This is a genomic window from Duganella sp. Leaf126, assembly GCF_001423125.1.
Taxonomy (GTDB): Bacteria; Pseudomonadota; Gammaproteobacteria; order Burkholderiales; family Burkholderiaceae_D; genus Rugamonas.
Genome location: NZ_LMNW01000031.1, coordinates 345779 through 459129 on the forward strand (window position 1 = coordinate 345779; position 113351 = coordinate 459129).

The following is a 113351-nucleotide window of genomic DNA, read 5'->3' on the forward strand; positions in this document are numbered from 1 at the left end:
GGCCGAACGTGACGGCCAGCCGCTGCTGCTGATCCTGGCGCAGGACCTGGTGGAGTCGTCGCTGGCGCGCTTCCAGCTCACCGGCACGACGATCGCCACCGCGCCCGGCGCGGCGCTGGAAAACATCAGCTTCCGCCACCCGCTGCACGGCGCCGACCCGTTCTACAACCGCCTCTCGCCCGTGTACCTGGCCGACTACGTCACCACCGACAGCGGCACCGGCGTGGTGCACTCGGCGCCAGCCTACGGCCTCGACGACTTCATCTCGTGCCGCAACCATGGCCTGAAGGACGAGCAGATCCTGACCCCGGTGATGGGCGACGGCAAATTCGCCTCGACGCTGCCGCTGTTCGGCGGCCTGACCATCTGGGAAGCCTCCAAGCCGATCTGCGACGCCCTGCGCGAGGCCGGCGCCCTGTTCGAGCTGAAGATGTTCGCCCACAGCTATATGCACTGCTGGCGCCACAAGACGCCGATCATCTACCGCGCCACCTCGCAGTGGTTTGCCGGCATGGACCTCACGCCCGCCGACGGCGGCGCCACGCTGCGCGAAACCGCGCTGGCCGGCATCGAGCAGACCGAGTTCTTCCCCGACTGGGGCAAAGCGCGCCTGCACGGCATGATCGCCAACCGTCCCGACTGGACCCTGTCGCGCCAGCGCCAGTGGGGCGTGCCGATGGCCTTCGTCGTGCACAAGGAAACCGGCGCACTGCACCCGCGCACGCCGGAACTGCTCGAGCAGGTGGCACAGCGCATCGAGCAGGGCGGCATCGACGCCTGGCTGGCGCTCGACCTGCAAGAGCTGATCGGCGACGAGGCGGCCAGCTACGAAAAGAACAAGGACACGCTGGACGTGTGGTTCGACTCGGGCGTGACCCACCAGACCGTGCTGCGCGGCTCGCACAAGGAGCAGCTGGCTTTCCCGGCCGACCTGTACCTGGAAGGCTCGGACCAGCACCGCGGCTGGTTCCACTCGTCGCTGCTGACCGCCTCGATGTTGGACGGCAAACCACCGTACAAGGCGCTGCTGACCCACGGCTTCACGGTCGATGGCGAAGGCAAGAAGATGTCCAAGTCGCTCGGCAACACGCTGGCGCCGCAGAAGATCTCCGACACGCTGGGCGCCGACATCCTGCGCCTGTGGATCGCCTCCACCGACTACACGGGCGAGCTGTCGATCTCGGACGAGATCCTCAAGCGCGTGACCGAGGCATACCGCCGCATCCGCAACACGCTGCGCTTCCTGCTGGCCAATACGTCCGACTTCGACCAGGCGCAGCACGCCGTGCCGCTCGAGCAGATGCTCGAAATCGACCGCTACGCGATCGCCAACATGGCCGCGCTGCAGGAAGACATCGCCCAGCACTACAGCCGCTACGAATTCCAGCCCGTCTACGCCAAGCTGCAGAACTACTGCTCGGAAGACCTGGGCGGCTTCTACCTCGACATCCTCAAGGACCGCCTGTACACGTCGGCTGTCGATTCGCCGGCGCGCCGCTCGGCGCAGACCGCGCTGTGGCACATCACGCAAAGCCTGCTGCGCGTGATGGCGCCGGCCCTGTCGTTCACGGCCGAAGAGGCGTGGGCCATCTTCGCCGGCGCAGAAGCGTACGCCACCAGCGACGAGACCATCTTCACGCAGACCTGGTGGCAGCTGCCGCAGCAGGCCGACGCCGGCGCGCTGCTGGCCAAGTACTCGGCCCTGCGCGCCGTGCGCACCGACGTCACCAAGCAGCTCGAAGACTTGCGCACGTCGGGCGCGATCGGCTCGTCGCTGCAGGCCGAGCTGGCGATCAAGGCCTCGGGCGACAAGTACAAGCTGCTGGCCAGCCTCGACGACGACCTCAAGTTCGTGTTCATCACCTCGGCCGCGCAGGTGACCGAAGTGTCGACCGAAACGGAAGAAGCAGTGGCGGTGGCTGCCTCGACGGCCGAGAAGTGCGAGCGCTGCTGGCACTACCGCGCCGACGTCGGCGCCCACGCCGACCACCCGACCCTGTGCGGGCGCTGCTACAGCAACCTGTTTGGTGCGGGCGAGCAGCGCAAGTTCGCGTAAACTGTGCGCGGCGGCGCACCTCGTCGCGCACGCTGCGCCGCCAACACGTCCTCACTACCGTGTGATCCGTCATTGCTGCCACGGCAGCAATGACGGCCAGTCATATCAACGCACTATCCGATCTTTCTATGGCCACCAAAAAAATCTTTCCGACCAAGTCTTCGGCCAGCCTGACGCCGTGGCTGGGCATCGCCTTCATCATCATCCTGATCGACCAGCTGACCAAGATCACGATCACCCGCACCTTCGCGCTCGGCGAAGAAAAGGTGATCACGCCGTTCTTCAACCTGGTGCTGGCGTATAACAAGGGCGCCGCCTTCAGCTTCCTGCACGACGCCGGCGGCTGGCAGCGCCACCTGTTTACGGCGATCGGCATCGGTGCGGCCCTGTTCATCATCTACCTGCTGAAAAAGCACAGCGGCCAGCGCATGTTCTCGTGGGCGCTGACGCTGGTGCTTGGCGGCGCCATCGGCAACGTCATCGACCGCGTGCTGTACGGCCACGTGGTGGACTTCCTCGATTTCCACTGGGACGGCATCGGCCACTTCGCGGCCTTCAACATCGCCGATGCGGCGATCTGCATCGGCGCCGCGCTGTTCATCATCGATGAGCTGCGCCGGGTGAACAAATAAGGCGGAGGCCATCATGGAATTGAGCGGCAAGAAAATCGTGCTGGGCCTGTCGGGCGGCGTGGCGTGCTACAAGGCGGCGGACCTGTGCCGCGCGCTGACCAAAGCCGGCGCCTCGGTGCAGGTGGTGATGACCGACGCTGCCGAGCATTTCATCACGGCCGTCACCATGCAGGCGCTGTCGGGCAACAAGGTGTATTCGAGCCAGTGGGACCCGCGCGTGGACAACAACATGGCCCACATCGACGTCACGCGCCACGCGGACGCGATCATGATCGCACCCTGCTCGGCCGACTTCATGGCCAAGCTGGTCCACGGCGTGTGCGACGACCTGCTCTCGACCATGTGCCTGGCGCGGCCGCGCCATGTGCCGCTGCTGGTGGCGCCGGCGATGAACGTGGAAATGTGGCAGAACCCCGCCACCGGCCGCAATGCGCGCCAGCTCGAAGAAGACGGCATCGTCATCTTCGGCCCCGCGGCCGGCGACCAGGCCTGCGGCGAAACCGGCATGGGCCGCATGCTGGAACCGGCGCAGCTGCTCGAAGAGCTGATCGCCTCGTTCCAGCCCAAGGTACTGGCCGGCAAGCGCATCCTGATCACGGCCGGCCCCACCTTCGAGGCCATCGATCCGGTGCGCGGCATCACCAATCTGTCGTCGGGCAAGATGGGCTACGCGGTGGCGCGCGCGGCGCGCGAAGCAGGCGCCGAGGTGGTGCTGGTGTCCGGTCCCACCGCCCTGCCGGCGCCGTTCGGCGTGCAGCGCATCAATGTGCAGAGCGCGCTGCAGATGCACGACGCGGTGCTGGCCAATGTCGACCACCAGCACATCTTCATCGCGGTGGCGGCAGTGGCCGACTGGCGCATCGCTAACGCCAGCGAGCAGAAACTGAAAAAAAATCCCGACGGCTCGGTGCCCGACCTGAAGTTCGAGCAGAACCCGGACATCCTGGCCACGGTGGCGGCGCGCACCTCGCTGGCCGGTCATCCGTACTGCGTGGGCTTTGCCGCCGAGTCCGAAAACCTGGTGCAGTTCGGCGCCGACAAGCGCGTGAAAAAAGGCATTCCTCTGCTGGTCGGCAATATCGGCCACCATACCTTCGGCCAGGACGACAACACCATCATCCTGTTCGACGAAAACGGCCACACCATCCTGCCGCGCGCCGACAAGCTCACGCTGGCGCGCCAGCTGATTTCCGAAATCTCCAAACGTATTACGCAGCACTCGCTGTTTGCCAAATCACCATGAATACTATCGACGTCAAAATCCTCGACCCGCGCATGAAGGACCAGTTGCCAGCCTACGCCACGCCCGGTTCCGCCGGCCTCGACCTGCGCGCCTGCATCGATGCGCCGCTCGTCATCGAAGCCGGCCAGACCGTGCTGATCCCGACCGGTCTGGCAATCCACGTGGCCAATCCCGGCTACGCAGCGATGATTCTGCCGCGCAGCGGCATGGGACACAAGAACGGCATCGTGCTCGGGAATCTGGTAGGCTTGATCGACTCCGACTACCAGGGCCAGCTGATGGTCTCGACCTGGAATCGCGGTAACAGCGCCTTCACCCTGAACCCGATGGAGCGGCTGGCGCAGCTGATCGTCGTGCCGGTGCTGCAGGTGGGCTTCAACGTGGTGGAAGAATTCGACAGCAGCGAACGTGGCGCCGGAGGCTTCGGCAGCACGGGCGTACAATAAGAGGGAGACCCAGGATGGTTCGGCAGCACGTTTCGAGAACATGCGCTTCAAGGTCCGTGGCGGCATTGGTGATGGTGGCGGCCAGCGTGCTCAGCGGCTGCACCACCTACACCGTGCGCCCGGCCGACACTGCCTCGGAACCGGTCGTGGCCCGCACCGTCAACCAGGACCAGAACGTGGTCACCGCCAAGATGGCCACTGCGCGCGAAGAGCTGGGGCAGATGGTCGCGCTGCAAGACCGCCTGTACCGGATCGCCGCGCCGCTGCTGATCAATAACGCCGACCTGTGCCGGTCACAGGCGCGCAACCTGCTCGGCTTCACCGCCAAGAACCGTTACTCGTACTCGGGCGAATACGTCGATGCCGCTACCGCCGTGCTCAACTACGGCGACCGCCTCGAAGTGGCCAGCGTGCTGGCCGGCAGCGGCGCCGCCAAGGCGGGCCTGAAACAGGGTGACATCCTGCTGGAAGCGGGCGGCAAGCCGCTGCCCACCGGGCCCAACGCCGAAACCCAGGCTGCCGCCATCCTCGGGCCGCTGGCGTCCAACAGCAAGACGCTGAACCTGATGGTCGAGCGCAAGAACACCAATGTGCCGCTCAAGCTGCCCGTCACCCGCGCCTGCGCCTTTAAAATCGACATCGGCAATGCCGACACCATCAACGCCTACTCCGACGGTCAGCGCGTGCTGATCACGCGCGGCATGGTCAACTTCGCCCAGACCGACGAGGCGATCGCCTACGTGCTGGCCAAGGACATGGCGCACAACATCCTCGGCCACGCCGCCATCACGCGCTCGGCCTACACGGTGGGCGGCATCATCGACAACCTGGTGGCGATCCGGCCCGACACGTCGCTGCTGATCGGCAGCGCCGGCGTCAAACCGATGCCGCAGGAACTCGACGGCGCTGCCGACCGCCTGTCGCTGTACATGGTGGCGCGCGCCGGCTACAGCACGGCCGGCGCGCGCGCCTTCTGGCAGCGCCTGGCCACCCAGTATCCGGCCACGGTACTGAACGGGTATACGGCCAACCACCCTGGCGTCAGTTACCGCCTATCCGTGATCGACAAGACCGTGGCCGACATCCGCAGCAAGCAGTCGTCCAACAAACCGCTGATCCCCTAGGAGCCGCTGATGAACAAGTGCGCGTTTGCAGTCATGGCGGGCCTGCTGGCGGCGACGGCAGCGGCCGTAACGGGCACGGCCCACGCCGCGCAATGGGCCAAGGTGGGCGGCGCCTCGGCCGGCGCCGGCAACGTGTATTACATCGACCGCGCCAGCGTCATCAAGAAGGACAAGACGCGCAAGGTGTGGTCGCTGCACTCGTTCGCCAGCGCGCAGAATTCGCCGGAAGGCAAACCGTATCGCTCGGTGAAGGCGCTGCACCTGTACTCGTGCGAGGACCGCACCACGATTTTGCTGTCCCAGGTGTTTTACCCGGAGCCGATGGGTAAGGGCGAGGCGCTGGAAACCTACAAGTACGAGAAATTCACAGCCGAAGATATCGTGCCGGACAGTCCCTACGATAACGCCTTGGCCGTCGTCTGCAAACCATAGAGCGCCTGAACATCCTCCATCGCTGCGTTGCAGCGCCTGGCGCTGGAAGCTTTTCAAGCGCTCTAAGTGCTGGTATCAGCTGACATTCGGGAAATCCGGGAACACGCTCGACATCACCCAGGTCAGCACGCCGCACAGCAGCACCACGGCGGCCAGCACCAGCAGCAGGCGGCCGAACTTCGGTCCGTCGTCTTCGCCGCTATCATCTTCGTCATCGTTCGGTTCGGTCATGGCGTGCCTGCCTTCGGGGGACAGGCATAGTATAGTCGAACCATGGACAGCATCGATCTCGAAGTACTCAAAACCAGCGCGGCATGGATCGCCTGCGGGCGCAGCTGCGAACTCGTCACCGTCATCAAGACCTGGGGCAGCAGCCCGCGTCCGATCGGCGCCACCCTGGCCATCTGCGAGGACGGCACCGTGATCGGCTCGGTGTCGGGCGGCTGCATCGAGGACGACCTGATTGCGCGCGTGCGCGATCACGGCATCCTGCGCACGGCGCCGGAAATCGTCAGCTACGGCATCACCGCCGACGAGGCGCACCGCTTCGGCCTGCCGTGCGGCGGCACCATCGAACTGGCGATCGAGCCACTGGGGTCGCACAGCCGCATCGCCGAACTGCTCGAACGGCTCGACCGCCACGAGCTGGTGCAGCGCCGGCTCGACCTGCGTACCGGTGCGGTGGACCTGTCGGTGGCGCCGCCTGGCGCGCAGATGCAGGTCGGTGAGCACGCCATGGTCACGCTGCACGGTCCGCGCTGGCGCCTGCTGATCATCGGCGCCGGCCAGCTGTCGCGCTTCCTGGCGCAGATCGCCACCGCCATGGACTACCGCGTGACCGTGTGCGATCCGCGCGAGGAATACCGCGCCGGCTGGCACGTGGACGGTGTGCAGCTGGTGCACGACATGCCCGATGACACCGTCACCGCGATGCGGCTCGACCATCGCAGCGCCGTGGTCGCCCTGACCCACGACCCCAAGCTCGACGACCTGGCGCTGATGGAAGCGCTCAAGTCCGATGCATTTTATGTCGGCGCCATCGGCTCGCGCGTCAACAACCGCAAGCGCCGCGAGCGGCTGCTGCAGTTCGACCTGACGCCGGCCCAGCTGGCGCGCCTGCACGGTCCGATCGGCCTGTACATCGGCAGCAAGACGCCCTCGGAGATCGCCATCTCGATCCTGGCCGAACTGACGGCCACCAAGAATGGCGTGCCGACTGCCATGCTGGTGCCGCACGCGGCGACCCCCACCGCGCCGGGCACGGACGTGTGCGTCGTGGAGACCGGCGCCGTTTGACTGCACCACGCACGATCGAAGCAAGAACCGGCTGGTATTCGCCTGCGCACTGCGGGACAATGGCGGCATGAGCACAGCCAACCTCCTCCGCCTGATCTTCCTCGCCGCCATCTGGGGCGGCTCCTTCCTCTTCATGCGCATCGCCGCGCCCGTGCTGGGAGCGCCGGTGTTGATCGAGTACCGCGTGCTGTGCGCCGCCCTGTTCCTGGCGGTGATGGCGCTGGTGCTGAACAAGCCGCTGGCGCTGCGTCAGCACTGGCGCCACTACCTGATCCTGGGCCTGGTCAATTCCGCCCTGCCCTTCCTGCTGTTCGCTTTTGCCGCGCGCACGCTGTCGGTGTCGATGATGGCCGTGCTCAACGCCAGCACGCCGCTGTGGGGCACGCTGATCGCAGCCGTCTGGTCGCGCCAGCCGGTCACGCCCAAGGTGGCCATCGGCCTGCTGCTGGGCGCCTGCGGCGTGGCGCTGCTGGTCGGTTTCGACCACGTGGCCTCGCAGCCCGGCGCCGGCATCGCGATTGCGGCCGTGCTGTGCGCCTCGTTCATGTACGGCGTGGCCAGCAACTACACGCGCAACGCGGCCGGCGCGAAAGGCGTGGAACCGTTCGCCAATGCCCATGGTTCGATGTGGGCCTCGGCGCTGCTGGTGCTGCCCGTGGTGCCGTTTTTCCCGGCGCCGGCTGCGCCCACCGTCGGCGTGCTGGGCGCGGTGCTGGCGCTGGGCGTGTTGTGCAGCGGCGTGGCCTACCTGATCTATTTCCGCCTGATCCAGGACGTCGGTCCCGCGTCGGCGCTGACGGTGACCTTTCTCAGTCCCCTGTTCGGCATCCTGTGGGGTGTGCTGTTCCAGGGCGAATCGGTGCACTGGTACACGCTGGCCGGCGCCGCCATCGTGGTCGCGGGCACGATCATGGTGACCGGCTTCCGGCCGAACTTCCGCGCGCTGCGCAAGGCCGGCGCCTGATGGCTGCCGCTAGTACGTTCGACTTGGCGTTCGAGCTGGCGCCCGGCTATCGCCTGCAGGACGTGCTGGCCTTCCACCGCCGCGACACGCAGGCGCTGGCCGAACAGGTCGATGAACACATGGGTCAACCGCGGCTGCGCAAGGGCGTGGTGCTCGGTGGCGTGCCGGTGCTGCTGGAAATACTGTTCGAGCTGGCTGTCGAGGACCGGCGCGATGATGGCGAGACAGCTGTCTGGGGCGTGCCTAGGACAGCTGCCGGGCGCGCGCTGTGCACCGTGCACGCGGACGGCAAGCTGTCCGGCAGCGCGCGCAGCCGGCTGCAGGCGCAGGCCTATGACGCCGTGCGCAACATCCTCGGCCTGCGCCTTGACCCGGCGCCGTTTTGCGCGCTGGCCGCCGACGACCCGCTGCTGGGTCCCCTGGTGCGCGCCCAGCCGGGCCTGCTGATCGTGCAGTCGGCCACCGTGTTCGAAGCGCTGACCTGGGCCGTCATCGGCCAGCAGATCAACCTGTCGTTTGCGATCGCCTTGCGCCGCACGCTGATTGCACTGGCCGGCCGCCGCCACAGCAGCGGCCTGTGGTGCTACCCGGGCCCGGCCGACGTGGCTGCAGTCGACTGCGCGCAGCTGCAGGCCAACAAGTTTTCACGTGCAAAGGCGGACACGCTGCTGCGGCTGGCGCAGCTGGTCGACAGCGGCGCGCTCGACCTGCAGGTGTCGCCGACCAACAGCATCGCGCAAATCTCGGCGGCGCTGCTGGCGGTCAAGGGCATCGGCCCGTGGACCGTCAACTATGCGCTGCTGCGCGGCTACGGGTACGCCGACTGCTCGCTGCACGGCGACGTCGCCATCCGCGCTGCATTGCAGGCCTTGTTGCAGGAAGATGTGAAGCCGGACTTGGCGCGCACGGAACAGCTGCTGGCGCGCTATGCCCCGCACCGGACCATGGCGGCGGCGCACCTCTGGGCCAGTCTCGCGCACCTGAAAGAGCCTTGATCGCGGCGTTGCAGCGGCACCGTACAGCGTGCCGGGCGACTGTCACGGTCGCTGCACCGGAAGGCTATACCAGCTTCTCTCGTCGCTCTAGCCGGCGATAATGTCGCGGCCATGAAAAAACCGCTGACTTCTTGCGAAATCAGCGGTTTTAGAATTTGGTTGCGGGGACAGGATTTGAACCTGTGACCTTCGGGTTATGAGCCCGACGAGCTGCCAGACTGCTCCACCCCGCGTCTGTATGGACGTATTATAGGGCAGTTCAAAGAATTAGGCAATATCAATCCCGAAATCATGGCCGATAGGCCGACTAAATCCGCTGGCAGGCTGCCAGCAGTGACGCCGACGCTGCCCAATCGGTGTAAAGTAGGCAAATGAGCAAACCTTTCCGACCAGGCCGTTATTCCCTATGAAATATTGTTCCGAATGCGCCGCGCCCGTTACGTTGACGGTGCCGGAGGGCGACAACCGTCCCCGCCATGTGTGCACCAACTGCGGCACCATCCACTACCTGAATCCGAAAATGGTGCTGGGGTCGATCCCGGTCTGGGAGCGCGATGGCGAACTGAAGGTGTTGCTGTGCAAGCGCGCGATCGAGCCGCGCCTCGGTTACTGGACGCTGCCGGCCGGCTTCATGGAAAATGGCGAAACCACGGCCGAAGCGGCCATCCGCGAAACCGAGGAGGAAGCGGGTGCCCACATCGCACTGGGCAAGCTGTTTTCCATGCTCAACGTGGTGCGCGTGCAGCAAGTCCATATGTTCTACCTGGCCACCCTGCTCGACCTCGACTTTGCGCCCGGTATCGAGAGCCTGGACGTGCAGTTATTCAGCGAAGCGGAGATACCGTGGGACGACCTGGCCTTCCCGACCATCCGCGCCACGCTCGAGCTGTTCTTTGCCGACCGCGCGCGCATGCGTGACGCAGGCGCCGACTACGGCTTCCACGCACACGATATCCACCGGGCCATGCGTTCGGACGATGCCTCGTGATTCCCTGGCTCGAAGCCGATACGCCGTTTCCCGATGTGTCGACCGCGCTCACGCGCGAGGCGCCGGGACTCTTGGCGGCAGGCGCCGACCTGTCGCCGCAGCGGCTGCTGACGGCCTACCGGCACGGCATCTTTCCATGGTTTTCCGAGGGCCAGCCGATCCTGTGGTGGAGCACCGACCCGCGCATGGTGCTGATGACGGCGCAGTTCCGCATCAGCGACAGCCTGCGCAAGACACTGCGCAAGGTGGAGCGCGACCGTACCAGCGGGGACGGCGGGCGCTGGCAGGTGCGTTTCGACAGCGCGTTCGAGGACGTGATGCGCGCCTGCGCCGCACCGCGCCGCGACGGCCCCGGCACCTGGATCTCGGAAGACATCATTGCCGGCTACACCGGACTGCACCGCCTCGGTTACGCCCACTCGGCCGAAGTATGGCTTGATGGCGCACTGGTGGGCGGTGCCTACGGCGTCTCGATCGGCCGCATGTTTTATGGCGAATCGATGTTTGCACGGGTCACCGATGGTTCCAAGATCGCCCTCGCCTACCTGGTGAGCTTCCTGCTGCACCACGGTGTCCAGATGATTGATTGCCAACAAGAAACGGGGCACTTGGCGTCGCTGGGCGCTGCGCCCATCCCGCGCACGCAGTTTTTAGCGCATCTGCGCAACAGTATTGAATTTCCACAAATCACTGAATGGGAACCGATTGCTCCGTTCGCGCAGGGCGGTTAAGCTGGGGGCAAAAACCTGCGACACGGTTGCTCGATTGCGGCTATTATTAGTCAAAAGAACAATCTCCCGGTGCTCTTGGCACCGGGCACCGAACTAGGACCGGCATGACGCACCTGAACGAACTGCCTTTTGCGACACTGCAGTTTTATACCACCGCGCCCTATCCCTGCTCGTACCTCGACGGGCGGCAGGCGCGCTCGCAGGTGGCCACGCCGTCGCACCTGATCAACGCCGACGTGTACTCGGAGCTGGTCAAGAACGGTTTCCGGCGCAGCGGCATTTTTACTTACCGTCCGTATTGCGACGGTTGCCAGGCCTGCATCCCGGTGCGGGTGGTGGTCGATGACTTCCGGCCAGGCCGCGGCCAGCGCCGCGCCTGGGCCCGCCATGGCGACCTGATCCCCGGTGTGGCGACGCTGTCGTTCTCGGACGAGCATTACGACCTGTACCTGCGCTACCAGAGCAAGCGTCACGCCGGCGGCGGCATGGACCAGGACAGCCGCGACCAGTACGCCCAGTTCCTGCTGCAAAGCCGGGTCAACACGCGGCTGGTCGAGTTCCGCGAGCCGGGCGGCACGCTGCGCATGGTCAGCATCATCGACGTGCTGTCAGACGGGCTGTCGTCGGTGTACACGTTTTTCGATCCCGACGTGGACGGCGCCTCGTACGGCACCTTCAACATTCTGTGGCAGATCTCGCAGGCGCGCGAACTGAAGCTGCCGTACGTGTACCTCGGCTACTGGATCGCGGAAAGCCAGAAAATGTCGTACAAAACCAATTTCAAACCGCTGGAAGCGCGCATCAAAGGCGTATGGAGTGTCCTGGGCGACTGATAAAATACGGGCGAACAATCTCCAGAGCGCCCTCATGTCCCAACACTTCCTGTATTCCCTGGCCCGTCCGCTGCTGTTCTCGATGGACGCCGAGCAAGCCCACCACACCACCCTGCCCGCCCTCAAGCGCGCCGCCGCGCTCGGTCTGACCAGGCTGGTCCGGCAGCCGCTAGCCGATCCGCGCACCGTGATGGGCATCACGTTCAAGAACCCGGTGGGCCTGGCGGCCGGCCTCGACAAGGACGGCGCCTACATCGACGCGCTGGCCGATCTCGGCTTCGGTTCGATCGAGGTCGGCACCGTCACCCCGCGCGCCCAGGCCGGTAACCCGAAGCCGCGCATGTTCCGCCTGCCCGAAGCGCACGGCATCATCAACCGCATGGGCTTCAACAACGGCGGCGTCGACGCTTTTGTCGCCAATGTGCAGTCGTCGCGCTTCTACCAGGACAAGGCCGGCGTGCTGGGCCTGAACATCGGCAAGAATGCCGACACGCCGATCGAACGGGCCACCGACGACTACCTGCACTGCCTGCAAAAAGTCTACCCGTATGCCAGCTATGTCACCGTCAACATTTCGTCGCCGAACACCAAGAACCTGCGCCAGCTGCAGGGCGGCTCCGAGCTCGACGGCCTGCTCGGCGCCCTCAAGGATGCCCAGCTGCGCCTGGCCGACCAGCATAAACGCTATGTCCCGCTGGCCCTGAAAATCGCGCCGGACATGGACGGCGACCAGGTCAAGAACATTGCCGATGCGCTGATCCGCCACCGGATCGACGGCGTGATCGCCACCAATACCACGCTCAGCCGCGACGCGGTGACCGGCATGCGCCACGGCGCCGAAGCGGGCGGCCTGTCGGGCGCGCCCGTGTTCGCGCTGTCGAACACGGTGATCAGGCTGCTCAAGGCCGAACTCGGCGATGCGCTGCCGATCATCGGCGTGGGCGGCATCATGCGCGGCGCCGATGCCAAGGTAAAAATGGACTGCGGCGCGCAACTGGTGCAGCTGTACAGCGGCCTGATCTACGCCGGCCCGGCCCTGGTGCGCGACTGCGCCGACGCCGTGCGCGGCCACTAAAGGAAACGACCATGGATTACACCACCCTCGGCACGAGCGGCCTGAAGGTCTCGAAGATCTGCCTCGGCACCATGACCTTCGGCGAGCAGAACACGGAAGCAGACGCCCACAGCCAGCTCGATTACGCGCTCGAGCGCGGCATCAACTTCATCGACACCGCCGAGATGTACCCGGTGATGCCGCGCGCCGAAACCCAGGGCGCCACCGAGCGCTACATCGGCAGCTGGCTCAGGAAAAGCGGCAAGCGTGACCGGATCGTGCTGGCCACCAAGGCGGCCGGTCCCAATCCGAACATGACCTGGGTACGTGGCGGCAAGCAGAACCTCGATGCCGCCAACCTGCGCGCGGCCGTGGACGCCAGCTTGCAGCGGCTGCAGACCGACCATATCGATCTCTACCAGTTGCACTGGCCGAGCCGTAACACGCCGATCTTCGGCAGTACCGTCTTCAATCCCGACAACGAGCGCACGTGCGTGGCGATCGACCACACGCTGACCGCACTGGACGAGCTGATCAAGGAAGGCAAGATCGGTGCGATCGGCGTCTCGAACGAATCGTGCTGGGGCGTGAGCGAATTCATCAAGCAGGCCGAACTGAAAGGCTTGCCGCGCATCGCCAGCATCCAGAACCTGTACAACCTGACCGCGCGCCATTACGAAACCAGCCTGCTCGACGAGACCTGCTTCCGTGAAAACGTCGGCCTGCTGGCCTACAGTCCGCTCGCGTTCGGCCAGCTGACCGCCAAGTACCTCGACGATCCCAAGGCGCACGGCCGCCTGACCCTGTTCCCGCCCGGCTGGAGTCCGCGCTACCTGCGCCCGTCCGTGCTGGCAGCGGTGGCGCAGTACGCGCAACTGGCACGCGACAACGGCATGACGCCGGCGCAGCTGGCACTGGCCTGGTGCTATTCGCGCTGGTTCGTGGCCTCGACCATCATCGGCGCCACCACCCTGGCGCAGCTGCAGGACAATATCGATGCCTATGCAGTAAAGCTGTCGCCGGAAGTGATCGACCAGGTCAACGCGATACACGCGCGCATCACCAATCCCGGCCAGTGAGCTGGCAAGACATTGACAACCAAAGCACCCAGTACCGCCATCTCCAGCTCCGTCATTCCCGCGCAGGCGGGAATCCAATTTTGTTGAACAGCGCTGACTCAAGCATTAGCTGCTGGCAAGCCTGCGAACTGGATTCCCGCCTTCGCGGGAATGACGGGTTGAAGATTCCCACCGGCCGTTGGGGCTGTCGGTAGGGGACCGGGACAGCCTGAAATATACTGCTACTCGCCACCACCGCTCAGCGCCGCCTCGATACCGGCGCGCGTTAAGTCCGGCGCGAACTGCAGGATGAAATCGTAGGCATACGCGCGCAGGTAAGCGCCCTTGCGCACCGCCAGCCGGGTCGTGTTCGAGGCGAACAGGTGCGATGCCTCCACCGCGCGCATGCCCTTGTCGCGGCCGTGGTCGAATGCCATCGACGCCACCAGCCCCACGCCCAGTCCGAGCGACACGTATTGCTTGATCACGTCCGAATCCATTGCCGTGAGCACGATGTCCGGCTTCACACCGGCCTTGTTGAATGCCGCGTCGATGTGGCTGCGGCCGGTAAAGCCGACATCGTAGGTAATCAGCGGGAATTCGGCCAGGTCTTCGAGCCGGATCGGGCTGCGCGCCAGCAGCGGATGACCGTCGGGCACGACGATGATGTGGCTCCAGCGGTAGCACGGGAACGACACCAGGTCGGGAAAAGCCGACAGGCCCTCGGTGGCGATGCCGATGTCGGTCTTGCCCGACAAGACCCATTCAGCGATGTGCTCGGGTGCGCTTTGCTGCAGGGCGATGCGCACGTCCGGATAGGCGGCGCGAAAGCCCTGCACGACCTTCGGCAGCGCATAGCGGGCCTGGGTGTGGGTGGCCGCCACGCTCAGCGTGCCGCTCTGCTGGCCCGTGTATTCGAGGCTGGCCTGCTGCAGGTTCTCGGCCTCGATCAGCAGGCGGTCGATGATCTTGAGGATGCCCTTGCCCGGCTCGGTCAAACCGGTCAGGCGCTTGCCGTTGCGTTCGAAAATCACTACACCCAGCTCGTCTTCGAGTTCGCGGATCTGGCGGCTCACGCCCGGTTGCGACGTGAATAGCGCGTTGGCCACCTCGGTCAGATTGTAGCCGCGCCGGGCCGCCTCGCGGATCGAACGCAATTGCTGGAAGTTCATACCGACGCTCCCGCGCGCGCGCCGTCATCGACAAACACGTGCAGCCGCTTGGGCCGCACCACCAGCGTCTCGCCCTCCTGCAGCTGCAACTGGGCGAAGCGCTCATTGGAGATTACCGCCTCGATCAGCTCGGACGTGTCGCCGCGCTCCAGGTCGAGCTGGGCCAGCGGGCCGATCGCGTGGGCGCGGCGCAGCCTGACCACGATGCCTTGCGCGCCCGGCGTGTAGCGGTCGATCTCGAGGTCGTGCGGGCGCACATAGGCCGTGCCCTTGCCATCGCCCGATGCCTGGCCCGACACGTGGCCCGGCACCTGGAAGCTGGCGTCGCCGCTGGCCAGCACACCGTCCTGCACGCGGCCATGGAACATGTTGACGTTGCCAAGGAAGCCGTACACGAACGGCGAGGCCGGGTGGTTGTACACCTGGTCCGGCGCGCCGATCTGCTCGACGTTACCCTTATTCATCAGCACCACCTGGTCGGCCACTTCGAGCGCCTCTTCCTGGTCGTGGGTGACGAAAATGCTGGTCACGTGCAGGTCGTCGTGCAGGCGGCGCAGCCAGCGGCGCAGCTCCTTGCGCACCTTGGCATCGAGCGCGCCGAACGGCTCGTCGAGCAGCAGCACGCGCGGTTCCACCGCCAGGGCACGCGCCAGCGCGATGCGCTGGCGCTGGCCGCCCGACAGTTGCGGCGGATAGCGGTCGGCCAGCCAGTCGAGCTGGACCAGTTCCAGCAGGTCCTTGACCTTGCGCCGGATCTGGTCTTCCGACGGCCGCTCGGCGCGCGGTTTCACACGCAGGCCGAACGCGACGTTTTCGAACACGGTCATGTGCTTGAACAATGCATAGTGCTGGAACACGAAACCGACCTGGCGCTCGCGCACGTGGCGGTGCGAGGCGTCGTGATTGTCGAGCAGCACCTGGCCCGCATCGGGATGTTCGAGGCCGGCGATGATGCGCAACAGGGTGGTCTTGCCGCAGCCGGACGGCCCCAGCAGCGCGGTCAGCTCGCCCTGCGGGAAGTCGAGCGAGACGTCGTTGAGGGCGACGAAATCGCCGAAGCGCTTGTGGATGTTTTTCACTTCGATCGTCATCTTACTGCTCCTTGATACGGGCATCTTCGGCGCGCGTTTCGTTCAGGCGCCAGGAGATAAAGGATTTCAGGGCCAGCGTCACCAGCGCCAGCAGGGCCAGCAGCGACGCCACGGCAAACGCTGCGGCAAAGTTGTATTCGTTGTAGAGAATTTCCACCTGCAGCGGCATGGTATTGGTCTCGCCGCGGATGTGGCCGGACACCACCGACACCGCGCCGAACTCGCCCATGGCGCGGGCGTTACACAGGATCACGCCATACAGCAGGCCCCACTTGATGTTGGGCAACGTCACGCGGCGGAAGGTGTTCCAGCCCGAGGCGCCCAGCACGATGGCGGCCTCCTCTTCCTCGCTGCCCTGGGCCTGCATCAGCGGGATCAGCTCGCGCGCGACAAACGGGAAGGTGACGAAAATCGTCGCCAGCACGATGCCCGGCACCGCGAACAGGATCTTGATGTCGTGCTGGTACAGCCAGTCGCCGAACCAGCCCTGGGCGCCGAACAGCAGCACGTAGATCAGGCCCGAAATCACGGGCGAGACCGAGAACGGCAGATCGATCAGCGTCAGCAGGAAACTCTTGCCGCGGAACTCGAACTTGGCGATGCACCACGAGGCAGCGATCCCGAATACCAGGTTCAGCGGCACGGCAATCGCTGCCGTGAGCAGGGTCAGCTTGATGGCCGAGATCGCATCTTCCTCGACGATGGCCGCCACGTACGCCTCCCACCCCTTGCGCAACGCTTCGGCAAACACGGCCACCAGCGGCACGAACAGGAACACGGTCAGGAACAGCAGCGCGATGGCGATCAGCAGATTGCGCACCCAGCGCGGCTCGAGGATCTGCGGCGCCGACGGCAACTCGCCGCGACGGCTACCCGAATGGTTGCTCATGGTTTCCCCGACTTTCCGCGCGCCCAGGCTTGCAACAGGTTGATGGTCAGCAGCATCAGGAACGACACCACCAGCATCACCACGGCAATCGCGGTGGCGCCGGCGTAGTCGTACTGCTCCAGCTTGGTGATGATGAACAGCGGCGTGATCTCGGACACCATCGGCATGTTGCCGGCGATGAAAATCACGGAACCGAACTCGCCGGTGGCGCGGGCGAACGCCAGTGCAAAGCCGGTCATCAGCGACGGCATAATGGTCGGGAACACCACGCGGGTAAAGGTCTGGAGGGCATTGGCGCCGAGGCTGGCGGCAGCTTCTTCCAGTTCGCGCTCGGCGTCTTCGAGCACCGGCTGCACGGTCCGCACCACGAACGGCAGTCCGATGAAGGTCAGCGCCACCACCACGCCGAGCGGCGTGAACGCCACCTTGATGCCGAGCACGCCCTCGATGAACCGGCCGAACCACCCGTTGGCCGAGTACAGCGCGGTCAGCGTGATGCCGGCCACCGCCGTGGGCAGCGCGAACGGCAGGTCCACCAGCGCATCGACGATGCGCTTGCCGGGAAATTCGTAGCGCACCAGCACCCAGGCCACGACGCCGCCGAAGATGACGTTGATGAACGCGCCGATCAGCGAGGCGCCGAACGTCAGCCGGTACGACGCCATCACGCGCTCGGACGTCACGGCCGCGATAAAGCCGTCCCAGGTCATGGTGAAGGTTTTAAGGAAGATCGCCGACAGCGGGATCAGGACGATCAGCGCCAGGTAAAAGATGGTGAAGCCGAGCGACAGCCGGAAGCCGGGCATGACGCGGAAAGGCGCGCCGCGCGCGGCATGCGGTGCCGTGGCGGGCGCTGTAAGGACTGCTGACATTGACGCTCCCTTATTACAAAAACTTCTATAAGGGCTGCATAATCGCACTTGGGCTTCATTCTACAAACGAAGCATTTTTTATTTAGTTAGATCGATCGGCTATATCGACCTGGGCTATCCCTGGAACAGCTTGTAGGCGACCGTGACCAGTACCAGCGCGAGCAAGCCGCGCAGCAGCTTTTCCGGCACTGCGCGCGCCACGTAGGCGCCGAGCGTAATCCCCGGCAGCGAGCCGATCAGGAGCGCCAGCAACAGCATCCAGTCGATCGACCCCAGCCACCAGTGGCCGGCCGCGGCAATCGCGGTCAGCGGCACCGCATAGGCGATGTCGGTGCCGGCCACTTCGGCGGGCGTCAGGCGCGGATACAGCAGCACCAGCACGGTCGCGCCGATGGCGCCGGCGCCGATCGACGAGATGGTGACCAGCGCGCCGAGCATGGCGCCGGCGACGATGGTGGCGGCGGACAGCGCGCGGCCCTGCAACTGGCGCCCGGGACGGGCCATGATCCAGGCCAGCATGCGGCGCTTGCACAGCAGCGCCACCACGGTGAGCAGCACCGAGCTGCCGATCATGTAGCGGATCAGCTGGCCGATGTCGTGGTTCAGGGTGCCGAAATGCTTGAGCGAAAAGCTGGCCAGCAGCGCGGCCGGCAAGGCCCCCAGGCACAGGCGCCGCACGATCTCCCAGTGCACGGTGCCGCGCAGGCGATGGGTCAGTGTGCCGACGCCCTTGGTGATCGAGGCGAAGGCGAGATCGGTGCCGACGGCCACCGTGGGCGAGACGCCGAACAGCAAGGTCAACAGCGGCGTCATCAGGGAGCCGCCACCGACACCGGTCATACCGACCAGCAAGCCGACCGCGAAACCCGATACAACGAAAGATACATCCATGCAAAAATCCCCAAAGTAGGTCGCAGCGTACCGACTTCGGGGAACTTCTCAAACAACAGCATCGTTATTTACTTATGCGAACTCTGCCATAGTTGTTCAGTTTTGCTCAGTTTTGCTCCATTGCTTACTTGTTCGGCTGCGGTGTCACGCGCAGGTAGGGACGCGCAGCCGTAAAGCCTTTCGGGTACTTTTGCTGGAGCACTTCCGGGTCTTGCACGGTCAGCGGGATGATGACGTCGTCGCCGTCTTTCCAGTTGCCGGGCGTGGCCACCGTGTAGCCGTCGGTCAGTTGCAGCGCGTCGATCACGCGCAGCACTTCGTCGAAGTTGCGGCCGGTGCTCATCGGATAGGTCAAGGACAGGCGCACCTTCTTGGCCGGGTCGATCACGAACAGCGTGCGCACGGTGGCGGTGGTCGAGGCGTTCGGGTGGATCATGTCGTACAGCGACGAGACCGATTTGTCTTCGTCGGCGATGATCGGGAAGCCGACCACGGTGTCCTGGGTCTGCTCGATGTCGCTGATCCAGGCCGCGTGTTTTTCGGCCGGATCGACCGACAGCGCGATGGCCTTGACGTTGCGCTTGTCAAATTCCGGTTTCAGCTTGGCGGTCAGGCCCAGCTCGGTCGTGCAGACCGGCGTGAAGTCGGCCGGGTGGGAAAACAGCACCACCCAGGAGTCGCCCGCCCAGTCGTAAAACTTGAGTTTGCCTATCGAAGAGTCTTGCTCGAAATCGGGGGCGGTATCGCCCAGTCGTAAAGTCATCATGGTCTCCTGTAGGAGGACCCGATCGGTGGATCATTGGGTCCGGGATTGGGTATTGTGCGCTCGTTCTGCTAAAAAATACAAGATTTCCAGGCCGGCAGGCCAGCCGCCGAGACCGGATTCGGCATTGATGTGACCAAGCGCACCGCCGTCGATGAACTGGCTGTGCCAGCGCTGCGCCCAGGCCGCGGCGCGCGGCGCCGCCATCCACGGGTCGTTGGTGCTGCCCACCATCACCGACGGACACGCGAGCGCCTGCTGCGGCAACTGGTCGGCCACGCCGAATTTTTCCGGATCGGCCGGCGCCACCAGCAGCACGGCCGCCACATCGGACGGGTCGCGCGCGATGCTGTGCACGGTCGCCAGGCAGCCGAAGCTGTGGGCCACGATTAGCAGCGGCCGGCCATCCCTGCCCTGCTGGCCCTGCTGGCGCACCTGGCTTACCCGCGCCGACCAGCGCGCCAGATCAGGCGTCTCCCAGTCATCCTGCTCGACGCGCTCGAAGGCCGGGAACAGGCGCTGCCACCGGCTTTGCCAGTGATCCGGTCCGCTGTTATGCAGGCCGGGAGCGATCAGCACGCGGAACTCGGCAAGCGCATCAGTCATGGTTATTTCGGTTGATAGATCTGGTCGAACAAGCCGCCGTCGGCAAAGTGTACCTTCTGCGCGCGCGCCCAGTCGCCCGCCACGTCGGCGATGGTAAACAGTTTCACGGCCGGAAACTGACTGGCATATTTCTTCGCTTCCTTTTCCACGGCCGGGCGATAGTAATTCTTGGCGATCAGTTCCTGCGCCGCATCGGTGTACAGGAAGTTCAGGTACGCCTCGGCCACCTTGCGGGTGCCGCGCTTGTCCACGACCTTGTCGACCACGGCCACCGGCGGCTCGGCCAGGATGGAGACCGACGGCGCCACGATGTCGAACTTGCTCGGTCCCAGTTCCTTGATCGCCAGCAGCGCCTCGTTTTCCCAGGCGATCAGCACGTCACCCATGCCGCGTTCGACAAAGGTGGTGGTGGCGCCGCGGGCACCGGAATCGAGCACCGGCACGTTCTTGTAGAGCTTGCTCAAGAATTCCTTGGCCGAGGCCGGCGTGCCGCCCGGCTGGCGCAGCGCATAGCCATAGGCCGCCAGGTGGTTCCAGCGGGCGCCACCCGAGGTTTTCGGATTCGGGGTGATGACGGCCACGCCCGGCTTGACCAGGTCGTTCCAGTCCTTGATGCCCTTGGGATTGCCCTTGCGGACCAGAAACACGATGGTGGACGTGTACGGCGTGCTGTTATGCGGCAGCTTTTTCTGCCAGTCCGCCGCCAGCAGCTTCTTGTCGGCGATGGCGTCGATGTCGTAAGCCAGCGCCAGCGACACCACGTCCGCTTCCAGGCCGTCGATTACTGCGCGCGCCTGCTTGCCCGAGCCGCCGTGCGACTGCCTGATCTTGACGTTGTCGCCGGTCTTGGCTTTCCAGTCCTTGGCAAAGGCGGCGTTGACGTCGGCGTACAGTTCGCGCGTGGGATCGTACGAGACATTGAGCAACGAGATATCTGCAGCGAACGCCGGCGCGGCGGTGAGCGCGGTCGCGGCGGCAGTGGCCGCCAGCAAGGCGGCAGCAATCATTTTTTTGGACAGCATCGTGATCCCCTGAGTGTGAAGCCCCCAGCGTAGCGCCGTCTTTTATAAATGAGAACTAAGCTTTTTTCAGTTCAATATACCCGAATCTTATATAGATCAATAGAACCGGTTGAACAGCACCACGCCCCAGGTGGCGGCCGCCAGCAGGCAGGCGAGCAGCACGGCAGCGCTGCCGAAGTCCTTGGCATTTTTCGACAACGGGTGGCGCTCGAGCGAAATGCGGTCCACCACTGCCTCGATCGCCGAGTTGATCAGCTCGACGATCAGGATCAGCACCATCACGGCGATCAGCACCAGCTTTTCGAAGGCCGAGATGCGCAACGCCAGCGCAATGGCCGTGGCGACGATAAACAGCACGAGTTCCTGGCGAAACGCGTGTTCGTGACGCCATGCCGACTTGAGGCCGTCCAGCGAGTAGAAAAATGCCGAAAAAATCCGCTTCAGGCCGCTCTTGCTCTTGAATTCGCTCACTGGTTGCATGGAATGGACAATCTAAAAAGATAAGATTATGCATCAAGTACCACGTGTTTTCACATTATGGTATAAAGTAATGATCATTTACTGCACCGCACCAACCGCATGATGAAAGCAGAGACAGCTACCGAACAAAAGACCACGATCCAGGTCATCGATCGCATGATGGCCTTGCTCGACGCGCTCGCGCGTTATCCGGACCCGGTCAGCCTCAAGGAATTATCGAAGGTGTCGGGTTTGCATCCGTCCACCGCCCACCGCATCCTCAACGACATGGTGGTCACGCGCTTTGTCGACCGTATCGAGCCGGGCACCTACCGGCTCGGCATGCGCTTGCTGGAACTGGGCAACGTGGTCAAAAGCCGGCTGTCGGTGCGCGAAGCTGCGCTGGACTTTATGCGCACGCTGCACAAGAAGACCCAGCAGACCATCAACCTGTCGGTGCGCCAGGGCGACGAAATCGTGTATATCGACCGCGCGTTCTCGGAGCGTTCCGGCATGCAGGTGGTGCGGGCGATCGGCGGGCGCGGACCGCTGCACCTGACTTCCACCGGCAAGCTGTTTTTATCGGTCGATGAGCCGAAGGCGATCCGCGCCTATGCCACGCGCACCGGGTTGGCCGGTCACAACAAGAATTCGATCACGGATCTGTCCAAGCTCGAACGCGAGCTGAGCCTGGTGAAGTCGCGCGGTTATGCCCGCGATAACGAGGAACTGGAACTGGGGGTGCGCTGCATGGCGGCCGGCATCCGCGACGACAGCGGCAAGCTGATTGCCGGGCTGTCGATCTCGGCGCCGGCCGACCGCTTGCAGGAAGAGTGGCTCGAAGACCTGGTCGTGACCGCCAACCAGATTTCCGCCACCCTCGGTTACATGCCGGTGGAGTAAGCCGGGGCGCTGCCGCTGCCGATGTTCAGTGCGGCAGGCTTCAGCGCCTCGATCCATTTGCGGATACGGCCGGCATCGGCCACGCGCGACTGCGTGCCCTTGGAATCGAGGAACACCATGATCACCGAGCGGCCTTCGATCACGGCCTGCATCAGCAGGCAACGCCCGGCTTCATTGATGAAGCCAGTTTTCTGCAGGCCGATCGACCAGTCGGGGCTGGCCACCAGGCGGTTGGTGGTGCCGAACTGCATGGGACGGCCATTCGCTTCGACGATGGCGTTGACGTCGGTGGAGAACTGGCGCAGCATCGGTTGCTGGTAGGCGGCCATCGCCAGCTTGGCCAGGTCGCGCGCGCTGGCCACATTCATTTTCGACAGGCCGCTGGAATCGACGTAATGGGTATCGGTCATGCCCAGTTCGCGCGCTTTCGCATTCATCGCCTCGACAAACGCAGGCTTGCCACCCGGGTAGTTGCGACCGAGCGCAGACGCCGCGCGGTTTTCCGAACTCATCAACGCGATATGCAGCATGTTGGCGCGCGTCAGCTGGGCGCCCACGCGCAGACGCGAGCTGCTGAACTTGGCGCGATCGACATCGTCGTCGGTCACCGTCAGCATTTCATCCATGTCCTGGTTGGCTTCCACCACCACCAGGCCGGTCATCATCTTGGTGATCGAGGCGATCGGCAAGGCGATGTTGGAATTCTTTTCGAACAGCACCTCCGAATTGTCCTGGTCCAGCACCAGCGCCACATTCGATTTCAAGTCGAGCGGGTCGCGCGTGGCGGACAGGCCGGCCAGGTCGCCCATGGTGGCAAATGCCGGCGCCGCAGTCACCATGCGCTGATAGCTGACCTTGTGACGGCCGTTGACGCGGCTGATGCGCTTGACCACCCGTCCCTCGACCCTGGGGCTCGCCAGGCGCACGGTATGGCGGGCCTTGGCCTTCTTGACCTGGGCTTTCTTGGGGGCTGCCGTTTCCGCGTGGGCCAGGCTGGCCGTGGTCAGGCCGGCGGCGGCGAACATCAGCGAAATCACGGCACTGAGCGCTAATTTAACCATGTAGTTCCCCAAGAAAATTCACAAATTGATCGTTGCAGTGTAGCAAAATGCTGCGCCAGCGCAAGCAAAATTGTCCGCAGCCCGCCGATTGGTTGCGGATCCGCCATATGCGAAGCACAACACAACCACCCCGGCAGCTCAGGACATAAATTTAACAAATTCATCGAGCGCCATGCGTTCGGTCACCAGACTGTTCTCGACCTTGCTCATGTCGGCATAGCCGAGCGCCATGCCGCACACCACGATCTCATTGTCGGGCAGCGCCAGATGGGCTTCGATCACCCGATGATACTGGGTAAACGCCGCTTGTGGACAAGTATCGAGACCCCGTCCGCGCGCAGCAACCATGATGTTCTGAAGGAACATCCCGCAGTCGAGCCACGACCCCTGCCCCATCACCCGGTCGACGGTGACGATCAACCCCACCGGGGCGCCGAAGAAATCGTAGTTCTTGCCATGCTGGGCAGCCATGCCGGCCTTGTTGTCGCGGGTCAGACCCAGCAAGGCATACAGGTCCCAGCCCACCTTGCGCCGCCGTTCGATGAACGGCGAGATCCACTCGGTCGGGTAGTACGCGTATTCCTCGGTATGCAGGCGCGCCTGCTCGGGGTCGTTGTGCAGGGCCAGGATGGCGTCCGACAGGGCCCGCTTTGCCGCCCCTTGCAGCACGTAGACTTTCCACGGCTGGGTGTTGGTGCCCGACGGCGCCCTGCCCGCCACTGTCAGAATCTCGGCGATGTCGGCGTGGGCGACCGGCTGCGGCAGATAGGCGCGGATCGAGCGGCGCGAGGTGATCGCCGCATCGACTGCCTGTTGTTCGGGAGACGTCATGGAATTCCTCATTTTTGACAAAAAGAGACGGGATGGACGAGAAGCGCGGCGCTGGCGGCGAGGTACAGGTCTCGTTACTATCAGTTTAATAGAAAGCGCCGGATGCCGAACAGGTGCTCGCCGAGTCTAGCACGGCCCAGGCGACCTCATGGGAGAACGCTGCCGGACCCCAGCAATGGTGCGGTTCCGCGTGGATATTTACTTGCAAGGACGTCAGCCACCGGCAGTCATTCCCCTTACCTAAAAATAACAGTTATGCCTTGATGCAACGCACAAGAAAGCGCTTGACTTAATTTTTGAAGACCGTAAAATCGGCCTTGTTGCGTTGCACAATTTGTGATTCGGTCTGAAACGTGGATGACTGTATTCTGGTTTGATCTGGTCGTTTCGTACCGACAGTAAAAGCACTAAGAAACCTCATTCAAAGCCCTATTTCTGGAGAGTTAAATGTTTTCGATCCCTGAGCAATTTTCCAATGCGACCAAAGCCAACTTCGAAGCCCAGTTCGCCATCTTCTCGGCACTGAGCAACAAGGCCTTCGAAGGCGTCGAAAAACTCGTCGACCTGAACCTGACGGCCGCCAAGGCAACGCTGGAAGAATCGTCCAACACCGCCAAGCAACTGCTGTCGGCCAAGGACCCACAGGAATTCTTTGCGCTGGCGTCCGCTCAAGCCCAGCCAACCGCTGAAAAAACCCTGGCCTACGGCCGCCACCTGGCCACCATCGCCTCGAGCACCGGCGCCGAATTCAGCAAGGCCGCCGAAACCCAGATCGCCGAAACCAACCGCAAGGTGATTTCGCTGGTGGAAGAAGTGAGCAAGAATGCCCCGGCCGGCAGCGAAAACGCCATCGCCCTGTTCAAATCGGCCCTCGGCAACGCCAACGCCGGCTACGAACAACTGACCCGCACCGCCAAGCAGGCAGCCGAGTCGATGGAAAGCAATGTGAACCAGGCTGTCAGCCAGTTCACCGCTGCCGCCGCCAAAGCCGCCCCAGCGCGCGCCTGATCAAGCAGCAACCTCCTGGCCGTCCGCCGCGACGACCTTGCAAGCCTCGGATTCCGAGGCTTTTTTTTCGCTCGCTTATTCGCCGAGGTAGGCGGCCTGGACGCGGGGGTCGTCGAGCATGGCGCTGGCCTGGCCGGTCATGGTGATGCTGCCCGAATCCATGACATAGCCGCGGTGGGCCGCTTGCAGCGCCAGCTTGGCGTTTTGTTCGACCAGCAGCACGGTGATGCCCTGGGCCGAGACGTTGCGAATCACTTCGAAAATCTTGTCCACCATGATCGGCGACAGCCCCATCGACGGCTCGTCGAGCAGCAGCAGCTTGGGGTGCGACATCAGGGCGCGCGCCATGGCCAGCATTTGCTGCTCGCCGCCCGACAGCGTACCGGCCAGCTGCTGCGCCCGTTCTTTCAGACGTGGAAACACGTCGAACCACCTGGCGATATCGCGCGCGATGCCCGCCTTGTCGTTGCGGGTAAAGGCGCCCATCATCAGGTTTTCGTGGATGGTCATGCGGGTAAAAACGCCGCGCCCTTCCGGCACCATGGCCAGCTTCTTTTCCACCAGGTGGAAGGACTTGGTGCCCTTCATCGATACCCCCTGGTAGGTGATCGTGCCCTCCACCTTGCAGTCTGGCAGGGTGCCAGTGATCGCTTTCAGGGTAGTGGTCTTGCCGGCGCCGTTGGCGCCGATCAGCGCCACCAGCTCGCCCTGGTTTACTTCGAGATCGATGCCCTTGACCGCCTTGATGCCGCCGTAGGCAACCTTGAGCCCGGTGATGTTTAAGACGTTGGTGCTCATGAATGCGATCCTCCGAGGTAGGCGTCGATCACCGCCTGGTTGCTCTGTATTTCAGCGGGTAAGCCTTCAGCGATCGGTTTGCCGTATTCCAGCACCATCAGGCGGTCGCACAGCGCCATCATCATCTTGACGTCGTGCTCGATCAGCAGCACGGTCTTGCCCTGCTGCTTGATCTTGACCAGCAGGTCGCGCAGCGCCAGCTTTTCGGTCGCGTTCATGCCGGCCGCCGGTTCGTCCAGCGCCAGCAGCTGCGGGTCGGTGGCCAGCGCGCGGGCGATTTCCAGGCGGCGCTGGTCGCCGTACGACAGGAACTTCGAGGTGCGGTTGGCAAACTTGCCGATGCCGACGAAATCGAGCAGCTCCTGGGCGCGGGCGCGGATCGCCGCTTCCTCCTCGCGCGCCGCCTTGTGGCGGAAGATGGCGCCGAACACGCCCTGCTTCGAGCGCACATGGCGCCCCACCATCACGTTTTCCAGCGCCGTCATCTCGCCGAACAGGCGGATGTTCTGGAACGTGCGGGCAATGCCGGCCTTGGCTACCTCGTGCGGCGCGGACGGCGAATACGGCTGGCCGGCCAGCTCGAAGGTGCCCGTGTCCGGCTGGTACAAACCGGTAATGACATTGAAAAAGGTGGTCTTGCCGGCGCCGTTGGGGCCGATCAGGCCGTAGATCTGGCCTTGCCGGATCGTGATGCCGACATCGGTCAGCGCCTGCAGGCCGCCGAAGCGCTTGTTGACGCCGGCGATGTTCAGAATGATTGCTTGCTCAGTCATCGTTGCTATCCTTACACCGCGACCGTGTCGGACGATGCGTCTTTGGTATCCGAATCATGGTCGGGACGGTCTTCATGCTTGGGCGACGGCCACAGGCCAGCCGGGCGGTACAACATCATCAGCACCAGCGCCAGGCCGTACAGCAGCTGGCGCAGCACTTCCGCCTCGATCACCACGTGACCGAACAGTTTTTGCTGCAGCGGCTCCACCACGTGGCGCAGCACCTCCGGCAGCGACGCCAGCAGCGCACCGCCGAGTATCACGCCCGGGATGTGGCCGATGCCGCCCAGCACCACCATCGCCAGCACGGCGATCGATTCGGTCAGCGAGAACGATTCGGGCGAGACGAAGCCCTGGAACGCCGCAAACATGGCGCCGGCCACGCCGCCGAACGACGCGCCCATCGAAAACGCCAGCAGCTTGACGTTGCGGGTGTTGATGCCCATCGCCTTGGCGGCGATCTCGTCCTCGCGGATCGCCACCCAGGCGCGGCCCAGGCGCGAATGCTGGAGGCGCGCCGTGACGAACACGATGATCACGCACAGCAGCAGGAACAGGTAGTAATAGGCATTCACCGACGGCATGGCGAAGCCGCCCAGCATGACGGTGGCGCGCGAGCCCGCTTCGCCGGCCAGGTTGACGCCGAACACGCGGATCGGGTCGATCATGTTGATGCCCTGCGGACCGTTGGTGAAATTGATCGGCTCGTTCAAATTCATCATGAAGATGCGGATGATCTCGCCAAAGCCCAGCGTCACGATGGCCAGGTAATCGCCGCGCAGTTTCAAGGTCGGCGCACCGAGCAGCGCACCGAACAGGCCGGCCAGGACGGCAGCAACCGGCACGATGGCCCAGACCGACAGGTGGATGCCGTTCTGCTGGATCTCCGGCCCCAGCACGGCGATCAGCGTCTGCGCCAGCGCCGGGTACTGGTCGATCATCGATTCGAGCAGGGTGGCGAATTGCGGCGAAGCCAGCAGCCCGGTCACGTAGGCGCCCACCGCAAAGAACGCGATGTAGCCGAGGTCGAGCAGACCGGCAAAGCCGACCACGATGTTCAGACCGAGGGCCAGCATGATGTACAGCAGCGCCACATCGATGATGCGTACCCAGGAATTACCGAACTGGGCGGCAAAGAACGGGAAGATCAGCAAGCCGATCAGCAGCACGGCCAGCGTGGCCCAGGCTTTTTTCGGTTCGCGCTTCGTGTCTACACTCATGAATGCCATGCTCGTTCCTCCTTACGCGCGGTCGGCCACGCGCTCGCCCATGATGCCGGACGGGCGAACGGTGAGCACCAGGATCAGCACCACGAAGGCAAAGATGTCCTGGTAGTGACTGCCGAGGAAGCCCCCGGTCAGGTCGCCGATATAGCCGGCGCCCAGGCTTTCCACCAGCCCCAGCACGATGCCGCCGATCATGGCGCCGTAGATGTTGCCGATCCCGCCCAGGACGGCCGCGCAGAACGCTTTCAGGCCGGGCAAAAAGCCCATGGCAAACTGGATCGACGCATAGTTGGCGCCCCACATCACGCCGGCCACGCCGGCCAGCGCGGCGCCGAGCGCGAAGGTCAGCACGATCACCTTGTTGGAATCGACGCCCATCAGGCCGGCCACGCGCGGGTTTTCAGCAGTGGCGCGCATGGCGCGGCCCATCTTGGTTTTTTCCACCAGCAGCACCAGGCCGACCATCGACACGGCAGCGAGCACCAGCAGCAAAATCTGGGTTTGCGAGATCAGCGCGCCGCCGATCATCACCGGTTCCGGCGAGAGCAGCTGCGGGAACGGCAGCGGGTTGCGGGTCCAGATCATCATGGCAATGGTCTGCAGCAGGATCGACACGCCGATGGCGGTGATCAGCGGCGCCAGGCGCGGCGCGTTGCGCAGCCGTCGGTATGCGACCCGCTCGATCACCACGTTGACGATCATGCAGACCGGAATCGCGCCACCGATGGCGATCGCCAGCTTGATGTAGCCGGGCAGCTCGGGCGCGTACTGGTTGAGCAGGTTGAGGATGGTCAGGCCGGTCATGGCGCCGATCATCAGCACGTCGCCGTGGGCGAAGTTGATCAGGTTGAGGACGCCGTACACCATGGTGTATCCGAGCGCGACCAGTGCGTACATGCTGCCGAGCACCAGCCCGTTGATGATTTGTTGGATAAGGGTATCCATTGAGAACCTTTACTATGTTGTGCCTGCACCACGTAACAAAAACGGCACCCGGGAAACAAGTCCCGCAGTGCCGTCGTTGGCTACGCATTCATTATGCAAGTTCCGTACCACCAGCAGCAATGGAGACGAAACGACAAGCTTTTAAGAGCGAGGCAATGATAGCGAGATTCTGGAAAAACGAACAGCGGAATAAAGCATGCGTGACTGAATTTTATTCCGCTAGTGTTCTAGCCTGACTAGGCCATGCCCTCGATTGGTGCAGCCTTCTGCCCGTCCAGCCCCTTGGGCAGCGGGAAGGTGACCGACTCTTCCACGCCATCGAGCGGGCGCACGCTGCGCACGCCGCATTCCTTCAAGCGCGAAATCACGGCCTGCACCAGCACCTCGGGCGCCGACGCGCCGGCCGTCACGCCCACGCGCAGCTTGCCGTCGAGCCAGGCCGGGTCGATTTGCGAGGCGTTGTCGACCATGTAGGCCGGCGTGCCCATCTTTTCCGCCACTTCGCGCAGGCGGTTCGAGTTCGAGCTGTTGGGGCTGCCGACTACGATCACCAGTTCCACCTGCGGCGCCATGAACTTGACGGCCTCCTGGCGGTTGGTGGTGGCGTAGCAGATGTCGCCCTTCTTCGGCTCGATAATCGCCGGGAACTTGCGCTTGAGCGCAGCGATGATTTCGATGGTGTCGTCCACCGACAGCGTGGTCTGCGACACGTAGGCCAGCTGGTCGGGCTTGGCCACCACCAGGTGCTCGACATCGTCCACGGTTTCGACCAGGTACATGCCCTGGTCGGTCTGGCCCATGGTGCCCTCCACTTCCGGGTGGCCCTGGTGACCGATCATGATGATCTCGCAGCCCTGCTTGCGCATCTTGGCCACTTCCACGTGGACCTTGGTCACCAGCGGGCAGGTGGCGTCGAAAATCGACAGGCCGCGCGACTCGGCTTCGGCCCGCACCGCGCGCGATACGCCGTGCGCGGAAAACACCAGCGTATTGCCGGCCGGGACATCGTCGAGGTCCTCGATGAAGATCGCGCCCTTGGCGCGCAGGTCGGCCACCACGTAGGCATTGTGGACGATTTCGTGGCGCACGTAGATCGGCGCGCCGAACTGGTTCAGGGCGCGCTCGACGATTTCGATGGCGCGGTCGACGCCGGCGCAAAAGCCGCGCGGCTGGGCCAGCAGGAGTTCTTTATCGCTCATGGTTCAGTCCTCAAAGTTCTTCACAACACCGAAATCAGGTTCACTTCGAATTTCAAGGGCTGGCCGGCCAGCGGATGGTTGAAATCGAACAAGCAGGTTTCGTCGCCGAGCTCGCGCAGGATGCCGGCAAAGCGGCCGCCGCCGGGCGCGGCGAAATCGACCAGGTCGCCTATCTTGTAGTCGGCGTCGGGCGCCGAGTTGGCGTCGAGCGTGGCGCGCGACACCTCGCGCAGCAGTTCCGGGTTGCGCGGCCCGAAGCCGACGCCCGGTTCGAGCTCGAAGGTCTTGTGCGTGCCTTCGGGCATGCCGATCAGCAGCTCTTCCAGCACGGGCGCCAGTTGTCCCTGGCCCAGCATCAGGGTGGCTGGCGTGCCGCCAAAGGTGGTGACGATATCGTTGCCATCCACCGAGGCCAGGCGGTAGTGCAGGGTGAGATAGGCCGACGGGGTGACCACAGGTTGCGCATTAGACATGACGTGACTTCGGTAGGCTGACAAAGGCTGTATTGTAAGCCACCTGGCGCCGGCTTGCCGCTTTCGGCCGGTCCCCGGGGCAGCGGGTCATGCTACACTGAGCATGGGAGATGGCATTCCTCCTGCAACTATCCCAACCGCCGCTCCGGCTGATGATGCCTGCTGATTCCTGGACAGGAAGATGCAGGCGCGCGGCCGTCCCATCTGTCTGTCCGGTAAAGCGAGATCGAGGACATGATGGATTACTTCAAAAACACTTTCTTCACTCCAGCGCTCAAATGGGTCGCCCTGTCGTGTCTTATCGGCGTCCTGGCCGGTAGCGCCTCGGCCGCCTTCCTGTGCGCACTCGACGCCGTCACGCAGTGGCGCGGCCAATACCGCTGGCTGATCTGGCTGCTGCCGGCAGCAGGCATGTTGGTGGCCTGGCTGTACCGCCGCTACGGTGCCGGCAGCGACGCCGGCATCAACCTGCTGCTGAAGGAGACCCGGGTGCCGCAACAGACCGTGCCGCTGCGGCTGGCGCCGCTGGTGCTGTTCGGCACCCTGACCTCGCACCTGTTCGGCGCCTCGGTCGGGCGCGAAGGCACGGCCGTGCAGATGGGCGCAGCGCTGTCCGACCAGTTGAGCAAACTGTTGCGGGTGAACCACCACACCCGCACCGTGATCGTCATTGCCGGCATGGCGGCCGGTTTTGCCTCGCTGTTCGGCACACCGGTGGCCGGCGCTGTCTGGGCCATCGAGGTGGTGGCGCTCTCGGGCATGGCGGCCGGCGCCCTGCTGCCCTGCCTGCTCTCGGCCGTGATCGCCAACGTGGTCGCGCTCATGCTCGGCGCGCACCACGTCCATTATGCGGCCGGCGCCATGCCCGCGCTGGGCTGGATGCCGCTGCTGCTGGTGGCCGCGTCCGGCGTGGTGTTCGGCCTGGTGGCGCGCGGCTTTTGCGGCGCCATCCACGGGCTGGCGGCGCTGTTCCGGCGCCATGTCGCCAATAGCCTGCTGCGCCCGCTGATCGGCGGGGCGGCGATCGTGATGTTTGCCATGACCGTAACCAATGCCGACCGCTACCTGGGCCTGGGCCTGCCGGTGCTGCAGGCGGCGTTCTCGGGCCAGGTTCTGCCCCAGGATTTTCTGGCCAAGCTGGGCTTGACCGCCTGGTCGATCGCCAGCGGTTTCAAGGGCGGTGAAGTGACGCCGCTGTTTTACGTCGGCGCCACATTAGGCCACGTGCTGGCGCCGCTGCTGCACCTGCCGCCGCCGTTCCTGGCTGCAGTGGGCCTGGCCGCCGTCTTTGCCGGCGCGGCGAACACGCCGCTGGCCTCCACCGTCATCGCCATCGAACTGTTCGGCATCGACATCGGCGTGTATGCAGCGCTGGGCTGCGCGGCCAGCTACCTGGTGTCTGGCCGGCACGGCATCTATGCGGCGCAGCGCCTGCTGTATCCGAAGCTGAAGGTCTAAGCACCGCACGCTTGATATGCGCCGGCATTCTGCCGCGCACGCTCCGCATAATGGCCAGACCACACCCGCGGAGCCCTCCCATGACCATCAACGATTGGCCGAAACACCAGCGTCCGCGTGAACGCCTGATCCGCGATGGCGCCGGTGCGCTGTCCGATGCCGAACTGCTGGCGATCTTCCTGCGCGTGGGCGTGCGCGGCGCCGACGCCGTCCAGCTCGGCCAGCATGCGATGCACCACTTCGGCTCGCTGCAGCGCCTGTTCGGCGCCACCCTGCCCGAATTTTCCGCCATCAACGGCCTGGGGCCGGCCAAGTTCGCCCAGCTGCAGGCGGTGATGGAACTGGCGCGGCGCGCCATGCTCGAGGAAGTGCGCAGCGCCACCACGCTGGCCTCGCCGCAGGCCGTCAAGCAATACCTGCGCCTGCTGCTCAACGGCCGCAGTTTCGAATCGTTTTATGTCGTGTTTCTGGACGTCAAAAATCGCGTGCTCGATGTCAAGGAACTGTTCCGGGGCACGCTGACCCACGCCAGCGTCTATCCGCGCGAGGTGGTCAAGGAGGCGCTGGCGCGCAATGCGGCCAGCGTGATGCTGGCCCATAACCATCCGTCCGGTACGCCGCACCCGAGCGAGGCCGATGTGCGGCTGACCAGGTCGCTGACACAGGCGCTGGCGCTGGTCGATATCCGCGTGCTCGACCATTTTGTGGTGGCCGGACAGCATGTCCATTCGTTCGCCGAGCATGGCCAATTATAGGTTTACCCCTGCTGGCTCAAGGGCTTAGCCCCAATTGTTAAATTTTATGAGAAATCCATGACACCATTGTTTTTCACAAGTCATTGAATATCCTAAGTTTTTTGGATATACTCTTGTTTTTCCAATTGTGGAATGTCTTTTAAGGAGTGCGTTATGGCACGTGTTTGCCAAGTTACTGGGAAGAAGCCGATGGTCGGCAACAATGTTTCCCACGCAAACAACAAAACCAAGCGTCGTTTCCTGCCTAACCTGCAGAACCGTCGTATTTTTGTTGAATCTGAAAACCGCTGGGTCTCCCTGCGTCTGTCCAACGCTGGCCTGCGCGTCATCGACAAGGTAGGCATCGATGCCGTCCTGTCCGACATGCGCGCCCGTGGCGAAAAAGTCTAATTAGGGAGCTACCATGGCAAAAACTGGCCGCGACAAAATCAAGCTGGAATCGACCGCAGGTACTGGTCACTTCTACACCACCACCAAAAACAAGCGCACCATGCCTGCAAAAATGGAGATCATCAAGTTCGATCCTAAAGCACGCAAGCACGTCGCTTACAAAGAAACCAAGATCAAGTAATCAGCGATCGCGGTGTTCCGAAAAACCACCTGCGGGTGGTTTTTTTTCGCCGGTACCGTGGGTCGGGGCGAAAAAAAACCCCGCTGTGCGCGGGGTTCGGTACGACGGGGATGCTTACGCGTAGCTGCGCAGGCGCAGCGAAAACTCTTGCAGCGACTTGATGCCCGACGCTTCGGCGCGGTTGCACCAGTCCTGCAGCTTGTGCAGCAGCTGCTCGCGCGTAAAGTGCGAACGCTCCCAGATCACGCCCAGTTCCACGCGCATCGTGTGCATGGTTTCCAGCGCCTTGCTGTGCTGGAACAGCTCGACCAGTTGCTCCTGCTGTGGCGCAGCCAGCTTGCCCGGTTCGCGCTGCAGCAGCTTGCGCGACGATTTCAGGAAGCGCGATTCGAGCTGGGCCTTCTGCTTCAGGTGCTCGCGCTCTTCCTTCCACGCCGACTTGACCGACTTCGCATACTTGGCCATCACGTCGTAGCGGTTGGCGATGACCGACGCCAGCGTGTCGAAGTCCGCTTCGATTTTGCCCTTGGCGAACTTCGGCGCCGGCGCGCGGCGCTTGACCTTGGCCAGGCCCAGCATTTCCAACGCCCGGATATAACCCCAGCCGATGTCGAACTCGTACCACTTGGACGACAGCTTGGCCGAAGTGGCAAACGTGTGGTGGTTGTTGTGCAGCTCTTCGCCGCCGATCAGGATGCCGAACGGGATGATGTTGGTGGCGGCGTCGCTGCAGTCGTAGTTGCGGTAGCCCCAGTAGTGGCCGATGCCGTTGATGATGCCGGCGGCAGTGACCGGAATCCACAGCATCTGCACGGCCCACACGCTGATGCCGATCACGCCGAACAGCGCGAAGTTAATGAACAGCAGCGCCACCACGCCGGCAGCGGAATGACGCGTATACAGATTGCGCTCGATCCAGTCGTCGGGCGTGCCGTGGCCATATTTTTCCATGGTTTCCAGGTTTTTCGATTCAGCGCGGTACAGCTCGGCGCCTTCCCAGAAAACCTTCTTGATGCCGCGGGTTACCGGGCTGTGCGGGTCTTCCTCGGTATCGCACTTGGCGTGGTGCTTGCGGTGGATCGACGCCCACTCCTTGGTCACCTGGCCGGTGGTCAGCCACAGCCAGAAGCGGAAGAAGTGGCTGGGAATCGCATGCAGCTCGAGCGCGCGGTGCGCCTGGTGGCGGTGCAGGTAAATCGTCACGCTGGCGATGGTGATGTGGGTCACGATCAGCGTGTAAAAAAACACTTCCCAGGCACTCAGGCGGGTCACACCATTGGCCAGAAAATCCAGTACAGCATGTAAACTCAAGCTCATTCTCCAAAAGAGGCCTGCCAGGCCACGGGGCGAAACCGCCAACATTGCCCTTTACATCAGGCGCGAAAAATCGATCTGTCTAACGGACAGCACGATATTGTACGATGATTTGGGGGCAAATTGCCGTTGCCGGCCGGCGATTGCCGCCCAAGTTTTCAGCACGCTGGTGCCGAAACCACGACTAGGCCTGGGTCTCGTGCTCGGGCGGCACGCCGGGGATGCGCATTTCACGGGCCGGGAACGGCACCAGCACATGGTTTTCCTTGAGCGCACGCCAGATCGCCCGGTTCACGTCCGAGGTCACGCCGCCCCGGCCTTTCTCCGGATCGTTGATCCAGAAGCTCAGCTGCAGGTCCAGGCCGTCGGCGCCGAACGCCACCAGCGTGGCCGACGGTCCCTTGTCCTGCAGCACGCGCGGCACCGTGCGCGCGGCATCCTCGAGCAGCTTGAGCACCATGTCGACGTCGGTTTCGTAGGCCACCGACACCTTGGTTGAAATATTGACCATGCTGTTGGACAGCGACGAATTCTGCACCGCGCCCGACACCAGCATTTCGTTGGGCACGATCGACTCCATGCCGTCGAGGCCTTGCAGCACCGTGTAGCGGGTATTGATCTGCGTGACGCGGCCGCTGTACTTGTCCACCGTGATCATGTCGCCGATGGTCAGGCTGCGGTCGAGCAAGATCACGAAGCCCGACACGTAGTTGCTGGCGATTTTCTGCAAGCCCAGCCCCAGGCCCACGCCGAGCGCGCCGCCGAACACCGACAGCACGGTCAGGTCGATGCCGACCAGCGACAGGCTCAGCAGCACCGCCACCAGGATCAGCAGCGCACGCGCCGTGCGCGACACCACCACCCGCAGGTTGGTGTGCATGCCCTGCATTTTCATCAGCCATTCTTCAAGCGCGGTGCCGGCCCACAGCGCCAGCATCAGCATTACCACCACCGAGATGGCAGCCTGCAAAATGTCGGCCACCGACACCTTGTATTTACCGAGCGGCAGCACGGTGTGATCGAGGAAGTAGAACACCTCGTCCCACAAGCCGGTGATGTAGAGCACGTAGGTAACCCACACCAGCAGCTGGAACACTTTTTCGAACGAGATCATGCCGGGGCTGATCTCGCGGCGGCGCGCGAATACCCGACGCAACAGGTAGAACGTAAACCGGATCGCCGCCAGCGCGCCGAAGATCGGCATTGCCACGTTGATCAGGGCAGTGTGCGGCATGTACTGGCGCAGCACCAGCCGCGACAGCCACAGCAGGCACATGATGGCGAGCGGTCCCATCACGCGACCGAAACTCTCGACACCGAAACGGGCGACGTTGCCTTGCGTCTCGCGGCGCCCGTAGCGGTTGCGCACCAGCCTGGCCAGGGTCCAGCCCAGCACGACGCAGGCCACGATGGCGCCCAGCTGCCACACCAGCAAGATGTTCTTGAAGTCGCCGGTAATATCGTCGATCAGTTTGAGCAGCGGCTGTTGTGAGGTCATCGTCGGGTCTGTGGTTTGGCGGGATAGTGCCGGACAGGGCTGCGCCCTGCCCGGACGTGGTGTTTACGCGTCGGCCGGCGCGGCGTCGTCCTGTACCGGCGCCGCCTTCTTGGCCATCGGCTTGCGCTCGAACACGGCAGCAAAGAAGCCATCGGTCTGGTGCTTGTGCGGCAGCAGCTTGAGGAATTCGCCGGTGTCGAGGTCGATCTTCTGCTCGGCCAATACCTTGTTCATCGGCACCAGTTCGAAGTCCGGGTGGCTGGCCAGGAACTGCCGGGCGATCACGTCGTTTTCATCGTCGAGGAAGCTGCAGGTGGCGTACACCAGGCGGCCGCCGCCCTTGAGCAGGCGGGCGGCGCCGTCCAGGATGGCGGCCTGCTTGGTCTGCAGTTCGGCGATGGCGCCTTCCTGCTGGCGCCACTTGACGTCGGGATTGCGGCGCAGGGTACCGAGCCCCGAGCATGGCGCATCGACCAGTACGCGGTCGATCTTGCCGGCCAGGCGCTTGATCTTGGCGTCGCGCTCGTGCGCGATCAGGACCGGGTGGACATTGGACAGGCCGCTGCGCGCCAGGCGTGGCTTGAGCTTGGACAGGCGCTTCTCCGACACGTCGAACGCGTACAGGCGGCCAGTGTTGCGCATGGTGGCGCCCAGCGCCAGCGTCTTGCCGCCGGCGCCGGCGCAAAAGTCCACCACCATTTCGCCGCGGCGGGCGCCGACGATGGCCGACAGGATCTGGCTGCCCTCGTCCTGCACCTCGATGTGGCCATCCTTGAACAGCGGCAGGTTCTGCAGCTGCGGCTTTTGCAGCACGCGCAGGCCCAGCGGCGCAAATGGCGTCGGCGTGGCGCGGATCGGCGCTTCGGCCAGTGCCGCGATCACGTCGTCGCGGTTGGCCTTGATGGCGTTGACGCGCAGGTCCAGCGGCGCCGGCTGGTTCATGCCGTCGGCCAGCAGCAGGGTTTCTTCTTCCCCCAGCTGCGCGACCAGCTTGTCGAACAGCCACTTGGGCATGTTCGAACGGCTCGACTTGTGCATCACCTTGCGGTCGATCTGCAGGATGCGCGCGACCCACTGCACTTCGTCCTCGGTCAGGCCGCCGAGCGACTCGAGCCCGACCGCGTCGGCCATGCCCAGCAGCGTCAGGCGGCGCATGGTGGCGCCGCCGCCCGCTTCGGAAAAGTCGGTATAGAACGATTTGTTGCGCAGCACGTTATACACGCACTCGGCGATGGCGCCGCGCTCGCGGCCGCCCAGGCGCGGGTGGTCCTTGAAGTAACGCGACAGCGTGGTGTCGGCAGGCGCGGCAAAACGCAAAATCTCGCGCAACACTTCTTCGGCGTTGGCGAGTATCGCTGGAGGCAATCTCATGAAAATCCTTGGTTAATGATTCAGCGGTCTACGAGGCTTCGAGGACCGGGTTATGTTCTTGCATCATCGTCAGCCTGCCATCGAGCACCGCGCGCACCGCCTGCGGGTAGAGCCGGTGTTCCTGCACCAGCACCCGCGCCGACAGCGTCTCGGGCGTATCGCCCGGCAGCACCGGCACGCGCGCCTGCGCCACGGCCGGGCCATGGTCGAGTTCAGCAGTGACGAAGTGCACGGTTGCGCCATGTTCGGTCACGCCGGCCGCCAGCGCCTGCGCATGGGTGTGCAGGCCGGGGAACAGCGGCAGCAGCGACGGGTGGATGTTGAGCATGCGCCCCGCATAATGGTCGACGAAGCCCGGCGTCAGGATGCGCATGAAGCCGGCCAGGACCACCAGGTCGGGCGCGAAGCCGTCCACCACGGTTTGCAGCGCCGCGTCGAACGCTTCGCGGCTGGCGTAATCCTTGTTCGAGACCACGGCCGTCGCAATGCCGTGCGCTGCGGCAAATGCCAGCCCGCCGGCATCGGCACGGTTGCTGATCACGGCGGCAATCCGGGCCGGCCAACGCTCGGCCTGCGCCGCGCGCACGATCGCTTCCATGTTGCTTCCGCGACCTGAAATAAGGATGACGATGTTTTTCATAGGCCGACATTGTACCTTGTCCACACGGACCGGACCAGAAAATGCCGCCGCCGGAGGCGCTGATGTTGCAGCGCAGCATGCACCTGCCCGCCTGCTGCGAGGCGGGCCGCTGGCTTACTCGAACGAGTAAAACACGCGGAACGGCACCTCCCGCTCGGCCCAGTAATCGGCCGCGTCGCGGAACACATCGAGCAGGGTTTCCCGTGCTTCCTTGTCAAATTTTTGGGCGTTCGGCAATTGCTCCAGCACCACCAGAAAACCTTCCTGGTGACCGGCGCCGGCCATGGTGGCGGTCAGCGTCTCGCGCAGTGCGTCGAAATTCTTGCCTACCCCCTTAGGGAACCTGAACGATTCGGCAATCAGGCCCAGCACCTGCTGCTTGGTGGCCCCGGCAAGCGGGTGCGCGTACAGGAAGTGGTGGCCGAGACGCGCGGCCTCGTCCTGCAATTCCGTGACGCGGAAGGCGCGGATCGACTGCACGAGGTTGGCCGGCACGCTTGCCAGCAAGCTCTCGTTTCCCTCGATTTGACCAGGTATGTACGGTGTGTCCACTTTGCTGTCGGAAGTGCCTAACTTGTGAATTAATGAATAAATAATTTGAGCACCTGTCCACTTGACACGGCCGGCGGGTCGGTGCCGACCGTGGTCGATTCAATATGTATTTGAATCCCATACGCTCATTAGGGTAACGTGTTGTTCCTTCCAGATCAACACGAAGTTGATTCATGGTGCATTATTTGTTAAAACTGGAACCGCCAGCGCGCATTTCAGGCCGAATTGGGCACAGTGGCCGGCGCACCGGATCATGGCCCGCTGTTACAATTTGTTGCCACAGATACCAGCAAGCCACTGGTCCGCGCCGGGTAACGGGTCTACCATACAGGCATGCGTCCTGGAATTCCCGACACGCAACACCGACAGTCCACACTAAGAGGTATCAAGATGAGCCTGCACACCAAACTGATCGCGGCAGCCCTGTGCGCCAGCGCCCTGCCGTTTGCCCAGGTGGCCAACGCTGCCGATTTCGAAGATTACGGCCGCGTGGTGAACGTGACCCCGCAGGTCGAGCAGATCAACCGTCCGCGCCAGGAATGCCGTACCGAATATGTGCAGGTCCAGCAGCCGCCACCACAGCGCAATGTCGGCGGCGCCATCATCGGCGGCCTGCTCGGCGGCCTGGCCGGTAACCAGGTCGGTGGCGGCAGCGGCCGCTCGGTGGCCACCGCTGCGGGCGCCATCGCCGGCGCCGTGATCGGCGACCGCACCGAGAACGCCAACGTGCCCAACAGCGGCGGCTACCAGGAGCAGCAGGTCAAGCAGTGCCGCACCGTCGACCACTGGGAATCGCGCACCTCGGGCTACCAGGTGACGTACGAATACCGTGGCCGCAACTACACGGACGTGATGTCCTACGACCCGGGCGAGCGCCTGCGCCTGCGCGTGGCGATCGAACCGATGCAGCGCTGATGGTGTCGATGCAGCGGACGATACCGCCCGTCTGTTGAGCAAAGCCGGCCCGCGTGGCCGGCTTTGCCGTTTTTGGCTTGCCGCACCCGGCGCCCAGGCCGGATAATGGCGGCTTACTTTCGCCGCGCCCCATTGTCCTTGTCATGTTAATCAAACGTAAATCCATCGAAAAAGAAGAATCGTCGCGCCCGGCGCGCAAGCCCAAGTTTGCGCCCGTGACGCTGTCCGAGCAGGACGGCGTGCGTTACCTGCATTTCGGTACCGAGTGGGTGCAAGGCGCGATGCGTATCCGCAAGCCCAACTGGCCGGAACTCGAATACGCCCAGCAGATGATGGCAGCCATGCTGTGGCTGGAACAGCCGCGCCACATCGTCCAGCTGGGCCTGGGCACGGCTGCGCTGACCAAGTGCAGCTATACCACCTTCCCCGACGCTACCGTTACGGCAGTGGAGCTCAATCCGTCGGTGATCGCCATCTGTGCATCGATGTTCAAGCTGCCGCCGAACGACGACCGCCTGCGCGTGCTGGAGCTGGACGCGCTCGAGTTCGTCACCGATGACGCCAATGCCGATACCATCGACGTCCTGCAAGTGGACCTGTACGACGCCACCGCGCGCGGCCCGGTGCTCGACAGCGCCGAGTTCTACCAGGCGTGTAACCGCTGCCTGCGCGACGATGGCATCATGACGGTCAACCTGTTCGGCGACCACCCGAGCTATGCGCGCAACATCAAGGCCATCAAGTTCGCGTTCGCGCAGGTGATCTGCCTGCCGGAAGTCCACGACGGCAACGTGGTGGCGATCGCCTTCAAGCGCGCCCGCGCCCTCGACCCCGAGGCGCTGGCCGCGCTGGCCGCGCGCGCCGCGCAGATCCAGGCCGCAACCAAGCTGCCGGCCAAGTCGTGGGTCAAGGGCATCGCGGCCAGCCTGGCAAAGTAAGGGAATGACGAAGCAATGACGTAAAGGGACCTCGAAAAACCGTAGCGAGCGGCCTGATATCGTCTTGAGTAGCGCAAGCGTACGGAGGTACGCTGAGCAACGGAGAGGCGATAGCGGGTCGCGCAGTAGGTTTTACGAGGTTCCCTTAACTGCAGCAGCGGCGCCGGAACGGTCCGGCGCCGAGACGTGGGAGCCCAGCATGTCCGCACCGCTCGACCTGCAAGACATCTATCACTGGCTGGTGGCCGACGGCATGGTGCGCAAGAGCGAGGTCAACACGCTTTATGCGCACAGCCAGGCCATCATGAAGAACAGCCCGATGCATCCGCTGTGCGCGGTGGCGCATGGCAAGCTGCTGTCGGCGCTGCCGCCGCACAAGCTGCTCACGCTCGACGCGCTGTGCGAGTGGATGGCGCGGCGTCACCAGCTGCCCTTCATCCGCATTGATCCGCTCAAGATCGATTTCACCAGGGTGGCCGACGTCATGTCCGCCAGCTACGCGGCGCGCTTCCACATCCTGCCGGTGGAACTGACGCCGGACACGCTGGTGGTGGCCACCGCCGACCCCAACGCCACCGAGTGGGAAGCGGAAATCGCCCGGCTGTCGCGGCGCGCCGTGCGCCGCGTGATCGCCAACCCGCTCGACATCGCCCAGTACACGACGCAGTTCTTCAGCCTGGCCAAGTCGATCAAGAAGGCCAACAAGAGCAACAGCAACGAGCTGGCGCTGCGCAACAACTTCGAGCAGCTGGTGGAGCTGGGCAAGGCCAGCAAGCAGGTCGATGCCAACGACCAGCACGTGATCAACATCGTCGACTGGCTGTGGCAATACGCGTTCGAACAGCGCGCGTCCGACATCCACCTCGAACCGAAGCGCGACCTGGCCTCGATCCGCTTCCGCATCGACGGCGTGCTGCACCAGGTGTACCAGGTGCCGGCAGTGGTGATGATCGCCATGACCGCGCGCATCAAGCTGCTCGGACGCATGGACGTGATCGAAAAGCGCCGGCCGCAGGACGGCCGCATCAAGACCCGCACCGCCGGCGGCCAGGAAGTGGAGCTGCGCCTGTCCACGCTGCCCACGGCCTTCGGCGAAAAACTGGTGATGCGCATCTTCGATCCCGACGTGGTGGTCAAGACCCTGCCCGAACTGGGCTTCCCGGACGACGACGCCGCACGCTGGGACGCCCTCACCCGGCGTCCGCACGGCATCATCCTGGTGACCGGCCCCACCGGTTCGGGCAAGACCACCACCCTGTACACCACGCTCAAGGCGCTGGCCACGTCGGAGGTCAACGTGTGCACGGTGGAAGACCCGATCGAGATGGTGGAGCCGGCCTTCAACCAGATGCAGGTGCACCCGGCCATCGACCTGACCTTTGCCGACGGCGTGCGCGCGCTGATGCGGCAGGACCCGGACATCATCATGGTCGGCGAGATCCGCGACCTGGCCACGGCCGAAATGGCGATCCAGGCCGCGCTGACCGGCCACCTGGTGCTGTCCACGCTGCACACCAACGATGCGCCGTCGGCCGTGATGCGCTTACTGGAACTGGGCGTGCCCTACTACCTGCTGGAGGCGACGCTGATCGGCATCATGGCGCAGCGCCTGGTGCGCACGCTGTGCGAGCACTGCAAGGCGCCCGACGGCGAACTGGCCGACGACCTGTGGCACAGCCTGGGCGGCGCCTGGCAGCTGCCCAAGCCGGCCGCCATCTACCGCGCGGTCGGCTGCGCCGAGTGCCGCCAGACCGGCTACCGCGGCCGCACCGGCCTGTACGAGCTGCTGACCGTGACCGGCCCGTTCGGCGAACAGATCCGCGCAACCACCGACCTCCACGCGCTGCGCCGCCAGGCCATCGCCGACGGCATGAAGCCGCTGCGCATCGCCGGCGCGCTGAAGATCGCCGAAGGGGCGACCACGGCCGACGAAGTGTTGAAGGCGACAGCGGCGCTGACCGCGCGTTAGGCAGCAAAAAAAACCCTTGGCACCTGCGGGGCAGGCTGTATATAATACGGCCTCTTTCGGGGGTCGTTAGCTCAGCTGGTAGAGCAGCGGACTTTTAATCCGTTGGTCGCAGGTTCGAATCCCGCACGGCCTACCACCGAATTTTGGCAGCATCAGATCAAGGTTACCCGCATTGCGCGCGTAGCCTTTTTTTGTCTCCGCACGCAAGTGCACACCGCCCGATGCCGATCACCCTCACCCACCTGTTCTGCAAGCCCGCGCGCGGCCAGCCGGTCGTGGCGCAGGACAGCATGACGCTGACCGCCGGCATGGGCATCGGCGGCGACATCCACGCCCACCAACTCAGTCCGCGCCAGGTGCTGGTCACGCTGGCGTCGCAGCTGGACGCCCTGCAGCTGGCGCCGGGCGCGCTGTCCGAAAACCTGGTGCTCGACGGTGCGGCGCCCGAGGACTTTCGCCCCGGCAGCGCCATCGTCAGCGGCGACGTCGAAATCCGTCTGACGATGTACTGCGAGCCGTGCCAGCGCATCGCGCCGCTGGTGGGCCGGCCCGCGGCCGTGATCGGACGGCGCGGCATCCTCGGCGTGGTGGTGCGCGGCGGCACGCTGCGCACGGGCGATGCGGCTGCGCTGATCGCCAACCGCTACGCGCCGCTGCCGGAATCGGTACAGCAAAAATTCTGCGACTTTGTCGCCGCCATTCCGGCCGGGCGCGTGGTGCGCTACCGCGATGTGACGCTGGCCATCGGCGTCGATGACAGCTTCGTGCGCGCCCTGCCCGGCTACATCCGGCGCAACCTCGCGCGCGGTCTGCCATTGCACCGCATCGTCAACGGCCGCGGACAATTGCTGGCGGCGCTGCCGCAGCAGGCCGCGCTGCTGGCCGCCGAAGGTGTGCCGTCGCCAGGCGGCGCGGTCGATCTGGCGCGCCACCTGTGGCAGGGTTGACGACGCGGGGCGGGTCAGCACGGCTGGGGGTGCGATGCCGACCAGGCGCTGCCCGCTGAACGTAGCCGATTGAGCGTGGCCGATCGAGCGCGACCAACCAGGCAGCGCCGACAGGCGTGACCGACTGCGGGCGGCCGACCGCGCCTGTCGATCAGCCGCGGCCGACTTGGCGCAGCGACTCGTCGCGGCACAAGCCGGCAGCGCCGCGCCACTGCCTGACGCTAGCGCCAGCCAACCGTACCGAGCTGCCGGCCACTTCGCTCATCGTCACGTGCAGCAGCTGGGCGTTCCCATGTCCTCGCCCTGGACGATATGGCGCAGCTGATTGAGCGCAGCTGACCAGGCGAGATTCAGGCCGGCAGCGCCGCGCCGCTGCCTGACGCCGCATCGAGCCAGCGCACGGCGCCCGCCACCCGTACCGAGCTGCCGGCCACGTCGCTCATCGTCACATGCAGCAGGCTCGGTGTGCCCATGTCCTCGCCCTGCACGATGTCGATGGCGCCGCCGTGCGGCCAGCCGATGTCGCGCAGGGTACCGGCCAGCGCTGCGGCGGCGGCGCCCGTTGCCGGGTCCTCGTACACGCCGCCGGAGGCGAACGGATTGCGCGCATGGAAGCGCTGCGCCGACTCCGCATGCACGAGCGCGATGGTGGCCAGTCCATGCGCGCGCATCAGGTCGCGGCCTGCCGCCAGCTCGTACCGCATGGCCCGCAGCCGCTCGCGGCTGGCCAGCGCCAGCACCAGGTGGCTGGCGCCGCCGTTGGCCAGGGCCGGGGCGATGCGCGCATCGAGATCGTCCGCGCGGTAGCCGAACAGCGCCAGCGCTGCCTGCGTCAACGCTGGCGGCGCTGGCGTGCTGGCGGTCGGCGGCGATTGCAGCGCGGCCGTGGCCGTGTCGCCATCGACGGCGCCTTCGACCGTGATGTGCGCGTGGTTGGTTGCCAGCGCAAACACGCCGCCGCCCTCCTGCCGCGCCAGCACGGCGCCGAGGGCGATGGTGGCATGACCGCAAAACGGCACTTCGCCGTCCGGGGCGAAATAGCGCACGCGCCAGCCGCCGGCGTCAGCCGGTGCGGCAAACACGGTTTCCGAGTAACCGAGTTCGGTGGCCAGGCGCTGCATGGTGGCGTCGTCGGGCAGCGTGGCGGCGACCAGCACGCCGGCCGGATTGCCGCCCTGGCCATTGCTGGTGAACGCCGCCACCTGGTGAATATTGCTGAGGGTATGCATCGATGATTCCTTGGATTGTTCGGGGCGCTGCTGGAGACGGGACCAATTGACAGCCCCGACAGTATTGGTCACTATCGCTGTTTAACTTTTCAGTAGGCGATCGTGTTCATGACTATACCGCGACTTTCCGTTCTTGCCCTGGTCCTTGCCAGCGCCCTTGCAGGCCCTGGCGCCGTGCAGGCAGCCCCGGACGCTGGCAACGCTGCCCCGGCCAAACACGCCATCACCCACGAAGACGTGTGGCTGATGAAGCGCGTCGGTGCACCGGCGGTGAGCCCGGACGGCAGGTGGGCGGTGTTTGCCGTCACCGATCCTGCCTACGACAGCAAGGAGCAATGGTCGGACCTGTGGATCAAGTCACTGACCGACGACAGCGCACCACGGCGCCTGACCTTCAGCAAGGGCGGCGAAAGCGCCGTCAACTGGTCGCCGGACAGCCGCCAGCTGGTCTTCACGGCCAAGCGCGACGGCGACGACGTCGCCCAGATCTACCGCATCGACATCGCCGGCGGCGGCGAAGCCCAGCGCCTGACCACGCTCACGCTGGGCGCCCGCACGCCCAGGTTCAGCCCGGACGGCAAGCAGCTGCTGTTCGTCAGCGATGTCTTCCCCGGCGCCGCCGGCGAAGCAGACAACCAGCGCATCGCCAAGGAACGCAAGGACCGCAAGTACACGGCGCGCGCCTACGAGCGCTTCCCGCCGCGCTATTTCGACAAGTGGCTCGACGACAAGCAGGTGCGCCTGTTCGTGATGGAGGCCGCCGCCGGCGCCCGGCCGCGCGACCTGCTGACCGGGACCCGGCTGGCGCAGCTGCCCGGCTTTGGCGGCGGCCAGGGCGACGACGGCCAGTCGCTCGACGCCGTCTGGTCCGAGGACGGCAAGACGGTGGTCTTCACCGCGTCCACCAACCGCGACGAGGCGGCGCGCGCTGCGGGCTATACCCAGATCTTCGCGGTGCCGGCAGCCGGCGGCGAAGCGCAGCAGCTCACGCAGGACAAGCACAGTTACAAGGCGCTCAAGTTCAGCAGCGACGGCAAGACCCTGTTCGCGCTGACGGAGGAAGAAGCGCCGGGCAAGGTGTACGACGTCACGCGCCTGGCCAGCCTGGCCTGGCCGGTCACCAGCCCGACGCCGACCATCCTGACCGCCACGCTCGACCGCTCGATCTCGCGCTACGCCCTGCCCGACGGCGCCCGGCGCATCGTGTTCAGCTACGAGCACGCGGGCCTGGAACAGCTGCATTCGATCCGCTACGACGGCAGCGACCTGCGCGCGGAAAGCTCGCCGGCCACCGGCACCATCGGCGCCTTCGCGACCGGCGGCAAGGCCGTGGTGGGCGTGTGGGAATCGTCGATCAACCCACCGGAAGTGTATGCGTTCAACGGCACACCCAAGCGCCTGACGTCGTTCAACGTAGACCGTGCGGCCGCCATCGACTGGCAGGCGCCCGAGCATTTCTGGTTCAAGGCCAGCGACGGCCGCATGATCCACAACATGCTGATCAAGCCGGCCAGTTTCGACCCGGCCAAAAAATATCCGCTGTTCGCGGTGATCCACGGCGGCGCCGCCAATATGTGGCGCGACCAGTTCGTGCTGCGCTGGAACTACCACCTGCTGGCCAAGCCGGGCTACGTGGTGCTGCTGACCGACTACAAGGGCTCGACCGGCTACGGCGAGGAGTTCGCGCGCGCGATCCAGGGCGATCCGCTGAAAGGGCCGGCCGACGAACTGAACGAGGCGGTCGACCAAGCCGTCAAACGTTACAGCTTCATCGACGGCAGCAGGCTTGCCGCCGGCGGCGCCAGCTACGGCGGTCACCTGGCCAACTGGCTGCAGGCCACCACCACGCGCTACAAGGCGATCGTCTCGCACGCGGGCGAGATGGACCTGGTCATGCAATGGGGCAGCAGCGACAGCATCTATGGGCGCGAAGTCAACAGCGGCGGCCCGGTCTGGGACAACTTGCCCGTGTGGCGCGAGCAGAGCCCCGTCATGCAGGGCGGTAACCACGCCAAGGGCACCGGTTTCACCACGCCGATCCTGATCTCCGTAGGCGAGCTCGACTATCGCGTCCCCGCCAACAACGCCCTGATGAACTTTGCCACCCAGCAGCGCTTGAATGTGCCAAGCAAGCTGCTGGTCTTCCCCGACGAAAATCACTGGATCCTGAAAGGCGAAAACAGCCGCTACTTCTACAGCGAAGTCTACCAGTGGCTCGCCAAATACCTGAAGTAAGTACCTTCAGAGGCAGCTCCGACCTCTGGCCACGCGCGCCGCGCTCAGCGCTGGTCGCGCAGGTCCCGTCCGCTTGCCAAGCGCATAAAAAAGGGGCCGGTATCACCGGCCCCTTTGTTCATGCAGGCTGCTGCGGTTTATTTCACGCGCAGCGCGTTTTGCACGTCGTTGACGCCTTTGACACTGCGCGCCACGGTGGCAGCTTTGTCAGCTTCGGCCTGCGATGGCACGAAGCCGCTCAGCGAGACGTTACCGTTGTTGGTTTCTACCTTGACGTCCAGCGATTTCAGCGATGGCTCGGCCATCAGTTCGGTCTTGATCTTGGTGGTGATCACGGAGTCGGCCACGGCGTCCTTGGCCAGCTCGGTTTTCGAACGGGCTTCGCAGCTGGCCTTGTCGGTGCCGGTCATGTTGTTGCAGTTGATGCCGGTCTGGGCAATGTCGGCAGCCTGTTTGCCAGCCTTGGCATCGTTGATGGCAGCAGTTTGCTGCATCTTGGCGGTGCTCTTGCAGCTGTCCTTGTTGGCGCCGGTCATGGCGTCGCATTTTTCTTCGTCGAGGTCATAGCGGGCATCGGCCACGGCGATGCGGGCTTTTTCCAGCGAGTTCTTGTCGTTCTTGTACTTGGTGGTGGCGTCCAGCTCGGCCAGTTTCTGGTCCAGCTTGGCTTGTTCTTCGCAAATATCCTTGGCGTTGCCCGATTGCGCATTGCAAGCGGATTTGGCCGATTTGTAGCTGGCTTCGGCGCGGTCGGTAGCGTTTTTGTAGGCGACCGTATCGGTTTTCGGGGTGGCAGCGAAGGTCATGCTGGTGGCGCTGGCCAGTACCAGGAAGAGCAGCTTGTTCATGATATGTCCCTCTGTTGTGGTGGTTGACGGACACATTAAACCGCGCTGCCGCCAGCATCTCTGTGCGGAAACGTACGAAATTGACATGGTGACGAGTTCGCAACGGAACCCGGATCACTACTCGCCGCGCGCCAGTCCCTGGCGCCACACGCTGCCCGCCTGGTCGAACAGCGACAGCCTGCTGTCGAAGACCGCGCCGGTCGGCGCCAGCTGCAGCCAGGCCATGGTGCCGTGCGAACCGCCGGCTACCTCGTCTGCCGCGACCGCCGCGGCGGCACTGGTCACGCCGGCGGTCGATGGCGCCCGTACCTGCCGCATCCAGGCTGCCACGTCGGCGTAATGCTCGGGGTGGCGCTGCTGGGTCCAGGCCAGCGCCACCAGGTCGGCAAAGCCCTCTTCGCGCCGGGTGTCCTGCAGCGCGCGCGCCGGCTGGGCGCTATTTTGGGAGAAGCCCGACGGCGTCTGGTGCCAGGCGCCTTGCGCGTAGCGCCAGCAGTGCGCGATTTCGTGGGCGAACATGGCTTCGATCATCAAGGCGCGCTGGGCATCGGCAACGCTGCCCAGGATGTCCTCTGCCTGCGGATTGCCGCGCAGGGACAGCACCAGCTTGCAGCGGCCGTCCTGGTAACCGAGCGCGACCGGCACATCGTCGGCCTGTGCCCGGGGCTGGACCGTGATGTCGACCGGCAGCCGCAAAGCCTGTTTGGCGTACGTGATGACCGGCAGACCGGCCGTCAGCCAGCGGGTTTCCATCGCAGTCAGCTCGGCGGCAAAGGCTTGACTGCAGGACAACATCAGCAGGGAAATGAGTGTGCGCTTGATCATGGTGGCGACTCCTTGATCAAAACTGTAGCACGCAGGACGCAATAATTATTGCTTTGTAGAAGGCCTTACAACACTAAATTATTACGTAGGCAAACAGGAATGTTTACGGTTTTAAAACGGGTGGCGCGCACCGTGTTGCGCCGCTTTGCGACGTGCCGCGCGCCCCCTGCCTGCGCTTATTTTGCCAGCAAGCTGTCGGCGGTCCTGAACTGGGGCCGGATATCGTTCGGCACCGATTTCATCTTGTCGAGCGCCTTCTGCACGTCGGGCCGGATCAGCACGTATTGGGTCATCATCTCCTTGGCGCGGGCGTAATCGCCGGTGGCCTCGATCATCAGGAACTCGCGGTCGAGGTCTTTCACCGCTGCCTTGATGCGGGCGAAGTCCACCGAGAACGTACCGTCGCCATGCGAGACGAAACCGCCCTTGTCGAGCAGGTAGTTGACCTGGATCGCCATGCCGCGCGCGTGCGAGTCGGTCAGGCCGAAGTGCAGCGTGCGGAACGCCGACGCCAGGAAGGTCGTGTACAGCTTGCGCTCGGCCGCCTCGCCCTGCCCCAGCGTGTCGTTCAGCTGGCCCTTGGTCATCATCACGTCCAGCACATACAGGCCGGTGATGTCGGCTTTCGCTTCCTCGATGGTGGAATAGGTGTCCTTCAGGTCCTGGCGCGGGGTCGAGGCCTTGCCGTCGACGGTGGTGGCGTGGGGCCCCAGGCCGTGGGTGATCTCGTGGGCCAGGATGTGGGTGAAGAACGCGTCGAAATCGACATCCTTCTGGTCGGCAGGCCTGAGCACCAGCGTCGCGATCGGCGTCAGCGTGGCCTTGAATTTCGCTTCCTGCACATTCTTGAGCATCACGCGCTTGGAGCCGCGCTGGCTGATGATGCGCTCGTCGTTGGGCAGGTTGTAGGCGGCCGTCTGCACGCCCATGTTGCCGTCGCCGGCGCCATACACCTGGTTGACCACCACCATCGGCGCAATCGCCCCCACCTTCGGGTTGCGGTACTGGGCGTCGAGCGGCAGGCTGTCTTCGAGCTCCTGCATGTGGCGCGCGAAGAAGTCGAGCTTTTGCGTCTCCTGCTGGTCGCGGATGTTCACGTAGGCCTCGAACGCAGCCTTGAAGCCGAACAGTTCGTCGTTATACGTTTCGTACGGGCCGATGGTGACGTCCACCGGCGCATCGAGATCCATCCAGGCGAAGTCGGACGCCAGGTAGTCGTTGCTGAGGAAGGCATCGGCGCGCAGGTCGAGGAATTTTTTCAGCGACGCGTTGTCGGTGGCGGCAGCGGCCTGCCTGAGCAGCGCGGCAGCTTTTTCCAGTTCCGCCTTGTATTCGACCGAGTACGGCACGGTGGTGAACTGGCCGCCGGCGGTGCGACGGATCGCCGTGAAGAACCACTGCGCCTGCGACTTGTCGATGGCCGGCAAGGCGTTCATCCAGGTATCGAGCTGGGTCTTGGTGGCGTCGTCGGGATAGAAGCTGCCGCCTTCGGGCTTTTTCGCAGGAACCCGGATGCCGCCGATCTGCTCCGGCAGGAACGACTGGTGGTCGTCGAGGATGGACCAGGGTCCCTTGTTGAGCCAGAAGTAATCGAGGCGGGCCTTGCCCAGCGGCGTCCTGTCTTTTTTCAGCGCGGCCCACAGCGCTTCGTTGCCGGACCAGCGCTGGCGCAGCTGCAGCACGTCGATGATCTTGGCCGCCTCGATCAGCTTGACGATGGCCTTCTTGTCGCCGGCCGACAGCTTGCTGGTGTCGGCCGTCAGCGCGACCGGGGCGTAGCGCTGGCTCATCTTATTCAGGTCGGCCAGGGTGGCGGGGGCGGCGTGGACGGTGGTCGCTACGGCCATCGCCATGGCCAGCGGGAGCAGGATTTTTTTCATTCGAACCTCGGGTGAAGTGAGGTCCGTATTGTAAATTGTAAATTGCCGCCCTGCGCGGCGGTGCGCCGCATGCAGGGCGGCGGCAATCCGGGCCGCTTACTTTGCCACGGCGGCCAGCTGTGCCGAAGGCTGCCAGCCGGCGCCCAGCGAGCGCGCCACCGCCACCGCTGCCAGCAGGCGCTGGGTGTTGATCTGCACCGCGGCGCGGTCGGCCGCCAGCGCGCTGCGCTGGGCGTCGGTCACGTCCAGGTAGGTCGAGATACCGCGCTCGTAACGGGCGCGCGCCACCAGGTAGCCACGCGCAGCAGCGGTCTGCGAAGCTGCCTGCGCTTCGCCCTGCTGCTGGCGTTCCTGCACGTCCGACAGCGCGTCTTCCACCTCGCGCAGCGCCGTCAGCAGCCGGCCTTCGTGGTTGGCCACCGCTTCCGCATAGCGCGCCTTGGCGATCGCCAGGTTGGCCTTGTTGCGGCCACCGTCGAAGATCGGCAGCGACAGCGCCAGCGGACCGGCGCTGAACTGGCGCGCGCCGCTATCGCCGAGGTTGCGCAGCGCTTCGGACGCGTAACCGAAGTTACCGGTCAGCGAGATCGACGGATAGAACGCGCCTTCGGCCACGCCGATCTGCGCATTGGCGGCGCGCAGGGCGGCGACGCTGCCAGCGAGGTCGGGGCGCTGCGACAGCAGGCTGGCCGGCAGGCCGACGGGAATGGCCGGCGGCGCCGGCAGCACGGCCGGCGTGGCGCTCGCGGCGGTCAGCAGCGCGGAAGGCGACGCACCGACCAGCGTGGCCAGCTGGTGCTCGACCAGGTTGCGCTGGCGCTGCACTTCGTGCAGGTCGGCCCTGGCGTTGGACAGTTCGATGCGAGCGCGCGAGACATCGAGTTCGTTGGTCAGGCCGGCGTCGAACCGGGCGGTGACCAGCTGCTCGCTTTCGCGGCGGGTGTCGAGCGCGCCGTTCAGGATCGCCATTTCGGCGTCCAGCCCGCGCAGCTGCCAGTAGGCGGTCGCCAGTTGCGACGACAGCATCAGCAGCACGCCGTCGCGGTCCGCTTCGGCGGCCAGCGCCTGGGCGTCGGCCGCTTCGACCATGCGCCGCACGCGGCCGAGCAGGTCGAGCTCATACGAGAAATTGGCGCCGACCTCGTAGTTGTTCCCCTTGATCGAACGCCCGCCCAGCGCAATGCCCTGCGCGGTTTCGGCCGAGCTGCGCGTGTTCGACACCGAGGCGCCCACGCCCAGCGACGGACGCTCGCTGGCGCGCGACAGGCCGGCCTGCGCCTGCGCCTGCACCAGGCGCTGCGCTGCCGCCTTGACGTTCGGGTTGTCGCGCAGCGCCGCTTCCTCGAGGCGGTTCAGGGTCGGATCGTTGAACACGGTCCACCACTGGGCCGGCAGATGCGCGGCCGTGCTGCCTGCCTGCGGCAGGTGCCGGAACGACGCGTCCTTGACGTTTTCCGGCGTGCCGAAATCGGTGCCGACCGTGGTGCAGCCAGCCAGGGCTGCGGTAATGGAAACAGCGAGCGCGAGGCGCTGCAAAGCTGAATGGAACATGGAATACCTCACAAAATTTTTTGGATTAATGCGCGCCGCCGCCACCACCCGAAGGGGCTTTGACCTTGTCCGAGAACCACAGCACGCCGATGCAGGCAAACAGCACCATCGCTACCAGGAAGAAGCCGTCGTTATAGGCCATCACGAACGACTCGCGCCGCACGATGCCATCGACCGCCTTGAGCGCCATGTTCGATGCGGTGTCGGCATCGAAACCCTGGCCGACGAACGACTGCGTCAGCGCAGCCAGCCGCTCCTGCGTGGCGGCCGCAAAGCCGGTCACCGATTCGCCCAGGCGCTGCGAGTGGAAGTGCTCGCGCGAAGTCAGCGCGGTGGCCAGCAGGGCGATGCCGATCGAGCCGCCCAGGTTGCGGGTCATATTGATCAGCGACGAAGCCGACGCCATGTCGCGGGGCTGGATGCCGTTCATGGCGAAGTTCGACAGCGTCAGCATCACGAACGGCTGGCCCAGCGCGCGCACGACCTGCGACAGCAGCAGCTGGTCGTAGCCGGTGGTGGCGTCCATGTGGGCGTTCATCAGGCACGAACCGCCGAACAGCAGCAGGCCGAACGTGCACAGGATGCGGTTGTCGATCTTGGACGACAGCTTGGCCACGAACGGCATGATGAACAGTTGCGGCAGGCCGGACCACATGATCACTTCGCCGATCTGCATCGGCGAGTAGCCGGGAATCTGGCCCAGGTACAGCGGCAGCAGGAACGACGAGCCGTACAGGCCCATGCCCATCGCCATCGACAGCGCCGTGGCGGCGGCAAAGTTACGCTGGCCGTACAGGCCGAGATTGACGAACGGCTGCTTTTTCAGCACGCTGTTGACCACCCAGCCCAGCAGGCCGAAGATGGCCAGCGCGGCAAAGGTGATGATGAACGACGAGTCGAACCAGTCCTTGCTGTTGCCTTCTTCCAGGAAGATGGTCAGGCTGCCCAGGCCCACGGCCATGAAGAAGATGCCGCTCCAGTCGGCGCCGGCCAGCAGCGACGGCTGGTATTTTTCCTTGTCCAGGCCATAGGCGATACCAGCGATCAGCAGCAGGCCCGGCACCCAGTTCAGGTAGAAGATCGACGGCCAGCCATACAGCTCCGACAGATAGCCGCCCAGCGTGGGGCCCATCGACGGCGCCAACGTGGCGGTCAGGCCGAAGATGGCCATGCCGGCTGCGCGCTTGGACGGCGGCAGCTGCGTCATCACCAGCGTGAAGGCCATCGGTATCAGCGCGCCGCCGGTGAAGCCCTGCATCATGCGGAACACGATCATGCTCTCGAGATTCCAGGCGAAACCGCACAGGGTCGAGAACAGCAGGAACAGCACGGTGGAGCCGATCAGGTAGTTGCGGGTGCCGAACACGCGGGTAAACAGGCCGGTCATCGGGATCACGACGATCTCGGCCACCAGATAGGCGGTGGCGATCCACGAGCCCTCTTCCTGGGTGGCCGACAGCGAACCGAGGATGTCTTTCAGCGACGAGTTGGTGATCTGGATGTCGAGCACCGCCATGAAGGCGCCCAGCATGCCGGCAGCGATCGCGATCCAGGTGCGGGCCGTGACCTTTTCGGCCGGCGCCGGCGGCGCAGCGGCGGCGGAGGAAGCGGCGGGTGCGCCCTTCCCTGCCGTCCCCGACGCCGACGGATCGATAGTGGAACTGGCCATGGTGTCGTTCCTTAGCGGGCCGTCGCCGGGGCCGGTGCAGCGGCGACTTTACGCTCGGCGGTATCCTGGTGGATCGCCACCTCGGCGATCGCCGACATGCCCGGCACCAGGCGGCCGTTCAGGGCCTTGATGTCTTCTGGGCGGAACACGATCTTGACCGGCACGCGCTGGACGATCTTGGTGAAGTTACCGGTGGCGTTATCAGCCGGCAGCAGCGCGAACTGCGCGCCCGATGCCGGTGCAAAGCTGTCCACGGTGCCGGTCAGTTCATGACCGGGCAAGGCGTCGATGGTGACCTTGACTTGCTGACCGCCCTTGAGGTCGGCCAGCTGGGTTTCCTTGAAGTTGGCGGTCAGCCAGACGTCGTCCTGCACGATGGCAGTCAGTTGCTGGCCGGGCTGCACGCGCTGGCCGACTTCGATCGAGCGCTTGCCGATGCGTCCGCCGACCGGCGCCAGCACACGGTTGTAGGCCAGCTGCTGCTGGGCGTCCTTGAGCTGCACGCGCAGGACCCCGACCTGCGCCTTGAGCACGTCGCGCGCCGACTGGGCAGCAGCGATCTGGGCGCGCGCGGCGGCAGCGTTGTCCTTGCGCGCGGCCAGGTCGGCCATGGCGCTGGCGCGGCCGGCGACCGACGCGTCCAGTTCCGCTTTCGAGACGGCCTTCATCTGGTCGTTGTACAGCTGGCCGAAGCGGTCGGCGTCCTGCTTGGCGCGCACCAGCTGCGCCTGCGATTGCGCCACCTGGGCGGCGGCCGAACTGGCCTGCGCCTTGACCTGGGCGATCTGGGCGTCGGCCTGCAGCACCTGCTGCTCGGCGCTGTTGATCTGGGCCTGGATCTGCTCGACCTTGACGCCCTGGTCGAACGGATCGAGTTCGGCGATCACGTCACCCGCGCGCACCACCTGGTTATCCTCGATCAGCACCTTGGTGACCACGCCGGCAATGCGCGACGACACCGGGTGCACGTGACCGGCCACGTAGGCATTGTCCGTTTCGACATAGTTATGGCTGCGGTACCACATGCGACCGCCGACGCCGATGGCAACGAGCGCGATGATGCCGGCCACGATCAACACCTTGCGCTTGGACTTGGCGGGCACGGCAGGCGCACCCTGGCTGCTTTTGGACGGCTCCGACGAGGTTGCGCCTGGACCTTTTTGTTCTTGCTGTTCTTGGTTGGACATGCACTGCTCCGAAAATAATGAAAAGGGATGAGCGCATTATTGGGCGGTTTCGATTGGAAGTCAAGAAATGAAACGATTGCATTTCATTTTTATTTGGGCTAGCATGGCGCCATTCCACATCATAGAGCGCCATGAAAAAAGACAACGTTTCGCTTGAGGAAGAGCTCGACTGCCCGAACGGCACGGAACCCGATCAGTGCTTCGGCAAGTCGGCTGGCCGGCCGCGCGCGGCCGACAAGGAGGCGCGCGAGCAAGCACTGGTGCACACCGCCGCGCGGCTGTTCATGGACAAGGGTTACAGCAAGGTCAGCCTGGAAATGATCGCCCGCGAAGCCCATGTTGCCGTGCGCACCATTTACGTCAAGTTCGGCGGCAAGGCCGGCTTGCTCAGTGCAGCCATCACGCGCGGACGCGCCAAGTTCTTTTCCGACATGACCAGCCTGGAAACCGACACCCGCGCCATGGAAGCCATCCTGGGCGACTACGCGCTGCGCTTCCTGGAACTGGTGTGGCAGCCGGCCTTTGTCGACCTGCACCGCATGGTGGTGGCCGAAGCCCGCACCACGCCCGAGCTGGCAGAGACGTTCTACGATGCCGGCCCGCGCAAGTCGCGCGAGCAGCTGAGCCAATTTTTCGCCCGGCCCGACATCGCGCCGCGGCTGCGCAACGATCTGCCGCCCGAGTTTCTGGCCGTGCATTTCGTCAACTGCCTGATGGGCGACACCATGCGCCGCATGCTGTTTCCACCGGACCAACAGCCGTCGAACGCGGACATCCGCCGCCAGGCCGCCCGGGGACTCGATCTGTTCCTGCGCAGCGCGGTTCTCTAGGATGCCACCGGTATGTACAAGTTTGCCATTTGATCTATACTAATCCTTTACAAGGAGTGCATATGAGCAAAACAAATAGACTGGACTGGAGCAGACAAGTCACCCTCATGAACGAGCGCATCAAGAACTTCCAGGCCAACCCCGGCCAGGAACAGCTGGACGCCGTCATCGAAGAACTGAAAGCCTACGCCGAAGCGGCCCGCAACGGCGGCATCGAAATCCCGGCACGTTTCACCGTGAATTGAGCGCGCGCCCTGCCCTGCCATGCGCGCGCAGCGGCCAGCCACATGATCATCCGTACCCTGCAAGCGAACGACGCCCCGGCCTTGCTGGCGTTCGAACTGGCCAACCGCGCGTGGTTCGCGCAGCATGTGGCAGTCCGCCCCGCCTCGTTCTACTCCCGCCAGGGCGTCGCCGCCCACATCACCGACTATCTCGACCTGCACCGCCAGGGCACGCTGCTGCCCTGCGTGCTGGTGGACGCCGCTGACGCCGTTGACGCCATGGCGGGCGGCGGGGCAATCGTCGACCGGGCCAACCTGCGCCATATCGACCGCGCGGCCGCTACCGGCGAAGTCGGCTACCGCATCGCCCACGCTGCCGCCGGCCGCGGCCTGGGCAGCCTGGCGCTGCGCCACCTGCTGCACGCTGCCCGCCACGACTACCAGCTGCGCACCGTCGACGCCTGGATCACGGACGAAAACCCGGGCTCGCGCCGCCTCGCGGAAAAACATGGTTTCGTGCGCCTGGATCTGGCGCCGCTGCCGGAACGCTGCGGCGGCGTGCAGCGTTGGGCGTACGGATACCGCTGCATCCTTGCGCCGACAGCCGACTGCGCGGCATAAAAAAAAGCCGCCCGGTATGCACCGGGCGGCTCATCGTGGTCCAGCCGTCGAATTCAGCCGTCAAATTACTTGCGCGACTGCGCCACCAGCGCGTCGAGCACCTGCAGCGTGGCAGCCGTCAGCTGCTGGCGCGGCAGGTTGGGGTTGGCGGCGTCCACCATCGACGGGTTGGTCAGGTAGCGGCCATCGACGATGACGGTCGGCGTGCTGGTGACCTCGTAGGCAGCTGCCACGCGGCCGGCGTTTTTCAGGCGCGTGTTGACCGCGAACGAGTTGTACACGGCCAGGAATTTGTCCTTGTCGATGCCGTTCTTGACGGCCCACTCGATGTTGGCGTCGTCGCTTTGCAGGCGCTTGCGTTCCACGTGCCAGGTCTGCAGCACCTTGGCGTGCAGCTGCGTTTCGAGCTTCATCGCTTCGAGCGTGAGGAACAGGTGCGCTTCCGGATCTTTTTCGCCGGTCAGCGGCAGGTGGATGCGGCGGAAGCTGATGTTGTCGCCCTGCTTCTTGACCCAGTCCAGCATGGCCGGCTCCAGCGCGTAGCACGCCGGGCAGTGGTACATGAAGAACTCGATCACTTCGACCTTCTTGCCCTCGGCCTGGACCGGCTGCGGATTTTTCAGCGTGGTGTACTCGGCGCCGCTCTTGGGCGCGGTGGGTGTAGCGAGGGCGGTGCCAGCCAGCATGGCGGCAACGGCGGCAGTGACGGCGGCGGTCAGGAAGGTACGACGGAGCATGGTTATCCTTTAAAAAAATCTGCACTGGGAATATACCAGCTTCCGGCACGCGCCGGCAGCGCCGCAATCGCATTTCACATTAATTACACTACGCTACAATTGCTCACACATCTGCTGCCGGAGTCACCGTGAAAATATCGCTGTCATCCCCTGCCCTGCTGGTTCCGGCGCTGCTCCTGGCCCTCGGCTGCGCCCACGCTGCCGACCTCTCGCCCACCGAGCAGAACATCGTCGCCAGCATCAAGGCGCGGTCGCCGCAGGCGCTGCAGTTGCTCGAGCAATCGGTCAACATCAACAGCGGCACCATGAACCACGCGGGCGTGCGCGCGGTGGGCCAGCTGTACCGGCAGGCGCTCGACCAGCTGGGCTTTGCCACGCGCTGGATCGACATGCCGCCGGCCATGCAGCGGGCCGGCCACCTGCTGGCCACGCGCGCAGGCAGCGCCACTCGGGGCAAACGCCTGCTGCTGCTCGGCCACCTCGACACCGTGTTCGAAAAGGACAGTCCGGTGCAGCGGTGGCAACGCAACGGCGACCGCGTGCGCGGCCAGGGCGTCAACGACATGAAGGGCGGCGACGTCGTCATCCTCGAAGCGCTGCGCGCGCTGCACCGCGCCGGCGCGCTCGACGACACCACCATCACCGTGATGTTCACCGGCGACGAGGAGGACGCGGGCGAACCGATCGCCGTCTCGCGTGCCGACATGGTCGCTGCGGCCAGGCGCAGCGACATCGCGCTGTCGTTCGAGGCCACGATGCGCAACCGCGCCGGGCAGGACACCGGCACCGTCGGCCGCCGCTCGTCGTCGTCGTGGGAGCTCGAGGTCAAGGGCCGGCAGGGTCACTCGAGCGCGATCTTCACCGACAAGGCCGGCTACGGCGCCGTGTACGAGGCAGCGCGCATCCTCGACGGCTTCCGCCAGCAGGTGATCGAACCCGATCTGACCTTCAGCGCGGGACTGATCGTCGGCGGCACCGAGGCCGCTGTCGATGCTGCCGGCACCAAGGGTCAGGCGGCCGGCAAGACCAACGTCATCGCCCGCTCGACGCTGGTGCGCGGCGACCTGCGCTACCTGAGCTACGAACAGCGCGACCGCGCCCACGCCACCATGCGCGCCATCGTCGCCCGCAACCTGCCCGGCACCAGCGCCAGCATCACCTTCCACGACGCCTACCCGCCGATGCCGCCCACGCCCGGCAACCTGGCCGTGCTGGACGTGTATTCGCAAGCGAGCAGCGACGCCGGCCTCGGTCCCATTCCCGCCCTGCCCCCGGGCCAGCGCGGCGCCGGCGACATCCAGTTCGTGGCCGCGCTGGTCGACAGCCTCGACGGCCTGGGCGTCGCCGGCAACGGCGCCCACTCGCCCGACGAAGACTTCGACATCGCCTCCCTCGAACGCGCCACCATCCGCAGCGCCCTGCTGATCTACCGCCTCACGCATTGAAGCATCCGTTTTCAGACGCTCCACCACCGTAACGGAGCGCCTGAAAGCCTTCAGGGCAAGGCGCTGCAACGCCCCGCGAAGTTTTCAAGCGCATCCTGGAGCGTCTGAAAGTCTCCAGGGCAAGGCGCAGCGCCGAAGACAGCACGCCAGTACGGCAAGGCGCTGCAACGCCGCCATGGAGGCTTTCGGACGCTCCACCCCGTAACGGAGCGCCTGAAAGCCTTCAGGGCAAGGCGCAGCGCCGAAGACAGTACGCGAGTACGGCGAGGCGCTGCAACGCCCCGCGAAGTTTTCAAGCGCATCCTGGAGCGTCTGAAAGTCTCCAGGGCAAGGCGCAGCGCCGAAGACAGTACGCAAGTACGGCGAGGCGCTGCAACGCCGCCATGGAGGCTTTCGGACGCTCTACCGATGGCCGGGGCGGGCTTCGAGACCGTCGATATCCTTCATCAACGCAATCAGCCGCTTGGCCCCCAGCCCCAGCGGCCGGTCATTAACCCACACCACGTCCACCCACAGCCGCAGCTGGTTGCTCATGCTGGCAAAATCGATCGCCAGCAGCGCGCCATCGGCCAGCAGCGGCGCCACCAGGCGCCGGGGCAGGAAGGCCCAGCCGATGCCGGCCTGCACCATGCCCAGCGTGGCCTGGTGGCTGTCGGTGCGCCACAGCTTGCGCGACACCAGCACGCGCTGGTCTTCCTGATGCGCAGCGCGGCTGACGATGGCGACCTGGCGGATATCGACCAGGTCTTCGAGCCGGAAGTGGCCATTGCGCTCGCGCGCCAGCGGATGCCGCGGCGAGATCACGGCGGCCAGCACCTCGCTGCCCAGTTCCTGGAAGCTCTCGCGCTCATCGACCTGCGGCCGGTCGTAGAGCAGCGCCAGCTGCGCGGTACCGTCGTGCAGCATGCGCCGCGCGTCGGCCTGCGGCGCCGACAGCACATCGACTTCCAGCGACGGGAATTCCTCGGCCAGGCGCGCCAGCGGCTCGCCCCAGGCGGCCGAGAGCAGCTCGGGCGACACTGCCAGCGTGAGACGGCGCTCCAGTCCCTGGTGCAGCGACAGCGCATGCGCCTGCAGGCGACGCAGCTGCCCGGCCAGGTGACGCGCCTCCGCCTCCAGTGCGCGCGCCATCCCGGTCGGCACCACGGCGCGCGAACTGCGCTCGAACAGCTGCAGGTCCAGCTCCGCCTCGAGGTTGGCGATCGCCATGCTGACGGCCGACGGCACCCGGTGCAAGGCGCGGGCGGCGGCGGAAAAAGAACCGTGGTCTAGCACGGCAAGAAAGAGTTCGACGTTATCGCTGGAAAAGGCCATAAGCAATGCTGTCAGATAAACTGATAACTGTCCACTTTAACTGTCAGATAAATTCAACTATCATCGATCGATTGATGTTTAAGGGAATCTATCATGCAGGGACTGAAACGCAAGATCGTGTACGTATCGTTGTTCGAGCTGTTCGCGGTGGCGCTGACCACCACCACGCTGGTGCTGATGGCCGGCAGCAGCGGCGCCCACGCCAGCGTGGCGGCGGTGGCGTCGTCCACCATCGCCGTGATCTGGAATTTCATTTTCAATACGCTGTTCGAAGCGTGGGAATCGCGCCAGGCCACCAAGGGCCGCAGTGTGGCGCGCCGCATCGCCCATGCGGTCGGTTTCGAGGGCGGGCTGGTCGCCTTCCTGGTGCCGCTGTTCGCGTGGTGGCTCGATATCTCGCTGTGGGACGCCTTCATCGTCGACCTGTGGATCGTGGTGTTCTTCCTGGTGTACACCTTCCTGTTCAGCCTGGCCTTCGACCGCATCTTCGGTCTGCCGGCGTCAGCGCAAGGCGCACCGGCGCACGCAGCGTGAACGAAAATAGCGGAAAATAAAGGCTGATCTTTTATTCGTCATTACCATGTCCACCACCATCTCTCCCACCAGCGCGGCGCCGTGGCGCCCACCTTCCCGGATCAACCCCGGCGCCCTCTCGGTGGCGCTGGCCATCATCGTGCTTGGCGCCTGCTACCTGGGCCAGGCGGTCGGCCCGCGCCAGGCAGCGCTGTACGTGGTCGGCGCGCTGCTGGGCGTGACGCTGTATCACGCGGCGTTCGGCTTCACGTCGGCCTGGCGGGTGTTCATCGCCGACGGCCGTGGCCAAGGATTGCGCGCGCAGATGGTGATGCTCGCTGTCGGCGTGGCGCTGTTCTTCCCGGCGCTGGCGGCTGGCTCGCTGTTCGGCGAACCGGTCAAGGGGCTGGTGGCGCCGGTCGGCACCTCGGTGGTGGTCGGTGCCTTCATCTTCGGCATCGGCATGCAGCTCGGCGGCGGCTGTGCGTCCGGCACGCTCTACACGGTGGGGGGCGGCAGCACGCGCATGATCGTCACGCTGCTCGCTTTCATTGCCGGCTCGCTGATCGGTACTGCCCACATGCCGTTCTGGACTTCGATGCCGCAACTGGCGCCGGTCTCGCTGGTCAAGTCGCTGGGCCTCGCGCCGGCGCTGGCCCTGAACTGGCTGGTGTTCGCGCTGATCGTGGCGGTGACCGTGGCGGTGGAAAAACGTCGCCACGGCAAGCTGGTCGCCGCCCACGTGCAGCCCGACCACAGCGCGCGCTGGCTGCACGGCCCGTGGCCGCTGGTGGCCGGCGGCATCGCCCTGGTGCTGCTCAATTTCGCCACGCTGGCCCTGGCCGGCCGCCCGTGGGGCGTCACCTCGGCCTTCGCGCTGTGGGGCGCCAAGGCCGCCACGCTGGCCGGTATCGATGTCGCCAGCTGGACCTACTGGTCGGCGCCGGCCAACGCCGCCACGCTGACCGCACCGGTGATCGCGGACGTGACGTCGGTGATGGACATCGGCATCGTGTTCGGCGCCATGCTCGCGGCAGCCCTGGCCGGGCGCTATGCGCCGGTCTGGCGCGTGCCGCTGCGCTCGCTGGTAGCAGCCGTGGTGGGCGGCCTGCTGCTCGGCTACGGCGCACGCCTGGCCTACGGCTGCAACATCGGCGCCTACTTCAGCGGCATCGTTTCGGGCAGCCTGCACGGCTGGCTGTGGCTGGTAGCCGCCTTCACCGGCAATGTGCTCGGCACCCGGCTGCGGCCGTGGTTCGGGCTCGAGGTGGAGCGGGTGAGGCCGACGGCTTGCTGATCCTCTAACCGGCGATGCGCGATCCGATACAGCAGCGCATCCGAACGGCACGCGCCTGCGCTGGAGCAGCCAATACACCGTCAACCGATTGAAACCACCATGCAGATCCACGACTTCCGCTGCTTCGGCGCCCATGCCGGCGGCGGCAACCCGGCCAGCGTGATCGAAGGCGAACGGTCAGATCCCGAAGCACGCCAGGCTTTTGCACATACGCGCAAGACCACCTGCGTGTGGATCGATCCGTCCGGTGCAACGGGGGTCGCAGCCAGTATCGACTATTACTATCCCCATGCGCGCAGTCCGCTGTGCCTGCACGCGACCCTGGCTGTCGGCCAGCGCCTGTTCACGCAGCACGGCGCTGCCAGCCAGCTGACGGTAATGACTGCGCTGCACGGGCAGCGGCTGGGGCTGGTGCGGGGCCTTGATGGCGAGATCTACGTCAGCCTCGAACGCCAGCCGGTCTCGCAAGCGGCGCCCACACCCGCTGCGATCGCAGCGCTGCTGGCCGCGCCAGGCCTGGCGTTGTTGGCGCCAGCGCGCGTGGCATCGGTCGGCAGTCCGAAGCTGCTGGTGGAAGTGGCCGATGCCGCCACCTTGCATGGTTTAGCTCCGGACTTGACGGCAATCGCCGCCTGGAGCAAGACCGCAGGCGTGAGCGGCATCTATGCCTACTGCCAGGGCGATGACGGCAGCTACCAGGGCCGTAACTTCAACCATCTCGACCCGGCGCTGGAGGACAGCGCCACCGGCGTGGCAGCAGGCGCCCTGACCGCCCTGCTCGGCCACGGCATCACGCTCAGGCAGGGCCGGGCCACGGGACGCGACTGCTTGCTGAAGACGAAGATCGACGGCGACCGCATCCTGGTGGGAGTCCGGGTCGAGCCTGCGACGCAATAGCGCGCAACAGGCAAGCTGCATCACCAGTTCATGTTCAAGTCCATCCCGAACGTCTTGGCAAGAATATAGGTCACGAAGGTCAGCACCAGCAGCGTCAGTACAAATCCGACGACTACCTTGACGCTGGCGCGCAGCACGGCGCGCCGCTCTTCTTCCTTGCCCTTCTTTTTACCCTGATCGTAGTGCCACTTGATGGCGTAGAACATGCCCGTGCCGAGCACGAGGAATTTGAATATAAAGAAGACTACCGGGATCCAATCCACCATATCGCGTATTTCCTGACCGTTGCTGGCACAATTAACTGGCACCATGTGCCGTAAAAACGTCGGCGGCTCCCACGCGGGCAATCCGGCGCCGTCCGTTCTGCAGCATACTACCCAAAAGCAATTTCCATACATCGAGACAAAATGTCCCAGTTAAGCGCCATGCAAGACGACTGTTTGCCGGGCTGGCTGCCGCGCCTGGCGCCGCATGGCGGCCCGCGCTTCCTGCAGATTGCCGATGCGCTGCAGGCGGCGGTGCGCAGCGGCGCCTTGCTGCCCGGCGACAGGCTGCCGCCGCAGCGCCAGCTGGCGGCGCAGCTGAACATCGACCTGACCACGGTCACGCGCGCTTACGACGAGGCCAGGCGCCGGCACCTGCTCGAGGGGCGCGGCGCACGCGGCACCTATGTCGCGGCGCCAAAGGTCGACCTGACCACGGTGCTCGACCTGAGCATGAATACCCCGCCGCCGCCGGCCGGCGTGGACTTCGACGCCCTGCTGCAACAGGGCGTGGCGCAGGTCCTGATGCGCACGGACAGTGCGATGCTGATGACGTACCAGCTGGGCGGCGGCAGCGACGCCGACCGCGCGGCCGGCGCCCGCTGGCTGGCGCCGATGGTCGGCCCCCTGGACGCGCAGCAGGTGCTGGTCTGCCCCGGGGCGCAAGCCGCGCTGGCCGCCCTGATCCTGGTGCTGACGTCACCGGGCGATGTCATCCTGACCGAGCCGGCCAGTTATCCGGGCCTGCTGACCGCAGCGGCGCAGCTGGGCCGGCGCGTGGTCGCGGTGCAGGCGGACCAGCACGGGATGGTGCCGGCGCTGCTCGAGGCAGCATGGCGCCAGCACCGGCCGGCGCTGGTGTACCTGAATCCGACCCTGCACAACCCCACCACCGTCACCATGCCGGAACAGCGGCGCCGGGCGCTTGCCGACGTTGCGCGGCGCTGCAAGCTGCGCATCGTCGAGGACGATCCCTACTGGCTGCTGGCCGAAGCGCCGCCGCCACCGCTGGCCACCTTTGCACCGGACCAGATTGTCTATATCTCGACCCTGTCGAAATGCCTGACGCCCGGCCTGCGCGTCGCCTTCGTGCTGCTGCGCGCACCGCAGGAGCGCGAACGCTTGCTGGCCGCGCTCAGATCGTTCGCGCTGATGGCTGCGCCGCTGACGGCCGCGCTGGCCACCCAGTGGATCGTCGACGGCTCGGCCGAGCGCCTGATGCAGGGCGTGCGCCAGGAGGCGCGCCTGCGCCAGCAGATGGCGCGCGACCTCCTGGCGGGGCGCCATGGCGGCTGCGGCGACGGCCTGCATGTCTGGCTGGCGTTGCCGTCGTACTGGCATGCTGCGCAGCTGGCGCAAGCCGCCGCCAGCGAGGGCATTGCCGTCATGCCGGCCGACGCGTTCGCCGCGGGCAGCGGCGGCGCCAACGCGATCCGCGTGTCGCTGGGCAGCATCAGGGACCGTGGGCAGCTGCGCGCGAGTCTGCAGCGGCTGTCGCAGCTGCTGGCACGCCGTCCCGCATAAAAAAAATGCCGCCCAGCTCACGCTGGACGGCACTGCGGCAATCCTGGCAGGACCGCTTATTTTTTGCGCGGCGGCGGCAGGTCGGTGCACGAACCTTCGTACACTTCGGCCGCCATGCCGATCGACTCGCCCAGGGTTGGGTGCGGGTGGATGGTCTTGCCGATGTCGGTGCCGTCGCAACCCATTTCGATGGCCAGCGCGATCTCGCCGATCATGTCGCCGGCGTGGGTGCCGACGATGGTGCCGCCGATGATGCGGTGGGTTTCAGCGTCGAACAGCAGCTTGGTAAAGCCCTCGGCGCGGCCGTTGGCCACGGCGCGGCCCGAGGCGGCCCACGGGAAGTGGCCCTTCTCGACCTTGATGCCCTTGGCCTTGGCTTCGTCCTCGGTGATGCCGGCCCATGCCACTTCCGGATCGGTGTAGGCCACCGACGGAATCACCTTCACATCGAAGTGCGACTTCTGGCCGGCAGCCGCTTCCGCCGCCACGTGGCCTTCGTGCACGGCCTTGTGCGCCAGCATCGGCTGGCCCACCAGGTCGCCGATGGCGAAGATGTTCGGCACGTTGGTGCGCATCTGGCTGTCGACCGGGATGAAGCCACGGTCGGTCACCACCACGCCGGCCTTGTCGGCAGCGATCTTCTTGCCGTTCGGGCTGCGGCCCACGGCCACCAGCACCAGGTCGTAGACCTGCGGCGCCGGCGCCGGTGCGCCCGCTTCGGCCGCTTCGAACGTGACCTTGATCCCTTCGGGCAGCGCTTCCACGCCGACCGTCTTGGTCTTGGTCATGATGTTGTCGAAGCGCTTCTCGTTGAACTTCTGCCAGACCTTGACCGCGTCGCGGTCGGCGCCCTGCATCAGGCCGTCCATCATTTCGACCACGTCGATGCGTGCACCAAAAGTCGAGTACACGGTCGCCATTTCCAGGCCGATGATGCCGCCGCCGATGACCAGCATGCGTTTCGGGATCTGGCGCAGTTCCAGCGCGCCGGTCGAATCGACGATGCGCGGGTCTTCCGGCACGAACGGCAGCTTCACCACCGACGAACCGGCAGCGATGATGGCCTGCTTGAACTGCACCACTTTCTTGGTGCCGTCGGCGGCCGTCACTTCGATGTGGTTGGCGCTCAGGAACTGGCCGACGCCGGTGACGATCTGGGTCTTGCGCGCCTTGGCCATGCCGGCCAGGCCGCCGGTCATGTTCTTGATCACGCCTTCCTTGTACGCGCGCACCTGGTCGATGTCGATCTGCGGTTTGGCGAAGGTGACGCCGGTCTTGGACATGTGCTCGGTTTCGTCGATGACGGCAGCCACGTGCAGCAAGGCTTTCGATGGAATGCAGCCGACGTTCAGGCACACGCCGCCCAGCGTGGCGTAGCGCTCGACGATCACGGTGTTCAGGCCCAGGTCGGCCGCGCGGAACGCTGCCGAGTAGCCGCCGGGACCACCGCCCAGGACCATCATGTCGCAATCGATATCGACCTGGCCGCTGTAGCTGCCGCCGACCGGGGCCGGCGACTGCGCTGCCGCCACGGGGGCCGCCGCAGCGGCCGGCGCCGGCGCTGCAGCAGGGGCAGGTGCGGCTGCGGACGATGCGGCAGGTGCAGCAGCGGCGCCGTCAGCGGCATCGACCACCAGCATCGGCACGCCTTCCTTGACCTTGTCGCCCACCTTGACCAGCACCTGCTTGACCACGCCGGCGTGCGACGACGGCACTTCCATCGACGCCTTGTCCGATTCCACGGTGATCAGCGACTGGTCCACCTTGATGGTGTCGCCGATCTTGACCATCACTTCGATTACTTCGACTTCTGCGAAGTCGCCGATATTCGGCACTTTCACTTCTGTGCTCATAGTCGCTCCTTACAGCAGAATTTTGCGCATGTCGCCGAGCACTTCGCTCAGGTACACGGAGAAGCGGGCGCCCATGGCGCCGTCCACCACGCGGTGGTCGTACGACAGCGAGGTACCCATCATCAGGCGTGGCTGGAAGGCCTTGCCGTCCCATACCGGCTTGATCGAGGCTTTCGACAGGCCCAGGATCGCCACTTCCGGCGCATTGACGATCGGCGTGAAGTGCGTGCCGCCGATGCCGCCCAGCGACGAAATGGTGAAGCTCGCGCCCTGCATGTCGGCCGGCTTGAGTTTGCCTTCGCGCGCCTGCAGCGACAGCTCCGTCATTTCGCGGGCGATCTGCGATACCGATTTCTGGTCGGCATTCTTGATCACCGGGACCACCAGGCCGTTCGGCGTGTCCGCCGCGAAGCCGATGTTGTAGTACTGCTTGAGGATCAGGTTCTCGCCCTTGGCGTCGAGCGACGCATTAAACGACGGGAATTTCTTCAGCGCGGCCACCGACGCCTTGATCACGAAGGCCAGCATGGTCAGCTTGGCGGCATCCTTGTTCTTGGCGTTGGCGTTGTTGGTCTCGACGCGGAAGGCTTCCAGGTCGGTGACGTCCGCTTCGTCGAACTGCGTGACGTGCGGGATCTGCACCCAGTTGCGGTGCAGGTTCGGACCGCTGATCTTCTTGATGCGCGACAGCGGCTGCAGCTCGGTCGGGCCGAACTTGGAAAAATCGAGCGACGGCCATGGCAGCACGTTGAAGTTGCCGCCACCGGCGTTCGACGCGGCGGCGCCGGCAGGTGCTGCCGTGGTGCCGGCCATCACGCCCTTGACGAAGTTCTGCACGTCGGCCTGGGTGATGCGGCCTTTCGGACCGGAGCCGGGCACCTTGCCCAGGTCCACGCCCAGTTCGCGCGCGAACTTGCGGATCGACGGCGAGGCGTGCGCCAGCTTGCCGGTCTGGACCGAGCCTTGCGATGCGGTCGGGGCAGCGGCTGCAGGTGCAGGCGCTGCCGCAGGGGTGGCGCTCGGCGCCGGCGCCGGTGCCGCAGCGGGAGCAGCAGCAGCGGAAGCCGATGCAGGCGCAGCGGCGGGGGCAGGTGCGGCAGCGCCGCCCGCTGCCTCGACCACGAACACGATCGAGCCCATAGCCACCTTGTCGCCGACCTTGACCTTGACTTCCTTGACCACGCCGGCGTGCGACGACGGGATTTCCATGCTGGCCTTGTCCGATTCCACGGTCAGCAGCGACTGGTCCACCTTGATGGTGTCGCCGACCTTGACCATCACCTCGATCACTTCCACTTCCTTGAAGTCGCCGATGTCCGGCACCTTGATCTCGACCGGACCGGCCGCTGCTGCCGGGGCAGCAGCTGGTGCCGGAGCAGCAGCAGCGGCGGGCGCCGGTGCCGGTGCAGCAGCCGCAGGGGCTGCAGCAGCAGGTGCCGCCGCCGCAGCGTCTTCGCCTTCGAGCAGCAACAGCAGGCCGCCTTCGGCGATCTTGTCGCCGACCTTGACCTTGATTTCCTTGATCACGCCGGCCGCCGACGATGGAATTTCCATGCTGGCCTTGTCCGATTCGACCGTCACCAGCGACTGGTCCACCTTGATGGTGTCGCCGACCTTGACCATCACCTCGATGACTTCCACTTCCTTGAAGTCGCCGATATCCGGGACTTTGACTTCCACAATGCTCATAGCGTTTGCTCCGTATTCTGTTTAGTGTCAGGGGGCTCGTACAACCGTAGCGAGCGGCTTGTCATCGTCTCGAGTAGCGGAAGCGTACGGCGGTACGCTGAGCAACGGAGAGGCGATGGCAAGTCGCGCAGTAGGTTGTTCGAGTACCCTGTTATTGAGTCACCGGGTTAGGCTTGTTCGGATCGAGGTTGTACTTGGCCACTGCCTGTTCAACCACGGACACGTCCAGCTTGCCCTCTTCGGCCAGCGATTTCAGTGCGGCGACCGTGATGTAGTAACGGTTCACCTCGAAGAATTCGCGCAGCTTGACGCGGCTGTCCGAACGGCCGAAACCGTCGGTGCCCAGTACGCGGTAGGTACGGTCCTTCGGAATGAAGGCGCGGATCTGTTCCGCAAACGCACGCATGTAGTCGGTGGTGGCAACGATAGGACCGGTGGTGTCCTTCATCAGCTGCGCCACGTACGGTACGCGCTGTTCCTTGGTCGGGTTGACCAGGTTCCAGCGTTCGGCATCCTGGCCATCGCGCGCCACCAGGGTCAGCGACGGTGCGGACCAGACGTCGGCCGCGATGTTCCAGTCGTTTTTCAGCAGTTCCTGCGCCGCGATCGACTCGCGCAGGATGGTACCGGAACCCATCAGCTGGACGCGCTGCTGCAGCGACTCGTCGCCCTTCTGCAGCAGGTACAGGCCTTTCAGGATGCCCTCTTCCTGCCCCGGCTTGATGCCAGGGTGCGGGTAGTTCTCGTTCATGATGGTGATGTAGTAGAACACGTCTTCCTGTTCTTCCACCATGCGGCGCATGCCGTCCTGGATGATGACGGCCAGCTCGTGACCGAAGGTCGGGTCGTACGGCATGCAGTTCGGTACCGCAGCGGCAAACAGGTGGCTGTGGCCATCTTCGTGCTGCAGGCCTTCGCCGTTGAGCGTGGTGCGGCCGGCGGTGCCGCCCATCAGGAAGCCGCGCGCGCGCATGTCGGCGGCAGCCCATACCAGGTCGCCGATGCGCTGCATGCCGAACATCGAGTAGTACGTGTAGAACGGGATCATCACGCGGTTGTTGGTCGAGTACGAGGTCGCCGCAGCGATCCACGAGCTCATGCCGCCCGCTTCGTTGATGCCCTCTTGCAGGATCTGGCCGGCCTTGTCTTCGCGGTAGTACATCACCTGGTCCTTGTCGACCGGCTCGTACAACTGGCCCTGCTGGTTGAAGATGCCGACCTGGCGGAACAGGCCTTCCATGCCGAAGGTGCGCGATTCGTCGACCAGCACCGGCACGATGCGGGCGCCGACGCTCTGGTCTTTCAGCAGCGTGGTCAGGATGCGCACGTAAGCCTGGGTGGACGACACTTCGCGGCCTTCGGCGGTGGCGTCGAGCACGTTCTGGAAGGCCGACAGCGGCGGCACCGTCAGTTTTTCATCGGCCTGCATGCGGCGCGCCGGCAGGTAGCCGCCCAGCGCCGCGCGGCGCTCGTGCAGGTACTTGATTTCCGGGGCGTCGTCGGCCGGCTTGTAGAACGGGATATCGGCCAGCTTGTCGTCCGGGATCGGGATCGAGTAGCGGTCGCGCATTTCGCGCACGGCTTCGTCGGTCAGCTTCTTGGTATTGTGCGCGGTGTTGCGCGCTTCGCCGTGCTTGCCCATGCCGAAGCCCTTGATGGTCTTCACCAGCAGCACGGTCGGTTGACCCTTGTGTTCCTGGGCGACCTTGAAGGCGGCGTAGATCTTGTGCGGATCGTGGCCGCCGCGAGTCAGGCGCCAGATGTCGTCGTCGGTCATGTTGGCAACCATCTCCAGCAGCTTCGGATGCTTGCCGAAGAAGTGCTTGCGCACGTAGGCGCCATCCTTGGCCTTGTAGTTCTGGTATTCACCGTCCACGGTGTCCATCATCACCTTGCGCAGGATGCCTTCCTTGTCCTTGGCCAGCAGCGCGTCCCAGCCCGGGCCCCACACCACCTTGACCACGTTCCAGCCGGCGCCACGGAATTCGCCTTCGAGTTCCTGGATGATCTTGCCGTTGCCGCGCACCGGGCCGTCGAGGCGCTGCAGGTTGCAGTTGACCACGATGACCAGGTTGTCGAGCTTTTCGCGCGAAGCCATGCCGATCGCGCCCAGCGATTCCGGCTCGTCCATCTCGCCGTCGCCGCAGAAGGCCCAGACCTTGCGGTCGGTGGTGTCGGCGATCGAGCGCGCGTGCAGGTACTTCAGGAAGCGCGCCTGGTAGATCGCCATCAGCGGGCCCAGGCCCATCGACACGGTCGGGAACTGCCAGAAGTTCGGCATCAGTTTCGGGTGCGGGTACGACGACAGGCCCTTGCCGTCGACTTCGCGGCGGAAGTGCAGCAGCTGGTCTTCGGTCAGGCGGCCTTCGAGGAAGGCGCGCGCGTACACGCCCGGCGACGAGTGGCCCTGGATGTACAGCAGGTCGCCGCCGTGGTTCTCGCTCGGCGCTTTCCAGAAGTGGTTGAAGCCGATGCCCAGCATGTTGGCCAGCGAGGCGAACGAGGACAGGTGGCCACCGAGGTCGCCGTCGAAGCGGTTGGCCTTGACGACCATCGCCATCGCGTTCCAGCGCATCCACGAGCGCAGTTTTTCTTCGTATTCGAGGTTGCCGGGGCAGCGTTGCTCCTGGTCGGCAGGGATGGTGTTGACGTAGGCGGTGTTGGCGGAGAACGGGATGTCCGAACCGCTCTGGCGGGCCAGGTCGATCAGGCGTTCGAGCAGGTAGTGGGCACGGTCAGGACCTTCTTGTTCGAGGACCGAGGCCAGGGAATCCAACCATTCTTTGGTTTCTTGCGAATCAGGGTCGGTGCTTGCCGCAACCTGGTCGATGTGATCTGACATGTGTTAAGTCTCCTGAGTTGAAGGTGCCCGGATGATACCGATGTCGGGCCAGTGGAACGCTGATTATTTACCAATACTTCTATGACGTGTGGGGATTCTAACAGTGATTTTTTGCTTTTCCAAACTATGATAAGGCATTTCATATTATGAGATTTCCCTATGAAAATCTTGTGCGCTGCAGCATCGCGGGCGCCCGGAAATCGCGGGGCGGCGGGCGTTAGCGCTTATAATCGTGCTTCCCTCTCCCACTCCCTTTCACCTGGTTAAATCATGGCTGCTCAACTGATCGACGGAATCGCCCTTTCCCAAAAACTGCGCGCGGAAATTGCTGCACGTGCTGCCGCGCTGACCGCGCAAGGCAAACAACCCGGCCTGGCCGTGATCCTGGTCGGCGACGATCCGGCCAGCCATGTGTACGTGCGCAACAAGGTCAAGGGGTGCGAGGAGGCCGGTTTCTATTCGCTCAAGGAGCAATACCCGGCCGACCTGACCGAAGCGGCGCTGCTCGAACGGATCGCAGCCCTGAACGCCGATCCGAAGATCCACGGCATCCTGGTGCAGATGCCGCTGCCCAAGCACATCAACCCGCACAAGGTGATCGAGGCGATCGCCACCACCAAGGATGTCGATGGCTACTCGGTGCTGAGCGCCGGCGAGCTGATGACGGGCCTGGCAGGCTTCCGTCCGTGCACGCCGTACGGCTGCATGAAGCTGATCGAGAGCACCGGCGTCGACCTGAAAGGCAAGCACGCGGTGGTGATCGGCCGCAGCAACACCGTCGGCAAGCCGATGGGTCTGCTGCTCTTGCAGGCCAACGCCACCGTCACCATCTGCCACAGTGCGACCCCGGACCTGGGCGTGTACACGCGCCAGGCCGATGTCGTGGTCGCGGCAGTCGGCCGCCGCAACGTGCTGACTGCCGACATGGTCAAGCCGGGCGCCATCGTGATCGACGTCGGCATGAACCGCAACGACGAAGGCAAGCTGTGCGGCGACGTCGATTTTGCCGGCGTGCGGGAAGTGGCGTCGCACATCACCCCGGTGCCGGGCGGCGTCGGCCCGATGACGATCACGATGTTGCTGATGAATACGGTGGAAGCTGCCGAGCGCGCGTAACCGTATTCGTTCGATCCCCGCCTGCGCGGGGATGACTGAGTTGAATTCGCCGGCCCTGAGCCGTCATTCCCGCGCAGGCGGGAATCCAACTTGTTTTGGAACCGACATGACCACAGACGCAAGCAATCCCCTCCTCGACTTTTCCGGCCTGCCGCGTTTCGACGCCATCCTGGCCGAGCACGTCACCCCCGCCATCGACCACCTGCTGGCCCGCTCGCGCACCGTGGTGCAGCAGCTCGCAGCGCCGCAGGACGACGTGACCTGGGACAGTTTCGTCACGCCGCTGGAAAACGCCACCGAGCTGCTGGGCCGCGCCTGGGGCATCGTCAGCCACCTCAACAGCGTGGTCGATACGCCCGAGCTGCGCGCCGCCTACAATGACAACCAGCCCAAGGTCACCGAGTTCTGGACCGAGCTGTCGCAGAACGAAGCGCTGTTTGCCAAGTACAAGGCGCTGCGCGCATCGGACGGCTTTGCCAGCCTGTCGCCGGCGCGCCAGCGCATTGTCGACAACGCCATCCGCGACTTCCGCATGGGCGGCGCCGAACTGCCGGCCGACAAAAAAGCGCGCTTCGCGGCGATCCAGGAAGAACAGGCGGCCGTCTCCACGCGCTTCTCGGAAAACGTGCTTGATGCCACCAACGACTACAAGCTGCTGGTGACCGATGAAGCGGAACTGGCCGGCCTGCCCGACGATGTGAAAGCAGCCGCGCATGCCGCCGCCACCAAGGACGGCAAGCAGGGCTGGCAGTTCTCGCTGCATTTCCCGTCCTACTACCCGATCCTGCAGTTTGCCGACAACCGCGCGCTGCGCGAGACCGTCTACCGCGCCAACGCCACCAAGGCTTCGGACCAGGGCGACATGTTCAGCAAGAAGGACGAGTGGGACAACACGCAAAACATCGTCACCCTGCTGCGCCTGCGCGACGAGGAAGCCAAGCTGCTCGGCTACAGGAACTTTGCCGAAGTGTCGCTGGTGCCGAAGATGGCGCAGTCGCCCGAACACGTGATCGGCTTCCTCGAAGACCTGGCGCAGCGCGCCCGTCCGTTCGCGCAACAGGACCTCGACGAACTCAAACAGTTCGCCCGGGACGAGCTGGGCATCGCCGACCTGCAGGCCTGGGACATGCCGTACGCGTCCGAAAAGCTGCAGGAACGCCGCTATGCGTTCTCGGCCCAGGAAGTCAAACAGTACTTCCCCGAGCACAAGGTGATCGACGGCCTGTTCCGCCAGATCCGGCAACTGTTCGCGGTCGAGATCAAGCCCGACGTCGCGCCCGTGTGGCACAAGGATGTGCGCTTCTACAGCATCGAGCGCGACGGCGTGCTGATCGGCCAGTTCTACCTCGACCTGTACGCGCGCGCCGGCAAGAGCGGCGGCGCCTGGATGGACGACGCGCGCGGCCGCCGCGCCACCGCCCACAGCGTGCAGACGCCGGTCGCCTACCTGACCTGCAACTTCACCGAACCGGCCGTGGTCGATGGCGTGGCCCAGCCGTCGCTGTTTACCCACGACGAAGTGATCACGCTGTTCCACGAATTCGGTCACGGCCTGCACCACATGCTGACCCAGGTCGACGAGCTGGCCGTCTCCGGCATCGCCGGCGTCGAGTGGGACGCGGTGGAACTGCCATCGCAGTTCATGGAAAACTTCTGCTGGGAGTGGGACGTGCTCGAGCACATGACCGCCCACGCGCGCACTGGCGAACCGCTGCCGCGCGCGCTGTTCGACAAGATGCTCGCCGCCAAGAACTTCCAGTCCGGTCTGCAGACGCTGCGCCAGGTGGAATTCTCGCTGCTCGACATGCACCTGCACTACGATTACGATGCGGCCAGCGGCCAGACCGTGCAGCAGCTGATCGACCGCGTGCGCGCCAGGTTTTCGCTGGTGGTGCCGCCGGCCTTCAACCGCTTCCAGAATGCGTTCGGCCACATCTTCTCCGGCGGTTACGCGGCCGGCTACTACAGCTATAAGTGGGCCGAAGTGCTGTCGGCCGATGCGTACGCCGCCTTCGAGGAAGCCAAGGCGCTGGGGCCGGCCGCCACCACCGAGGCGGGCCAGCGCTACCTGCGCGAAATTCTGTCGGTCGGCGGCTCGCGCCCGGCGCTCGAATCGTTTACCGCCTTCCGCGGCCGCGAGCCGAGCATCGACGCCCTGCTGCGTCACAGCGGCATGGCGGCTTGAGCGGAGCGGCCATGACGCGCATCGACTTCCACACCAACATCCCCGACAAGGTCGCCTACGCCTGCCGCCTGGCGCGCAAGGCGTTCGGCGCCAACCATCGCATCGTGGTGCTGACCGACGATGCGCAGCAGCTGGCCGAACTCGACGCCGCCATGTGGACGTTTTCCGCCACCGATTTCCTGCCGCACGTGCCGGCCGGCGATGCACTGGCCGGGCAGACCGCCATCATCCTCACCGACAGCGATGCGGCGCAGTTGCCGCATACCGAGTTATTGGTGAATCTGTCGCGCCGTACGCCTGCCTGCGTGGACCGATTCGAGCGCATGATCGAAGTGATTTCCTCGGACGAGCAGGATGCCGCTGCCGGCCGCAAGCGCTATGTCGCGTACAAGCAGCAAGCGTATCCGCTCACTCACTTTGTCGCAGGAAAATCATGAACGCAAACTTTGATCACAGCATTCCCGTGCTGACCGAGGTGCTGGCGACAGAACCCGGCGCAGACCCGCTCCCCGTCGCCACCGACATTGGCGGTCCCACCAAAGCCGAGTCCGCCACCGCGCTCGAAGCGCACGCGCTCGCGCACTGGTCCGGCGCCGACTGGGCGCTGATGGAGCAGCGCCTGGCCGAACGCATCGTGCACAAGCTGCAATCGCGCGTCGACTTCGTGCTCGAGCAGCGCATCAGGGACTGCATGGCCGACGTGCTCACGCACGCGGTGCAGGGCCTGACCAACGACATCCGCAGCGGCCTGCACGACACCATCGAAAAGATCGTCGCGCGCGCCGTCTCGCAGGAACTGGTGCACCTGCAGGCGCAGAAAAAGTAATCGGCCCGTTCTCTCCCTCCATCCGCGGTCGCGCACCGCCCTGTCGTGGTGCGCGCACCGCACCGCTGGCGGGCATGCGCGCACCAGCGCGGCAAGCCCCGCGTCAACACAGGCAACAATCGTGTTTCGATCACGTTTTAATCGCGATTGCTGCTTTGCGCGGTCTCCAAAGTGTTGTACCTTTTGGCCTTGCAGAAAAACCTGCGGCGTTCACGAGACCCCGTTGACCACCACTTTTGGAGAAGACGATGCAGTTCACTACAAAATTCATTCCGCTTGCCATCGCCCTGGCGTTTGCCGGCGCAGGCAGCGCCAGCGCCCAGGAAGTGATCAAGATCGCCCACGTCGGCCCGGTCTCGGGTCCATCGGCGCACCTGGGCAAGGAAAATGAAAACAGCGCCAAGATGGCAATCGAGGATCTGAACGCCAAGGGTATCAAGATCGACGGCAAGCCGGTCAAGTTCGTACTGGTGGCCGAGGACGACGGCGCCGATCCCAAGCAGGGCACGGCGGTGGCGCAAAAGCTCGTCGATGCCAAGGTCAACGGCGTGATCGGCCACCTCAATTCGGGCACCTCGATCCCCGCCTCCAAGATTTACTACGACGCCGGCATTCCGCAAATCTCCCCTGCCACCACCCAGACCAAGTACACCCAGCAAGGTTTCAAGTCGGCGTTCCGCGTGGTGGCCAACGACGCCAAGCTCGGCGGCACCCTCGGCGCTTACGCCGTCGGCAAGCTCGGCGCGAAAAAAATCGCCGTGATCGACGACCGCACTGCTTATGGCCAGGGCGTGGCGAACGAATTCGTCAAGGGCGCCAAGAAGGCCTCGCCTGGCGTGCAGATCGTCGCCAAGGAATTCACCACCGACAAGGCCACCGACTTCAACGCCATCCTCACCTCGATCAAGGGCAAGAATCCGGACCTGGTGTTCTTCGGCGGCATGGACTCGGTCGGCGGCCCGCTGCTGCGTCAGATGAAGGCGCTGGGCATCAACGCCAAGTACATGGGCGGTGACGGCATGTGCACGGAAGCGCTGCCGCGCCTGGCCGGCACGGCGGCTGCCAACGGCGTGGTTTACTGCGCCGAAGCGGGCGGCGTCACCGCAGAACAGCAAAAGGCCATGGACGACTTCGTCGCCCGCTTCAAGCAGAAGTACAACGCCAACGTGCAGATCTACGCGCCCTATGTGTACGACGCCGTGATGACCATGGCCACTGCCATGCAGGAAGCCAAATCGGCGCAGCCGGCCAAGTACCTGCCCTTCCTGCAGAAGATCAAGTACCAGGGCGTGACGGGCCTGATCTCGTTCGACCAGAACGGCGACATCAAGGATGGCGCGATGACCCTGTTCACCTACACCGATGGCAAGAAGACCAAGGTGGAAGTGGTGAAGTAATCAGCAGCACGCCGATAAACAAAACGCGCCCTCGGGCGCGTTTTTGTTCTAGAACGGGGTAACGGCGGTCATTTTTGCGACAGCACCCATTTGACCAGCGTTTTGGCTTCGGCTTCGTTGACCTGCGGATTGGCCGGCATCGGGATCGCGCCCCAGGTGCCCGAACCGCCCTTGATCACCTTGGTGACCAGCTTGGCTTCCACGTCCTTCTGGCCCGCGTACTTGGCAGCCACGTCCTTGTAGGCAGGACCGACCAGCTTGGTGGCGACAGCGTGGCAAGCCATGCAATTTTTCGCCTTGGCCAGATCCAGTCCGGCATCGGCCATCGCCGCCTGCGATGCAAACCCCGAAGCGACCAGTACACCCACCATCATCACACTGCGTTTCATCATCTTCTCCAGTTAAGCTGCGTCTACCGGCCCTATTTTACAGGGTTTTGTGCGCTGGGAATTTAACGCGCAGGTGGCGGCGGTGGTTGACGGACATGCTGGCAAGTTGTTCTGAAACCTAGCGCTTCAACTGCGACAAGTCGCGCACGGCGCCGCGGTCTGCCGAGGTGGTCAGGGCGGCGTAGGCTTGCAGCGCCTGCGAGACGTAGCGCGCGCGGTCCACCGGCTGCCAGGCGGCGTCGCCCTTCGCTTCCATGGCGGCGCGGCGCGCGGCCAGTTCGGCGTCGCTGATGCGCAGGCTGATGGTGCGGTGGGGGATGTCGATGTCGATCATGTCGCCCTCTTCCACCAGGCCGATGGCGCCGCCTTCGGCCGCTTCCGGCGAGGCGTGGCCGATGACCAGGCCCGACGAGCCGCCCGAGAAGCGGCCGTCGGTCAGCAAGGCGCACGACTTGCCCAGGCCTTTCGATTTGATGTACGAAGTCGGGTACAACATCTCCTGCATGCCGGGGCCGCCCTTCGGTCCCTCGTAGCGGATGATGACCACGTCGCCGGCATGCACGGTGTCGCCGAGGATCGCTTCCACTGCCGCATCCTGGCTCTCGAACACGCGCGCCTTGCCGCTGAAGGTGAGGATGCTCTCGTCCACGCCGGCAGTCTTGACGATGCAGCCGTTCTGCGCCAGGTTACCGTACAACACGGCCAGGCCGCCGTCCTGCGAGTATGCGTGTTCCTTGTCGCGGATGCAGCCGGTGCTGCGATCGCGGTCGAGGGAGGCGAAACGCTCGGACTGCGAAAACGCGGTCTGGGTCGGCACGCCGCCGGGCGCAGCGCGGAACAGCTCATGCACGGCCGGATCGTCGCTGCGCGTGATGTCGTTGCGGGCGATGGCGTCGGCCATGGTGGGCGCGTGGATGGTCGGACGCGACGTGTCGAGCAGGCCGCCGCGCGCCAGTTCGCCGAGAATGCCGATGATGCCGCCGGCGCGGTGCACGTCCTCGATGTGGTACTTGTCGGTCATCGGCGCGACCTTGCACAGGCAGGGCACCTTGCGCGAGATGCGGTCGATGTCGGCCATCGTGAAATCGACGCCTGCTTCGTGGGCAGCGGCCAGCAGGTGCAGCACGGTGTTGGTGGAGCCGCCCATCGAGACGTCGAGCGCCATGGCGTTTTCGAACGTGGCCTTGTTGGCGATGGTGCGCGGCAGGATCGAGTCATCGTCCTGCTCGTAGTAGCGGCGCGCCAGCGCGACGATCAGGCGCCCGGCGCGCAGGAACAGCTGCTCGCGGTCGGCATGCGTGGCCAGCACGGTGCCGTTGCCGGGCAGGGACAGGCCCAGCGCCTCGGTCAGGCAGTTCATCGAATTGGCCGTAAACATGCCCGAGCACGACCCGCAGGTAGGACAGGCCGAGCGTTCGATTTCGGCCACGTCGGCGTCGGAGACGGTGTCGTCGCCGGCCTTGATCATCGCGTCCACCAGGTCGAGCTTGATGACCTTCTGGCCGCCGTTGACCACCTTGACCACCTTGCCCGCTTCCATCGGGCCGCCGGAGACGAACACCACCGGGATATTGATGCGCATGGCCGCCATCAGCATGCCGGGCGTGATCTTGTCGCAGTTGGAAATGCAGACCATGGCGTCGGCGCAGTGGGCGTTGACCATGTACTCGACCGAGTCGGCAATCAGGTCGCGCGACGGCAGCGAGTACAGCATGCCGCCGTGGCCCATGGCGATGCCGTCATCGACGGCGATGGTGTTGAATTCCTTGGCCACGCCGCCCGCCTTTTCGATCTCGCGCGCCACCAGCTGGCCCAGGTCCTTCAGGTGCACGTGGCCGGGCACGAACTGGGTGAAGGAGTTGACCACCGCGATGATCGGCTTGTCGAAGTCGCCGTCCTTCATGCCGGTGGCGCGCCACAGGGCGCGGGCGCCGGCCATGTTGCGGCCGTGGGTGGTGGTGCGGGAACGGTAGGCGGGCATGGGATTCTCCAGAAGTGATGCAGATGCAGTAGCCCGACAGAGTGCCTTGGCCCTGCCGCCCTGTCAAATATGCGATAGACACGGCTGTGAGTCGTATAAACTATCACTGCACGAATTTTCAATGGAATCGAATATGAACATGGAACTGCGCCAGCTGCGCTATTTCGTCGCGGTGGCCGAGGAGCTGCACTTCGGCCGCGCCGCGCTGCGCCTGCACATGACGCAGCCGCCGCTGTCGCAGGCGATCCAGGCGCTGGAGGAGCTGCTCGGTGCTGCCGTGTTCGAGCGCAACCGGCGCGGCGTGGCCCTGACCCCCGCCGGCAGCGCGCTGCTGCCCGAGGCGCGCCGGCTGCTGGCGCAGGCCCAGGAGCTGCCGCAGCTGGTGCAGCGCGCGGCCGCCGGCGAAGTCGGCCGCCTTACGCTGGCCTTCGTCTCGTCGGCCGACTACAGCGTGCTGCCGCCGTTCCTGCGCGCCTACCGCGCCGCCTATCCGCAGGTGCAGATCACGCTGCAGGAAGCGACCTCCGACCTGCAGCTGGACGACCTGCTGCACCAGCGCATCGATGCCGGCCTGCTGATCCCGCCGCTACCCGACCGGGCCCGCGCCGACCTCGATTACCTGCCGGTGCTGCGCGAGCCGCTGGTGCTGGCCGTGCCGAGCGGCCTGCCGGCGCTGAAAAAACGCGGCAAGCTGGCCCTGACGACCTTGCTGCCTGCGCAAGAACTACCGGCGCTGCCGCTGATCATCTTCCCGCGTGCGATCTCGCCGGCCCTGTACGACGCCATCCTGTCGGTGTTCCACGATGCCGGCGTCACGCCCGCCATCGGCCAGCAGGCGATCCAGATGCAGACCATCGTCGGCCTGGTCTCGGCCGGCATGGGCATGGCGCTGGTGCCGCAGTCGGTCTCCAACCTCATGCGTCCCGGAGTAGAATACCGTGCGCTGGCCGCCACCACGCCGCTGGTCGAGACCGGGCTGGCCTGGCGCCGCGACAATGCCTCGCCCGTGCTGCGCGGCTTTTTGGAATCATGGAAACAGGAATTGAGGAAAACCGCCCTATGCTGATACACCCGATGCCCGATCCGGTTGCCCTCCAACTGGGACCGGTGGCGATCCACTGGTATGGCCTGATGTACGTGCTGGCCTTTGCGCTGTTCATCGCGCTTGGCCGCGTGCGCATCCGCCAGCCGCACATTGCCGCCCAGCTGTGGCGCAAGGAAGACCTCGACGACATGCTGTTCTACGGCATGCTGGGCGTGGTGATCGGCGGGCGCCTGGGCGAGGTGCTGTTCTACGAACCGGTCAAGTATTTTTCCAATCCGGTCGAAATCTTCAAGGTCTGGCATGGCGGCATGTCGTACCACGGCGGTTTCATCGGCGTGCTGATCGCCATGTCGCTGTGGGCCCGCAAGTCCGGCCGCAACATCCTCGACGTCTACGATTTCATTGCGCCGCTGGTGCCGCTCGGTTACGCTGCCGGCCGCATGGGCAATTTCATCAATGCCGAACTGCCGGGCCGCGTGGTGGCTGACCAGTCGCTGCCGTGGGCCATGCTCTGGCCCGACACCGCGTTCCCGCTGCACCCGAACCCGGTATTCCTGCAGGGCCTGCGCCATCCGTCGCCGATCTACCAGATGCTGATCGACGGCCTGCTGGTGTTCGTGATCCTGTGGCTGTTCGCACGCAAGGAACGGCCACGGCTGGCCGTCGGCGCGTTCTACACGCTGCTGTATGGCTGCGCGCGTTTCTTTACCGAGTATTTCCGCACGCCGGACTGGGAAACCACGGTCCTGGGCATGCCGATCACCTCGGGCCAGGTCTTGTCGCTGCCGATGGTGGTGGCCGGTATCGCCATGCTGGTGTGGGCCTACCAGGTACGCCAGCGCGGCACGGCGCCCACGGTGGCGCGCGCCGAAGCACGATAAGATCGACGGGCGCCGCCTGCTTCGGCAGCGCCCGTTCCTGCGCTACGGCGCAGGCTCCACCCGCACCAGTCCCTCGACACCGGCCGCCTGGCCCGGCGCTCCTTCCACCAGCACGCTCAGTTGACGGCTGCCGTCCCCGGCCGGCAGTTTTACGCGCAGCGCGGCCGGCGCCCACTCGTCTTTCCGGCCGATCAGCTGGCCGTCGAGCCAGATTTCCGCCTTCCCTGCCAGGCGCAGGAAGTGCAGCGTGCCGCTGCCGTCGGCCAGCTGTCTGCGCGGCGTGAAGCTGGCGCGGAAGATGCGGAAGGCGCCCGCTTCCACCGGGCGCAGCATCGGCGGCTCGCCGGCTTCCCAGGTGTTCATGTCGAAGTCGGCCAGCTGCTGGCCGGGGTCGGGCCGCGTGGCGCTGGCCGGCGACAGGCGCCAGTAATTGACGGTGTTGAACGGCGCCTCCACGGCCGGCTGGGCCAGCACCGGCGCCACCCTGCGCACCGGCAGCACCAGGCGCGCCGGCGCCAGGCCCGGTGCGGCAGCGTCGATCACCAGGTCGCCCGCGCTGTCGTCGTGCGACTGCACGATCAGTTGCGCCAGGCCGTTGAACAGGTGGCGTGTCGCGCCTTTCTCATCCTCGTGCGAGGTCGGATCGCCATTGCCATGGCCGATTGACTTGCCGGCGCCGCTGACCTGGAAGGTCACCAGCGACTGATCGACCGGGACCGCGCGCCCCTGGGCATCGAGCACCCGCACCGTGACCGGCATGGCGTCGCGGCCGTCGCCGTCCAGCGCGTCGCGGTCCGGCACCAGGTCCAGCCGCACGGCAGCGCCGGTGGTCTCGACAGAGGTGCGCGCCACTTCGCGTCCGCCCCGGTAGGCGATGGCTTCCAGCCGGCCCGGCGCATAGGGGACGTTGAAATAGTTCATCCGGTACGGATCGACCGGCTGTTGGCCGAGCGCACGGCCGTTCAGCGACAAGGCGATCGTTTCGGCATTCGACATCACCATCACGCGCACCGGCTTGCCCTCCTGCCCCGGCCAGTTCCAGTGCGGCGCGATGTGGACCAGCGGACGACTCTTGATCCACTGTACCTGGTGCAGGTAGTACGCGGTCTTGGCAAAGCCGTTCAGGTCCATGATGCCGAACACGGAATTGACCGAGGGCCAGGCGTTCGGCGTCGGCTCGCCGCGGTAATCGAAGCCGGTCCAGACGAAGCCGCCCGCGACGAACGGACGGCGGTCGATCGCTTCCCAGGCATCGCGGTGGCTGTTGCCCCAGGTGGCGAAATCGTCGTCGTAGCTGGCGAACACATTCTTGCTGTGATCGGTCGTGTAGACCCCGCGCGTCATGAAGCCCGAAGTGTCTTCGGAACTGGTAAACGGCACATCCGGAAAGGTCTGGTGGAACTTGTCGTACACATCGACCTGGTAATTGGCGCCGACCACGTCCAGCGCGTGACCGACGCTGTATTTGCCGAAGAAGCCGCCGTTCATCGCTGCCGTCACCGGCCGCGTGTCGTCGAGCGCCTTGACTGCCGCGGCCATGTTGCGCGCCATTTCGTAACCGGCCTCGGTGGACTGCATCGGCTCCTCGTTGAACATCGACCACATGATCACGCTCGGGTGGTGGCGGTCGCGCCGCACCAGCCATTCCAGCTGCGCCATATAATCGGGCGACATATTGAAGTTGCGGTTCTCGTCCATGACCAGAAAGCCCATGCGGTCAGCCAGGTCCAGCACCTCGCTGGCGATCGCGCCGTGGGTAAAACGGATCGCATTGGCGCCCAGCTCCTTCAGGCGGCGCAGCCGGTAGGCCCAGATCGCGTCAGGCACCGCCACGCCCACGCCGGCATGGTCCTGGTGGATGCTGACGCCCTGCAGCTTGACGTGCTGGCCGTTGAGGAACACGCCGCGCGCCGGATCGAAGCGCACGGTGCGCAAGCCGGTATCGAGGCTGACCTCATCGACCGCCTTGCCGTCCTGCAGGACGCGCGTCGTCACCCGGTACAACTGCGGCGTCTCCAGCGACCACAGCGCCGGCCTGGCCACGGTCAGCGGCAGCGTGCTCACCGCCTGCGCCAGCACCGGCACGGCCACCGTGTTGCGGCGGCTGGCCACCAGCTTGCCGACCGGGTCGTGCAGCTGCACCTCGACCACCGCAGCAGCCGGCGCATGGCCGCCGTTGCGCAGCGTGACCGCGACCGGGATCGTCCACCTGCCGTCCCGGCCCAGGCGCGGCACAGCGTGCACGCCATCGGTCACCACGTGCAGCGGTGCGCGCTTGACCAGCCACGCATGGCGGTAGATGCCGGCGCCCTCGTACCACCAGCCTTCCATCGGCACCGCATCGGCGCGCACGGCGATGGTATTGAGTTCGTCGCCGTAGCGCATGTACGGCGTGATGTTGATGTTGTTGCCGTTGTAGCCGGACCAATTGCGATGCACGAGGATGCCGTTGACCCATACCGTGGCGTTGGTCGCAATCGCGTCGAGCTGCAGTTCGAACTGGCGGCCGCGCTCGGCCGGTTCGAGCCGGACATAGCGCCGGTACCAGCCCACGCCGCGCGGCCGGTAGCCCTGCGCCAGATTGCCGTTCGGGTCGAACGGTCCTTCCACGGCCCAGTCGTGCGGAAGAGCGAGCTTGCGCCAGTCGCCATCGTCGTACGTGGTGCCGGCCGGGCCCCAGGCAAAGCCGGCCTTGCCATAACCGTAGCTGGCGCCGTGGCCTTTGACTTCCGGCGAGGTGATGTCGCCGAGGTGGAACAGCCAGCCGCGGTCGAGCGACAGGCGTTCGCGTCCTGCCGATGCTGACGAGGCAGACGACGCAGACGACGCTGGCGATGCGGTCGCGGTGGCGGCCGATACGGCGGTGGCGCTCACCGATGCCACGGCGAGCAGCAGGCCGGCTGCGGCACGCCAGCGAGCGGAATGTGAACGGGTTGGAAGGGTTTGAAGGGTCGGTAGTCTCAAAGCGCATCCTGGAGTGGTTCGTCGATGGCAGCGATGTTACGCACCGCGCCGGCGGCCAACCAATCACTTTCGTGCAACGCGCTATACCAATCCGGCATGCGCTGGCGACGCTAGGCCAGCAGCGCCACCACGGCCTGCCACTGCGCCGGCGTGACCGGCGTGATCGACAGGCGGCTGCCCTTTTGCAGCACCACCATGTCGTCCAGCGCGGCGATGGTGCGCAGCTCGGCCAGCGGCAGCAGCCGCGTCTTGCGCGTGCCCTGGACATCGATCGAGATCCAGCGCGGCTGTTCCGGCACAGCCTTGGCATCGTAGTATCGGTTATCCGGATCGAACTGCGAGGCGTCCGGGTACGGGCCGCTGACAATCCGCGCCAGGCCGGCGATGCCCGGTTCGGGGCAGCTCGAGTGGTAGAACAGCACGCCGTCGCCCGGCTGCATCCGGTCGCGCATGAAATTGCGCGCCTGGTAGTTGCGCACGCCGTACCAGGCCGTCGTCTGCTGCGGCGCGGCCATCAGATCGTCGATGCTGACGTCGTCGGGCTCGGATTTCATCAGCCAGTATTGCATCACATGCCTCCGGGCGAAAAAAAGCGGCTGGACATCTGCATGCCAGCCGCTTTCGAGGAATTGCTTCCAGAATTAGTACCCCGCTTGTGCCGTTATGCCGGCATCCCGAACCTAATGGCTCAGGTGGTCACGGTTAGTTCAATTTCGGGTTCATCGAACAAGCGACGCTCACGCCCATCGAACAAAATCCCACGACCGGTGCAAACAAATGGTTCAAGGAATATATGACATTCACGAACACTGCAGGGTGAGGCCAGTTTACTCTTTTGTCCGCCGCAAAGGAAGCCGTTTGATGATTAAAAATCGATTAAAACAGCGCTTCTTGCGGCGTAAGTGCGGTATCCAACACCCTGTGCATGGCGGCGATCTTGGTCTGCACTTCGAGGATGGACATGTCGGACAACGGTCCTTGCGGCGCTTTCACGGACAGGAATTCGGCCGCCACGCTGAGCGCTGCCATGACGGCGATGCGGTCGTTGCCCTTGACCCGGCCCGAGGCGCGGATGCCCGTCATTTTCTTGTCCAGCATGACGGACGCCTCGCGCAGCGCGCGCTCCTCGTCGGCCTTGCACATCAGGCGGTACGACTGGCCCATGATAGTCACGTCGAGCTCGATCATCGTACTTCCTCTTTTTCTACGACAGCTGCTTCGGTTGCTGCTTCGGTTGCTGCACCGTCCTGCCCTTCCGGTTCGGCCGCAGGCTCCGGCTCCAGCGACGGCACGTGCGTCAGCAGCGCCTGCACGCGGTCGGCGGCCTCGCTCAGCCGGCGCTGATAACCCATGTTTTCCACCACTAGGGCGGCATTGGCCTGACGCAACTGGGCGTTTTCGCGGCGCAAAGCATTGGTCATCTCGGCCAGCAGGTCGATCTTGTCGGATAGTTCTTGGAAGTCTGAAATCATCCCGCCACTATAGGCAGGGCGCGGGGTGGCGTCAACCGAATCACGCGCCGCGCCCCGATTTTTAAGTAAAACGCAAGTATTTATTTGCGCGCTGAACTTTCAGCGCGCAAACCGGTCATTGCCGTGGTTCGATGGTGACATTGCCGGTGATGCCGCTGCCCTGCCCTGGCGCTGCTTCGACGATCACGCTGATCTCGCGCTTGCCCGTTCCGGCCGGCAAAGGCAGGTCCAGCGCCTGCTCGTCGAAAGCGGTTTTTTTGCCGACCAGCGCGCCGTTGATCCAGATCTCGGCGCGGCCCTTGATGCCGGCAAAGCGGATCAGGCCATTGCCATCGGCCAGGTTCTTGCGCGGCGTGAAGCTCGAGCGGAACAGGTTGAACGTGCTGCCTGCCGCGCCCCACAGCGGCGGCTGGCCCCAGCCCCAGGTGTTCATGTCGAAGCTGTCGATCTTCTGGTTCGGATCGGGCCGCGCAGCGCCGGGCGGCGCCACGCGCCAGGTGCGCACGAAGGTCAGCGGCGCATCGGCGCCGGCCACGAACGGCACCGGCGGCACGGCGCGCACCGGTATCGTCAGCGTGGCCGAGCGCAGTCCCGGCGCCGTCGCTTGGACCGTGACAGCTTCGGTCGCGTCGTACCGGGTCTGCACGATCAGCTGGGCCAGGCCGTTGAACAGGCGGCGCGTGGCGCCCTTTTCGTCCTCGTGCGAGGTCGGGTCGCCGTTGCCGTGGCCGATCGAACGGCCACCGCCGGTGACTGCGAAGGTGACCGTGGGATCGGCCAGCGGCACGGCGCGGCCCTGGGCGTCGAGCGCGCGCACCGTGATCGGCATGGCATCGCGGCCGTCGCCGTCCAGGCCCGCGCGGTCCGGCACCAGCTCCAGCGCCACCGCCTCGCCCGTGGTTTCCACCGCCGTGCGCACCACCTCCTTGCCGCCGTTGTAGCCGATGGCTTCCAGCTTGCCCGGCGCGTAGGGGACGTTGAAGTAATTCATGCGCAACGGGTCGGCCTGCTGTTCGCCCAGCGGTTTGCCGTTGAGCTGCAGCGCGATACGCTCGACATTGGCCATCACCATCACGCGGATCTCCTTGCCTTCGCTGCCGGCCCAGTTCCAGTGCGGCGCGACGTGGATCAGCGGACGGTCGCGGATCCACTGCGCCTGGTGGATGTAGTAGGCGTTTTTCGGAAAGCCGTTCAGGTCCATGATGCCGAACACCGAACTGACCGACGGCCACTCGTTGGGCGTCGGTTCGCCGCGGTAGTCGAAACCGGTCCAGACGAAACCGCCGGCCACGAACGGACGCTTGGCGATCGCTTCCCAGGCATCGCGGTGGGTATTGCCCCACTGGGCGGCGTCGGCCAGGTCGTCGTAGCTGGCGATCTGGTTGCGGCGCTTGTCGGTCTTGAACACGCCGCGCGTCATGAAGGCGGACGTGTCTTCCGAACTGGTGAACGGCTTGTCCGGGTAGGCCTGGTGGAACTTGTCGTAGTCGGGCACCTGGTAGTTGGCGCCCACCACGTCCACTGCGTGCGCCACGTTGAGGTCGCTGAAGAAGCCGCCGTTCATGGCGGCGGTGACGGGCCGGGTATCGTCGAGCGACTTCACCACGGCGGTCATCCGGCGCACCATCTCGTAGCCGACCTCGGAGCCCTGCACCGGCTCCTCGTTGAACACCGACCACAGGACGATGCCGGGGTGGTGACGGTCGCGCCGCACCATCCATTCGAGCTGCTTCATGTAGTCGGGCGAAGGATTGAAATTGCGGTTTTCGTCCATCACCACGAAGCCCATGCGATCGACCATGTCGAGCACTTCGGCGGCCGGCGCATTGTGCGCGAAACGGATGGCGTTCACGCCCAGTTCCTTCAGGCGGCGCAGGCGATACGCCCACACCGCATCGGGCACCGCCACGCCGACGCCGGCGTGGTCCTGGTGGATGCACACGCCCTGCAGTTTCAGGTGTTCGCCATTGAGGAAGAAGCCCTGCTGCGCATCGAAGCGGATGGTGCGAAAGCCGGTGTGCAGCACCACTTCATCCTGCGCCCTGCCGTTTTCCAGCACGCGCGTGACGACCTGGTACAGATTGGTCCTGGCGAGCGACCACAGGGCCGGATTGTCGATCCTGAACGGCAGCTTGACGGTGGCGTCCTGCAGCACGCCCACGTGGGCCCTGGCCTGCTGGCGGGCCACCTGCTTGCCGGCCGGGTCGAACACGGTCACTTCCACCACCACGTCGGCGACCTGCTTGCCGCTGTTATTGAGCGTCACTTCCACCGGCAGCGTCCACGCCTTGCCCTTGCCTGCGCGCGGCACGGCCGCGACGCCATCGGTTGCCACGTGCACCGGCGCGCGCTTGACCAGCCACGCATGGCGGTACATGCCGGCGCCCTCGTACCACCAGCCTTCCATGGCGTCCGCATCGACGCGGATGGCGATGGTGTTGAGCGCATCGCCGTAGGTCAGATACGGCGTGATGTCGATATTGCTGGCGTTGTAGCCGGACCAGTTGCGGTTGACCACATTGCCGTTGACGTACACGGTGGCGTGGGTGGCGATCGCATCGAACTGCAGCTCGAAGTGGCGGCCACGGTCGGCCGGATCGACGCGCAGGTAGCGCCGGTACCAGCCGATGCCGCGCGGCCGGTAGCCCTGCGAGATATTGGCCTTCGGATCGAACGGCCCTTCGACGGCCCAGTCGTGCGGCAGGTCGAGACGGCGCCAGTCGGAATCGTCGAATTCGGCGCCGGCCGCGCCCGGCGCATTGCCGGCCTTGGCGTTGCTGTACGACTCTTCGTGGCCGACGATCGGCGCCTGGCGCACGTCGCCGAGATGGAACAGCCAGCCGCGATCGAGCGACAGCCGCTCGCGCCCGGCCTTGACGGCGGCATCGGTGGTGTGGGGTGTAAGCGGTGCAGCAGCATGCGCAGCAGCGCACGCCGCCAGCAGAATGGCCACGCACAGGCGCCGCCAATAGGGGATCGTATTCAAACTCGACTCCGAAAACTTGGGGTAAAAAAAACGGAGCAGCACCTGTTCAGCACTGCTCCGCAAACCACGATAAAACGAGGTACGACCAAAAAACTTACAGCTTGACGGACAGGCCCAGGTTGAAGCGGCGGCCGTATTCGGTCACTTCCTGCTGCAGCGGATTGTTGCCGCTGGTGTAGACGGACTTCTGGTTGGTCAGGTTGTCGATGCCGAAGCGGACCTGCACCATCGGCGTGATCTGCTTGGCCAGGTTCAGGGTGACGAAGGTTTCCGCTTCGTTGACCAGCAACTGGCCGGCGCTCCAGCTCGGGTTACGCACGAACGGGCTGTGATGGTTGGCCGAAATGCGGGCTTCATAACCGGCTTTTTCGTACCACAGCGTGACGCCGCCGTTGTTGCGCATCAGGCCTTCGATCTGGAACGGATTACCCGCCGGTACCTGTTCACGCACGGTGCTGGCGGTGTAGGCGTAGTTGCTGGCGATGCCGAGGCCATCGAACGGCGCCGGCAGGCCGGTGAACGCTTGCTGGTAGACCAGTTCCACGCCGCGGATGTTGCCGCCTTCGCCGTTGACCGAACGGGTGATGCTATCGTTCTGGGTAATGGCGATATAACGCTGCAGCTGCTTGTAGAAGCCGCCGACCGATACCAGCGAACCCTTCTGGAAGTACCATTGATAGGCCAGGTCGACCTGGTTGGCCATCATCGGCTTCAGGTCGGGGTTACCGGCCGAACCGGTCTGCGGCTGGCCGGGAACGGCGACGCTCAGGTTGCGCGAAGCGCGCAGCTCGTCAAGCGGCGGACGCGACATGGCGCGCGCCGCGCCAAAGCGCACCTGGTGTTCCTGCGCCTGGTCGAGATTGAAGATCAGGTTGAGGCTCGGCAGGATCTCGGTGTACGACGTGCCGGCTTCGACCGGGGTCGGCGTGCCGCCGCCGAGCGACTGCATGCCGTAGCTGTCGGTCTTGGTATGTACCAGGCGCACGCCGACATTCCCACGGTAGGTCTTGCCGAACGCTTCGCCGTCGAGGTCACCCTGCACGAAGGCAGCGCTGCTGCGCTCCTTGACCTTCCAGCCGGAAAGCAGGTCGCTCTGGGTCGGGACGCGGCCGGCCGGGTTGTCGATGTTGCCGCCGAAGGCCGATTTGACCGTGCCGTCGAAGTCCTTGAGCGCGATGTAGGCCGGGAAGCCATCGACCCGCACGGTTTCGAAAGCGCTCGAAGGAATGGCCACACCGTCGTCGCTGGTCTGCCAGGTGGTCTGGTGGTAGCTCTTTTCGCGGTCGGTGGCACGCACGCCGACCTTGATGCGGCTGACGATGCTGTTTTCGATCGGCCGCGACGCACTGACCGCGGCGGCATTGAGCCGATCCTTGACGTGGCCGTCGGTGTCCACGAACGCCTGCGCGTTGCCGAAATTATCCGGATTGCCGGTATCCATGCCGAAGTTGTACGACTGGTTTTCGTTACCGCTGAAATTCCAGGTGGTCTGGATGTAATCCTTGCTCTTCTGGCGCACGTCGAGCCACTGGCTGCTGCGCATTGCGTGCGAGTTCGACAGATCGGTTTCCACCTTCCAGTCGCCGACATTGAACTTGCCGTTCAGGCCAGTAGCGGCAACGCTGCCATCCTGGGTCCAGCGCGCATGGTTGTTCACCACCTTGGTCCAGGCCGCCGTGGCGCCGGAGACATAGCCGTCGACGATGCTGGGGTTGGTATAGTTGCCGAAATTGCTCAAACCGTCGGTCCAGTGCTGCAGCTGGTCCTCGTCGATCGCGGTCTTGGCGTAATAGGTATCGGCCGTGATCAGCACATCGCTGTTCGGCTTCCATTCGACTTTGCCCAGCACGCTGCTGCGCTTGTTCTTGCCACGGCGAACGTCATCCTGGAAACCCCACGGCGTTTTCGGGTCGGTACTCTCGTCGAAGCCCCAGTGGCGCACGTTCTTTTGCACCGATGGCTGATCCTGATAGCTGAACGCGACCGCAGCGCCCAGCGTCTTGTCCAGGAACTGGTCGATCCAGACGCCGCCCACGCGTGGCTTGGTGGTTTTCGCGCCGGGAATGTCCTTGGCGATCTTGTAGTACAGCGCGTCGGCTTTCAGGTTGATCTGGCGGCCGTTGTACTTCAACGGCGACACGGTTTGCAGGTCGATCGAAGTGGCGATGCCGCCCTCGACCAGGTCCGCGTTCTGGGTCTTGTAGACGGTCGCGCCGCTGATCGACTCGGACGGGAATTGTTCGAAGCGCACGGCGCGGTCCGGTTCCGACGAGGCCAGCTCGCGGCCGTTCAGGGTGGCGCCGATGAAGCGCGGACCCATGCCGCGCGCCACGATCTGCGAGGCATTGCCGCGGTCCAGGCCCGACGACAGGCCGGGCAGGCGGGCCAGCGATTCGGCGATGGTGGTGTCCGGCAGCTTGCCGATGTCTTCCGAGGCGATCACTTCCACCATGCTGTTCGACGCTTCCTTGACGGCCAGCGCATTGCGCACCGAAGCACGGATGCCGGTCACGTTGACTTGCTGGATCGGGCCGGTAGCCGTTGCCGGTGCTGCGGAAGCTGCGGGGGCAGCTGCATCCTGGGTGGCGGCCTGGGCCTGCGCCGGCGCTGCCGCAGCCTCTTGCGCGTACGCCTGTTGCGCCATCAACGGGGTGCTGAACAGGGTGGCGATCAGCAGGCTCATCTTCTTATGTTTCATTATGTGCATCTCCAGTGTCTGTATAGTTCCGTCTCTGATCGTTGAACCACATCGGACGGATAAGACCGGATGCTATCGAAACCGAAGTTGGTAGGCCAATAGCTAATTTCGGTTGGCCCATATCAAGTTCGTATATCAGACATACAAGAAGCGTCTTGCGCGCACTTGTGCTGGGAGCGTGATGCTGAAAAACCACAGCCTGGCAGTGGCGGTCGGCGTGTGCCCGCAGACCGGCGCCGCGACTAGGGCTTGGCGTAATGCGGATACATGGTGACGGCCGTATCGCGCAGCGCCTGCAGCATGGCGTCGGCGCCGGGCGAGAGCTGGTGGCGCTTGCGGGTGACGATGCCAAACGAATCCATGCTCACGCCCAGCTCGAACGGCAGGACCACCATCATGCCCGTTTGCAGATAGGACTGCACCGCTTCAGCCGGCAGCGCGACGATCATGTCGCTGTGCATCAGCAGGCTGGCCACCACCGGCAAGTCCTGGGTCTCGACGGTTTCGGCCGGCTGCTCCAGTCCGTGCGACAGGAACAGCGCCGTCAGGCGGTCGCGCAAGATGCTGCCGGCCGGCGGCAGGATCCAGCACTGGCGCACCAGTTCTTCCAGCTGCAGGTCGGTGCGCCCGGCCAGCGGGTGGTCGGCGCGCGCGATCAGGAGGTGCGGCTCGTCGGTCAGCGGCTCGAAATGCAGTTCGTCGGCGGCCGCGGTGTCGAGGATGCGGCCGAGAACGAGGTCGAGCTCGCCGCTGCGCAGGCGCTCGACCAGCACTTTGCTGGTGGACATCTTGACCGACACGTGGACGCGCGCATGGCGCGTCTTGAGCAGGTTGATGGCCTTGGGCACCAGCGACGTGGCCGGCGCCAGCACGCTGCCGATGCCCACGCGTCCACGCAGGCCCGACAGCAGCTCCATCACTTCCTGGTGGGCCGCGTCCATCTCGGCCAAGGCCGCACCGGCACGGCGGATCAGCACCTTGCCATACCAGGTGGGCGCCACGCCGCGCGACAGGCGTTCGAACAGCTGCACGCCGAGCGCATGCTCGAGTTCGCCCAACAGCTTGGACGCGCCGGGCTGGGTCAGGTTGGCGGCTTGGGCCGCGTGCGCGATGGAGCCGTGACGGCCCAGCTCCACCAGCAATACCAGGTGGCGGGTTTTCAGGTGGGAGCGGACGAAGCGGTCGGAGCGGGAATCGGTCATATTGCCGGTGATTATACCGCCCTGCGCGGCGCAGTTTACGCGCAGGGCCCGATAGCGCTTTTCTGGTATCCGATAATGATATGGTTCGTGGCGAATTAATCATATTTCCAGCGCGGGGCGGCGTTTTAGACTGTCTGCTGTTCACTGAACTTACTCTCATTTCTTCCCCCTATGAAAATCACCAAACTGACGACCTACCGTGTTCCACCGCGCTGGATGCTGCTGAAGATCGAAACCGATGAAGGCGTCGTCGGCTGGGGCGAGCCGGTCATCGAAGGCCGCGCCCGCACCGTGGAGACGGCGGTCCAGGAAATGGAACCGTATCTGATCGGCCAGGACCCGTCGCGCATCAACGACCTGTGGCAAACCATGTACCGCGCCGGCTTCTACCGTGGCGGCGCCATCCTGATGAGCGCGATCGCCGGCATCGACCAGGCGCTGTGGGACATCAAGGGCAAGGTGCTGGGCCAGCCCGTGTACGAACTGCTGGGCGGCCTGGTGCGCGACCGCATGAAGATGTACAGCTGGGTGGGCGGCGACCGGCCGGCCGACATCATCGAACAGATCCGCAAGCTGAAAGAAGGCGGCTTCAACACCTTCAAGATGAACGGCACCGAAGAACTGGGCATGCTCGATACGTCGGCAGCGGTCGATGAAGCGGTCCAGCGCGTGGCGGAAATCCGCGAAGCGTTCGGCAACAGCATCGAATTCGGCCTGGACTTCCACGGCCGCGTGGCCGCGCCGATGGCCAAGACCCTGCTGCGCGAGCTGGAACAGTTCCGCCCGCTGTTCGTGGAAGAACCGGTGCTGGCAGAACAGGCCGAGTACTACCCGCGCCTGGCCGAGATGACCTCGATACCGTTGGCAGCCGGCGAGCGCATGTATTCGCGCTTCGAATTCAAGAACGTGTTCGCGGCCGGCGGCCTGGCGATCGCCCAGCCCGACCTGTCGCACGCGGGCGGCATCACCGAATGCCTGAAAATCGCCTCGATGGCCGAAGCCTACGACATCACGCTGGCGCCGCACTGCCCGCTCGGTCCGGTCGCACTGGCGTCGTGCCTGGCGGTGGACTTCGTCTCGTACAACGCCGTGCTGCAGGAACAAAGCATGGGCATCCACTACAACAAGGGTGGTGAGCTGCTCGACTACGTGATCAACAAGGAAGACTTCAAGATCGTCGACGGCTACTGCGCGCCGCTCAAGAAGCCCGGCCTGGGCGTGGAAGTGGACGAAGAACGCGTGATCGCCGCCAGCCAGAACGCCCCCGACTGGCGCAACCCGGTCTGGCGTCACAAGGATGGCAGCGTCGCCGAATGGTGATGCAATCATAAAAAAAACCGGCGCCAGCGCCGGTTTTTTTATGTCCCCGCTACGAGCGCCGGGCACGCCACTCATCGCTGATTCTGTTGTCGCTCAGACATCACAACGCTGATTTTTTGCGTTTTCACAAATCTTGTGCCTTGAAATACGGGGATCTCGTCCCTATAATCAGCACTCGTTATGGGAGAGTGCTAATCCACCTCTCACCCAACTTTCCGCTGGACGATTTTGTGAAGTCGGCAAGATTGAACTGCAACCAACTGTACCATTGTTAATTAAGGAGTTTTGTATGAACCTTCGCCCTTTGAACGATCGCGTTATCGTCAAACGTCTCGACCAGGAAACCAAGACTGCATCCGGCCTGATCATCCCTGATGCGGCTGCTGAAAAACCGGACCAGGGCGAAGTCCTGGCCGTTGGCAATGGCAAGATCCTGGAAGACGGCAAAGTGCGTCCTCTGGATGTCAAGGTAGGCGACCGCGTCCTGTTCGGCAAATACGCCGGCCAGACCGTCAAGATCGACGGCCAGGAACTGATGGTCATGCGCGAAGAAGACATCATGGCGATCGTCACCAAGTAATCACCGGTTACTGGCCCACGATTTGCAACTTAACACCTCACAGGAGTAATCAACATGGCAGCTAAAGAAGTAATCTTCGGCGACGCAGCGCGCGCCAAAATGGTAGAAGGCGTCAACGTACTGGCCAACGCCGTCAAAGTCACCCTGGGCCCGAAAGGCCGCAACGTGGTGCTCGAGCGCTCGTTCGGCGCCCCGACCGTCACCAAGGACGGCGTGTCGGTCGCCAAGGAAGTCGAACTGAAAGACAAGCTGCAGAACATGGGGGCGCAAATGGTCAAGGAAGTCGCTTCCCGCACCAGCGACAACGCCGGTGACGGCACCACCACCGCCACCGTGCTGGCCCAGGCCATCGTGCGCGAAGGCATGAAGTTCGTGGCCGCCGGCATGAACCCGATGGACCTGAAGCGCGGTATCGACAAGGCCGTTGCCGCCACCGTCGAAGAACTGAAAAAAATCGCCAAGCCCACCACGACGTCGAAAGAAATCGCCCAGGTCGGCGCGATCTCGGCCAACTCCGACGCATCGATCGGCGAGCGCATCGCTGAAGCGATGGAAAAAGTCGGCAAGGAAGGCGTGATCACCGTGGAAGACGGCAAGTCGCTGAACGACGAACTGGACATCGTTGAAGGTATGCAGTTCGACCGCGGCTACCTGTCGCCGTACTTCATCAACAACCAGGAAAAGCAGGTTGCCGCCCTGGACAGCCCGTTCGTTCTGCTGTGCGACAAGAAAATCTCAAACATCCGTGACCTGCTGCCGGTACTGGAACAAGTGGCCAAGGCTGGCCGTCCACTGCTGATCATCGCCGAAGACATCGAAGGCGAAGCACTGGCGACCCTGGTGGTCAACAACATCCGCGGCATCCTGAAAACCGTGGCCGTGAAAGCCCCGGGCTTCGGCGACCGTCGTAAAGCCATGCTGGAAGACATCGCCATCCTGACCGGCGGTCAAGTGGTTGCCGAAGAAGTCGGCCTGACCCTGGAAAAGATCACCCTGGAAGAGCTGGGCCAGGCCAAGCGCATCGAAGTGGGCAAGGAAAACACCATCGTCATCGACGGTGCCGGTCAAGCCGCTGCGATCGAAGGCCGTGTCAAGCAGATCCGCGTGCAGATCGAAGAAGCGACCTCGGACTACGACCGTGAAAAACTGCAAGAGCGCGTGGCCAAGCTGGCTGGCGGTGTTGCCGTGATCAAGGTTGGCGCTGCCACCGAAGTCGAAATGAAAGAGAAAAAAGCCCGCGTGGAAGATGCACTGCACGCTACCCGCGCTGCCGTGGAAGAAGGCATCGTCGCTGGCGGCGGCGTGGCCCTGCTGCGCGCCCGCGCCCAGGTGTCGGACCTGAAAGGCGACAACCCGGACCAGGACGCCGGCATCAAGATCGTGCTGCGCGCGATGGAAGAGCCACTGCGCATGATCGTGCAAAACGCCGGCGAAGAAGCGTCGGTGGTGGTGGCAGCCGTTCTGGCCGGCACCGGCAACTACGGCTACAACGCTGCCAACGGCACCTACGGCGACATGGTCGAAATGGGTGTGCTGGACCCAGCCAAGGTGACCCGCTCGGCACTGCAGAACGCCGCGTCGATCGCCGGCCTGATGCTGACCACCGACTGCATGATCGCTGAATCGGCTGAAGACAAGCCAGCCGGCGGCGGTATGGGCGGTATGGGTGGCATGGGCGGTATGGGTGGCATGGACGGCATGATGTAATGGCCGCACCGGCCCCCCGCGGGCTGGTCGATCAAAAGCCCGCGCAGGTGTCATGCCTGCGCGGGCTTTTTTGCGCCTGTTACCGCGATTGACGGGGTTCAGGCGTCGGCGAAGGCGTCTTCGATGTCCTCGCGGCGCGGCGCATCGGCGATGTGCACGATCAACGTGTCGTGCAGTTCGTGCGCCGGGTGGCTGGCGCGGTGCCTGGCATACCAGAACACTTCGTCCAGGTCTTCGCTGTCACCATCTTCCTGGCCCTCTTGCTCGGCCTGGTGCGCGCTGACGATCAGCAGGTCGGCCTCCTCGAGGTCTTCGTAATCGGTTGCTTCGAGGTGGGCGTCGTCGATCGACTCGCGCCATGCTTCGGCGTCCCTGGCCCACACCATGGCCAGCTTGCAGCCCGACGCCACCAGCCAGCGGCTGATGTCCCAGCGCACGGTGTCCAGCACATCCACCTCGACCACCAGCACGGCCTTGAAGTTGTCGAGCGCTTCAAGGGCCGGCAGCGCGGCTTCCGGTGCCAGGTGCAGGTAGCGGGGAGGATTTTTTTTCATGATGCGTCGTCCTGATGGTTCAAACGACGCATTCTGCGCGCAATCGCGCTAACCCGCAACGCTCACCATTTCCGGCGCGCGCTCAGAACGGGTCGAGCGCAATCGTAAATTTGCCGCTGCCATCGAGCGCGCCCATGGTGTAGCCCTGCCAGCTCGGATACGCCTGCGGCTCCCAGTAGAACACGCCCAGGCCGTTCGAGCCGAGCGCCTTGGTCTTGCTCAGCAGGTCGGCCACCATGGACTTGGCCGTGGCGGCCTGGGTCCAGTCCATGCCCACTTCGGTCACCATCACCGGCTTGGCGTAGCGCGACACCATGTCCTTCATGTTGATCGCGATCTTGTTGTTGTAGTCGGTCCAGCTCGACGCTGGCGGATAGTGCGACATGCCGATCACGTCCCACTTGGCGCCGGCGCCCTTGACGCCGTCGAAGAACCAGCGGAACACGGCATTGTCGTAACCGTTGGCCAGGTGCAGGATCACCTTGGCGTTCGGGTACACGGCCTTGGTGGCGTTGTAGCCGCTGTTGATCAGGCCGGCCAGGTTGGCGAAGCTGGTGGTCTTCCCTTCCGGCCACAGCATGCCGCTGTTGATCTCGTTACCGACCTGCACCCATTCGACGCTGACGCCATTGCTTTTCAGGTAGTTGAGGATGCCCTGGGTATGGCTGTAGACGTCGTTGTTCAGCTGGGCCAGCGTGTGGCTGGCCCAGGCCGCCGGCTTGGTCTGCTGGCCGGGATCGGCCCAGCTGTCGCTGTAGTGGAAGTCGATCATGATGCGCTGGCCCTGGGCGGCAGCGCGCTTGGCCTTGTACAGCACGTCGGCGCCGTTGTTCCAGCCGCCGCTCGGGTTGACCCACACGCGCAGGCGGATGGCGTTGATGCCGAGGTTTTTCAGCAGCACGAACGGATCGGTCTTGACGCTGCTGCTGTTGTAGAAGGCGTAGCCGGCCGATTCCTGCTGGCTGACCCAGCTGACGTCGGCGCCGTTGGCAAAGCTTTGCGCCGTGCTGGTCGCAGCGGCCAGGCTCAGGGCAATGCCGCAGCAGGCGGCAAGGATCTTCTTGAATTGCATGGTATCTCCAGTGTCTTTGTTGTTTTGGATGAAACGGACCTGCAAACCACTTGTGTGCACCTCCCCCTGCCGCGTCGCACGGCAAAATTATGGCGTTCAAGAAAAACGCGCCGGACTGGCCGGCGCGTGGGAAGTATCAGCCGAAGCGGGCTGCCGGCAGGCCGGCCACGTCCACCCGCACGGCAAACAGGCCGCCCGTCAGCGGGAACTCTTTCAGCTGTTCGGGGGTGTTGTCTTCGCTGGCGGTGGTGATGAACAGGGTCTTGAAGTCCGGACCGCCGAACGTGCACGAGGCGGGATTGCGTACCGGCACCCGGACCGTTTCCAGCAAGTCGCCGTCGGGCGAGTAACGGCACACGCGGCCGCCGCCCCACTGGGCCACCCACACGCAGCCTTCGCCATCGACGGTCATGCCGTCGGGCGACCCTTCGCCGTCGTCGAACTGGCGCCAGACGCGCGGTGCGCCGAGCGTGCCGTCGGCCGCCAGCGGGTAGGCATAGATGCGGCGCTCGAAACTGTCGGTGTGCAGCATGGTGGCGCCGTCCTCGATGAAGGTCGGGCCGTTGCAGATGTGGTAGCCGTCGTCGGCCACGGTCAGCGACAGGTCCTTGTCGAGCAGGAACAAGCTGCCGATCGCCTGGGCATAGTCGGTGTTGTGCATCGAGCCGGCCCAGATGCGGCCGGCGCGATCGACCTTGGCGTCGTTCATGCGCAGGTCGCTACCTTCAGGGAATGGTCGGGCGATGTACTCGATGCGCAGCGCGGGTTCGAGCCACACGCGGGCAATGCCGTGGCGCAGGCCGGCCATGAAGCCGTCGCCGTCGTTGCGGGCGATCAGCCAGCACACGTAGTCCGGCATTTCCCAGGCGTGGCGCTGGCCGGTCTCGATGTCGAACGCGTGCAGGGTCTTGCTTTTCAGGTCGACGAAATACAGGCGTTGTTCTTCCGATACCCACAGCGGGCCTTCGCCCAGTTGCGCACCCAGGTCCCATAGGCATTGCACCTCATGTTTGCTCATCGTTCGGTCTCCGTTATTGTTGCGTTACTTGTCGAATGCAGTCACAGCGCGTGAGTGTATCAGGCTGCCAGCGCGCGCCAGGCGTCGACGAAAGCGGCAGCGCGCGCGCCCAGCTCTTCCAGCGATACGCCCGGGGTGAACAGTGCACCGCCGATGCCGAAGCCGGTAGCGCCCGCTTTTTTCCAGCCGGCCATGGTGTCCGGCGTGACGCCGCCCACCGGCCACATCGGGGTGCCGGCCGGCACCACGCTGAGCATGGCTTTCAGGCCGCCGTGGCCGACCATTTCGGCCGGGAACAGTTTGAGCGCGTGGGCGCCGGCGTCGAGCGCCGCGAAGGCCTCGGTCGGGGTGGCCACGCCGGGGGCGATATACATGCCCAGTTCGGCAGCACGGCGGATTGCGGCCGGGTTGCAGTTGGGCGAAACCATCAGGCGGCCGCCAGCCTCGTACACGGCTTCCACGTGCGCCACGCTGAGCATGGTGCCGCCGCCGACCAGGGTGTCGGGCAGGTTCAGCGCGACGATGGCGGCGATGCATGCGAGCGCGCCGGGACGGTTCAGCGGCACTTCCAGTGCGCGGAAACCGGCGTCGTACAACACCTGGGCGACCGCGGTGGCCTCGGCCGGTTGCAGGCCGCGCAGGATGGCGACCAGTGGCGTGGTTGGATGGGAAATAGTCATGTTCAAGCCTTGATGAATTGGGAAATCGCGGTGCAGTACACGCGATGCGGATCGAGCACCTGGCACTGCAGGCCGAAGTGCCGGGCGGCGACCGCGTAGCGCTTGGCCAGCGCCGGCGAGCCGATCACGGTGACGGTGCCGCCGGCCGGCAGGCTGCGCGCGGCAGCGGCGAATTCGGCGCCGATCAGCAGGCCGCTGACAAAGGCGGCCGCCTGCTCGACCGGTGCGCTGCGCGAGACCACGCCGGCGCGCACGCGGAACAGGGTGTTGGTCAGCGGTTCGCCGGCGCCAGCCTGGTCGAGACCGGCCGTGAAGCCGGCGGCGTCGCTGCTGTCGCCGCCCATCAGCGACGACAGCGTGCCGCCCTTGGACAGCATGGCGTACAGTTCGCCGGTCATGTAGGTGGACAGCGAGTCGACCGCACCGTCCTGCAGCAGCACCCACTTGCTGTGGGTACCCGGCAGCACCAGCCAGCCATCGCGCTGGCCCAGCACCACGGCGCCCAGCAGCTGGGTTTCTTCGCCGCGCATCACATCGATCGACGGACCGCGCCGGTAGGCGTAACCGGGCACGATGCGGCAGTTGGCCGACCACGGCGCAGCGCCGACCGGCGCCAGGTGCGACGGCAGCGCCGTCAGCGGCACCGAGGTGTCGAGGTAGTTCACTTCCTGCCAGCCCGACGCGCTGCCGACCATGCCGGACAGGATGACGGGGATGGTGGTGTCGATGCCCATGGCGCTGCGCAGCGCGTCGAGCGAGGGGCCGAAGCGGTCGCGCTCGCCCACGGCCAGCATGCCCTGGTCGTCCTCGTACTCGGCCAGGCAGTTGGCGTGTTGATCGATCAGGTAGGCGCGCCGGTTGCTGGTGCCCCAGTCCACGCCAAGTATGGTCTTGTCCAAGATTGAAATCCTTTTCTGTGCTGCGTCGATGTTACGGAAACGACAGCACTGCCGCCAATGAAATATGCAGTGCGATGAATACCAAAATTGTATAGGGATCGCCGGCGCGCGCCGGGCTTGCACGGCCACAAACATTGCCCGGCGATTGCCTTTGGTTTAGTATGTCCATCTATAAAATAGTTTTGTCCATTCCTTATGGCTTCTCCGTCTCTCCCGCCCCGCCTGCTGCTCACTGCCGGTGCCGTGATCGCCGTCGTGATTGGCGTCGGCGTGTACTTCAGCAATTCGACACCGGAGCCCGCTCCCGCAGTTCCTGCACCGCCGGCGCCAGTGAAACCGGCAGCCAGCACGCCGCCAGCGGCGCCAGCCGTGCGTCCGCCGGCGCCGCGTCCGGCTGCGGCGCCGGAACCGGCCGCGCCGGTACAGCCGAAGGTCGTACGCACGAAAGACCAGGCCTCGGCCGCGCTGCTGGCCTTGCCGGAACTGCGCGCCTGGTCGGCCATGCTGGAGAAAACCTCGAACGGCAAGGTGCACGGCGCGCTGATCGAATACGATCCGGCACCGCGCAAGCTCAACGGCAAAACCTACTATCAGTTCAGCTTTGTGGAAAACAGCGCCGACGCGGCGCTGCGCTGGGAAAGCTTCCTGGTCTCGGCCAACGACGACGAGATCCTGGTCGAAGACGCCACCAGCGATGAAGTGATCAGCCTGGCGCGCTGGCGCCGCGAAAAACACCCGGAAAAGCGCACCAGCGTCGACGGCTGAGCGCGCAACAGCGCCATGACACTTACGCGGCCAGCGCCTTGATGTCGGCCGTTGCCTGGCGCAGGATGGCGCGGATCTGCTCGAGTTTTTCGGGCGTCGGCTGCTGGTCCTTGCCCTGCTCCATGACCGCATGCTTGAGTTCGTGCATCACGGCGCGCAAGTCGTCGCGCGGCTCGGCCTGCTCATTCATGCGCGCCACGACGGCGTCCACGAACTGGCGGTTCTCGGCCAGAAACGCCTCCCCTTCCGCCGTAATCGTGTGCAGTTTCTTGTTGCCGTCCGGCGAAGCCGAGACGTGTCCCATGTCGAGCAGCATCGACAGCAGCGGGTAAATGGCGCCCGGGCTCGGCGTGTAGCCGCCGCCGGAGCGCTGCTCCAGTTCCTTGATGAGTTCATAGCCATGACGCGGCTTGTCGGCGATCAGTTGCAGCACGATGTAGCGCATGGCGCCGGCGTCGAACATTTTCGGGCCGCGCGGGCGGCCGCCACCGCCGTGACCGTGGTGGCCGTGGGCAGCGTGGTGGCGATGAGGGTGGTCGGTGGTAAACATGGTGTAGTCCTTTTCGGTAAAATACGATATAACAAGTTAAGATATAACTTATTACGACATATCTTATACCCTTGATGGGAAAGTTCAAGCACCAATTTGTAACAGGCGAAAAAAAAGCAGACCATGGGGTCTGCTTCGGTGCGGTGGTGCGGTGGTGTCGGCGGTCAGCCGTCGAGGTGCGAGATCATCAGGCGCCGGCCGTCGGCCTCGCCCTTGGCCTTGTGCTCGATCACCAGCTTGCCATTTTGCGCATCGAGCGAGATACCCACCGACAGGATGTCGATCAGCAGCAGCTGCAGGATGCGCGAGATCATCGACAGGAAGGTCGTACTGTCTTCCGAATGGTCGACCGCCAGGCACACGCTGGCCTTTTTCGCCAGCGGCGAATTGCTGGCCGTGATCGCGATCACGTCCGCGCCTGCCGCGCGCGCCACGTCCACCGCTTCGAGCAGGTCGTTCAGCTTGCCCGAGTTGGATATCGCGATCACCACGTCGCCCGGCTTGAGCAGCTCGGCGGCCAGGTTGAGCAGGTGCGAGTCGCCGTAGGCCGAGGTCGGGATGCGGAAACGGAAGAACTTGTGCTGGCCGTCCAGCGCCACCACGCGCGAATTGCCCATTGCATAAAACTCCACGCGCTTGGCCTTGGCCACCAGGGCGATGGCCTTGTCGATCGAACGCACGTCGAGCTGGTCGCGGAATTTCAGGATCGCCGAGACCGTGTTGTCGATCACCTTGGCGCTGAGGTCGTGGGTGCTGTCGCTGACGCGCACCTGGCTGTGACGCACGGGGATGGCGCCGGTCAGGCTGCTGGCGAACTTGAGCTTGAAGTCGGCCAGGCCGAGGAAACCGAGCGAGCGGCAGAAGCGGATCACGGTCGGCTGGCTCACTTCGGCCAGGCGCGCGATGTCGGCAATCGGTTCGTTGAGCACCAGGCGCGGCTGCTCGAGCACCAGCTGCGCCACGCGCTGTTCGGCCGGCGTCAGTTCGTGCTGCAGGTGGCGCACGCGCTCCATCAGCGTGTTGGCGCCGCTGCGCCCGCGCAGGTGCTCGGACAGGATGGTGGCCACGCCGTAGAACGCCGGGTTGGGCGTGGTGATCACATAGGTCGGAATCTCGGACAGGTAGCTGGTGAAGCGCCCCTTGGCTTCGAAGCGCGAGCGGAACGGCGACTGCGCGAACCACTCGCCCATGCGCGGCACGATGCCGCCGCCGATGAACATGCCGCCGAATGCACCGAGCGTGACGGCCAGGTTGGCGCTGGCGCCGCCCAGCATGGCGCAGAAGCATTCGAGCACTTCCAGGCACAGCGGATCCCTGTCGGTCAGCGCGCCGGCCATGATCTCCTGCGAAGTGAGATCACGTACCTGCCGGCCGTTGCGCTTGGCAATCGCGCGGTAGATGATTTCCATGCCGGGGCCCGAGATCAGGCGCTCGGTGGAGACGTGCGACCAGGTTTGCCAGGCGTACTGCAGGATCGCGTATTCGCGCTCGTCGGCCGGCGCAAAGTTGGTGTGGCCCCCTTCGGAGCCGAGCGTGACGAAACCATCGACGGTGGGGATCACGCCCGACACACCGAGACCCGTGCCCGGCCCCAGCACGCCGATCACGGAGTTCGACGCCGGCTTGCCGCCGCCCACCTGCATCAGGTCGGCGGGCTTGAGGCCGGGCAGCGACATCGCCAGCGCCGTGAAGTCGTTCACCACCAGCAGCGTGTGCAGGCCCAGGGCGCGGCGCACCTCGTCGGTGGAAAATTCCCAGTCGCGGTTGGTCATGCGGATGTAGTCGCCGCTGACAGGGTTGGCCACGGCCAGCGCGCCATGGTGGAGCGTGAGGTCGGCGTGGTCGGCCAGGTAGGAGCGCAGCATGGCCACGATGTCGGCGTAGTCGTCGCACTTGAGCACGCGCACGGCGCGGAAGTCGCCCGGCGCCGTCTGCAGCGCAAAGCGCGCATGGGTGGCGCCGATGTCGGCCAGCAGGCGCGGACCATCGGCAAACGCGGTGCGGTTGAGTTTTTGATCCACTTCGGCTTGTTTCATGTCGGCTCAGTCAAATCAGATGGCGGAAGCATACCCGAAACGGGTCACGCCGCGTAGCCGAACCACGCGCCATATGCCGGCAGCGACACCACGCCAGCGTCGATCGTGCCCGGCAGGCCGTGGCCTTCCAGCGGCTCGGCGCCGGCCGCCTGCGGCAGGCTGACGCTGACCGGCGCCGGGCCGAGGTTGAACACGGCGATCACGCCGCGCTGGCCGTCCAGATCGCGGCGCAGCGCCAGCACCGGTTCCGGCGCATCGAAGAAGCTGATCGCCCCGCGCGACAGCTGCGGCAGCGTGCGGCGCCAGGCGATGAAGGCGCGCGTAAAGGCCAGCGTCGATTGCGGGTCGGCTTCCTGCACCGCAGCCGCGCGCGCGCGGTGCTGCGGCGCCACCGGCAGCCAGGGCTGAGCGCTGGTGAAGCCGCCCTGCTCGGCGTCGGTCCACGCCATCGGCGTACGGCAGCCGTCGCGGCCCTTGAACTCGGGCCAGAACGCGATCCCGTACGGGTCCTGCAGCAGTTCGAACGGCACGTCCGCTTCGCCGAACGCCAGTTCGTCGCCCTGGTACAGGCACGGCGTGCCCTTGAGCGAGAGCTGCATCGCCAGCACCAGCTTGGCGAATGCGGGCGGCGCCTCGGCACCGCCCCAGCGCGACGCCACGCGCGGCACGTCGTGGTTACCGACCGACCACGAGGCCCAGCCGCCCTTGACGCGTTCCTCGAACTGCTCGACCTGCTGGCGGATGTAGTGCGACGACAGCTGATTCACCAGCAGGTTGAAGCTGTACGCCATGTGCAGCTTGTCGCCGCCGGCCGTGTAGTCGGCCATGGTGGCCAGCGAATCGTCGGAGCCGACCTCGCCGATCGAAATGGCCTGGTACTCGTCGAGCAGCGCGCGCAGCTTTTGCAGGAAGGCCAGGTTTTCCGGGCGCGTCTTGTCGTAGTCGTGGGCCTGCATGCCGTACGGGTTGACGTCGGTGACCGTGATCGAATCGCGGTTGGTGGCCGGCGGATTGCTGCGCAGCTGCTGGTCGTGGAAGTGGTAGTTGCAGGCGTCGAGACGGATGCCGTCCACACCGCGCGCGAGCCAGAAGCGCAGCGCATCGAGGTGAGCCTGCTGCACCTGCGGGTTATGGAAATTGAGCTGCGGCTGGCTGACCAGGAAATTGTGCATATAGTACTGGCGCCGGCGCGTGTCCCACTGCCAAGCCGAGCCGCCGAATACCGACAGCCAGTTGTTGGGCGGATTGCCATCGTCTTTCGGATCGGACCACACGTACCAGTCGGCCTTGGGGTTGTCGCGGCTGGCGCGGCTCTGCTGGAACCACGGGTGCGCTTCGGCCGTGTGCGCCATCACCTGGTCGATCATGATCTTCAGGCCCAGGCTGTGCGCCCGGGCGATCAGCGCGTCGAAGTCGGCCAGCGTGCCGAACATCGGATCGACGTTGCAATAGTCGGCGATGTCGTAGCCGAAGTCCTTCATCGGCGAGGTAAAGAACGGCGAAATCCACACGATCTCCACGCCCAGCGATGCGATATAGTCCAGCTTGGCCGTGATCCCCGGCAGGTCGCCGATGCCGTCGCCGTTGGTGTCGTGGTAGCTGCGCGGATAGACCTGGTAAATGATGGCGTCGCGGTACCAGTCCTGGGCATGCGGCGAGACTTGAGTTAGTTGCTGAGTCATAAGAGAATCCGGGGTTGGCTGGGCAGGAAAAACAATTTGTAAAGAATATACATCAGGAATATGTTTTTTTCAATGCAGCCACCGATCGTGAATTATCACATTTAATTCATATGAATCAAATACTTAGGAATTTTCAGAAGAAATCCGACAGTATAAAATAGTAGTCAAACTACATCAATCAGGAGAAAAGTACAGTGAGCAGCAACGTCAGCAGCGCCGATCCGCGGGACGGCAACGGCCCCTTGCCCCGGCAAATCCCTTACATCATTGCCAACGAAGGCTGCGAGCGCTTCAGTTTCTACGGCATGCGCAACATCCTCACGCCGTTCCTGCTCAGTACCCTGCTGCTGTTCATCCCGGCCGAACACCGCACCAGCGAAGCCAAGCACGTGTTCCATACGTTCGTCATCGGCGTGTATTTCTTCCCGCTGCTGGGCGGCTGGCTGGCCGACCGGTATTTCGGCAAGTACAACACGGTGTTCTGGTTCTCGCTGATCTATGTCGCCGGCCATGCCTGCCTGGCCATCTTCGAACATGACATCAACGGCTTTTATGTCGGGCTGGCGCTGATCGCATTCGGCTCGGGCGGCATCAAGCCGCTGGTGGTGGCGTTTGTCGGCGACCAGTTCGACCAGACCAACAAGAACCGCGCCAAGCTGGTGTTCGACGCCTTTTACTGGATCATCAACTTCGGCTCGTTCTTCGCCTCGCTGCTGATGCCGGTGCTGCTGCGCGATTACGGCCCGTCGGTGGCGTTTGGCGTGCCCGGCATCCTGATGGCGCTCGCCACGCTGGTGTTCTGGCTGGGCCGCCGCAAGTATGTGCACGTGCCGCCGGCCGCGCCGAACCCCGAGTCGTTCAGCAGCGTGGCGCGCACCGCCCTGCTCGCGCACGGCGCCGGCCAGGGCCGGCCGGGACTGGTGGTAGCCGGCCTGGGCGCGGCAGCTGCCGTGCTGGCGCTGCTGGTGATCCCGTTCTACTCCGGCTTCGTGATCGCCTTCTGTACCGCGCTGCTGCTGTTGCTCGCCTTCGGCTGCCTGGGCGTCTCGATGCAGCTCGACCGCGCACGCGGCACCCATACGCAGGAAGCGGTGGAAGGCGTGCGCTCGGTGCTGCGCATCCTGATCGTGTTTGCGCTGATCACGCCGTTTTGGTCGCTGTTCGACCAGAAGGCCTCGACCTGGATCGTGCAGGCCAACGCCATGCACAGCCCGCAGCTGTCGCTGTTCGGCTGGGACTTCACACTGCTGCCGGCGCAAATGCAGGCGATCAACCCGATACTGGTGATGCTGCTGATCCCGTTCAACAACATCGCGCTGTTCCCGCTGCTGCGCGCGCTCGGCGTCACGCCCACCCCGCTGCGCCGCATGGGCGCCGGCATCGCCCTGTCGGGCCTGGCGTGGATCGCGGTCGGCGCCATCCAGCTGTCGATGGACGGCGGCGACCGGGTCTCGATCTTCTGGCAGCTGCTGCCCTACGTGCTGCTGACGCTGGGCGAGGTGCTGGTCTCTGCCACCGGCCTCGAATTCGCCTACAGCCAGGCGCCCAAGCAGATGAAAGGCATCATCCTGAGCTTCTGGTATCTCGGCGTCACCATGGGTAACCTGTGGGTCCTGATCGTCAACGAGGGCGTCAAGAACGAGGCGGTCGGCGCCCATATCGCCAGCACCGGCCTGTCGCAAAGCGCATTCCAGATGTTCTTCTTCGCCGCCTTTGCCCTGGTCTGCGCCGGCCTGTTCGCCCTGTACGCGACGCGCTACAAGATGGTGGACAACTACCGCAAGGTGTAGCGCACCAAGGTTTCGTACCAAAACTACAGCGTTTTGCATTACCATAGGCCGGCAATTTTCCAGAATTGCCGGCTTTTTTGTAATGGCACTACTTAAAAATAATCATGGAGACCCGATTGGCCAAGTTATTTGCCGGCGCCGCGCTGGCCCTCACCTGTGCGGCGGCAAGCGCTGCCCCCACCCTGGCCGATTGCGACGGCCCGTTCGCCACCGTGCTGCACGCTGCTGCGCCCGCAGCAGCGCCATCGTCCACGCCCGCCGCCAGTGTCGGCAGCGAAGCGCGCGCCTACTGGCTCGACCGCCAGCTGCTCCAGTGGCCGGGCGCCGACCGCGCCGGCGTCTTCAAGCTGTATTACGCGGCTGGCGCGCAGCTGCGCGCCGACCCGGGCCAGCGCGTGCAGGGCGCGGACGGCGCCTTGCTGCTGGCGCCGTCCGCTGCACCGGCGCCGGACGCCCTGGCCCGGCGTTTCAAGTTCATCGGCCAGGGTCCGCTGCTGGCCGTGGCGCCGGCCGATGTCGCGCGCATCGGCGCGCTGCTGACCGGGCAGGTGCTGCTGGTGCGCGAAGCAGTGGACGGCACGGTGCTCGACGCCACCGCTGCGCAGCTGCCGGGCGCGCTCGACGACCTGTATGCCAGCGCTGTCCAGGCGCCGGACCTGGGCGTGACCGTCGGCGCGCGCAGCGCCGGCTTCAAGCTGTGGGCGCCCACCGCGCAGGCGGTGGCCGTGTGCACCTATGCCAGCGGCACCTCGGCCGCGGCGACGCTGACCGCCATGCGCCGCGACGACGCCACCGGCATCTGGTCGGCGCAACTGCCGGGCACGCAGGCAGGCCGCTATTACCGCTACCTGGTGGACGTGGTGGCGCCCGGCGCCGGCCTGGTGCGCAACCTGGTCACCGATCCGTACTCGGTCAGCCTGACCACCGATTCGCGCCGCAGCTACATCGCCGACCTGGGCGCGGCCGCACTGAAACCGCCCGGCTGGGACAGCACGCCGGTGCCGCAGCGCGTAAAGGCGCAGCCGGACATGGCGATCTACGAACTGCACGTGCGCGACTTTTCGATCAACGACGCCAGCGTCAGCGCGGCCAACCGCGGCAAGTACCTGGCGTTTACCGAGACCGGCTCGAACGGCATGCGCCATTTGGCCGCGCTCAGCCGCGCCGGCATGACCGACATCCACCTGCTGCCCGTGTACGACATCGCCACGATACCGGAACAGGGCTGCCAGGCGACGCTGCAGGACATCGCCGCCCTGCCCGGCCTGCGCCCGGACGGCCTGGCGCAGCAGGCGGCGATCGGCGCCGTGAAATTCACCGACTGTTATAACTGGGGCTACGACCCTTACCACTACAGCGCGCCGGAAGGCAGTTACGCGCGCGACGCCGCCGACGGCGCCGCCCGCATCGTCGAGTTCCGCCGCATGGTGCAGGCGCTGCACCGGATCGGCCTGCGGGTCGGCATGGACGTGGTGTACAACCATACCTTCGTCGCCGGCCAGGACCCGCGCTCGGTGCTGGACCGCGTGGTGCCCGGCTATTACCACCGGCTCGACGCGCGTGGTGCGATCGAGCGCTCGACCTGCTGCGACAACACCGCCACCGAACACCCGATGATGGCCAAGCTGATGATCGATTCGGCCGCCCTGTGGGCGGTGCACTACAAGATCGATTCGTTCCGCTTCGACCTGATGGGCCACCAGCCGCGCGCGGCGATGGAGCAGCTGCAGGCGCGCGTGAACCGCGCGACCGGCCGTCACATCAACCTGATCGGCGAAGGCTGGAACTTCGGCGAGGTGGCCGACGGCGCGCGCTTCGTGCAGGCATCCCAGCTCTCGCTCAACGGCAGCGGCATCGGCACCTTCAGCGACCGTGCGCGCGACGCCATGCGGGGCGGCGGCGCGGCCGACGGCAGTGCGCAGATCGCCAGCCAGCAGGGCTGGATCAATGGCCTCGTGTATGACCCCAATGCCGTGGCCCGGTCTGCGCCGGCGCCGCGCACGCGCGACGACCTGATGGACGCCGCCGACATGGTCAGAGTGGGCCTGGCCGGCTCGCTGCGCAGCTACCCGATGCAGACCCGCCAGGGGCCAGTCAAGCGGCTCGAGGACATGGCGTATGGCGGCAACCAGCCGGCCGGCTATGCCAGCGCACCGGGCGAGACCGTCAACTACGTGGAAAACCACGACAACCAGACGCTGTTCGACATCAACGTCTTCAAGCTGCCGCTGGACACCTCCACTGCCGAGCGGGCGCAGGTGCAGATGCTGGGCGCGGCCATCAATGCCTTCAGCCAGGGTGTGCCCTACTTCCATGCCGGCTTCGACATCCTGCGGTCCAAGTCGCTCGACCGCAACAGCTTCGAATCGGGCGACTGGTTCAATCGCCTCGACTGGACCTATCGCGACAATTATTTCGGCACCGGCCTGCCGCCCGAGGCAGACAACGGCAAGGACTACCCGCTGATGCGCCCCCTGCTGGCGCAGGCGCAGCGCATCAAGCCCACGCCGCAGGACATCGCCTGGTCGCGCGACGCCTTCCGCGACCTGCTGGCCATCCGCGCCAGCAGCACCCTGTTCCGCCTGCGCACGGCGGAGGACGTGGCGCAGCGTCTGCGTTTCTATAACACCGGCCCGCAGCAGGTGCCCACCGTGATCGTCGGCCACCTCGACGGCGCCGGCTACCCGGGGGCGCGGTTCCACGCCCTCACCTACGTGATCAACGCCGACAAGGTGACACAACAGGTCACGGTGACCCAGGAACAGGGACGCCGCTATGCACTGCACCCGGTGCACCTGCAAGCCGGCGCGGCCGATCGCCGGATTGCCGCCGGCGCCCGCTACGACGCTGCCACCGGCAGCTTCACGGTCCCGCCGCGCAGCGCGGTGGTGTTCGTCGAACCATGACGAGCTGACAAGACAAACCGATGATCGCGCCCGCAAATGTGCGGTAGTGCACATTTGCAAGCCAATCGCGCGCCTGAAAAATTTATTCGTGGTACTATTAATTTCAGGAGCGCAATAACACTCACGTTATTACAATCGATTGTATTCTCTCCCCGACAACTGACACCCGGTTGTCCCGCTGCCGGCGCGCTTGCCGGCGCTCCCTCAGTGCCTTGCCCCCGCATTGAATAGTACGTTGCCAACGCAAGTCCCGCCCAGGGCGCAACGCTGCCCCGCAGGACTCACGAAAACGAACATCACCATGTCTATTTCTTGCCACACTGATGAAGCCAGGCGCCTCGATGCGCTGCACAAGCTCAACATCCTCGACACGCCGCCCGGCGAGGCGTTCGACCGCATCACGCGCATGGCCGCGCGCCTGTTCGACCTGCCGATTGCCGCCGTCTCGCTGACCGACAGCGACCGCCAGTGGTTCAAGTCGCGCGTCGGTGTCGAGCACTGGTCGATTCCGCGCATCAAGGCGCCGTGCGGCAATGTGGCCGATACCTCCGAGCTGCTGGTCATTCCCGACCTGCAGGACGACGCGCATTTCCGCGACAGCCCGCTGGCCGCCAGCGGCATCCGCTATTACGCCGGCGCGCCGCTGATCACCGCCGACGGCCACTGCCTGGGCGCCATGTGCGTGCTGGGCACCGCGCCGCGCGATACCGCGCCGGAAGAACTGACCATGCTGTGCGACCTGGCGGCCATGGTGATGTCGCAGATCGAGATCATGCACGCGCTCGGCCGCGTCGATCCGATCAGCGGACTGCCGAACCGCAACCAGTTCATCGAAGACTTCCAGGACCTGCAGCGCGAGAGCGAGGATGGCGAACAGCGCGTGGCGATCCTGATCAACCTGGCCACGCCGGCCCAGCTGGCGCACGCCGTGCGCGCCATGAACCCGCGCTATCTGGACGAGCTGGTAGCGGACGCCGCCAGCTGGATCCGCGCCGAACTGGGCCCGGGCCGCAAGGTCTACCACGTGGCCACCACCCAGTTCGCCATGCTCAGCAGCTCGCAGATGCCGATCGAGCAGTACACGCCCCTGCTCGAAACCAAGCTCGCGCAAGCCATCGCCACCGTCAAAACCCGTTTCGTGGCCACGCCGACCATCGGGATCGTGCCGTTCGATCTCAGTAGTACCGATGCGCTGAGCGTGCTGCGCCGGGCGCAGAGCGCGGTGCAGGACGCCACCGAATCCGGCTGCGCCGTGGCCCTGTACTCGTTCGGCGAGGACCAGATGTACCGTCGCCGCTTCAGCCTGCTCAACGATTTCGGCGCGGCGCTCGAGAGCAGCGGCCAGTTGCGCCTGGTGTTCCAGCCCCGTATCGCTATCGCCAGCGGCGCCTGCGTGGGCGCCGAGGCGCTGCTGCGCTGGACCCACCCGACGCTGGGCGCCATCGGCCCCGGCGAATTCATGCCCATCGTCGAGCGCTCGCGCCTGGCCCAGGCGACCACCTCATGGGTGCTCGACACGGCGCTCGACCAGCAGCTGGCGTGGCGCAACAGAGGCCTGGTGCTGCAGCTGTCGCTCAACGTCTCGGCTGCCAACCTGCTGGAAGCCGATTTTGCCGACCGCGTGGTCAACGGTCTGCGCCGGCGCGGCCTGCCGCACCACTGCCTGGAGCTCGAGATTACCGAGAGCGCCATCATGGAGCATCCGGCCAAGGCCCAGGCCACGCTGGAAACGCTGGCCAGGGCCGGCATCCACCTGGCCATCGACGATTTCGGCACCGGTTACAGCAGCCTGGCGTACCTGCAGCGCATGCCGGCCGACGTGGTCAAGATCGACCAGTCGTTCGTGCGCGATATCGAAAACGACCAGCGCCAGCAAGGCCTGGTGCGGGCCATGATTTCGCTGTCGCAGGACCTGGGCCACCGGGTGGTGGCCGAGGGCGTGGAAAATGGCGCGGCGCTGGCCTTCCTGCGCGACGCCGGCTGCGACGAAGCGCAGGGCTACCTGTTCGCGCGGCCGCTGGAAGTGGCCGACTTCGGCCGCTGGCACCGGGAACAGGACCTGACGCAGATGGCAGAAGATGCGCCGCTGCTCGGCGTCGACGGCGCACTGCAGGCGGTGGACCACGCGTTTGCCATGCGCGCGCCGCGCCAGCCGTGCAACCCTGCCACGGTGCCGGCGCCGACGCGGCGCCGGCTGCTGGTGCGCTAGGCCCCCCTACTCCTGCCCGATCAGCACGATCGGGTTGCGGGTGCCGAAATTGACGCTGCCGCCGCGCACCACGGCAGTCTTGCCCGAGTAGTAGTCGCGCACCTTCTCGCCGTTGGCGAAGACACCATAGACCTTGATGACGCTGGCCTTGTCGGTCGGCAGATCGAGCGCCACCACCACCTTGTCGCGCAGGCCGTTCTGGTCGTAAGTGCGCTTGAAAATATACGGTTTGGCCTGCAGCTGCTGGTGCACGCCGGCGCCCACCGCCACGTGGGCGCGGCGGAACTGGCCCAGCTTGCTCCAGTGGGCATACACGTCGGCCACCTGGTAGCCGTCGCGCTGCGCGTTGTTCGCCAGCTCGTCCCAGTTCATGAACGAGCGCAGCTTGGCGTCGCCGGTAGCGCCGGCCGCGTCGAGCCGGCGCGCGGTTTCGTCGCCATAGTAGATCTGCGCGGCGCCGGGCGCCAGCAGCAGCTTGGTCGCGCTCTCGAACGGGCGCTTGCGGGCGGCGTCGAACGGCGGATCGAAGTCGTGCGAATCGAGGTAGTTCAGCACCGAGTACCCCTGTAACGCGCCGCCGTGCAGCATCTTCGAATAGCGCGAGAACAGCGCCTCGTAATCCTGGTTGGCGTCGCGCACCAGGCCGAAGTTGATCAGGCTGTCGAAGCCCTGCTGGTAATAGTTGGCGACAGTGCCGCCGCCGAGATCGTGGGTCTGGCCGTGGGCGATCTCGTAGTTGTAGACCTCGGCCGTCATGTAGAACTTGTCGCCGAGTTTCTTGTCCGGGTTGGCCTTCTTCCAGTCGTCGTACGCCGCATCGGCAACCGTGCGCAATTCCTTCCATACCTGCGGTTGCACGTGCTTGACGGTGTCGGCGCGGAAGCCGTCGACGCCGAACTTGCGGATCCAGTCCGCGTGCCACTTCATCAGGTAGTAGCGCGGCGCGCGCGGGTAGCCGGTTTTGGCGAAAAATTCGTCGAGCTCCTGCATCTGCTGGGTGTAGCGCCCTTCGCGGCGCCATTTTTCCACCAGCTGCGGCGGCAGTTCCACCTCGGCGTTGCTGTCGGTGCGGATATCGGGCAGGTTGTCGACCAGCGTGCAGTCGATCGTGGTCCGGGCGTCCTTGTAGGTGCAGGTGGGGCCGGTGCGCACCCAGTCCTGCGGCCACACGGGATCGATCGGGGTGACCGGGCCGGTATGGTTCAT

101 protein-coding genes, 2 tRNA genes, 1 other RNA gene and 1 riboswitch (2 of these 105 running past the window's edge) are annotated in these 113351 nt (G+C 64.9%); of the genes, 48 read left to right on the forward strand and 56 right to left on the reverse strand.

Features of this window, described 5'->3' with window-relative positions; genetic code table 11:
• From ileS to ASF61_RS14845, 6 genes are all read left to right on the forward strand, one after another.
• A protein-coding gene (gene ileS, locus ASF61_RS14820; protein WP_056157143.1) for an isoleucine--tRNA ligase crosses the window boundary here: on the forward strand, positions 1-2056 show its 3' portion. Its footprint begins 827 nt before the window's first position; 2056 of the gene's 2883 nt are visible here — the last part of the coding sequence; its start codon lies beyond the left edge, outside the window; it ends in the stop codon at positions 2054-2056.
• A 128-nt stretch (positions 2057-2184) separates the two neighbouring features.
• Complete coding sequence (gene lspA, locus ASF61_RS14825; RefSeq protein WP_056157145.1) at positions 2185-2688, forward strand: signal peptidase II; 504 nt, start codon at positions 2185-2187, stop codon at positions 2686-2688.
• A gap of 13 nt (positions 2689-2701) precedes the next feature.
• A complete protein-coding gene (coaBC, locus tag ASF61_RS14830; RefSeq protein WP_200919873.1) occupies positions 2702-3931 on the forward strand; it encodes a bifunctional phosphopantothenoylcysteine decarboxylase/phosphopantothenate--cysteine ligase CoaBC in 1230 nt (409 codons plus the stop codon).
• Positions 3928-4377 carry a dUTP diphosphatase gene (gene dut, locus ASF61_RS14835; RefSeq protein ID WP_056157149.1) on the forward strand — a complete coding sequence of 150 codons (450 nt, stop codon included), beginning with the start codon at positions 3928-3930 and terminating at the stop codon, positions 4375-4377. The genes coaBC and dut overlap by 4 nt, the downstream gene beginning before the upstream one ends.
• A 14-nt stretch (positions 4378-4391) precedes the next feature.
• Complete coding sequence (locus tag ASF61_RS14840) at positions 4392-5501, forward strand: M48 family metallopeptidase (protein WP_056157151.1); 1110 nt, start codon at positions 4392-4394, stop codon at positions 5499-5501.
• Between the two features lie 9 nt (positions 5502-5510).
• A complete protein-coding gene (locus ASF61_RS14845) occupies positions 5511-5933 on the forward strand; it encodes a surface-adhesin E family protein (protein ID WP_056157153.1) in 423 nt (140 codons plus the stop codon).
• A gap of 75 nt (positions 5934-6008) precedes the next feature.
• Here the strand turns inward: ASF61_RS14845 and ASF61_RS23785 are convergent, their stop codons facing one another.
• Positions 6009-6164: a hypothetical protein gene (locus ASF61_RS23785; RefSeq protein ID WP_200919874.1), complete on the reverse strand. Its 156-nt coding sequence runs from the start codon at positions 6162-6164 to the stop codon at positions 6009-6011.
• A gap of 42 nt (positions 6165-6206) precedes the next feature.
• On the opposite strand from ASF61_RS23785, the gene ASF61_RS14850 reads away from it, so the two are divergent.
• The 3 genes from ASF61_RS14850 (at position 6207) to ASF61_RS14860 (ending at position 9188) form a co-directional block, all read left to right on the forward strand.
• The gene (locus tag ASF61_RS14850) at positions 6207-7229 is read left to right on the forward strand and encodes an XdhC family protein (RefSeq protein WP_056157155.1); all 1023 of its coding nucleotides are present in this window, start codon (positions 6207-6209) and stop codon (positions 7227-7229) included.
• Between the two features lie 67 nt (positions 7230-7296).
• Complete coding sequence (locus tag ASF61_RS14855; RefSeq protein ID WP_056157157.1) at positions 7297-8193, forward strand: DMT family transporter; 897 nt, start codon at positions 7297-7299, stop codon at positions 8191-8193.
• Positions 8193-9188, forward strand: a complete 996-nt coding sequence (locus tag ASF61_RS14860; RefSeq protein ID WP_056157160.1) for a DNA-3-methyladenine glycosylase — start codon at positions 8193-8195, stop codon at positions 9186-9188. Before ASF61_RS14855 ends, ASF61_RS14860 begins: the two co-directional genes overlap by 1 nt.
• Before the next feature lie 156 nt (positions 9189-9344).
• On the opposite strand, the gene ASF61_RS14865 is transcribed toward ASF61_RS14860, so the two are convergent.
• Positions 9345-9421, reverse strand: a tRNA-Met gene (locus ASF61_RS14865).
• A gap of 173 nt (positions 9422-9594) precedes the next feature.
• On the opposite strand from ASF61_RS14865, the gene ASF61_RS14870 reads away from it, so the two are divergent.
• The 5 genes from ASF61_RS14870 (at position 9595) to ASF61_RS14890 (ending at position 13873) form a co-directional block, all read left to right on the forward strand.
• Positions 9595-10176, forward strand: coding sequence for an NUDIX hydrolase (locus ASF61_RS14870; protein WP_056157161.1), 582 nt, complete (start codon positions 9595-9597; stop codon positions 10174-10176).
• The gene (aat, locus tag ASF61_RS14875; RefSeq protein ID WP_056157163.1) at positions 10173-10907 is read left to right on the forward strand and encodes a leucyl/phenylalanyl-tRNA--protein transferase; all 735 of its coding nucleotides are present in this window, start codon (positions 10173-10175) and stop codon (positions 10905-10907) included. The genes ASF61_RS14870 and aat overlap by 4 nt, the downstream gene beginning before the upstream one ends.
• A gap of 104 nt (positions 10908-11011) precedes the next feature.
• The gene (locus ASF61_RS14880) at positions 11012-11740 is read left to right on the forward strand and encodes an arginyltransferase (protein WP_056157165.1); all 729 of its coding nucleotides are present in this window, start codon (positions 11012-11014) and stop codon (positions 11738-11740) included.
• A gap of 34 nt (positions 11741-11774) precedes the next feature.
• Positions 11775-12815, forward strand: coding sequence for a quinone-dependent dihydroorotate dehydrogenase (locus tag ASF61_RS14885; RefSeq protein WP_056157168.1), 1041 nt, complete (start codon positions 11775-11777; stop codon positions 12813-12815).
• Positions 12816-12826: 11 nt separating this feature from the next.
• Entirely contained in the window at positions 12827-13873 is a 1047-nt protein-coding gene (locus ASF61_RS14890) for an aldo/keto reductase (RefSeq protein WP_056157171.1), read from the forward strand.
• A gap of 221 nt (positions 13874-14094) precedes the next feature.
• On the opposite strand, the gene ASF61_RS14895 is transcribed toward ASF61_RS14890, so the two are convergent.
• From ASF61_RS14895 to ASF61_RS14935, 9 genes are all read right to left on the reverse strand, one after another.
• On the reverse strand, positions 14095-15024 hold the full coding sequence (locus tag ASF61_RS14895) for a CysB family HTH-type transcriptional regulator (protein WP_056157173.1): 930 nt from the start codon (positions 15022-15024) through the stop codon (positions 14095-14097).
• The gene (locus ASF61_RS14900; RefSeq protein ID WP_056157176.1) at positions 15021-16115 is read right to left on the reverse strand and encodes a sulfate/molybdate ABC transporter ATP-binding protein; all 1095 of its coding nucleotides are present in this window, start codon (positions 16113-16115) and stop codon (positions 15021-15023) included. The genes ASF61_RS14895 and ASF61_RS14900 overlap by 4 nt, the downstream gene beginning before the upstream one ends.
• A gap of 1 nt (position 16116) precedes the next feature.
• On the reverse strand, positions 16117-17004 hold the full coding sequence (cysW, locus tag ASF61_RS14905) for a sulfate ABC transporter permease subunit CysW (protein WP_056157177.1): 888 nt from the start codon (positions 17002-17004) through the stop codon (positions 16117-16119).
• On the reverse strand, positions 17001-17876 hold the full coding sequence (gene cysT, locus ASF61_RS14910; protein WP_082491700.1) for a sulfate ABC transporter permease subunit CysT: 876 nt from the start codon (positions 17874-17876) through the stop codon (positions 17001-17003). Before cysT ends, cysW begins: the two co-directional genes overlap by 4 nt.
• 114 nt (positions 17877-17990) lie before the next feature.
• Positions 17991-18767, reverse strand: a complete 777-nt coding sequence (locus ASF61_RS14915) for a sulfite exporter TauE/SafE family protein (RefSeq protein ID WP_056157181.1) — start codon at positions 18765-18767, stop codon at positions 17991-17993.
• A 124-nt stretch (positions 18768-18891) separates the two neighbouring features.
• Entirely contained in the window at positions 18892-19530 is a 639-nt protein-coding gene (locus ASF61_RS14920) for a peroxiredoxin (RefSeq protein WP_056157182.1), read from the reverse strand.
• Positions 19531-19563: 33 nt separating this feature from the next.
• Positions 19564-20136 (reverse strand): alpha/beta hydrolase, encoded by a 573-nt coding sequence (locus ASF61_RS14925; RefSeq protein ID WP_056157183.1) that lies wholly within the window; start codon positions 20134-20136, stop codon positions 19564-19566.
• A gap of 2 nt (positions 20137-20138) precedes the next feature.
• On the reverse strand, positions 20139-21158 hold the full coding sequence (locus ASF61_RS14930; protein WP_056157186.1) for a sulfate ABC transporter substrate-binding protein: 1020 nt from the start codon (positions 21156-21158) through the stop codon (positions 20139-20141).
• 96 nt (positions 21159-21254) lie between these two features.
• Positions 21255-21638, reverse strand: coding sequence for a diacylglycerol kinase (locus tag ASF61_RS14935; protein ID WP_056157187.1), 384 nt, complete (start codon positions 21636-21638; stop codon positions 21255-21257).
• 102 nt (positions 21639-21740) lie between these two features.
• Here ASF61_RS14935 and ASF61_RS14940 point away from each other — a divergent pair, with 102 nt between their 5' ends.
• Complete coding sequence (locus ASF61_RS14940) at positions 21741-22520, forward strand: IclR family transcriptional regulator (protein WP_056158174.1); 780 nt, start codon at positions 21741-21743, stop codon at positions 22518-22520.
• Here the strand turns inward: ASF61_RS14940 and pbpG are convergent.
• Together pbpG and ASF61_RS14950 are read right to left on the reverse strand one after the other, a co-directional pair.
• A complete protein-coding gene (gene pbpG, locus ASF61_RS14945) occupies positions 22502-23581 on the reverse strand; it encodes a D-alanyl-D-alanine endopeptidase (protein ID WP_056157189.1) in 1080 nt (359 codons plus the stop codon). The genes ASF61_RS14940 and pbpG overlap by 19 nt on opposite strands.
• 138 nt (positions 23582-23719) lie before the next feature.
• On the reverse strand, positions 23720-24412 hold the full coding sequence (locus tag ASF61_RS14950; protein WP_056157191.1) for a nitroreductase: 693 nt from the start codon (positions 24410-24412) through the stop codon (positions 23720-23722).
• A 447-nt stretch (positions 24413-24859) separates the two neighbouring features.
• Between ASF61_RS14950 and ASF61_RS14955 the strand changes: the two genes are divergently transcribed.
• A complete protein-coding gene (locus ASF61_RS14955) occupies positions 24860-25420 on the forward strand; it encodes a phasin family protein (protein ID WP_056157193.1) in 561 nt (186 codons plus the stop codon).
• Between the two features lie 75 nt (positions 25421-25495).
• Here the strand turns inward: ASF61_RS14955 and ASF61_RS14960 are convergent, their stop codons facing one another.
• From ASF61_RS14960 to ASF61_RS14985, 6 genes are all read right to left on the reverse strand, one after another.
• Positions 25496-26218, reverse strand: a complete 723-nt coding sequence (locus tag ASF61_RS14960; RefSeq protein WP_056157195.1) for an ABC transporter ATP-binding protein — start codon at positions 26216-26218, stop codon at positions 25496-25498.
• On the reverse strand, positions 26215-26991 hold the full coding sequence (locus tag ASF61_RS14965; protein ID WP_056157196.1) for an ABC transporter ATP-binding protein: 777 nt from the start codon (positions 26989-26991) through the stop codon (positions 26215-26217). The genes ASF61_RS14960 and ASF61_RS14965 overlap by 4 nt, the downstream gene beginning before the upstream one ends.
• An 11-nt stretch (positions 26992-27002) precedes the next feature.
• A complete protein-coding gene (locus ASF61_RS14970) occupies positions 27003-28211 on the reverse strand; it encodes an ABC transporter ATP-binding protein (RefSeq protein ID WP_373994551.1) in 1209 nt (402 codons plus the stop codon).
• Positions 28212-28232: 21 nt separating this feature from the next.
• On the reverse strand, positions 28233-29162 hold the full coding sequence (locus tag ASF61_RS14975) for a branched-chain amino acid ABC transporter permease (RefSeq protein WP_056157202.1): 930 nt from the start codon (positions 29160-29162) through the stop codon (positions 28233-28235).
• Between the two features lie 236 nt (positions 29163-29398).
• Positions 29399-30361, reverse strand: a complete 963-nt coding sequence (ispH, locus tag ASF61_RS14980) for a 4-hydroxy-3-methylbut-2-enyl diphosphate reductase (RefSeq protein WP_056157204.1) — start codon at positions 30359-30361, stop codon at positions 29399-29401.
• A 20-nt stretch (positions 30362-30381) separates the two neighbouring features.
• Positions 30382-30834 carry a peptidylprolyl isomerase gene (locus ASF61_RS14985; RefSeq protein WP_056157206.1) on the reverse strand — a complete coding sequence of 151 codons (453 nt, stop codon included), beginning with the start codon at positions 30832-30834 and terminating at the stop codon, positions 30382-30384.
• A 97-nt stretch (positions 30835-30931) separates the two neighbouring features.
• Positions 30932-31003: riboswitch (Fluoride riboswitch) on the forward strand.
• A gap of 65 nt (positions 31004-31068) precedes the next feature.
• Here ASF61_RS14985 and ASF61_RS14990 point away from each other — a divergent pair.
• From ASF61_RS14990 to rpmG, 4 genes are all read left to right on the forward strand, one after another.
• Positions 31069-32292, forward strand: coding sequence for a chloride channel protein (locus tag ASF61_RS14990; RefSeq protein WP_056157208.1), 1224 nt, complete (start codon positions 31069-31071; stop codon positions 32290-32292).
• Positions 32293-32372: 80 nt separating this feature from the next.
• Positions 32373-33047: a DNA repair protein RadC gene (radC, locus tag ASF61_RS14995; RefSeq protein WP_056157210.1), complete on the forward strand. Its 675-nt coding sequence runs from the start codon at positions 32373-32375 to the stop codon at positions 33045-33047.
• Between the two features lie 153 nt (positions 33048-33200).
• Positions 33201-33437, forward strand: coding sequence for a 50S ribosomal protein L28 (gene rpmB, locus ASF61_RS15000; RefSeq protein WP_056157214.1), 237 nt, complete (start codon positions 33201-33203; stop codon positions 33435-33437).
• A 13-nt stretch (positions 33438-33450) separates the two neighbouring features.
• Complete coding sequence (rpmG, locus tag ASF61_RS15005) at positions 33451-33618, forward strand: 50S ribosomal protein L33 (RefSeq protein WP_056157216.1); 168 nt, start codon at positions 33451-33453, stop codon at positions 33616-33618.
• Positions 33619-33732: 114 nt separating this feature from the next.
• Here the strand turns inward: rpmG and ASF61_RS15010 are convergent, their stop codons facing one another.
• From ASF61_RS15010 to ASF61_RS15030, 5 genes are all read right to left on the reverse strand, one after another.
• Complete coding sequence (locus ASF61_RS15010) at positions 33733-34935, reverse strand: fatty acid desaturase (RefSeq protein ID WP_056157218.1); 1203 nt, start codon at positions 34933-34935, stop codon at positions 33733-33735.
• A 181-nt stretch (positions 34936-35116) separates the two neighbouring features.
• Entirely contained in the window at positions 35117-36430 is a 1314-nt protein-coding gene (locus tag ASF61_RS15015; RefSeq protein ID WP_056157220.1) for a mechanosensitive ion channel family protein, read from the reverse strand.
• A 63-nt stretch (positions 36431-36493) separates the two neighbouring features.
• Positions 36494-37801 carry an RsmB/NOP family class I SAM-dependent RNA methyltransferase gene (locus tag ASF61_RS15020; RefSeq protein ID WP_056157222.1) on the reverse strand — a complete coding sequence of 436 codons (1308 nt, stop codon included), beginning with the start codon at positions 37799-37801 and terminating at the stop codon, positions 36494-36496.
• Between the two features lie 28 nt (positions 37802-37829).
• Positions 37830-38441 (reverse strand): phosphoribosylglycinamide formyltransferase, encoded by a 612-nt coding sequence (purN, locus tag ASF61_RS15025; RefSeq protein ID WP_056157224.1) that lies wholly within the window; start codon positions 38439-38441, stop codon positions 37830-37832.
• Between the two features lie 114 nt (positions 38442-38555).
• Complete coding sequence (locus ASF61_RS15030) at positions 38556-38948, reverse strand: barstar family protein (protein WP_229205861.1); 393 nt, start codon at positions 38946-38948, stop codon at positions 38556-38558.
• 435 nt (positions 38949-39383) lie between these two features.
• Here ASF61_RS15030 and ASF61_RS15035 point away from each other — a divergent pair, with 435 nt between their 5' ends.
• The 5 genes from ASF61_RS15035 to ASF61_RS15055 all read left to right on the forward strand — a co-directional run bounded on the left by ASF61_RS15035 (position 39384) and on the right by ASF61_RS15055 (position 43762).
• Positions 39384-39908, forward strand: coding sequence for a glycine zipper 2TM domain-containing protein (locus tag ASF61_RS15035; protein ID WP_056157225.1), 525 nt, complete (start codon positions 39384-39386; stop codon positions 39906-39908).
• 143 nt (positions 39909-40051) lie between these two features.
• Positions 40052-40846 carry a spermidine synthase gene (locus tag ASF61_RS15040; RefSeq protein ID WP_056157228.1) on the forward strand — a complete coding sequence of 265 codons (795 nt, stop codon included), beginning with the start codon at positions 40052-40054 and terminating at the stop codon, positions 40844-40846.
• Positions 40847-41045: 199 nt separating this feature from the next.
• Positions 41046-42815, forward strand: coding sequence for a GspE/PulE family protein (locus tag ASF61_RS15045; RefSeq protein WP_056157230.1), 1770 nt, complete (start codon positions 41046-41048; stop codon positions 42813-42815).
• A 60-nt stretch (positions 42816-42875) separates the two neighbouring features.
• Positions 42876-42951: transfer RNA gene (locus tag ASF61_RS15050), tRNA-Lys, on the forward strand.
• A gap of 85 nt (positions 42952-43036) precedes the next feature.
• Positions 43037-43762, forward strand: a complete 726-nt coding sequence (locus tag ASF61_RS15055) for an MGMT family protein (protein WP_056157232.1) — start codon at positions 43037-43039, stop codon at positions 43760-43762.
• Between the two features lie 350 nt (positions 43763-44112).
• Here the strand turns inward: ASF61_RS15055 and ASF61_RS15060 are convergent, their stop codons facing one another.
• The gene (locus ASF61_RS15060; protein ID WP_056157236.1) at positions 44113-44991 is read right to left on the reverse strand and encodes a PhzF family phenazine biosynthesis protein; all 879 of its coding nucleotides are present in this window, start codon (positions 44989-44991) and stop codon (positions 44113-44115) included.
• Between the two features lie 108 nt (positions 44992-45099).
• Here ASF61_RS15060 and ASF61_RS15065 point away from each other — a divergent pair, with 108 nt between their 5' ends.
• The gene (locus tag ASF61_RS15065) at positions 45100-47226 is read left to right on the forward strand and encodes a S9 family peptidase (RefSeq protein ID WP_056157238.1); all 2127 of its coding nucleotides are present in this window, start codon (positions 45100-45102) and stop codon (positions 47224-47226) included.
• 137 nt (positions 47227-47363) lie between these two features.
• On the opposite strand, the gene ASF61_RS15070 is transcribed toward ASF61_RS15065, so the two are convergent.
• From ASF61_RS15070 to ASF61_RS15095, 6 genes are all read right to left on the reverse strand, one after another.
• Entirely contained in the window at positions 47364-48074 is a 711-nt protein-coding gene (locus ASF61_RS15070; RefSeq protein ID WP_056157240.1) for a BON domain-containing protein, read from the reverse strand.
• 117 nt (positions 48075-48191) lie between these two features.
• Complete coding sequence (locus tag ASF61_RS15075; protein ID WP_056157242.1) at positions 48192-48899, reverse strand: hypothetical protein; 708 nt, start codon at positions 48897-48899, stop codon at positions 48192-48194.
• Between the two features lie 176 nt (positions 48900-49075).
• On the reverse strand, positions 49076-50779 hold the full coding sequence (locus ASF61_RS15080; protein WP_056157244.1) for a DNA mismatch repair protein MutT: 1704 nt from the start codon (positions 50777-50779) through the stop codon (positions 49076-49078).
• Positions 50780-50875: 96 nt separating this feature from the next.
• Positions 50876-52330, reverse strand: a complete 1455-nt coding sequence (locus ASF61_RS15085) for an efflux transporter outer membrane subunit (RefSeq protein WP_056157246.1) — start codon at positions 52328-52330, stop codon at positions 50876-50878.
• Positions 52331-52355: 25 nt separating this feature from the next.
• Positions 52356-53999 carry a DHA2 family efflux MFS transporter permease subunit gene (locus ASF61_RS15090; RefSeq protein WP_082491704.1) on the reverse strand — a complete coding sequence of 548 codons (1644 nt, stop codon included), beginning with the start codon at positions 53997-53999 and terminating at the stop codon, positions 52356-52358.
• Between the two features lie 11 nt (positions 54000-54010).
• Positions 54011-55186 carry an HlyD family secretion protein gene (locus ASF61_RS15095; RefSeq protein ID WP_056157247.1) on the reverse strand — a complete coding sequence of 392 codons (1176 nt, stop codon included), beginning with the start codon at positions 55184-55186 and terminating at the stop codon, positions 54011-54013.
• A 131-nt stretch (positions 55187-55317) separates the two neighbouring features.
• Here ASF61_RS15095 and ASF61_RS15100 point away from each other — a divergent pair, with 131 nt between their 5' ends.
• The 3 genes from ASF61_RS15100 to ASF61_RS15105 all read left to right on the forward strand — a co-directional run bounded on the left by ASF61_RS15100 (position 55318) and on the right by ASF61_RS15105 (position 56861).
• Positions 55318-56016 carry a TetR/AcrR family transcriptional regulator gene (locus tag ASF61_RS15100; RefSeq protein ID WP_056157249.1) on the forward strand — a complete coding sequence of 233 codons (699 nt, stop codon included), beginning with the start codon at positions 55318-55320 and terminating at the stop codon, positions 56014-56016.
• Between the two features lie 62 nt (positions 56017-56078).
• Positions 56079-56261, forward strand: a complete 183-nt coding sequence (locus ASF61_RS23420; protein ID WP_156369602.1) for a hypothetical protein — start codon at positions 56079-56081, stop codon at positions 56259-56261.
• Positions 56262-56303: 42 nt separating this feature from the next.
• Positions 56304-56861: a GNAT family N-acetyltransferase gene (locus ASF61_RS15105; RefSeq protein ID WP_056157251.1), complete on the forward strand. Its 558-nt coding sequence runs from the start codon at positions 56304-56306 to the stop codon at positions 56859-56861.
• A gap of 65 nt (positions 56862-56926) precedes the next feature.
• Here ASF61_RS15105 and ASF61_RS15110 read toward each other — a convergent pair whose 3' ends face one another.
• On the reverse strand, positions 56927-57598 hold the full coding sequence (locus ASF61_RS15110) for a thiol:disulfide interchange protein DsbA/DsbL (RefSeq protein ID WP_056157253.1): 672 nt from the start codon (positions 57596-57598) through the stop codon (positions 56927-56929).
• 128 nt (positions 57599-57726) lie between these two features.
• On the opposite strand from ASF61_RS15110, the gene ASF61_RS15115 reads away from it, so the two are divergent.
• On the forward strand, positions 57727-59043 hold the full coding sequence (locus ASF61_RS15115) for a M20/M25/M40 family metallo-hydrolase (RefSeq protein ID WP_082491706.1): 1317 nt from the start codon (positions 57727-57729) through the stop codon (positions 59041-59043).
• Between the two features lie 402 nt (positions 59044-59445).
• On the opposite strand, the gene ASF61_RS15120 is transcribed toward ASF61_RS15115, so the two are convergent.
• Positions 59446-60357 carry a LysR family transcriptional regulator gene (locus tag ASF61_RS15120; RefSeq protein WP_056157256.1) on the reverse strand — a complete coding sequence of 304 codons (912 nt, stop codon included), beginning with the start codon at positions 60355-60357 and terminating at the stop codon, positions 59446-59448.
• 93 nt (positions 60358-60450) lie between these two features.
• Here ASF61_RS15120 and ASF61_RS15125 point away from each other — a divergent pair, with 93 nt between their 5' ends.
• The 3 genes from ASF61_RS15125 (at position 60451) to ASF61_RS15135 (ending at position 63064) form a co-directional block, all read left to right on the forward strand.
• Positions 60451-60891, forward strand: a complete 441-nt coding sequence (locus ASF61_RS15125) for a PACE efflux transporter (protein WP_056157259.1) — start codon at positions 60451-60453, stop codon at positions 60889-60891.
• A 46-nt stretch (positions 60892-60937) separates the two neighbouring features.
• Positions 60938-62167, forward strand: a complete 1230-nt coding sequence (locus ASF61_RS15130) for a YeeE/YedE family protein (protein ID WP_056157261.1) — start codon at positions 60938-60940, stop codon at positions 62165-62167.
• A 99-nt stretch (positions 62168-62266) separates the two neighbouring features.
• A complete protein-coding gene (locus ASF61_RS15135) occupies positions 62267-63064 on the forward strand; it encodes a PhzF family phenazine biosynthesis protein (protein ID WP_056157264.1) in 798 nt (265 codons plus the stop codon).
• A 20-nt stretch (positions 63065-63084) separates the two neighbouring features.
• Here the strand turns inward: ASF61_RS15135 and ASF61_RS15140 are convergent, their stop codons facing one another.
• The gene (locus ASF61_RS15140; protein WP_056157266.1) at positions 63085-63330 is read right to left on the reverse strand and encodes a hypothetical protein; all 246 of its coding nucleotides are present in this window, start codon (positions 63328-63330) and stop codon (positions 63085-63087) included.
• Between the two features lie 159 nt (positions 63331-63489).
• Between ASF61_RS15140 and ASF61_RS15145 the strand changes: the two genes are divergently transcribed.
• Positions 63490-64851, forward strand: a complete 1362-nt coding sequence (locus ASF61_RS15145; protein ID WP_056157268.1) for a PLP-dependent aminotransferase family protein — start codon at positions 63490-63492, stop codon at positions 64849-64851.
• A 56-nt stretch (positions 64852-64907) separates the two neighbouring features.
• Here ASF61_RS15145 and lpdA read toward each other — a convergent pair whose 3' ends face one another.
• The 3 genes from lpdA to aceE form a co-directional block, all read right to left on the reverse strand.
• On the reverse strand, positions 64908-66704 hold the full coding sequence (lpdA, locus tag ASF61_RS15150) for a dihydrolipoyl dehydrogenase (protein WP_056157270.1): 1797 nt from the start codon (positions 66702-66704) through the stop codon (positions 64908-64910).
• Between the two features lie 9 nt (positions 66705-66713).
• Positions 66714-68393, reverse strand: a complete 1680-nt coding sequence (gene aceF / locus ASF61_RS15155; protein WP_056157271.1) for a dihydrolipoyllysine-residue acetyltransferase — start codon at positions 68391-68393, stop codon at positions 66714-66716.
• 151 nt (positions 68394-68544) lie between these two features.
• A complete protein-coding gene (gene aceE, locus ASF61_RS15160; protein ID WP_056157273.1) occupies positions 68545-71235 on the reverse strand; it encodes a pyruvate dehydrogenase (acetyl-transferring), homodimeric type in 2691 nt (896 codons plus the stop codon).
• A gap of 270 nt (positions 71236-71505) precedes the next feature.
• Between aceE and folD the strand changes: the two genes are divergently transcribed.
• The 5 genes from folD (at position 71506) to ASF61_RS15185 (ending at position 76759) form a co-directional block, all read left to right on the forward strand.
• On the forward strand, positions 71506-72351 hold the full coding sequence (gene folD / locus ASF61_RS15165; protein ID WP_056157275.1) for a bifunctional methylenetetrahydrofolate dehydrogenase/methenyltetrahydrofolate cyclohydrolase FolD: 846 nt from the start codon (positions 71506-71508) through the stop codon (positions 72349-72351).
• A gap of 106 nt (positions 72352-72457) precedes the next feature.
• Complete coding sequence (locus ASF61_RS15170; RefSeq protein ID WP_056157277.1) at positions 72458-74536, forward strand: M3 family metallopeptidase; 2079 nt, start codon at positions 72458-72460, stop codon at positions 74534-74536.
• Between the two features lie 11 nt (positions 74537-74547).
• On the forward strand, positions 74548-74973 hold the full coding sequence (locus ASF61_RS15175; protein WP_056157279.1) for a DNA polymerase III subunit chi: 426 nt from the start codon (positions 74548-74550) through the stop codon (positions 74971-74973).
• Positions 74970-75362 (forward strand): hypothetical protein, encoded by a 393-nt coding sequence (locus ASF61_RS15180; protein ID WP_056157282.1) that lies wholly within the window; start codon positions 74970-74972, stop codon positions 75360-75362. The genes ASF61_RS15175 and ASF61_RS15180 overlap by 4 nt, the downstream gene beginning before the upstream one ends.
• A 248-nt stretch (positions 75363-75610) precedes the next feature.
• Positions 75611-76759 carry a branched-chain amino acid ABC transporter substrate-binding protein gene (locus tag ASF61_RS15185; RefSeq protein WP_056157284.1) on the forward strand — a complete coding sequence of 383 codons (1149 nt, stop codon included), beginning with the start codon at positions 75611-75613 and terminating at the stop codon, positions 76757-76759.
• 68 nt (positions 76760-76827) lie between these two features.
• Here the strand turns inward: ASF61_RS15185 and ASF61_RS15190 are convergent, their stop codons facing one another.
• Together ASF61_RS15190 and ilvD are read right to left on the reverse strand one after the other, a co-directional pair.
• The gene (locus tag ASF61_RS15190; RefSeq protein ID WP_056157285.1) at positions 76828-77148 is read right to left on the reverse strand and encodes a c-type cytochrome; all 321 of its coding nucleotides are present in this window, start codon (positions 77146-77148) and stop codon (positions 76828-76830) included.
• A gap of 118 nt (positions 77149-77266) precedes the next feature.
• A complete protein-coding gene (gene ilvD, locus ASF61_RS15195; protein WP_056157287.1) occupies positions 77267-79129 on the reverse strand; it encodes a dihydroxy-acid dehydratase in 1863 nt (620 codons plus the stop codon).
• Positions 79130-79262: 133 nt separating this feature from the next.
• Between ilvD and ASF61_RS15200 the strand changes: the two genes are divergently transcribed.
• Both ASF61_RS15200 and lgt read left to right on the forward strand, forming a co-directional pair.
• Complete coding sequence (locus tag ASF61_RS15200; RefSeq protein WP_056157289.1) at positions 79263-80195, forward strand: LysR family transcriptional regulator; 933 nt, start codon at positions 79263-79265, stop codon at positions 80193-80195.
• Positions 80189-81055 (forward strand): prolipoprotein diacylglyceryl transferase, encoded by an 867-nt coding sequence (gene lgt, locus ASF61_RS15205; protein ID WP_056157291.1) that lies wholly within the window; start codon positions 80189-80191, stop codon positions 81053-81055. Before ASF61_RS15200 ends, lgt begins: the two co-directional genes overlap by 7 nt.
• 42 nt (positions 81056-81097) lie before the next feature.
• Here lgt and galA (ASF61_RS15210) read toward each other — a convergent pair whose 3' ends face one another.
• The 8 genes from galA (ASF61_RS15210) to ASF61_RS15240 all read right to left on the reverse strand — a co-directional run bounded on the left by galA (ASF61_RS15210) (position 81098) and on the right by ASF61_RS15240 (position 92377).
• The gene (galA, locus tag ASF61_RS15210; RefSeq protein ID WP_156369603.1) at positions 81098-83929 is read right to left on the reverse strand and encodes a beta-galactosidase GalA; all 2832 of its coding nucleotides are present in this window, start codon (positions 83927-83929) and stop codon (positions 81098-81100) included.
• A 200-nt stretch (positions 83930-84129) separates the two neighbouring features.
• Positions 84130-84588: an EVE domain-containing protein gene (locus tag ASF61_RS15215; RefSeq protein WP_056157295.1), complete on the reverse strand. Its 459-nt coding sequence runs from the start codon at positions 84586-84588 to the stop codon at positions 84130-84132.
• A gap of 73 nt (positions 84589-84661) precedes the next feature.
• Positions 84662-84840, reverse strand: a non-coding RNA gene (gene ssrS, locus ASF61_RS22885) — 6S RNA.
• 55 nt (positions 84841-84895) lie between these two features.
• Positions 84896-85207: a cell division protein ZapA gene (locus ASF61_RS15220; RefSeq protein ID WP_056157297.1), complete on the reverse strand. Its 312-nt coding sequence runs from the start codon at positions 85205-85207 to the stop codon at positions 84896-84898.
• Positions 85204-85491, reverse strand: a complete 288-nt coding sequence (locus tag ASF61_RS15225; protein ID WP_056157299.1) for a hypothetical protein — start codon at positions 85489-85491, stop codon at positions 85204-85206. The genes ASF61_RS15220 and ASF61_RS15225 overlap by 4 nt, the downstream gene beginning before the upstream one ends.
• Positions 85492-85606: 115 nt before the next feature.
• Entirely contained in the window at positions 85607-88477 is a 2871-nt protein-coding gene (galA, locus tag ASF61_RS15230) for a beta-galactosidase GalA (protein WP_056158187.1), read from the reverse strand.
• A gap of 94 nt (positions 88478-88571) precedes the next feature.
• Entirely contained in the window at positions 88572-91175 is a 2604-nt protein-coding gene (locus ASF61_RS15235) for a TonB-dependent receptor (RefSeq protein WP_056157301.1), read from the reverse strand.
• A gap of 242 nt (positions 91176-91417) precedes the next feature.
• On the reverse strand, positions 91418-92377 hold the full coding sequence (locus tag ASF61_RS15240; RefSeq protein WP_056157303.1) for a LysR substrate-binding domain-containing protein: 960 nt from the start codon (positions 92375-92377) through the stop codon (positions 91418-91420).
• A 171-nt stretch (positions 92378-92548) separates the two neighbouring features.
• Between ASF61_RS15240 and dgoD the strand changes: the two genes are divergently transcribed.
• From dgoD to groL, 3 genes are all read left to right on the forward strand, one after another.
• Positions 92549-93697 (forward strand): galactonate dehydratase, encoded by a 1149-nt coding sequence (dgoD, locus tag ASF61_RS15245; RefSeq protein ID WP_056157305.1) that lies wholly within the window; start codon positions 92549-92551, stop codon positions 93695-93697.
• A 289-nt stretch (positions 93698-93986) separates the two neighbouring features.
• Entirely contained in the window at positions 93987-94277 is a 291-nt protein-coding gene (groES, locus tag ASF61_RS15250; RefSeq protein WP_026637491.1) for a co-chaperone GroES, read from the forward strand.
• 54 nt (positions 94278-94331) lie between these two features.
• Positions 94332-95984, forward strand: coding sequence for a chaperonin GroEL (groL, locus tag ASF61_RS15255; protein ID WP_056157308.1), 1653 nt, complete (start codon positions 94332-94334; stop codon positions 95982-95984).
• A gap of 98 nt (positions 95985-96082) precedes the next feature.
• Here the strand turns inward: groL and ASF61_RS15260 are convergent, their stop codons facing one another.
• From ASF61_RS15260 to ASF61_RS15280, 5 genes are all read right to left on the reverse strand, one after another.
• Complete coding sequence (locus ASF61_RS15260; protein WP_056157310.1) at positions 96083-96538, reverse strand: hypothetical protein; 456 nt, start codon at positions 96536-96538, stop codon at positions 96083-96085.
• Between the two features lie 82 nt (positions 96539-96620).
• Positions 96621-97610 (reverse strand): glycosyl hydrolase 53 family protein, encoded by a 990-nt coding sequence (locus ASF61_RS15265; protein ID WP_056157311.1) that lies wholly within the window; start codon positions 97608-97610, stop codon positions 96621-96623.
• A gap of 136 nt (positions 97611-97746) precedes the next feature.
• Positions 97747-98628, reverse strand: coding sequence for an SMP-30/gluconolactonase/LRE family protein (locus tag ASF61_RS15270; RefSeq protein WP_056157314.1), 882 nt, complete (start codon positions 98626-98628; stop codon positions 97747-97749).
• Between the two features lie 59 nt (positions 98629-98687).
• Complete coding sequence (locus ASF61_RS15275) at positions 98688-99308, reverse strand: 2-dehydro-3-deoxy-6-phosphogalactonate aldolase (RefSeq protein ID WP_056157316.1); 621 nt, start codon at positions 99306-99308, stop codon at positions 98688-98690.
• Between the two features lie 2 nt (positions 99309-99310).
• Complete coding sequence (locus tag ASF61_RS15280; RefSeq protein WP_056157318.1) at positions 99311-100207, reverse strand: 2-dehydro-3-deoxygalactonokinase; 897 nt, start codon at positions 100205-100207, stop codon at positions 99311-99313.
• Positions 100208-100402: 195 nt separating this feature from the next.
• Between ASF61_RS15280 and ASF61_RS15285 the strand changes: the two genes are divergently transcribed.
• On the forward strand, positions 100403-100972 hold the full coding sequence (locus ASF61_RS15285; protein ID WP_229205862.1) for a hypothetical protein: 570 nt from the start codon (positions 100403-100405) through the stop codon (positions 100970-100972).
• A gap of 22 nt (positions 100973-100994) precedes the next feature.
• On the opposite strand, the gene ASF61_RS15290 is transcribed toward ASF61_RS15285, so the two are convergent.
• The 3 genes from ASF61_RS15290 to ASF61_RS15300 form a co-directional block, all read right to left on the reverse strand.
• Positions 100995-101522, reverse strand: a complete 528-nt coding sequence (locus ASF61_RS15290) for a PadR family transcriptional regulator (protein ID WP_056157321.1) — start codon at positions 101520-101522, stop codon at positions 100995-100997.
• Between the two features lie 164 nt (positions 101523-101686).
• A complete protein-coding gene (locus tag ASF61_RS15295; RefSeq protein ID WP_056157323.1) occupies positions 101687-103558 on the reverse strand; it encodes a glucokinase in 1872 nt (623 codons plus the stop codon).
• Positions 103559-103602: 44 nt separating this feature from the next.
• Positions 103603-105240, reverse strand: coding sequence for an alpha-amylase family glycosyl hydrolase (locus ASF61_RS15300; RefSeq protein ID WP_056157326.1), 1638 nt, complete (start codon positions 105238-105240; stop codon positions 103603-103605).
• A gap of 194 nt (positions 105241-105434) precedes the next feature.
• On the opposite strand from ASF61_RS15300, the gene ASF61_RS15305 reads away from it, so the two are divergent.
• From ASF61_RS15305 to ASF61_RS15315, 3 genes are all read left to right on the forward strand, one after another.
• Complete coding sequence (locus tag ASF61_RS15305) at positions 105435-107030, forward strand: oligopeptide:H+ symporter (RefSeq protein ID WP_082491711.1); 1596 nt, start codon at positions 105435-105437, stop codon at positions 107028-107030.
• 104 nt (positions 107031-107134) lie between these two features.
• A complete protein-coding gene (gene pulA / locus ASF61_RS15310) occupies positions 107135-109936 on the forward strand; it encodes a pullulanase-type alpha-1,6-glucosidase (RefSeq protein WP_056157328.1) in 2802 nt (933 codons plus the stop codon).
• A 301-nt stretch (positions 109937-110237) separates the two neighbouring features.
• Complete coding sequence (locus tag ASF61_RS15315) at positions 110238-112145, forward strand: EAL domain-containing protein (protein WP_056157330.1); 1908 nt, start codon at positions 110238-110240, stop codon at positions 112143-112145.
• A 6-nt stretch (positions 112146-112151) separates the two neighbouring features.
• Here the strand turns inward: ASF61_RS15315 and ASF61_RS15320 are convergent, their stop codons facing one another.
• Positions 112152-113351 carry the 3' portion of an alpha-amylase family glycosyl hydrolase gene (locus ASF61_RS15320; protein ID WP_082491713.1) on the reverse strand. It continues 534 nt past the right edge of the window, so the window shows 1200 of its 1734 coding nt (coding positions 535-1734); its start codon lies off the right edge, out of view — the gene reads right to left on this strand; the stop codon is at positions 112152-112154.

Bases quoted from the DNA above. Each gene is read 5' to 3' on its own strand.
- ASF61_RS14925 (WP_056157183.1), bottom strand. From the start codon at position 20,136: ATGACTGATGCGCTTGCCGAGTTCCGCGTGCTGATCGCTCCCGGCCTG.
- ASF61_RS14900 (WP_056157176.1), bottom strand. From the start codon at position 16,115: ATGACGATCGAAGTGAAAAACATCCACAAGCGCTTCGGCGATTTCGTC.
- ASF61_RS14895 (WP_056157173.1), bottom strand. From the start codon at position 15,024: ATGAACTTCCAGCAATTGCGTTCGATCCGCGAGGCGGCCCGGCGCGGC.
- ASF61_RS15180 (WP_056157282.1), top strand. From the start codon at position 74,970: ATGAACGCAAACTTTGATCACAGCATTCCCGTGCTGACCGAGGTGCTG.
- ASF61_RS15095 (WP_056157247.1), bottom strand. From the start codon at position 55,186: ATGTCCAACCAAGAACAGCAAGAACAAAAAGGTCCAGGCGCAACCTCG.
- ASF61_RS15120 (WP_056157256.1), bottom strand. From the start codon at position 60,357: ATGGCCTTTTCCAGCGATAACGTCGAACTCTTTCTTGCCGTGCTAGAC.
- ASF61_RS15060 (WP_056157236.1), bottom strand. From the start codon at position 44,991: ATGCATACCCTCAGCAATATTCACCAGGTGGCGGCGTTCACCAGCAAT.
- ASF61_RS23785 (WP_200919874.1), bottom strand. From the start codon at position 6,164: ATGACCGAACCGAACGATGACGAAGATGATAGCGGCGAAGACGACGGA.
- ASF61_RS15265 (WP_056157311.1), bottom strand. From the start codon at position 97,610: ATGCAATTCAAGAAGATCCTTGCCGCCTGCTGCGGCATTGCCCTGAGC.
- folD (WP_056157275.1), top strand. From the start codon at position 71,506: ATGGCTGCTCAACTGATCGACGGAATCGCCCTTTCCCAAAAACTGCGC.
- ASF61_RS15285 (WP_229205862.1), top strand. From the start codon at position 100,403: ATGGCTTCTCCGTCTCTCCCGCCCCGCCTGCTGCTCACTGCCGGTGCC.
- lgt (WP_056157291.1), top strand. From the start codon at position 80,189: ATGCTGATACACCCGATGCCCGATCCGGTTGCCCTCCAACTGGGACCG.
- ilvD (WP_056157287.1), bottom strand. From the start codon at position 79,129: ATGCCCGCCTACCGTTCCCGCACCACCACCCACGGCCGCAACATGGCC.
- ASF61_RS15130 (WP_056157261.1), top strand. From the start codon at position 60,938: ATGTCCACCACCATCTCTCCCACCAGCGCGGCGCCGTGGCGCCCACCT.
- ASF61_RS15215 (WP_056157295.1), bottom strand. From the start codon at position 84,588: ATGCAATACTGGCTGATGAAATCCGAGCCCGACGACGTCAGCATCGAC.
- ASF61_RS15225 (WP_056157299.1), bottom strand. From the start codon at position 85,491: ATGATTTCAGACTTCCAAGAACTATCCGACAAGATCGACCTGCTGGCC.
- ASF61_RS14845 (WP_056157153.1), top strand. From the start codon at position 5,511: ATGAACAAGTGCGCGTTTGCAGTCATGGCGGGCCTGCTGGCGGCGACG.
- ASF61_RS15065 (WP_056157238.1), top strand. From the start codon at position 45,100: ATGACTATACCGCGACTTTCCGTTCTTGCCCTGGTCCTTGCCAGCGCC.
- aceE (WP_056157273.1), bottom strand. From the start codon at position 71,235: ATGTCAGATCACATCGACCAGGTTGCGGCAAGCACCGACCCTGATTCG.
- ASF61_RS15175 (WP_056157279.1), top strand. From the start codon at position 74,548: ATGACGCGCATCGACTTCCACACCAACATCCCCGACAAGGTCGCCTAC.
- ASF61_RS15100 (WP_056157249.1), top strand. From the start codon at position 55,318: ATGAAAAAAGACAACGTTTCGCTTGAGGAAGAGCTCGACTGCCCGAAC.
- ASF61_RS15315 (WP_056157330.1), top strand. From the start codon at position 110,238: ATGTCTATTTCTTGCCACACTGATGAAGCCAGGCGCCTCGATGCGCTG.
- ASF61_RS15185 (WP_056157284.1), top strand. From the start codon at position 75,611: ATGCAGTTCACTACAAAATTCATTCCGCTTGCCATCGCCCTGGCGTTT.
- ASF61_RS23420 (WP_156369602.1), top strand. From the start codon at position 56,079: ATGAGCAAAACAAATAGACTGGACTGGAGCAGACAAGTCACCCTCATG.
- ASF61_RS15170 (WP_056157277.1), top strand. From the start codon at position 72,458: ATGACCACAGACGCAAGCAATCCCCTCCTCGACTTTTCCGGCCTGCCG.
- ASF61_RS15270 (WP_056157314.1), bottom strand. From the start codon at position 98,628: ATGAGCAAACATGAGGTGCAATGCCTATGGGACCTGGGTGCGCAACTG.
- ASF61_RS15135 (WP_056157264.1), top strand. From the start codon at position 62,267: ATGCAGATCCACGACTTCCGCTGCTTCGGCGCCCATGCCGGCGGCGGC.
- ASF61_RS14890 (WP_056157171.1), top strand. From the start codon at position 12,827: ATGGATTACACCACCCTCGGCACGAGCGGCCTGAAGGTCTCGAAGATC.
- ASF61_RS15035 (WP_056157225.1), top strand. From the start codon at position 39,384: ATGAGCCTGCACACCAAACTGATCGCGGCAGCCCTGTGCGCCAGCGCC.
- ASF61_RS14930 (WP_056157186.1), bottom strand. From the start codon at position 21,158: ATGCTGTCCAAAAAAATGATTGCTGCCGCCTTGCTGGCGGCCACTGCC.
- ASF61_RS15200 (WP_056157289.1), top strand. From the start codon at position 79,263: ATGAACATGGAACTGCGCCAGCTGCGCTATTTCGTCGCGGTGGCCGAG.
- dgoD (WP_056157305.1), top strand. From the start codon at position 92,549: ATGAAAATCACCAAACTGACGACCTACCGTGTTCCACCGCGCTGGATG.
- ASF61_RS15105 (WP_056157251.1), top strand. From the start codon at position 56,304: ATGATCATCCGTACCCTGCAAGCGAACGACGCCCCGGCCTTGCTGGCG.
- radC (WP_056157210.1), top strand. From the start codon at position 32,373: ATGACCATCAACGATTGGCCGAAACACCAGCGTCCGCGTGAACGCCTG.
- ASF61_RS14955 (WP_056157193.1), top strand. From the start codon at position 24,860: ATGTTTTCGATCCCTGAGCAATTTTCCAATGCGACCAAAGCCAACTTC.
- ASF61_RS15045 (WP_056157230.1), top strand. From the start codon at position 41,046: ATGTCCGCACCGCTCGACCTGCAAGACATCTATCACTGGCTGGTGGCC.
- ASF61_RS15055 (WP_056157232.1), top strand. From the start codon at position 43,037: ATGCCGATCACCCTCACCCACCTGTTCTGCAAGCCCGCGCGCGGCCAG.
- cysW (WP_056157177.1), bottom strand. From the start codon at position 17,004: ATGAGCAACCATTCGGGTAGCCGTCGCGGCGAGTTGCCGTCGGCGCCG.
- ASF61_RS15125 (WP_056157259.1), top strand. From the start codon at position 60,451: ATGCAGGGACTGAAACGCAAGATCGTGTACGTATCGTTGTTCGAGCTG.
- ASF61_RS15235 (WP_056157301.1), bottom strand. From the start codon at position 91,175: ATGAAACATAAGAAGATGAGCCTGCTGATCGCCACCCTGTTCAGCACC.
- ASF61_RS14870 (WP_056157161.1), top strand. From the start codon at position 9,595: ATGAAATATTGTTCCGAATGCGCCGCGCCCGTTACGTTGACGGTGCCG.
- ASF61_RS14965 (WP_056157196.1), bottom strand. From the start codon at position 26,991: ATGACTGAGCAAGCAATCATTCTGAACATCGCCGGCGTCAACAAGCGC.
- aceF (WP_056157271.1), bottom strand. From the start codon at position 68,393: ATGAGCATTGTGGAAGTCAAAGTCCCGGATATCGGCGACTTCAAGGAA.
- ASF61_RS15075 (WP_056157242.1), bottom strand. From the start codon at position 48,899: ATGATCAAGCGCACACTCATTTCCCTGCTGATGTTGTCCTGCAGTCAA.
- rpmB (WP_056157214.1), top strand. From the start codon at position 33,201: ATGGCACGTGTTTGCCAAGTTACTGGGAAGAAGCCGATGGTCGGCAAC.
- lpdA (WP_056157270.1), bottom strand. From the start codon at position 66,704: ATGAGCACAGAAGTGAAAGTGCCGAATATCGGCGACTTCGCAGAAGTC.
- ASF61_RS14915 (WP_056157181.1), bottom strand. From the start codon at position 18,767: ATGGATGTATCTTTCGTTGTATCGGGTTTCGCGGTCGGCTTGCTGGTC.
- ASF61_RS15240 (WP_056157303.1), bottom strand. From the start codon at position 92,377: ATGACCGATTCCCGCTCCGACCGCTTCGTCCGCTCCCACCTGAAAACC.
- ASF61_RS15090 (WP_082491704.1), bottom strand. From the start codon at position 53,999: ATGGCCAGTTCCACTATCGATCCGTCGGCGTCGGGGACGGCAGGGAAG.
- rpmG (WP_056157216.1), top strand. From the start codon at position 33,451: ATGGCAAAAACTGGCCGCGACAAAATCAAGCTGGAATCGACCGCAGGT.
- ASF61_RS14960 (WP_056157195.1), bottom strand. From the start codon at position 26,218: ATGAGCACCAACGTCTTAAACATCACCGGGCTCAAGGTTGCCTACGGC.
- ASF61_RS14855 (WP_056157157.1), top strand. From the start codon at position 7,297: ATGAGCACAGCCAACCTCCTCCGCCTGATCTTCCTCGCCGCCATCTGG.
- ASF61_RS14860 (WP_056157160.1), top strand. From the start codon at position 8,193: ATGGCTGCCGCTAGTACGTTCGACTTGGCGTTCGAGCTGGCGCCCGGC.
- coaBC (WP_200919873.1), top strand. From the start codon at position 2,702: ATGGAATTGAGCGGCAAGAAAATCGTGCTGGGCCTGTCGGGCGGCGTG.
- ASF61_RS15260 (WP_056157310.1), bottom strand. From the start codon at position 96,538: ATGAAAAAAAATCCTCCCCGCTACCTGCACCTGGCACCGGAAGCCGCG.
- pulA (WP_056157328.1), top strand. From the start codon at position 107,135: ATGGAGACCCGATTGGCCAAGTTATTTGCCGGCGCCGCGCTGGCCCTC.
- purN (WP_056157224.1), bottom strand. From the start codon at position 38,441: ATGAAAAACATCGTCATCCTTATTTCAGGTCGCGGAAGCAACATGGAA.
- ASF61_RS15275 (WP_056157316.1), bottom strand. From the start codon at position 99,308: ATGACTATTTCCCATCCAACCACGCCACTGGTCGCCATCCTGCGCGGC.
- ASF61_RS15040 (WP_056157228.1), top strand. From the start codon at position 40,052: ATGTTAATCAAACGTAAATCCATCGAAAAAGAAGAATCGTCGCGCCCG.
- ASF61_RS15145 (WP_056157268.1), top strand. From the start codon at position 63,490: ATGCAAGACGACTGTTTGCCGGGCTGGCTGCCGCGCCTGGCGCCGCAT.
- cysT (WP_082491700.1), bottom strand. From the start codon at position 17,876: ATGTCAGCAGTCCTTACAGCGCCCGCCACGGCACCGCATGCCGCGCGC.
- ASF61_RS15070 (WP_056157240.1), bottom strand. From the start codon at position 48,074: ATGAACAAGCTGCTCTTCCTGGTACTGGCCAGCGCCACCAGCATGACC.
- ASF61_RS14850 (WP_056157155.1), top strand. From the start codon at position 6,207: ATGGACAGCATCGATCTCGAAGTACTCAAAACCAGCGCGGCATGGATC.
- ASF61_RS14920 (WP_056157182.1), bottom strand. From the start codon at position 19,530: ATGACTTTACGACTGGGCGATACCGCCCCCGATTTCGAGCAAGACTCT.
- groL (WP_056157308.1), top strand. From the start codon at position 94,332: ATGGCAGCTAAAGAAGTAATCTTCGGCGACGCAGCGCGCGCCAAAATG.
- ASF61_RS14970 (WP_373994551.1), bottom strand. From the start codon at position 28,211: ATGAGTGTAGACACGAAGCGCGAACCGAAAAAAGCCTGGGCCACGCTG.
- ASF61_RS14990 (WP_056157208.1), top strand. From the start codon at position 31,069: ATGATGGATTACTTCAAAAACACTTTCTTCACTCCAGCGCTCAAATGG.
- ASF61_RS15290 (WP_056157321.1), bottom strand. From the start codon at position 101,522: ATGTTTACCACCGACCACCCTCATCGCCACCACGCTGCCCACGGCCAC.
- dut (WP_056157149.1), top strand. From the start codon at position 3,928: ATGAATACTATCGACGTCAAAATCCTCGACCCGCGCATGAAGGACCAG.
- ASF61_RS15300 (WP_056157326.1), bottom strand. From the start codon at position 105,240: ATGACTCAGCAACTAACTCAAGTCTCGCCGCATGCCCAGGACTGGTAC.
- ASF61_RS15080 (WP_056157244.1), bottom strand. From the start codon at position 50,779: ATGAAAAAAATCCTGCTCCCGCTGGCCATGGCGATGGCCGTAGCGACC.
- ASF61_RS14975 (WP_056157202.1), bottom strand. From the start codon at position 29,162: ATGGATACCCTTATCCAACAAATCATCAACGGGCTGGTGCTCGGCAGC.
- ASF61_RS14880 (WP_056157165.1), top strand. From the start codon at position 11,012: ATGACGCACCTGAACGAACTGCCTTTTGCGACACTGCAGTTTTATACC.
- ASF61_RS15190 (WP_056157285.1), bottom strand. From the start codon at position 77,148: ATGAAACGCAGTGTGATGATGGTGGGTGTACTGGTCGCTTCGGGGTTT.
- ASF61_RS15110 (WP_056157253.1), bottom strand. From the start codon at position 57,598: ATGCTCCGTCGTACCTTCCTGACCGCCGCCGTCACTGCCGCCGTTGCC.
- ASF61_RS15295 (WP_056157323.1), bottom strand. From the start codon at position 103,558: ATGAAACAAGCCGAAGTGGATCAAAAACTCAACCGCACCGCGTTTGCC.
- ASF61_RS15020 (WP_056157222.1), bottom strand. From the start codon at position 37,801: ATGAGATTGCCTCCAGCGATACTCGCCAACGCCGAAGAAGTGTTGCGC.
- ASF61_RS14885 (WP_056157168.1), top strand. From the start codon at position 11,775: ATGTCCCAACACTTCCTGTATTCCCTGGCCCGTCCGCTGCTGTTCTCG.
- ASF61_RS15140 (WP_056157266.1), bottom strand. From the start codon at position 63,330: ATGGTGGATTGGATCCCGGTAGTCTTCTTTATATTCAAATTCCTCGTG.
- ASF61_RS15015 (WP_056157220.1), bottom strand. From the start codon at position 36,430: ATGACCTCACAACAGCCGCTGCTCAAACTGATCGACGATATTACCGGC.
- ASF61_RS14840 (WP_056157151.1), top strand. From the start codon at position 4,392: ATGGTTCGGCAGCACGTTTCGAGAACATGCGCTTCAAGGTCCGTGGCG.
- pbpG (WP_056157189.1), bottom strand. From the start codon at position 23,581: ATGGTTAAATTAGCGCTCAGTGCCGTGATTTCGCTGATGTTCGCCGCC.
- lspA (WP_056157145.1), top strand. From the start codon at position 2,185: ATGGCCACCAAAAAAATCTTTCCGACCAAGTCTTCGGCCAGCCTGACG.
- ispH (WP_056157204.1), bottom strand. From the start codon at position 30,361: ATGAGCGATAAAGAACTCCTGCTGGCCCAGCCGCGCGGCTTTTGCGCC.
- ASF61_RS15085 (WP_056157246.1), bottom strand. From the start codon at position 52,330: ATGTTCCATTCAGCTTTGCAGCGCCTCGCGCTCGCTGTTTCCATTACC.
- groES (WP_026637491.1), top strand. From the start codon at position 93,987: ATGAACCTTCGCCCTTTGAACGATCGCGTTATCGTCAAACGTCTCGAC.
- ASF61_RS14940 (WP_056158174.1), top strand. From the start codon at position 21,741: ATGAAAGCAGAGACAGCTACCGAACAAAAGACCACGATCCAGGTCATC.
- ASF61_RS14950 (WP_056157191.1), bottom strand. From the start codon at position 24,412: ATGACGTCTCCCGAACAACAGGCAGTCGATGCGGCGATCACCTCGCGC.
- ASF61_RS14935 (WP_056157187.1), bottom strand. From the start codon at position 21,638: ATGCAACCAGTGAGCGAATTCAAGAGCAAGAGCGGCCTGAAGCGGATT.
- ASF61_RS14985 (WP_056157206.1), bottom strand. From the start codon at position 30,834: ATGTCTAATGCGCAACCTGTGGTCACCCCGTCGGCCTATCTCACCCTG.
- ASF61_RS15010 (WP_056157218.1), bottom strand. From the start codon at position 34,935: ATGAGCTTGAGTTTACATGCTGTACTGGATTTTCTGGCCAATGGTGTG.
- ASF61_RS15220 (WP_056157297.1), bottom strand. From the start codon at position 85,207: ATGATCGAGCTCGACGTGACTATCATGGGCCAGTCGTACCGCCTGATG.